100 protein-coding genes, 1 pseudogene, 1 riboswitch and 1 other annotated feature (1 of these 103 only partly in view) are annotated in these 115,343 nt (G+C 37.2%); of the genes and pseudogenes, 29 read left to right on the top strand and 72 right to left on the bottom strand.

Going from position 1 to position 115,343, the window contains the following annotated elements; translation table 11 throughout:
- The 12 genes from polA to citZ all read right to left on the bottom strand — a co-directional run.
- Nucleotides 1-1,800, bottom strand: the 5' portion of a protein-coding gene (polA, locus tag ABC382_RS21815; RefSeq protein WP_322606040.1) for a DNA polymerase I. 828 nt of this gene lie to the left of the window's left edge; 1,800 of the gene's 2,628 nt are visible here — the first part of the coding sequence; its start codon is at nucleotides 1,798-1,800; its stop codon lies off the left edge, out of view.
- A 272-nt stretch (nucleotides 1,801-2,072) separates the two neighbouring features.
- On the bottom strand, nucleotides 2,073-2,495 hold the full coding sequence (locus tag ABC382_RS21810; protein WP_274794058.1) for a DNA polymerase I: 423 nt from the start codon (nucleotides 2,493-2,495) through the stop codon (nucleotides 2,073-2,075).
- 173 nt (nucleotides 2,496-2,668) lie between these two features.
- The gene (gene hflC, locus ABC382_RS21805; RefSeq protein WP_322606039.1) at nucleotides 2,669-3,679 is read right to left on the bottom strand and encodes a protease modulator HflC; all 1,011 of its coding nucleotides are present in this window, start codon (nucleotides 3,677-3,679) and stop codon (nucleotides 2,669-2,671) included.
- A complete protein-coding gene (gene hflK, locus ABC382_RS21800) occupies nucleotides 3,679-4,641 on the bottom strand; it encodes an FtsH protease activity modulator HflK (protein WP_312506598.1) in 963 nt (320 codons plus the stop codon). The genes hflC and hflK overlap by 1 nt, the downstream gene beginning before the upstream one ends.
- A 136-nt stretch (nucleotides 4,642-4,777) precedes the next feature.
- Entirely contained in the window at nucleotides 4,778-5,491 is a 714-nt protein-coding gene (locus ABC382_RS21795; RefSeq protein WP_322606038.1) for an LrgB family protein, read from the bottom strand.
- Nucleotides 5,488-5,859, bottom strand: coding sequence for a CidA/LrgA family holin-like protein (locus ABC382_RS21790; protein ID WP_274797365.1), 372 nt, complete (start codon nucleotides 5,857-5,859; stop codon nucleotides 5,488-5,490). Before ABC382_RS21790 ends, ABC382_RS21795 begins: the two co-directional genes overlap by 4 nt.
- Before the next feature lie 354 nt (nucleotides 5,860-6,213).
- On the bottom strand, nucleotides 6,214-7,749 hold the full coding sequence (pnpS, locus tag ABC382_RS21785; RefSeq protein WP_274794062.1) for a two-component system histidine kinase PnpS: 1,536 nt from the start codon (nucleotides 7,747-7,749) through the stop codon (nucleotides 6,214-6,216).
- Entirely contained in the window at nucleotides 7,746-8,462 is a 717-nt protein-coding gene (locus tag ABC382_RS21780) for a response regulator transcription factor (RefSeq protein WP_274794063.1), read from the bottom strand. Before ABC382_RS21780 ends, pnpS begins: the two co-directional genes overlap by 4 nt.
- A gap of 52 nt (nucleotides 8,463-8,514) precedes the next feature.
- Nucleotides 8,515-8,955 carry a MaoC/PaaZ C-terminal domain-containing protein gene (locus ABC382_RS21775; protein WP_274794064.1) on the bottom strand — a complete coding sequence of 147 codons (441 nt, stop codon included), beginning with the start codon at nucleotides 8,953-8,955 and terminating at the stop codon, nucleotides 8,515-8,517.
- Between the two features lie 206 nt (nucleotides 8,956-9,161).
- A complete protein-coding gene (gene mdh, locus ABC382_RS21770) occupies nucleotides 9,162-10,100 on the bottom strand; it encodes a malate dehydrogenase (RefSeq protein WP_322611813.1) in 939 nt (312 codons plus the stop codon).
- Between the two features lie 177 nt (nucleotides 10,101-10,277).
- Nucleotides 10,278-11,540, bottom strand: coding sequence for an NADP-dependent isocitrate dehydrogenase (gene icd / locus ABC382_RS21765; protein ID WP_274794066.1), 1,263 nt, complete (start codon nucleotides 11,538-11,540; stop codon nucleotides 10,278-10,280).
- Nucleotides 11,541-11,619: 79 nt separating this feature from the next.
- The gene (citZ, locus tag ABC382_RS21760) at nucleotides 11,620-12,735 is read right to left on the bottom strand and encodes a citrate synthase (protein WP_274794067.1); all 1,116 of its coding nucleotides are present in this window, start codon (nucleotides 12,733-12,735) and stop codon (nucleotides 11,620-11,622) included.
- Nucleotides 12,736-12,984: 249 nt separating this feature from the next.
- Between citZ and ABC382_RS21755 the strand changes: the two genes are divergently transcribed.
- Nucleotides 12,985-13,950: an AI-2E family transporter gene (locus ABC382_RS21755; RefSeq protein WP_274797366.1), complete on the top strand. Its 966-nt coding sequence runs from the start codon at nucleotides 12,985-12,987 to the stop codon at nucleotides 13,948-13,950.
- On the opposite strand, the gene ABC382_RS21750 is transcribed toward ABC382_RS21755, so the two are convergent.
- The 8 genes from ABC382_RS21750 to ABC382_RS21715 all read right to left on the bottom strand — a co-directional run bounded on the left by ABC382_RS21750 (nucleotide 13,934) and on the right by ABC382_RS21715 (nucleotide 24,262).
- Complete coding sequence (locus ABC382_RS21750) at nucleotides 13,934-14,323, bottom strand: FxsA family protein (protein ID WP_274794068.1); 390 nt, start codon at nucleotides 14,321-14,323, stop codon at nucleotides 13,934-13,936. The genes ABC382_RS21755 and ABC382_RS21750 overlap by 17 nt on opposite strands.
- 216 nt (nucleotides 14,324-14,539) lie before the next feature.
- Entirely contained in the window at nucleotides 14,540-16,300 is a 1,761-nt protein-coding gene (gene pyk, locus ABC382_RS21745) for a pyruvate kinase (RefSeq protein ID WP_274794069.1), read from the bottom strand.
- A 26-nt stretch (nucleotides 16,301-16,326) separates the two neighbouring features.
- Nucleotides 16,327-17,286: a 6-phosphofructokinase gene (pfkA, locus tag ABC382_RS21740; RefSeq protein WP_312506602.1), complete on the bottom strand. Its 960-nt coding sequence runs from the start codon at nucleotides 17,284-17,286 to the stop codon at nucleotides 16,327-16,329.
- Nucleotides 17,287-17,608: 322 nt separating this feature from the next.
- A complete protein-coding gene (locus ABC382_RS21735; RefSeq protein ID WP_322611812.1) occupies nucleotides 17,609-18,565 on the bottom strand; it encodes an acetyl-CoA carboxylase carboxyltransferase subunit alpha in 957 nt (318 codons plus the stop codon).
- Nucleotides 18,558-19,415, bottom strand: coding sequence for an acetyl-CoA carboxylase, carboxyltransferase subunit beta (gene accD, locus ABC382_RS21730; protein WP_274794072.1), 858 nt, complete (start codon nucleotides 19,413-19,415; stop codon nucleotides 18,558-18,560). The genes ABC382_RS21735 and accD overlap by 8 nt, the downstream gene beginning before the upstream one ends.
- 24 nt (nucleotides 19,416-19,439) lie before the next feature.
- Nucleotides 19,440-20,081 (bottom strand): FadR/GntR family transcriptional regulator, encoded by a 642-nt coding sequence (locus tag ABC382_RS21725; protein WP_274794073.1) that lies wholly within the window; start codon nucleotides 20,079-20,081, stop codon nucleotides 19,440-19,442.
- 130 nt (nucleotides 20,082-20,211) lie between these two features.
- Nucleotides 20,212-23,295: a DNA polymerase III subunit alpha gene (gene dnaE, locus ABC382_RS21720; protein ID WP_322611811.1), complete on the bottom strand. Its 3,084-nt coding sequence runs from the start codon at nucleotides 23,293-23,295 to the stop codon at nucleotides 20,212-20,214.
- Nucleotides 23,296-23,317: 22 nt separating this feature from the next.
- Nucleotides 23,318-24,262, bottom strand: coding sequence for a DHH family phosphoesterase (locus ABC382_RS21715; protein ID WP_322611843.1), 945 nt, complete (start codon nucleotides 24,260-24,262; stop codon nucleotides 23,318-23,320).
- A gap of 90 nt (nucleotides 24,263-24,352) precedes the next feature.
- Between ABC382_RS21715 and ABC382_RS21710 the strand changes: the two genes are divergently transcribed.
- Nucleotides 24,353-24,658, top strand: a complete 306-nt coding sequence (locus tag ABC382_RS21710) for a YtpI family protein (protein WP_274794075.1) — start codon at nucleotides 24,353-24,355, stop codon at nucleotides 24,656-24,658.
- A 54-nt stretch (nucleotides 24,659-24,712) separates the two neighbouring features.
- On the opposite strand, the gene ABC382_RS21705 is transcribed toward ABC382_RS21710, so the two are convergent.
- The gene (locus ABC382_RS21705; protein WP_274794076.1) at nucleotides 24,713-26,020 is read right to left on the bottom strand and encodes a DRTGG domain-containing protein; all 1,308 of its coding nucleotides are present in this window, start codon (nucleotides 26,018-26,020) and stop codon (nucleotides 24,713-24,715) included.
- A gap of 150 nt (nucleotides 26,021-26,170) precedes the next feature.
- Nucleotides 26,171-26,854, bottom strand: coding sequence for a metal-dependent hydrolase (locus ABC382_RS21700; RefSeq protein WP_274794077.1), 684 nt, complete (start codon nucleotides 26,852-26,854; stop codon nucleotides 26,171-26,173).
- Nucleotides 26,855-27,080: 226 nt separating this feature from the next.
- Here ABC382_RS21700 and ABC382_RS21695 point away from each other — a divergent pair, with 226 nt between their 5' ends.
- The gene (locus tag ABC382_RS21695; protein ID WP_322611810.1) at nucleotides 27,081-28,169 is read left to right on the top strand and encodes a M24 family metallopeptidase; all 1,089 of its coding nucleotides are present in this window, start codon (nucleotides 27,081-27,083) and stop codon (nucleotides 28,167-28,169) included.
- A 46-nt stretch (nucleotides 28,170-28,215) separates the two neighbouring features.
- Here ABC382_RS21695 and ald read toward each other — a convergent pair whose 3' ends face one another.
- Entirely contained in the window at nucleotides 28,216-29,331 is a 1,116-nt protein-coding gene (ald, locus tag ABC382_RS21690) for an alanine dehydrogenase (RefSeq protein WP_274794079.1), read from the bottom strand.
- A gap of 423 nt (nucleotides 29,332-29,754) precedes the next feature.
- On the opposite strand from ald, the gene ABC382_RS21685 reads away from it, so the two are divergent.
- Nucleotides 29,755-30,204 carry a universal stress protein gene (locus ABC382_RS21685; protein ID WP_274794080.1) on the top strand — a complete coding sequence of 150 codons (450 nt, stop codon included), beginning with the start codon at nucleotides 29,755-29,757 and terminating at the stop codon, nucleotides 30,202-30,204.
- A gap of 65 nt (nucleotides 30,205-30,269) precedes the next feature.
- Here the strand turns inward: ABC382_RS21685 and ABC382_RS21680 are convergent, their stop codons facing one another.
- From ABC382_RS21680 to mbcS, 5 genes are all read right to left on the bottom strand, one after another.
- On the bottom strand, nucleotides 30,270-31,199 hold the full coding sequence (locus ABC382_RS21680; RefSeq protein ID WP_322611809.1) for a class I SAM-dependent methyltransferase: 930 nt from the start codon (nucleotides 31,197-31,199) through the stop codon (nucleotides 30,270-30,272).
- A gap of 88 nt (nucleotides 31,200-31,287) precedes the next feature.
- Complete coding sequence (tpx, locus tag ABC382_RS21675; protein WP_274794082.1) at nucleotides 31,288-31,791, bottom strand: thiol peroxidase; 504 nt, start codon at nucleotides 31,789-31,791, stop codon at nucleotides 31,288-31,290.
- A 141-nt stretch (nucleotides 31,792-31,932) separates the two neighbouring features.
- On the bottom strand, nucleotides 31,933-32,556 hold the full coding sequence (locus tag ABC382_RS21670; RefSeq protein ID WP_322611808.1) for an RDD family protein: 624 nt from the start codon (nucleotides 32,554-32,556) through the stop codon (nucleotides 31,933-31,935).
- 12 nt (nucleotides 32,557-32,568) lie between these two features.
- The gene (sppA, locus tag ABC382_RS21665; protein ID WP_274794084.1) at nucleotides 32,569-33,582 is read right to left on the bottom strand and encodes a signal peptide peptidase SppA; all 1,014 of its coding nucleotides are present in this window, start codon (nucleotides 33,580-33,582) and stop codon (nucleotides 32,569-32,571) included.
- A 187-nt stretch (nucleotides 33,583-33,769) separates the two neighbouring features.
- Nucleotides 33,770-35,350 carry an acyl-CoA synthetase MbcS gene (gene mbcS / locus ABC382_RS21660; protein ID WP_322611807.1) on the bottom strand — a complete coding sequence of 527 codons (1,581 nt, stop codon included), beginning with the start codon at nucleotides 35,348-35,350 and terminating at the stop codon, nucleotides 33,770-33,772.
- A gap of 190 nt (nucleotides 35,351-35,540) precedes the next feature.
- Nucleotides 35,541-35,639: riboswitch (TPP riboswitch) on the top strand.
- 81 nt (nucleotides 35,640-35,720) lie between these two features.
- Here mbcS and thiM point away from each other — a divergent pair.
- Genes thiM through thiE form a run of 3 tightly spaced genes read left to right on the top strand, consistent with a single transcriptional unit; the run spans nucleotide 35,721 to nucleotide 37,931 of the window.
- Nucleotides 35,721-36,488 carry a hydroxyethylthiazole kinase gene (thiM, locus tag ABC382_RS21655; protein ID WP_312506607.1) on the top strand — a complete coding sequence of 256 codons (768 nt, stop codon included), beginning with the start codon at nucleotides 35,721-35,723 and terminating at the stop codon, nucleotides 36,486-36,488.
- Nucleotides 36,476-37,300 (top strand): bifunctional hydroxymethylpyrimidine kinase/phosphomethylpyrimidine kinase, encoded by an 825-nt coding sequence (gene thiD / locus ABC382_RS21650; protein ID WP_274794087.1) that lies wholly within the window; start codon nucleotides 36,476-36,478, stop codon nucleotides 37,298-37,300. The genes thiM and thiD overlap by 13 nt, the downstream gene beginning before the upstream one ends.
- The gene (gene thiE, locus ABC382_RS21645; RefSeq protein WP_274794088.1) at nucleotides 37,290-37,931 is read left to right on the top strand and encodes a thiamine phosphate synthase; all 642 of its coding nucleotides are present in this window, start codon (nucleotides 37,290-37,292) and stop codon (nucleotides 37,929-37,931) included. Before thiD ends, thiE begins: the two co-directional genes overlap by 11 nt.
- A 71-nt stretch (nucleotides 37,932-38,002) precedes the next feature.
- Here thiE and ABC382_RS21640 read toward each other — a convergent pair whose 3' ends face one another.
- The 5 genes from ABC382_RS21640 to ezrA all read right to left on the bottom strand — a co-directional run bounded on the left by ABC382_RS21640 (nucleotide 38,003) and on the right by ezrA (nucleotide 43,090).
- Nucleotides 38,003-38,221, bottom strand: coding sequence for an alpha/beta-type small acid-soluble spore protein (locus tag ABC382_RS21640; RefSeq protein ID WP_274794089.1), 219 nt, complete (start codon nucleotides 38,219-38,221; stop codon nucleotides 38,003-38,005).
- Nucleotides 38,222-38,366: 145 nt separating this feature from the next.
- The gene (gene thiI, locus ABC382_RS21635) at nucleotides 38,367-39,578 is read right to left on the bottom strand and encodes a tRNA uracil 4-sulfurtransferase ThiI (protein ID WP_274794090.1); all 1,212 of its coding nucleotides are present in this window, start codon (nucleotides 39,576-39,578) and stop codon (nucleotides 38,367-38,369) included.
- Complete coding sequence (locus ABC382_RS21630) at nucleotides 39,578-40,732, bottom strand: cysteine desulfurase family protein (RefSeq protein WP_274794091.1); 1,155 nt, start codon at nucleotides 40,730-40,732, stop codon at nucleotides 39,578-39,580. The genes thiI and ABC382_RS21630 overlap by 1 nt, the downstream gene beginning before the upstream one ends.
- A 106-nt stretch (nucleotides 40,733-40,838) precedes the next feature.
- A complete protein-coding gene (locus tag ABC382_RS21625) occupies nucleotides 40,839-41,300 on the bottom strand; it encodes a GNAT family N-acetyltransferase (RefSeq protein ID WP_322611842.1) in 462 nt (153 codons plus the stop codon).
- Between the two features lie 89 nt (nucleotides 41,301-41,389).
- Nucleotides 41,390-43,090: a septation ring formation regulator EzrA gene (ezrA, locus tag ABC382_RS21620; protein WP_274794093.1), complete on the bottom strand. Its 1,701-nt coding sequence runs from the start codon at nucleotides 43,088-43,090 to the stop codon at nucleotides 41,390-41,392.
- A 163-nt stretch (nucleotides 43,091-43,253) separates the two neighbouring features.
- Between ezrA and hisJ the strand changes: the two genes are divergently transcribed.
- Nucleotides 43,254-44,048 carry a histidinol-phosphatase HisJ gene (gene hisJ, locus ABC382_RS21615; RefSeq protein WP_274794094.1) on the top strand — a complete coding sequence of 265 codons (795 nt, stop codon included), beginning with the start codon at nucleotides 43,254-43,256 and terminating at the stop codon, nucleotides 44,046-44,048.
- 24 nt (nucleotides 44,049-44,072) lie between these two features.
- The gene (locus tag ABC382_RS21610; protein ID WP_274794095.1) at nucleotides 44,073-44,552 is read left to right on the top strand and encodes a GAF domain-containing protein; all 480 of its coding nucleotides are present in this window, start codon (nucleotides 44,073-44,075) and stop codon (nucleotides 44,550-44,552) included.
- An 84-nt stretch (nucleotides 44,553-44,636) separates the two neighbouring features.
- On the opposite strand, the gene ABC382_RS21605 is transcribed toward ABC382_RS21610, so the two are convergent.
- Complete coding sequence (locus ABC382_RS21605) at nucleotides 44,637-46,520, bottom strand: sensor domain-containing diguanylate cyclase (protein WP_274794096.1); 1,884 nt, start codon at nucleotides 46,518-46,520, stop codon at nucleotides 44,637-44,639.
- A 473-nt stretch (nucleotides 46,521-46,993) separates the two neighbouring features.
- Here ABC382_RS21605 and rpsD point away from each other — a divergent pair, with 473 nt between their 5' ends.
- Nucleotides 46,994-47,596, top strand: coding sequence for a 30S ribosomal protein S4 (rpsD, locus tag ABC382_RS21600; protein ID WP_274794097.1), 603 nt, complete (start codon nucleotides 46,994-46,996; stop codon nucleotides 47,594-47,596).
- Nucleotides 47,597-47,778: 182 nt separating this feature from the next.
- Here the strand turns inward: rpsD and ABC382_RS21595 are convergent, their stop codons facing one another.
- Nucleotides 47,779-48,060, bottom strand: coding sequence for a hypothetical protein (locus ABC382_RS21595; RefSeq protein WP_312506609.1), 282 nt, complete (start codon nucleotides 48,058-48,060; stop codon nucleotides 47,779-47,781).
- Nucleotides 48,061-48,886: 826 nt separating this feature from the next.
- Between ABC382_RS21595 and ABC382_RS21590 the strand changes: the two genes are divergently transcribed.
- Entirely contained in the window at nucleotides 48,887-50,092 is a 1,206-nt protein-coding gene (locus tag ABC382_RS21590; protein ID WP_274794099.1) for an iron-containing alcohol dehydrogenase, read from the top strand.
- Nucleotides 50,093-50,213: 121 nt separating this feature from the next.
- Complete coding sequence (locus ABC382_RS21585) at nucleotides 50,214-51,017, top strand: cobalamin-binding protein (RefSeq protein ID WP_322611805.1); 804 nt, start codon at nucleotides 50,214-50,216, stop codon at nucleotides 51,015-51,017.
- 54 nt (nucleotides 51,018-51,071) lie between these two features.
- Here ABC382_RS21585 and tyrS read toward each other — a convergent pair whose 3' ends face one another.
- Nucleotides 51,072-52,340, bottom strand: a complete 1,269-nt coding sequence (gene tyrS, locus ABC382_RS21580) for a tyrosine--tRNA ligase (protein WP_322611804.1) — start codon at nucleotides 52,338-52,340, stop codon at nucleotides 51,072-51,074.
- A gap of 84 nt (nucleotides 52,341-52,424) precedes the next feature.
- Nucleotides 52,425-52,633 (bottom strand) — a binding site (T-box leader).
- A gap of 102 nt (nucleotides 52,634-52,735) precedes the next feature.
- On the opposite strand from tyrS, the gene ABC382_RS21575 reads away from it, so the two are divergent.
- Both ABC382_RS21575 and ABC382_RS21570 read left to right on the top strand, forming a co-directional pair.
- Nucleotides 52,736-55,777 carry a transglycosylase domain-containing protein gene (locus ABC382_RS21575; protein ID WP_322611803.1) on the top strand — a complete coding sequence of 1,014 codons (3,042 nt, stop codon included), beginning with the start codon at nucleotides 52,736-52,738 and terminating at the stop codon, nucleotides 55,775-55,777.
- Nucleotides 55,778-55,930: 153 nt separating this feature from the next.
- Nucleotides 55,931-56,812, top strand: a complete 882-nt coding sequence (locus ABC382_RS21570) for an NAD-dependent epimerase/dehydratase family protein (RefSeq protein ID WP_322611802.1) — start codon at nucleotides 55,931-55,933, stop codon at nucleotides 56,810-56,812.
- Nucleotides 56,813-56,859: 47 nt separating this feature from the next.
- Here ABC382_RS21570 and argD read toward each other — a convergent pair whose 3' ends face one another.
- The 5 genes from argD to acsA all read right to left on the bottom strand — a co-directional run bounded on the left by argD (nucleotide 56,860) and on the right by acsA (nucleotide 63,084).
- A complete protein-coding gene (gene argD / locus ABC382_RS21565) occupies nucleotides 56,860-57,990 on the bottom strand; it encodes an acetylornithine transaminase (RefSeq protein ID WP_322611801.1) in 1,131 nt (376 codons plus the stop codon).
- 73 nt (nucleotides 57,991-58,063) lie between these two features.
- Nucleotides 58,064-58,849: an acetylglutamate kinase gene (argB, locus tag ABC382_RS21560; RefSeq protein WP_322611800.1), complete on the bottom strand. Its 786-nt coding sequence runs from the start codon at nucleotides 58,847-58,849 to the stop codon at nucleotides 58,064-58,066.
- Nucleotides 58,812-60,044 (bottom strand): bifunctional glutamate N-acetyltransferase/amino-acid acetyltransferase ArgJ, encoded by a 1,233-nt coding sequence (gene argJ, locus ABC382_RS21555; RefSeq protein WP_322611799.1) that lies wholly within the window; start codon nucleotides 60,042-60,044, stop codon nucleotides 58,812-58,814. The genes argB and argJ overlap by 38 nt, the downstream gene beginning before the upstream one ends.
- A gap of 39 nt (nucleotides 60,045-60,083) precedes the next feature.
- On the bottom strand, nucleotides 60,084-61,118 hold the full coding sequence (gene argC / locus ABC382_RS21550; RefSeq protein WP_322611798.1) for an N-acetyl-gamma-glutamyl-phosphate reductase: 1,035 nt from the start codon (nucleotides 61,116-61,118) through the stop codon (nucleotides 60,084-60,086).
- Nucleotides 61,119-61,356: 238 nt separating this feature from the next.
- On the bottom strand, nucleotides 61,357-63,084 hold the full coding sequence (acsA, locus tag ABC382_RS21545) for an acetate--CoA ligase (protein ID WP_396631754.1): 1,728 nt from the start codon (nucleotides 63,082-63,084) through the stop codon (nucleotides 61,357-61,359).
- Nucleotides 63,085-63,407: 323 nt separating this feature from the next.
- Here acsA and ABC382_RS21540 point away from each other — a divergent pair, with 323 nt between their 5' ends.
- The 3 genes from ABC382_RS21540 to ABC382_RS21530 are packed head-to-tail and all read left to right on the top strand — an operon-like array spanning nucleotide 63,408 to nucleotide 65,872.
- The gene (locus tag ABC382_RS21540; RefSeq protein ID WP_274794108.1) at nucleotides 63,408-64,040 is read left to right on the top strand and encodes a GNAT family N-acetyltransferase; all 633 of its coding nucleotides are present in this window, start codon (nucleotides 63,408-63,410) and stop codon (nucleotides 64,038-64,040) included.
- Between the two features lie 24 nt (nucleotides 64,041-64,064).
- On the top strand, nucleotides 64,065-64,712 hold the full coding sequence (locus ABC382_RS21535; protein ID WP_274794109.1) for an acetoin utilization AcuB family protein: 648 nt from the start codon (nucleotides 64,065-64,067) through the stop codon (nucleotides 64,710-64,712).
- Nucleotides 64,712-65,872: an acetoin utilization protein AcuC gene (locus ABC382_RS21530; RefSeq protein WP_274794110.1), complete on the top strand. Its 1,161-nt coding sequence runs from the start codon at nucleotides 64,712-64,714 to the stop codon at nucleotides 65,870-65,872. Before ABC382_RS21535 ends, ABC382_RS21530 begins: the two co-directional genes overlap by 1 nt.
- A 137-nt stretch (nucleotides 65,873-66,009) precedes the next feature.
- Here the strand turns inward: ABC382_RS21530 and ccpA are convergent, their stop codons facing one another.
- Together ccpA and ABC382_RS21520 are read right to left on the bottom strand one after the other, a co-directional pair.
- Nucleotides 66,010-67,014: a catabolite control protein A gene (ccpA, locus tag ABC382_RS21525; protein WP_274794111.1), complete on the bottom strand. Its 1,005-nt coding sequence runs from the start codon at nucleotides 67,012-67,014 to the stop codon at nucleotides 66,010-66,012.
- Nucleotides 67,015-67,187: 173 nt separating this feature from the next.
- Nucleotides 67,188-68,273, bottom strand: coding sequence for a bifunctional 3-deoxy-7-phosphoheptulonate synthase/chorismate mutase (locus tag ABC382_RS21520; RefSeq protein ID WP_412927085.1), 1,086 nt, complete (start codon nucleotides 68,271-68,273; stop codon nucleotides 67,188-67,190).
- Nucleotides 68,274-68,447: 174 nt separating this feature from the next.
- Between ABC382_RS21520 and pilM the strand changes: the two genes are divergently transcribed.
- Nucleotides 68,448-70,601 (top strand): pilus assembly protein PilM, encoded by a 2,154-nt coding sequence (gene pilM, locus ABC382_RS21515; protein ID WP_322611797.1) that lies wholly within the window; start codon nucleotides 68,448-68,450, stop codon nucleotides 70,599-70,601.
- Nucleotides 70,602-70,652: 51 nt separating this feature from the next.
- On the opposite strand, the gene ABC382_RS21510 is transcribed toward pilM, so the two are convergent.
- From ABC382_RS21510 to ABC382_RS21470, 9 genes are all read right to left on the bottom strand, one after another.
- Nucleotides 70,653-71,144, bottom strand: a complete 492-nt coding sequence (locus ABC382_RS21510) for a YtxH domain-containing protein (RefSeq protein ID WP_274794114.1) — start codon at nucleotides 71,142-71,144, stop codon at nucleotides 70,653-70,655.
- Between the two features lie 132 nt (nucleotides 71,145-71,276).
- Nucleotides 71,277-71,780 carry a DUF948 domain-containing protein gene (locus ABC382_RS21505; protein ID WP_274794115.1) on the bottom strand — a complete coding sequence of 168 codons (504 nt, stop codon included), beginning with the start codon at nucleotides 71,778-71,780 and terminating at the stop codon, nucleotides 71,277-71,279.
- A gap of 109 nt (nucleotides 71,781-71,889) precedes the next feature.
- Nucleotides 71,890-73,203: a UDP-N-acetylmuramate--L-alanine ligase gene (murC, locus tag ABC382_RS21500; RefSeq protein ID WP_274794116.1), complete on the bottom strand. Its 1,314-nt coding sequence runs from the start codon at nucleotides 73,201-73,203 to the stop codon at nucleotides 71,890-71,892.
- A 229-nt stretch (nucleotides 73,204-73,432) separates the two neighbouring features.
- Nucleotides 73,433-76,627, bottom strand: coding sequence for a DNA translocase FtsK (locus ABC382_RS21495; RefSeq protein ID WP_412927084.1), 3,195 nt, complete (start codon nucleotides 76,625-76,627; stop codon nucleotides 73,433-73,435).
- 261 nt (nucleotides 76,628-76,888) lie between these two features.
- Nucleotides 76,889-77,503: a YtpR family tRNA-binding protein gene (ytpR, locus tag ABC382_RS21490; RefSeq protein ID WP_274794118.1), complete on the bottom strand. Its 615-nt coding sequence runs from the start codon at nucleotides 77,501-77,503 to the stop codon at nucleotides 76,889-76,891.
- Between the two features lie 2 nt (nucleotides 77,504-77,505).
- A complete protein-coding gene (locus ABC382_RS21485) occupies nucleotides 77,506-78,324 on the bottom strand; it encodes a DUF1444 domain-containing protein (protein ID WP_274794119.1) in 819 nt (272 codons plus the stop codon).
- A 70-nt stretch (nucleotides 78,325-78,394) separates the two neighbouring features.
- Nucleotides 78,395-78,913, bottom strand: a complete 519-nt coding sequence (locus ABC382_RS21480) for a hypothetical protein (protein ID WP_312506618.1) — start codon at nucleotides 78,911-78,913, stop codon at nucleotides 78,395-78,397.
- 94 nt (nucleotides 78,914-79,007) lie between these two features.
- Nucleotides 79,008-79,529, bottom strand: a complete 522-nt coding sequence (locus ABC382_RS21475) for a DUF84 family protein (RefSeq protein WP_274794121.1) — start codon at nucleotides 79,527-79,529, stop codon at nucleotides 79,008-79,010.
- A gap of 58 nt (nucleotides 79,530-79,587) precedes the next feature.
- Nucleotides 79,588-80,664 (bottom strand): M42 family metallopeptidase, encoded by a 1,077-nt coding sequence (locus ABC382_RS21470; protein WP_274794122.1) that lies wholly within the window; start codon nucleotides 80,662-80,664, stop codon nucleotides 79,588-79,590.
- A gap of 167 nt (nucleotides 80,665-80,831) precedes the next feature.
- Between ABC382_RS21470 and ABC382_RS21465 the strand changes: the two genes are divergently transcribed.
- On the top strand, nucleotides 80,832-81,146 hold the full coding sequence (locus tag ABC382_RS21465; protein ID WP_274794123.1) for a hypothetical protein: 315 nt from the start codon (nucleotides 80,832-80,834) through the stop codon (nucleotides 81,144-81,146).
- Nucleotides 81,147-81,205: 59 nt separating this feature from the next.
- Here the strand turns inward: ABC382_RS21465 and ABC382_RS21460 are convergent, their stop codons facing one another.
- The 7 genes from ABC382_RS21460 to pepV all read right to left on the bottom strand — a co-directional run bounded on the left by ABC382_RS21460 (nucleotide 81,206) and on the right by pepV (nucleotide 88,742).
- Nucleotides 81,206-82,432, bottom strand: coding sequence for a carboxylate--amine ligase (locus ABC382_RS21460; protein WP_274794124.1), 1,227 nt, complete (start codon nucleotides 82,430-82,432; stop codon nucleotides 81,206-81,208).
- 127 nt (nucleotides 82,433-82,559) lie between these two features.
- Complete coding sequence (locus ABC382_RS21455) at nucleotides 82,560-83,423, bottom strand: YtnP family quorum-quenching lactonase (RefSeq protein WP_322606025.1); 864 nt, start codon at nucleotides 83,421-83,423, stop codon at nucleotides 82,560-82,562.
- Between the two features lie 11 nt (nucleotides 83,424-83,434).
- The gene (trmB, locus tag ABC382_RS21450; protein WP_274794126.1) at nucleotides 83,435-84,085 is read right to left on the bottom strand and encodes a tRNA (guanosine(46)-N7)-methyltransferase TrmB; all 651 of its coding nucleotides are present in this window, start codon (nucleotides 84,083-84,085) and stop codon (nucleotides 83,435-83,437) included.
- Nucleotides 84,086-84,180: 95 nt separating this feature from the next.
- A complete protein-coding gene (locus ABC382_RS21445; protein ID WP_322606024.1) occupies nucleotides 84,181-85,113 on the bottom strand; it encodes a diacylglycerol/lipid kinase family protein in 933 nt (310 codons plus the stop codon).
- Between the two features lie 3 nt (nucleotides 85,114-85,116).
- A complete protein-coding gene (locus tag ABC382_RS21440; RefSeq protein ID WP_274794128.1) occupies nucleotides 85,117-86,121 on the bottom strand; it encodes a nuclease-related domain-containing protein in 1,005 nt (334 codons plus the stop codon).
- Between the two features lie 335 nt (nucleotides 86,122-86,456).
- Nucleotides 86,457-87,308 (bottom strand): D-amino-acid transaminase, encoded by an 852-nt coding sequence (dat, locus tag ABC382_RS21435; RefSeq protein WP_312506620.1) that lies wholly within the window; start codon nucleotides 87,306-87,308, stop codon nucleotides 86,457-86,459.
- 27 nt (nucleotides 87,309-87,335) lie between these two features.
- Nucleotides 87,336-88,742 (bottom strand): dipeptidase PepV, encoded by a 1,407-nt coding sequence (pepV, locus tag ABC382_RS21430; RefSeq protein WP_312506621.1) that lies wholly within the window; start codon nucleotides 88,740-88,742, stop codon nucleotides 87,336-87,338.
- 357 nt (nucleotides 88,743-89,099) lie between these two features.
- Here pepV and ABC382_RS21425 point away from each other — a divergent pair, with 357 nt between their 5' ends.
- On the top strand, nucleotides 89,100-89,321 hold the full coding sequence (locus tag ABC382_RS21425; RefSeq protein WP_049667439.1) for a DeoR family transcriptional regulator: 222 nt from the start codon (nucleotides 89,100-89,102) through the stop codon (nucleotides 89,319-89,321).
- 292 nt (nucleotides 89,322-89,613) lie between these two features.
- A complete protein-coding gene (locus ABC382_RS21420; RefSeq protein WP_274794131.1) occupies nucleotides 89,614-90,783 on the top strand; it encodes an MDR family MFS transporter in 1,170 nt (389 codons plus the stop codon).
- Nucleotides 90,784-90,886: 103 nt separating this feature from the next.
- On the opposite strand, the gene ABC382_RS21415 is transcribed toward ABC382_RS21420, so the two are convergent.
- The 4 genes from ABC382_RS21415 to asnB form a co-directional block, all read right to left on the bottom strand.
- Nucleotides 90,887-92,398, bottom strand: a complete 1,512-nt coding sequence (locus ABC382_RS21415) for a diguanylate cyclase domain-containing protein (protein WP_322611796.1) — start codon at nucleotides 92,396-92,398, stop codon at nucleotides 90,887-90,889.
- 160 nt (nucleotides 92,399-92,558) lie between these two features.
- Nucleotides 92,559-93,272, bottom strand: a complete 714-nt coding sequence (locus ABC382_RS21410) for a pseudouridine synthase (protein ID WP_274794133.1) — start codon at nucleotides 93,270-93,272, stop codon at nucleotides 92,559-92,561.
- Nucleotides 93,273-93,282: 10 nt separating this feature from the next.
- Nucleotides 93,283-94,896 (bottom strand): putative polysaccharide biosynthesis protein, encoded by a 1,614-nt coding sequence (locus tag ABC382_RS21405; RefSeq protein ID WP_274794134.1) that lies wholly within the window; start codon nucleotides 94,894-94,896, stop codon nucleotides 93,283-93,285.
- Between the two features lie 264 nt (nucleotides 94,897-95,160).
- Complete coding sequence (gene asnB / locus ABC382_RS21400; RefSeq protein WP_274794135.1) at nucleotides 95,161-97,011, bottom strand: asparagine synthase (glutamine-hydrolyzing); 1,851 nt, start codon at nucleotides 97,009-97,011, stop codon at nucleotides 95,161-95,163.
- A 287-nt stretch (nucleotides 97,012-97,298) separates the two neighbouring features.
- Here asnB and ABC382_RS21395 point away from each other — a divergent pair, with 287 nt between their 5' ends.
- Nucleotides 97,299-98,549: a BaiN/RdsA family NAD(P)/FAD-dependent oxidoreductase gene (locus ABC382_RS21395; RefSeq protein ID WP_322606022.1), complete on the top strand. Its 1,251-nt coding sequence runs from the start codon at nucleotides 97,299-97,301 to the stop codon at nucleotides 98,547-98,549.
- Nucleotides 98,550-98,590: 41 nt separating this feature from the next.
- Here the strand turns inward: ABC382_RS21395 and ABC382_RS21390 are convergent, their stop codons facing one another.
- The 6 genes from ABC382_RS21390 to ABC382_RS21365 form a co-directional block, all read right to left on the bottom strand.
- On the bottom strand, nucleotides 98,591-99,283 hold the full coding sequence (locus tag ABC382_RS21390) for an AIM24 family protein (RefSeq protein ID WP_274794137.1): 693 nt from the start codon (nucleotides 99,281-99,283) through the stop codon (nucleotides 98,591-98,593).
- A gap of 260 nt (nucleotides 99,284-99,543) precedes the next feature.
- Nucleotides 99,544-100,812, bottom strand: a complete 1,269-nt coding sequence (locus tag ABC382_RS21385; RefSeq protein WP_274794138.1) for an L-lactate MFS transporter — start codon at nucleotides 100,810-100,812, stop codon at nucleotides 99,544-99,546.
- Nucleotides 100,813-101,574: 762 nt separating this feature from the next.
- Complete coding sequence (locus ABC382_RS21380; RefSeq protein ID WP_322611795.1) at nucleotides 101,575-102,483, bottom strand: DMT family transporter; 909 nt, start codon at nucleotides 102,481-102,483, stop codon at nucleotides 101,575-101,577.
- Nucleotides 102,484-102,652: 169 nt separating this feature from the next.
- Nucleotides 102,653-103,864 (bottom strand): amidohydrolase, encoded by a 1,212-nt coding sequence (locus ABC382_RS21375; RefSeq protein WP_322606020.1) that lies wholly within the window; start codon nucleotides 103,862-103,864, stop codon nucleotides 102,653-102,655.
- Entirely contained in the window at nucleotides 103,861-105,111 is a 1,251-nt protein-coding gene (locus tag ABC382_RS21370; RefSeq protein ID WP_274794141.1) for an amidohydrolase family protein, read from the bottom strand. The genes ABC382_RS21375 and ABC382_RS21370 overlap by 4 nt, the downstream gene beginning before the upstream one ends.
- 43 nt (nucleotides 105,112-105,154) lie before the next feature.
- Entirely contained in the window at nucleotides 105,155-106,714 is a 1,560-nt protein-coding gene (locus tag ABC382_RS21365; RefSeq protein WP_274794142.1) for a glutathione ABC transporter substrate-binding protein, read from the bottom strand.
- A 182-nt stretch (nucleotides 106,715-106,896) separates the two neighbouring features.
- On the opposite strand from ABC382_RS21365, the gene ABC382_RS21360 reads away from it, so the two are divergent.
- Genes ABC382_RS21360 through ABC382_RS21330 form a run of 7 tightly spaced genes read left to right on the top strand, consistent with a single transcriptional unit; the run spans nucleotide 106,897 to nucleotide 113,542 of the window.
- Entirely contained in the window at nucleotides 106,897-107,796 is a 900-nt protein-coding gene (locus ABC382_RS21360; RefSeq protein ID WP_274794143.1) for an ABC transporter permease, read from the top strand.
- A gap of 14 nt (nucleotides 107,797-107,810) precedes the next feature.
- The gene (gene nikB / locus ABC382_RS21355) at nucleotides 107,811-108,731 is read left to right on the top strand and encodes a nickel ABC transporter permease (protein ID WP_274794144.1); all 921 of its coding nucleotides are present in this window, start codon (nucleotides 107,811-107,813) and stop codon (nucleotides 108,729-108,731) included.
- Nucleotides 108,732-108,745: 14 nt separating this feature from the next.
- Complete coding sequence (locus tag ABC382_RS21350) at nucleotides 108,746-109,759, top strand: ABC transporter ATP-binding protein (protein ID WP_274794145.1); 1,014 nt, start codon at nucleotides 108,746-108,748, stop codon at nucleotides 109,757-109,759.
- Nucleotides 109,756-110,748: an ABC transporter ATP-binding protein gene (locus ABC382_RS21345; protein WP_274794146.1), complete on the top strand. Its 993-nt coding sequence runs from the start codon at nucleotides 109,756-109,758 to the stop codon at nucleotides 110,746-110,748. The genes ABC382_RS21350 and ABC382_RS21345 overlap by 4 nt, the downstream gene beginning before the upstream one ends.
- A 37-nt stretch (nucleotides 110,749-110,785) precedes the next feature.
- Nucleotides 110,786-111,538: a sensor histidine kinase gene (locus ABC382_RS21340; RefSeq protein WP_312506626.1), complete on the top strand. Its 753-nt coding sequence runs from the start codon at nucleotides 110,786-110,788 to the stop codon at nucleotides 111,536-111,538.
- Nucleotides 111,539-111,576: 38 nt separating this feature from the next.
- Nucleotides 111,577-112,275 carry a response regulator transcription factor gene (locus tag ABC382_RS21335; RefSeq protein ID WP_274794148.1) on the top strand — a complete coding sequence of 233 codons (699 nt, stop codon included), beginning with the start codon at nucleotides 111,577-111,579 and terminating at the stop codon, nucleotides 112,273-112,275.
- A 4-nt stretch (nucleotides 112,276-112,279) separates the two neighbouring features.
- Nucleotides 112,280-113,542 (top strand): permease, encoded by a 1,263-nt coding sequence (locus tag ABC382_RS21330; protein ID WP_274794149.1) that lies wholly within the window; start codon nucleotides 112,280-112,282, stop codon nucleotides 113,540-113,542.
- 30 nt (nucleotides 113,543-113,572) lie between these two features.
- On the opposite strand, the gene ABC382_RS21325 is transcribed toward ABC382_RS21330, so the two are convergent.
- The 3 genes and pseudogenes from ABC382_RS21325 to ABC382_RS21315 form a co-directional block, all read right to left on the bottom strand.
- Complete coding sequence (locus ABC382_RS21325) at nucleotides 113,573-114,517, bottom strand: hypothetical protein (RefSeq protein WP_312506627.1); 945 nt, start codon at nucleotides 114,515-114,517, stop codon at nucleotides 113,573-113,575.
- Nucleotides 114,504-114,878 (bottom strand): annotated as a pseudogene (locus tag ABC382_RS21320) (sigma-70 family RNA polymerase sigma factor); the annotation flags it as partial. The pseudogene ABC382_RS21320 and the gene ABC382_RS21325, both read right to left, overlap by 14 nt.
- 21 nt (nucleotides 114,879-114,899) lie before the next feature.
- Nucleotides 114,900-115,025 carry a hypothetical protein gene (locus tag ABC382_RS21315; protein ID WP_412927078.1) on the bottom strand — a complete coding sequence of 42 codons (126 nt, stop codon included), beginning with the start codon at nucleotides 115,023-115,025 and terminating at the stop codon, nucleotides 114,900-114,902.
- Nucleotides 115,026-115,343: the final 318 nt, after the last annotated feature.

Below are 115,343 nucleotides of genomic sequence, written 5' to 3'. Positions count from 1 at the left end.
CTTGCTATCCGATTCATGAATTTCCTTTAGTAAACCTTCGATATACGTGGATTGTAATTTACCAAGCTGTCGATACAATAGGATATGTTCGATGATCGCATGCTCCGACTGTAATTTTTCCAATACATCAGCCGCTGTAGAATAGCCTGTTTTGGTCTTTTTAATCACAGGTAGACCAAGCTTCTCAAATAAAATAACCCCTAATTGTTTAGGTGAATTAATATTAAACTTTTCTCCAGCCTCTGCATATATTTCTTGCTCAATCACTATTAGTTTGTCATTCAGCTCGTGCCCCATTTTTTCTAACGTAGCACGGTTAACTGTAATCCCTTCACTTTCCATCTCGCCCAAAATTCTTGCCAATGGTAATTCTAAGTTTTTATAAAGATCAAATTGTTCATTCTCTTTTAATAACGTTTCTAGCTTCGGCTGTAATGACCACACAGCAAAAGCTTTACGACAAACATGCTGAGCAAGTTGATCAATGTTTGGAATCGCACGCTTAGCTCCTTTGCCATAAACCGTCTCATTTGCTTGGACATCATAGTAGCCTAACTCCCTTGCTAGTGTGGCAACATCATCTCCACTTAGCCCAGGATTATTAATATATGAGGCTAAAAGCAAATCAAAGTCAACGCCTGCTAATTGAATACCTGCTCGCTTTAATGCCGCTTGAGCTGCCTTAGAATCAGACATATATTTTATTTTTGTTGCATCTTCTAACCAGCGACGAAGTTCATCTGATTTTGCTGCAATATCAAACGGGATATATTGTGTCTTAGTACCATCTGATAAAGCGATTCCTAATTGCTGACATGTATGATAATGCTCATTCTCAAGCTCAACATGTACAGCCATCACATCTTTTAAGTCTTCTGGTTTTACTTCTTGCACTAACTCATATTCAAATGGTGCTTGTTCTTCTTCTTGGACTGTAAAATCACTTTTTTCAATGAGTGATTTAAAGCCAAGCTCACGCCAAACACTCATTAATTCTTCTTCGTTTGGCCCGTTATAAACAAGATCAGCAAGTGAAATGGTAATTGGAGCATCTGTATAAATCGTTGCCAGCTTCTTACTCATGATGGCCTGCTCTTCATTAGCTACCAACTTTTCCTTCATTTTGGAGGCCTTCAACGTATCCATTGCCTCATAAAGTGCCTCAACGGAGCCATGCTCTTTTAATAATTTTACTGCTGTTTTTTCACCGACACCTGGTACTCCAGGAATATTATCTGAAGAATCTCCCATTAAGCCTTTCATATCAATAATTTGTAGTGGCGTTAAACCGTACTTTTCTTCAATAAAGGCTGGTGTATTTTTCTCAATTTCCGTAATGCCCTTTTTTGTAATATAGACCGTTACTTGCTCTGTCGCTAACTGAGTTAAATCACGGTCTCCCGATACAATAATCACATCCATATCCTGTGATGATGCCTCTTTAGCGAGCGTTCCTATAATATCATCCGCTTCATATAATTCTTGTTCATATTGCTTAATTCCATAGGCATCAATTAGCTTGCGTAAATAAGGGAATTGCTCTGATAATTCTGGTGGGGTTTTTTGTCGCCCACCTTTATATTCCGTAAACGTTTCATGGCGGAATGTTGTTTTTCCAGCATCAAAAGCGACTAATATTTTTGTTGGCTGTTCTTCCTCTAATATTCGTTGTAGCATTGTTGTAAAGCCGTACACAGCATTGGTATGAATGCCACTATCATTCGTTAACAATGGCAACGCAAAAAACGCGCGATACGCTAAACTATTACCGTCCAATAATAGTAATTTTTCTTTAGTCATGTTTTTATCCTCCTGCGTTGTCTTCTACTTAATTGTAAAACGAAAACGTATGTTTGAAAATGCTTCTCCTTTCTACTTTATCGGGAAAACAACCATTTTGCCAACAATAACAGCATATTTCAAATAAAAAAGCCGATGACAACGGAGGGCCTTATCCTAATGATCGCTTTTGATGCACTATCCAATTTTGCAGCTTTTTGCGATTAGTCAAGTTGCAAACATAAAAAAACTTCCATTCAAAGAATAAACTCCTTTAAATGAAAGTGATTAATTTATGCTTTTATTTTGACTGGACGATAAAAAATTTCCTCATAAATAACCGTTAAGATAAACGCATTCATAAACGCAAATACTAAAAACAAAGGCATTCCACCTAATTGTGGCTGTGTTAACTCTTGTCCAAATACCATAACAGTACTAATTTGAGTTAAAAAGAATATAAAGCCAATCCCCACTTGCCAAATTGGACGCTGAACTTTACGTTTCTCATACCAAAACAGTTTTTTAAAGAGATTTCTTACATCCTCTGCAATGACGATACTAACTAAAAAGATACTTACAAAAAATACGGGTATATGATAAACAGTTCTTGTCATCCATGAAAATTCTGATAGGCGGAAGAACAATGTCAATAACGATGCTATACTACAAGCAATTCCTAAATTTTGGAGCCATGTGCTAATTCTTAATTTCAAAGCTATTACCCCCAACTATTCTTTTTAAACATTATCATTCTATCAAATTATAGTTGGGAGGGGAATAAAAAATTATATATTTCTATTATTTTCATAAAATAACATTTCAAATTAAGTGATAATTATAATTTTCATAAAAAAGTCGTCTCGATAACAAACGAGACGACTTGATGTTATTTTATATAACCAGATAATATTTTTGCATATGGTGATGAGGCAGGTAAAATGATAACTGTATCCTCTCCCACTGTTTTCTTATAGGATTCCAGTGTGCGGTATAAAGAATAGAATTCAGGATCTTGGGAGAATGATTTATTGTAAATTTTTGCGGCTTCTGCCTCACCCTCTGCTTGAATTAAAGCAGCTTCTTTACTTGCTTTAGCAAGCATTTCTTGTACTTGTTGATCCGTTTGGGCCTCAATACGACGTTTCTGTGCATCTCCCTCTGACAAGTACTTTTGGGCAATTGATTCACGATCTGAAATCATATTCGTAAAAACAGATTGCTCATTTTCAGTAGGTAAATCAATGCGACGAATACGTACATCTACTACTTCAATACCATAGTTATCGTTGGAAAGAAGTTCATTAACACGTTGAGTTACTTGATCGTTTATGCTACCTCTCGAAGAATCTTCATCGTTTATAATTTCAGTGTAGTTAATTCGGCCAAGTTCAGAGCGAATTACAGAATATATAAACTCTTCCATACGAGATTCAACTTTTTCAATTGTACCTGCATTTGAAATTAATAACTTAGGATCCGTAATACGCCATACCGCATAATTGTCGATAATAATCCGCTTCTTATCCTTTGTATTAATCTCTTCCTCTGAAATCTCATATGTCATTTGGTTTTTTGGTAGCTTTGTGACACTTTGGATAAAAGGTATTTTCATATTTAAACCTGGTTCACGTTCAAACTTTACAACCTCTCCAAATTGTCGAACAACAGCATATTCTGATTCTTTCACAATATAAATATTAGATAGTAGAATAATTACAAGAGCAAACACTGCAGTTAAAGTTACAGCTAGGGAGATATATTTCTTTGGATTCTTAGGGCCCTTTTTTGACATTTTCACTACATTGTCCCCTGAATCACCATCTGATGGAGCAGCTTTTTTACTTTTACCTGATAAAAAATTGAGGAATTTGTCAAGGTCCTTATTTTTTTGGTCCATTAATTACCGCTCCCCTCTTTTTTCTCTGTTTGTGCCTGCTGAGGCTGTAATGGCTGAAGTGGTAAATACTTCATTGTACTACCATCATCATTCATAATATAAATTTGTGCTTTCGGTAGAACATTTTCAAGCGTCTCTATAATTAATCGCTCTCGTGTAATTTGCTGATTGCCCTTATATTGCTCATACATTTTATTAAAGACTGCTACATCCCCTTGCGCTTGCTCGATACGAGCTGTTTTAGTTCCTTTTGCTTTCGACATAATAGCATCTCGTTCACCTTCAGCTTCACTAATGCGTTGGTTTTCATATTTTTCAGCTTCATTTATTTTTGTATTTTTCATTTCCCGTGCATCTGTTACAGCAGTAAATGCTGCACGGACATCTTTATTTGGTAATTCTACATCTTGCAATTTTACACCTAAAACACTTATCCCAATATCGTATTTTTCAATAAGTGAAACTAATAATTGACGAGTATTTGCTTCGATGTCAGCTTTACCTTCTGTTAACGCTGCATCGATAGAAGAACTTCCGATAATCGAACGAATGGCACTCGATGTCGCGCTATGTAATATTCTTTCTGGATCTTGTGAATTAAATAAAAACTTATTAGGCTCTGTAATTTTCCATTGAACAACAAGGTCTGTTAATACAATATTTTCATCCCCTGTAATCATTTTCGTTTCGGCATCGTATGCCTCTAATTCACCTGATTTATTTTGCTTATAACCGAACTGTAAACTAAATGTTTCTTTCGACAAAATTTCAACAGATTGGACTGGCCATGGCAATTTAAAATGGAGACCTGGATTAGTTATTGTATCATCAGCACGACCAAATGTAATGACAACGGCTTGTTCTGATTCATCCACAGTGTACCATGATGTAAAAACTGAAATAAGAGCTATAACTCCAACTATTCCAAGTCCAACCATCATTAGTGTCCTTTTCACACTCATGTCTGTTCCTCCCTTTTATTTATTACTACTGTTTACGGAAGACATTTAAAAAAAGTTTCAAAATATTTTCATATAATTTACGGAGGGGGTCTCCCTTACCAGAGCTCTCAATCAAATTAAAAAATCCTGTCACCTTTTAAGGCAACAGGATGTTAATCACTAGATGTTCAAAAACTGGGAAAATGGTTGTAGATAAGACAATGCTAATTAATGCGGCAACGATCATTGCTAGACTGGCAAATGTTCCTTCTAGCTCTCCAAATTCAAATGCTTTAGATGTTCCAGTGCCATGGGCTCCCATTCCAAGCAGTAAGCCTTTAGAAGAGGGGCGATGAAAACGACATATTTTAATGAGGATAGGTGCTAATAAGCTCCCTAAAATACCCGTTGTCATAACGAAAACAGCTGTTAGAGTTGGAGAACCACCAATCATATTTGAAATGTCCATTGCAATCGGTGTCGTAACAGAACGAGGCACTAAACTATGCACTAATTCATCATTTAACCCTACCATTATAGCCATGATAAAGGAGGATACAATAGCAACCGCAGAACCAACGGCAATACTAATAAAAATTTCAAATGCATGTTTTTTCAATAAATTAACATTTTTATATATCGGGATTGCAAACGCTACGGTTGCAGGTCCTAATAAATTGGTTAAAACAGTGGCTCCTGTATTATAGGATTTATAAGGTATACCTGTCAGTAATAAAATACAAATAATCACTAAAGGTGTAATCAATATAGGTGATAGCCATTCCTTTTTATTTTTTTTATAGATCATTTTACTAATATAAAAAATAGTAATAGTCCCTAGTAAGCTGACAATAGTAATGAATAGATTCATATTGTATTACCCTTCTTTCGTTGCTCTAGCCATTGTGCCGTATAGCCTGTTACAAACATCACAACAATTGCACTTACAACAATAACTAGCACAACCTTCATTCCTTGCATACCGAATAAGGCTTGATAATCAATAACTCCGATAGCAGATGGAATAAAGAATAATAATAGTTCACTTAGTAATACCGCTGCGCCTAACTCAATCCATTCAAGCTTGATTATATGAAACTGTAAAAGTAAAAATAATAGAACAAGTCCTATTATGCTTCCTGGAATCGGCAAATGAAGTAGGCGTGCAATAGTATTTCCTATAAATAATAGGATATAAAGATAGCCGATCTGCACGATACTTTTGACGATTTTCATGATCATCCTTCTCTCATTTTTTTCTCTGCCTTCACAGTCAGAAAAACACGATTCAAATGAAAAGAAGACTGATTCACTGACTGTAAAAGCTATTGTTTAACAACATAATCGGCGTAAGATTCATGTTAAACTTTTATGCTACTATACTTTACACCTATTTACCTCCCCTGTAAAACAGAAAAAGAACCTAGCGTCTAAATTTAGACAGTAGATTCTTCCTGTGGGGAATAAAAGCAGTTATTAAAAACCTTTAACAGATTTTTTATGGTTATCGTCTTAACAATCATATAGGGGGTTTCTACTAACAAGTATAGTACCCAAATATGAATGGAACATGTTATTCATGTTAAGGAATTGTTAATTTTTCGGAATCATGACAATCATTTTCGTTCCTATTCCGACTTCACTTTCCACTTGAATACGACCATGATGGGCCTCTACAAGATGCTTTACAATCGCTAGCCCTAAGCCTGTACCACCTGAATTTCGACTTCTTGCACGGTCCACACGATAAAACCGCTCAAAAACGCGGGCGATTTCATGCTTTTCAATGCCAATTCCTTGGTCCTCTATTTCTATAATGCCATATGTTTCATTTTCCTTTAAACGGATGGAAACGGTTGTGTTTTCAGGAGAATATGTAATAGCATTAGTAATTAAATTCGTCACAATTTGAATAATACGATTGGCATCTCCCATCACTTGGACATCCCTTTCAATGTCCACTTGGAAACTCATATTTTTCTCATCTAAGCGTGGTGCTGTCAACTCTGCTCCACGGATTAAAACATCCTGCAAGCCCATTGGCATAATATTGACAGTAAAGCCATGTTGCTCAATCTTCGAAAGCTCTAATAAATCTTGAATGAGCATTTGAAGTCGATTACTTTCTTTATAAATGATCTCTAGGAAGGAGATCAGCATTTTTTCATCTTTATAGGCTCCATCCAGTAATGTTTCAGAAAAGCCCTTAATTGAAGTAATAGGTGTACGTAATTCATGCGAGACATTAGCAACAAAGTCTTTACGAATTTGCTCTAATCGAACAAGTTCCGTAATATCATGCATTACAATTACAACACCAAGCCATCTTCCATGGTCGCCAATGACAGGAGCCCCGTATACTTCTTTATTGTAAAGCTCCTGTTGTATTTCCATTTTAATTTGTTGTCGATAAGGCATTTCAGTTAAAAATACATGATCAATAAATTGCTCCAATGATTTCGGTAAGCCAATTGTACGAAAAACTTTGCCCTGTACTTCATCAAGCTGCATACCAAATCGCTCTAGAAATACCCGATTGACTATAGAAATATTCCCCTCTCGCCCGATCATCATGAGAGAGCTTCCCATATTTTCAATTAAGGTTTTCAATCTTTCTTCTTCCACTTCTCGTATTGTCGTAATATCCTGCAGATTACGTGCCAAAATGTTTATAGAATGGCTAAGTGGTATCATACGTTCATGTTCATTTTCTTGAGCACGTGCACGATAATTCCCTTTTGCAAGCTCAAGTGCCGTCTCTGTGACGTTATCAATCGGTGCAGTGAAATTACGAATCATATAGCGACTTATAATGGCAATTAAAATCAAAGTGATCGTAAAAAGAATAGCCAGTACTATATAGAGTCTGGTACGCACATACGTTAGCACAGATTCCTCTTGACCTTTGCTCTGTACGGCATACAATGCTTCTTGATCTTCCTTGGATAATTTAATCTTGCGCTCATCTATTACTTGATCCATGGACGCTTGTATTTGTGCGTTTGTTTGTTCATGGTATTGCTTGATATAAACAGGAAAAAGCTGACCTATAACAATCATTAGGACAGCTAGTATCGTTCCAAGTAAAAGCATGAATGTCAAGAATAAGCGTTTGCTCATTGATTTCATGTCGTTTTCGGCTCCTCAAATTTATAGCCTAGACCCCTGATTGTTTTAATGAACATCGGCTTACGGCTATTTTCCTCGATTTTATCGCGAAGGTGGCTAATGTGTACATCCACTATTCGAGTATCGCCAGCAAAATCGTATTTCCATACAGCACTTAACAGCTGATCACGCGTTAGTACACGATTTTTATTTTCAAGTAAGTATATGAGTAGCTCAAATTCTTTCGGCGTAAATTCCAGTGCCTCGTCTTGCAAAAAGACTTCAAAACGCTCCGGAAACACACGTAATTGGCCAAACTCATACATTTTCTCTTGTGGCTCATCCTTATCATCAGCCACAACGTTTTGTGTGAAACGTCTTAATACAGCCTTGACACGCGCCAATACTTCACGGGGACTAAAAGGCTTGGTCATATAATCATCTGCTCCTAGCTCAAGACCAAGAACTTTATCAAATTCGTCATCTTTAGCAGTTAACATAATAATAGGCGTATTCATACGTTGCTGTCTGATTTGCTTACATACCTCCATACCATCTAGCTTTGGAAGCATCAAATCTAAAAGAATTAAATTTGGCTGTAAGTCGATCGCTTTTTCAAGTCCTTCTTGACCATCAGCAGCCGTTTCGACAGCATAACCTGCCTGTTCTAAATTATATTTCAATAATGTTGCAATCGAAAATTCATCTTCAATAACTAAAATCGTTTTTGTCATGTATAATGCCTCCGTTAGTGATTTGAAACCCCCATTTCAAATCTCAAGACGTCTATAATGCAAGTGGTGGAGTCACTAGCAACATACCTTCAATCACAAGCTGCTTTTGCTCATTATAGGAGTGTACAGACACAGTAATTGTATTGTCGTATTTATTGACTGCCGTTACCTCTAATAGCGTATCAAACAATTCATAATGATAGAGAGGTCCTAAATATTTTAAATGTTGCTCAATAATTCGTGCACCCGGTCCAGGAATATACTTTGACACAGCTGATGTAATAATTCCATTTAACATAATTGTCGGCACAATTGGCTTCTGAAAAGGTGTCATTGCCGCGTAGTCATGTTGAATATAAAGCGGGTTACTATCGTTTGTAAGCCCTAAATACAGCAATAAATCCCTATCTTCAATTTTTTCAGTTATATGGATTTTCTCGCCAACTGTTATTTCATCGATTGAAAGACCAAGTTTACCATTTTTTTGAAGCAAAGATACGCCAACCCCTTTTCTATCATATTACATTCATAGTATCAATTTTATGCCAAAAGTACAATGAAAAGCAGAAGAACAATAGCCTAAACAATTTTTGAATATAAAAAAACGAGCAGGAATCATTCCTACTCGTTTTCTATTTTTCGAGTGTATTGAACACACTCGCAAGAAATCTGGACACCTTATGACGAGTCATTATCAAATTACACTAAAATTTTCATCACTTGACGGACGGCATCTGCCGATTGGTCTAAAGCCGCCTTTTCTTTGTCTGTTAACTGAAGCTCAAAGATTTTTTCAATGCCATTGGCCCCTAATAATGTGGGAACACCTAAATATAAATCATGATAGCCATACTCGCCTTCTAAATAAGCAATGGAAGGAAGAATACGTTTCTGATCTTTTATAATTGCTTCTGCCATTTCGATCAGAGCCGCAGCTGGTGCATAATACGCTGAGCCGTTCCCAAGCAGGTTGACAATTTCAGCTCCACCGTTGCGCGTACGGTCAACAATCTCTTCTAAACGTTCTGCAGAGATTAACGTTTCTAATGGAATCCCACCTGCAAATGAATAACGAGTTAACGGTACCATTGTGTCACCATGCCCACCTAATACAAAGCTTCTAATGTCCTTTACGGAGATATTAAGTTCTTCCGCCACAAATGCACAGAAACGAGCCGTATCAAGAACACCCGATTGACCGATAACACGGTTTTTAGGGAAGCCTGTTTCTTTATATACTGTATACGTCATGGCATCAACTGGATTTGTCAGTACAAGAATTGTGGCATTTGGTGAATGCGTTGCAATCTCTTTTGAAACAGTTTTCATGACACCTTGATTGATTTGGACTAAATCATCACGACTCATGCCTGGTTTACGTGCAACACCAGCAGTAATGATGACTACATCAGAATTAGCCGTATCTGCATAATTAGATGTACCTTGTACAAAAGAATCAAAACCTTGTATTGGCGCTGCTTCCCACATATCTAAGGCCTTCCCCTTAGTTGGGTTTTCAGCTTGTGGAATATCCACTAAAACAACATCACCAAGTTCTTTCTGAGCTGCTAAAAATGCTGCAGTAGCGCCTGTAAAGCCGCCACCAATTACTGAGATTTTTTTACGTTTCAGAGACATTTGAATACGCTCCTTTAAAATTAGGTTATATATTTTAAAAGAGGGAGGAGATATACATCTCACTCCCTCGATTAAACAAGTTTATCGTAAATATTAAATTTAATTTACTTTCACCCTAATTATATCGGCAGAATAAAACATCCGCTTTAGCGATAATTCCTATTGTAGAATAGAAAATTATAGGTTTTTGATTAACTCATTCGCGAATTCTGAACATTTCACTTCTGTTGCTCCGTCCATTAAACGTGCGAAGTCATAAGTTACAACTTTAGAAGAAATTGTTTGCTCAACAGATTTAGTGATCATGTCAGCAGCTTCTTGCCATCCTAAGTGTTCAAGCATTAATACACCTGAAAGTAATACTGAAGATGGGTTTACTTTATCTAAGCCAGCATATTTTGGTGCTGTACCGTGAGTAGCTTCGAAGATCGCATGTCCAGTTACATAGTTAATGTTCGCACCTGGAGCGATACCAATACCACCAACTTGTGCAGCTAGTGCATCAGAAATATAGTCACCATTTAAGTTCATTGTAGCAACTACATCGAACTCAGTTGGACGAGTTAAGATTTGTTGTAAGAAGATATCAGCGATAGAATCTTTAACTAGGATTTTACCTGCTGCAAGTGCATCAGCTTGAGCTTTGTTTGCTGCTTCTTCACCTTGTTCAGCTTTGATTGCATCGTATTGGTTCCAAGTGAAAGTTTGATCAGCAAATTCTTTTTCTGCTAATTCATAACCCCATTTTTTGAATCCACCTTCAGTGAATTTCATGATGTTACCTTTATGAACTAAAGTAACAGATGGGCGTTTGTGTTTAATTGCATATTCGATAGCAGAACGTACTAAACGCTCAGTACCTTCTTTAGATACAGGTTTAACACCGATACCAGAAGTTTCTGGGAAGCGGATTTTGTTTACACCAAATTCAGTTTGTAGGAAGTTGATGATTTTTTGAGCTTGTTCTGAACCAGATTCGAATTCAATACCAGCATAGATGTCTTCTGTGTTTTCACGGAAGATAACCATATCAACGTCTTCTGGGCGTTTAACTGGAGAAGGCACTCCATCAAAGTGACGTACTGGACGTAAGCATACATATAGGTCAAGTTGTTGACGTAATGCTACGTTAAGAGAGCGGATACCACCACCGATTGGCGTAGTAAGAGGACCTTTGATTGCAATTAAGTATTCGTTAATTTTGTCTAAAGTTTCTTGTGGTAACCATTCACCAGTTTGGTTAAATGCTTTTTCACCAGCTAAAACTTCTAACCATTCGATTTTCTTTTCACCGTTATAAGCTTTTTCTACTGCTGCGTCGATTACGCGTGATGCTGCTGCCCAGATATCTGGACCAATTCCATCACCTTCGATGAAAGGAATTACTGGATTATTTGGTACATTAAGTACGCCATTTTCAACTACAATTTTGTTTGACATTCTGTTGCCTCCTAAATTCATAATCATAGGACTGTGTTAGTGATAACACAGTCCCAAACATTCTAGCATATTTTCCAAATTAGCGCTCGCTGATTGGAACATATTTTTGCATGCCTGGTCCAACATACTCAGCACGTGGACGGATTAGGCGGTTATTTGCATATTGCTCAAGGATGTGTGCCACCCAACCTGAAGTACGTGATACTGCGAAAATTGGTGTGAACAGGTCATGATCAATACCTAAAGAATCATACACTGACGCAGAGAAGAAATCTACGTTAGCAGGTAATTTCTTTTGTTCCACGATCATGTCATGGATTTTAACTGACATTTCATAAAGCTCTGGTTTACCAGTTAGTTCAGTTAATTTTTGAGACATTACACGTAAATGTGGTGCACGAGGGTCGCCTTTGCGATAAACGCGGTGACCGAAGCCCATGATTTTTTCTTTGTTGTCTAATTTATTTTGAATATAAGATTCAACATTTTCAAGTGAGCCGATTTCAGATAACATCTTCATAACTTGCTCATTTGCTCCACCATGAAGTGGTCCTTTTAATGCGCCGATTGCCGCAGTTACACCAGAATAAACATCTGATAATGTAGCTACACATACACGTGCTGTAAATGTAGATGCATTTAACTCATGGTCAGCATGTAATACTAATGCTTTATCAAATGCTTCAATTTCAACTGCTGCTGGCTCTTCACCTTTAAGCATGTATAAGAAGTTTGCAGCATATCCTAGTTCAGGTTTTGGTGCAACTGGCTCTAAGCCTTTACGAACACGTGCAAATGCAGTTACTACTGTAGCAATTTTAGCTTGAAGACGAATTGCTTTGCGGTAGTTTGCTTCTGGATCCATAACATCCGCTTCTTCATCGAATACACCAAGTAGAGATACTGCAGTACGTAGTGCAGCCATTGGATGTACAGTTGAAAGTGGGTATGTTTTGAATTGATCGATAATCGCTTGCGGAATTGACATGTTGTCTGCCAATTGTTGTTTTAATTCAGCTAGCTCGTCCTCTTTTGGTAAACGAGTATGCCATAACAAGTAAATTACCTCTTCGAATGACGCATTTTCTGCTAAATCATCAATGTTGTAACCAACATATGTAAGTGTGTCATCGATAATTGAACTGATTTTAGATTCCGCTGCTACGATACCTTCTAAACCTTTAGTTGCTGACATAAATTATCGCTCCCTCATATTTATATTTTGTTGCAAATGCGTTTTTTATCTTGCATTTGCGGATTTTGCTCATATGAACCATTAAGTAAATCGCTTACATTGCTATTATAATCATTTTTGACAGCTTTGTGAATGAAAATCCTCCAAATAAAGAAAAAGACGTCCGAACGACTATATATTTGTCCTAAAGAGGTTGTTTTGTATATTTTGACATTAATTTATCATTTAGTTTGGGGTGAATATGTAAAAATGAGGAATTTAAAGTATTTTTCATACGAAAGAACTACAAGTATTTTGCTTTTTATTTTTTATTTAGTGATACTTTGGTTTGTGTTACCTGTTTCTCTTGCTATTTTTTTATCATTTTCGACGTATCCTATTATAAAATTTCTGCATAAATATTGTAAGGTTGCCTATTGGATGGCAGCAATTATTGTGGAAGTATTAATATTAACTTGTATTTTTCTACTTGTCGTCATATCCATCAACAGTATTATTGTAATATTTCCTGAAATTAGAGAAACATTACTTAATTTCCCGCTTTTTAGTGAATATGAATCCATGTTTGTACAAGTGTTAAAGGAAAAATCACTGTCGATTTTTGATTCGATCATCGTCTACACAGCAGATCTTTTCCAATTATTGATGAAGCACGTCATTGAGGTATTTATCTTTTTAGTTGCTTATTATTTCGCTTTACTAGAAACACGTAAATCACGGTACTGGTTTTTCCGATATGTGCCCAAAAAATATCGTCAAGAATGGCAATCTCACTTCGCAAAAATGATGCAACTTTTTCATTACTTCTTATTTGTGGAGTTTCAATTATTCACAATTACTTTATTTATTCTTTGTGCTGGATTTATGATCCTTCAGTTTGAACAAGCCATCATTAAAGCTTTCATTGTAGCATTTGCAGATGTACTACCATTTTTCGGAATTGGTGTTTTCCTTGTACCAATGAGTATTTATTTTTATTTCAACGGCAATACATTTTTATGTGTAGCCATTTTACTATTATATTTATTTGTACAATTAACAAGGCAGCTAGCCGATTCAATGCTTTGGTCCAATACACTTCAACTACGTACGTTCCATACATTTTTCATCAGTGCTGCCTCTATTCTATTGTTTGGCTTTTATGGAATATTGCTTAGTCCTATCTTTTTATTCTTAGCCGTAAAGCTAAAGGAAAACTCTATCTTTGAACGATAATAAATTGACCTTTTTTCATTTTTTTACGCATCCAGTAATAGACAATTGGTTGGAACATTTTTCGTGAAAAAGGCATGAGAAGTAGTAAGCCAACAAGATCTGTTAAAAACCCTGGTAGCGCTAAGAACAAACCACCACCAAATGTTAATAGTGTATCAACCAAAGCAGCTCCTGGTGCCTCTCCTCTGGCCATTGTATTTTTTACATTTTGAATAGAATTCATACCTTTATTTTTCATTACATATATTCCAATAACGCTTGTTGCAACAATCAGCATCAATGTACTAAATACACCAATATTTTGTCCAATGACTATTAATAACGCCAATTCGGCTAATGCGTAGACAACGACACCAAGAAAAATTTTTCGCATATTTTTCCCCTCTCTACTTGAAAAAGCTATACCTTTTATACGTTATTATAGCCCAATTAGTTTCATAAAAAAATGAATGCCCTCACTCAAATAGAAAACCTGCCGTAGTTAGTAAGAGAAAAATAGAAGTTTACGGTATAGAGTAAAAATAGAGAGTGTACAACCCTTAGAAAAAGCTCTAGTACAACAAATCGCACTAGAGCTTTTTGTTAACTGTTAAAGAACACTTGCATGTCCTTTGTAAATAACACCTGTTTCAGCGTCCATTGTAATTTCTTGGCCATGACGAATTAATGTTGTAGCTTCTTTAACGCCAACTATTACTGGAATACCAAGGCTTAGTCCAACCACTGCTGCGTGACTAGTTAGACCACCTTCTTCAGTAATCAAACCAATGCAATTCTCTAATGCAGGCATCATATCACGATCTGAACCAACTGTTACGAGAATGCATCCTTCCGTATCGTAGGCAAGTGCCTCAGCGGCATTTTTAGCAACAACCGTTTTACCTACGACAGATGCTTTTCCGATCCCTTGACCTCGAGCGAGTAAATCTCCAATAATGTGTACCTTCATTAAGTTAGTTGTACCCGCTTCACCTACTGGCACACCTGCTGTAATGACAACAGCGTCACCATGGGTAACGAAACCATGCTTCAAGCTTTCATCAACAGCTAGTTCTAAAATTTCATCTGTTGTTGACACTCGTTGACAAACAATTGGGTATACGCCCCATACTAATGTTAATGTATTGGCTGTATTTGTAGAGCCTGTTACGGCAACAATTTGCACACCTGGTCGATATTTTGCGATCATTCTTGCTGTATTACCACTTTCAGTTGGTGCTAATACGGCTTTCACACCTAAATTGATAGATGTATAAGCTACCGCTTGTGAAATAGCCTCTGTCATATTAGCCTCTTTTTCACGACTACGTGTTGAAACAATAGAGCGATAATCTAATGAATTTTCTGTACGCTGAGCGATTTTATTCATCGTTTGTACAGATTCTACTGGATAAAGACCCGCAGCAGTTTCACCAGATAACATGATAGCATCTGTTCCATCAATAATTGCGTTCGCTACGTCACTTGCTTCTGCACGTGTTGGACGTGGGTTACGCTGCATTGAATCTAACATTTGTGTTGCGGTAATAACAGGTTTCCCTACTTGGTTACATTTCAAGATTAATTTCTTTTGTACAAGTGGTACTTCTTCCGCTGGAATTTCTACACCAAGATCTCCACGCGCAACCATTAATCCATCAGACACTAGGATAATTTCGTCGATATTATCGACACCCTCTTGGTTTTCAATTTTAGGGATAATTTGAATATGACTACCACCGTTTTGTTCAAGCAATTCACGAATCTCTAGAACATCCTTTGCACGACGAACAAATGAAGCTGCAATAAAATCAACGCCTTGCTCTATACCAAACAAAATATCTTGCGCGTCTTTTTCTGTTATACCTGGTAGCTGTACAGAAACACCTGGAACGTTAACACCTTTTTTATTTTTTAGAACCCCAGCATTTTCAACAATCGTATGAATTAATCCTTTTTCCATATCTGTTGCTAATACACGTAATTGAATAAGACCATCATCAAGTAAAATAATTGAATTTTGTTCAACATCTTCAATTAAGCGCTCATACGTGACAGAAAAGCTTGTCTCAGTACCTTCTACTTCAGTCATTGAAATATCAATCACTTGACCTGCTGTTAAATGAAGCTCTCCATTTTTCATGTTATGTGTACGAATTTCAGGACCTTTAGTATCAAGTAAAATCCCTACTGGTTTATTTAACTTTTGTGCTACTTCACGAATTAACTGAATACGTCCCGCATGTTCCTCATGTGATCCGTGTGAAAAATTCAAGCGGGCTACATTCATACCTGCTTCGATTAATTTTTCTAAAGTTTCTGGTGACTCACTTGCAGGTCCAATTGTACATACGATTTTTGTTTTTCTCATTTTTGCCCACTCCGTTTTATAACAAATTATATTGATAGTTCTTTCATTAGTGTATAAAGGCTTACATCTGCCTCATGATTCTTTTCGAAAGCCTCTGGCATATCATAGTCAATAACTTGATGATTGCGAATGCCTACTGCTCGGCCAGCCTTACCTTCCATTAGTAACTCAACTGCATGTGCTCCAAATTGACTTGCCAAGACGCGATCTCGAGCTGTGGGTGAACCACCACGCTGAATGTGACCTAATACTGAAACGCGTGTTTCCTTTCCAGTTTTTTCTTTCAACAGCTTTGCTAGCTCACTTCCAGACATAACACCTTCTGCAACAATAATAATACTGTGCTTTTTACCACGTGCTGCTCCACGATCTAAGCGTGCTACAATCTCATCTAAATTATAATCTTCTTCAGGAATTAACACTGTTTCAGCGCCAGCAGCAAGACCTGCCCATAAGGCAATATCACCTGCATCACGGCCCATGACTTCTACAATGAAGGAATTTTCATGAGATGTAGCTGTATCACGGATTTTATCAATGGATTCAACAACCGTATTGAGAGCCGTATCAAAGCCAATTGTATATTCCGTTCCTGGAATATCATTATCGATTGTCCCTGGCACACCCACAACAGGGAAGCCCTTTTTCACTAAATCCATAGCACCTCGATAAGACCCGTCACCACCAATGACAACAAGTCCTTCAATACCAGCAGCTCGTAAATTTTCAATGCCCCGTTGCTGGACAGCATCTTCTTTAAATTCTGGGCATCTTGCAGAATTTAAATGTGTACCACCTCGCTGGATAATACCACCAACTGCACCTAAATCAAGGTCTTCCATATTCCCTTTTACTAAGCCTTCATAACCATGCTTAATTCCGACAACATCAACTCCATGAAATGCTGCCTTACGAACAACCGCGCGAATAGCTGCGTTCATTCCAGGCGCATCTCCACCACTTGTTAATACAGCAATTTTTTTCATTGTCGAACCTCCTGCAGTTACTATTATTATTCACATTAACATGAAAAAACAAACTATGTAAGGGTTCTGGGGATACAAAAACATAACTTTTACATAAAAAATGAAAAGAATGCGCTTTCACACACTCTTTCCATTCCAAAACATCCTAAATCTAACATTTTTTCAAGAAGTCTGGCGTTTATTTTGCGCTGCTATCTTCTTTCATCTTTATAGCTTTTTAATATGTTGAGATACAAATTCTGTCTCTTTACGAGCAAATTTATGCCCTTCGTTTTTTTATACAGAATCAGTTAAAACATTCATTTGTTCATCATAAACAAGATTACGCTTCTGTATATTGTCCAATTTTTTTAAATTTTTCATAGCGATCTTCAATTAATTGTTCTCCATTTAGAGAATTTAATGCACGAAGAGTCTCACTAATGCATTCTTTAATAGCAAGAGCCTGTTTTGCTACATTGCGATGTGCTCCACCAATAATTTCAGGAATAATACCATCAATTACACCAAGCTCTTTTAAATCAGGCGCTGTAATACGCATTGCTTCAGCTGCCTGCTTAGCAAGACTACCATCACGCCATAAAATAGATGCTGCACCTTCAGGAGAAATAACCGAATATGTTGAATTCTCTAGCATAAAGACACGATTTGCTACACCTAATGCTAGAGCACCACCACTTCCACCTTCACCAATAACGATACTAATAACCGGTACTGTTAAGCCTGCCATTTCAACAAGGTTTCTAGCAATCGCTTCACTTTGTCCTCTTTCTTCTGCAGCTTTACCAGGGTAAGCACCCTTTGTATCAATAAAACAAATAATTGGCCGTTTAAATTTTTCGGCTTGCTTCATCAAACGTAAAGCTTTTCGGTAGCCCTCTGGATGAGGCATACCAAAATTACGACGGATATTTTCCTTTGTAGATTTACCACGCTGATGTCCTATAATAGTTACAGGCTGCCCTTCAAAAGTGGCAATTCCACCAAGAATCGCAGCATCATCACCAAACGTACGGTCACCATGTAATTCAATAAAGTTTTCGCACATTGCTTCAATGTATTGTAACGTTGTAGGTCGCTCTGGATGTCTTGCAACTTGCACACGATCCCAAGGCTTCATATTGGCATAAATTGATTGCTCAAGCTGCGATAAGCGCGTTTCCAGCTTTTCAATTTCACCTGACATATCTACATCTGCTTCTGCAGCAATTGTTTTTAGTTCATCAATTTTCTCTCGTAATTGTACGACTGGTTCTTCAAATGCTAAATTTTTAGACATGTTGCACGCCGCCTTTCGTATGCATTTTTACAAGTAAGGAAACTTGTTTGCGTAAATCTTTGCGATGGAAGATTGCATCAAGCTGACCATGCTCTAATAAAAATTCTGCAGTTTGGAAATCGCTTGGCAGTTTTTCTCTTACAGTTTCTTCAATAACCCGACGTCCTGCAAAACCAATTAATGCTTGTGGCTCTGCAATATTTATATCACCAACGGAAGCAAAGCTTGCAGAAACTCCACCAGTTGTTGGATGCGTTAAAATGGAAATGAATAATAAACCTTGATCACTATGGCGTTTTAAGGCTACGCTCGTTTTCGCCATTTGCATTAATGATAGTACACCCTCTTGCATACGTGCCCCGCCACTAGCAGTAAAGATAATAAACGGCACACCTAGTTCTGTTGCTTTTTCCACAGCGCGTGTAATTTTTTCACCTACAACTGATCCCATTGAACCCATACGGAAATGTGAATCCATTATCGCTACGACAATTTCTTCTCCATCTAACGTACCGACTCCTGTTAGGACAGCCTCATTCAAGCCAGTTTTCTCTTGATCAGCAGAAATTTTTTCTACATACGCTGGGAAATTAAGGGGATTACTTGTTTGTAAATGATCATCCATAGATTCGAATGAACCTTCGTCTAAGAAATAGTCCACACGTTCTTGAGCAGTCATTTTGAAATGGTGACTACATTTTGTACATACTTTATGATTTTTTTCTAATTCCTTTGTTAGTTGAATGTGACGACATTCAGGACATTTCGTCATTAATCCTTCTGGAAATGAATTTTCTTGTCCGTCCTCTTTCTTTTTTCGATTACCACTAAATAAGCTGCGTATTGCCATGTTTGACTCCCCCTTTGTTGTTGTCTAAATGCTTTGTACAGTATTCATCCACTGCTCATAAGCTTTTAATGCTTCTTTTTCATAACCAAGCTGCATCGATTTCAACATTGTTTGAATGATTAATTTTTCATCTTCTGTTGAGTTTCGATCTAATCGGTCGCCATCATATGCTGCTAATTGAAACCAGATTTTTAATGAAAGACGATTACCTGACGTAATTAATAATTCTCTTAAAATATCTCGACAATTAACAGTTCCTTCAATTTCTAGTTTCACAAAAAAACTATCCCACACAGGTAGTGTGCGAAGAATCTCTGTACAACTTATTACGCGAATTGCTTCCATTTCATGAATTTGTCGCGTTAATTCGACATCCTTTTTGGATTTTTCATCTTCTAGTATAAACATCGACAGTATCTCTACTAACTGATGCTTATGTGTAGACGCAAGAAATGTTCCACCACCATGTCTCGTTTCTATAAGCCCCAGCAATTCTAAGCTTCGCAAAGCCTCTCTCACAGAGGATCGCCCGACACCTAGACGCTCTGATAGAACGCGCTCGGAAGGTAACTTTTCACCTGCTTGTATTTTTTCCATTTTAATGAGTTGACGTAGTTGTTGGACGATTTCTAAAAACACTTTTTTTTGTTCGGTTTTTTGATCCATACGACTAACTCCCCTTATCAAAAAGTGGTCTGACCACTTTTAACGTTGCTTCTAGCTTACAAAATAACTGTTCAAAAGTAAAGAAAAAACTGCATAAAATTGAATGCAGTTTCTAATTTTTTGTTTTATTTCATACCTTTTTTGTCGTTTGCGCATGTTTTACTTTGATTTGCGGCTTACCAAAGCGTCTCTCGATTACACCTTCAACCCATAACATTTCGTCTTCCACTAAAAATTCCTGAACAACTTGAAAAACTTGCGGGAATAAGGTAATCGAAACAGTACCATATTCGTCCTGTAGATGAACAAAAGCCATTTGCTCACCTTTTTTTGTGCGGATTTTTTTCACTTCTTCAATTATACCAATGATTTTTACTAAAGTTCCATCACGCATCTGCTTCAGCTCTCGGCAAGTACAGGTAATATCATTCCAAAAATGCCTTTCTTGTGCTACAGGATGTGTTGAAATGTAAAAGCCTAAGCTTTCCTTCTCATGCATTAATTTTTCCTTTTGAGGCATTTCATCTGCCTGCATATATTTTGGTTTACCAAAGTTAAACGCCATTGCCGTTGCCATGTCGATATCTTCAGTCGGCCGTAACAGTTCAGCATGTTTTAAGGCGGCATCTATGGTATTGACTAGAATAGCACGGTCTTTGTCGAGGTAATCTAGCGCACCAGCAAAAATGAGTGATTCCATGACTTTCGGTTTAAAATGCTGTGCACTTAAGGCAACAGCTAAATCAAAAAGATTATTCAACGCCTCTGGATTTGATTGACGTAAAGCAGTCACTTTTTCTATCAAAGTATGCGGTACTCCCTTAATTCCTGATAAGCTATAGCGAATACCTTCATTTTCTACAGTAAAATATTTCGTACTGTTTTTTAATGAGGGTGGATAAAAAAGGATACCTTTATCTTTTGCCTCAAGGACAAAATGTTGAATCTTCTCTATATTTCCTGTTGCATTTGATAATAACGCTGCATAAAAGCTTAAAGGAAAATGAGCTTTTAAATAGGCCATTTGATAAGAAATTATACTATAGGCCACAGCATGACTTTTAGGGAACCCATAATCCGCAAAGCGAACAATGAGTTCGTATACTTCTTCCGCTACATGTTGATCAAATCCTTGCTTTAATGCACCATTAACAAATGAAGCACGTTGCTCCTCTAAAACTTGACGATTTTTTTTACTTACTGCACGGCGTAGCAAATCTGCTTGTCCCATTGTAAAGCCCGCCAGAACAGATGCAATTTTTATAATTTGTTCTTGATAAACAATAACGCCAAATGTCTCTTGTAAGATAGGCTCTAATACAGGGTGGGGCATAACAACCATTTCTTTCCCAGCTTTTCGTCTAGCATAGACTGGGATAAAATCCATTGGACCTGGACGATAAAGTGCGTTTACCGCGACAATATCTGAAAAGCTCGAAGGTTGAATATCCCGTAAAGCTTGCTTCATTCCATCTGATTCTAATTGAAAGATACCTGATGTATCTCCACGTTGTAAAAGTTGAAACGTTGTTTCATCATGCATAGGAATGCGTTCAAATTCTATCCAAGGTCCTCCCGCTTTATAGATTGACCAACGTATTTGCTCTAAAATCGTAAGATTGCGCAAGCCTAAAAAGTCCATTTTGATGAGACCACACGCTTCAATATCCCCCATCGGCCATTGTGTACTATATATACCATCATGTCCTTCTTCAATAGGTACAGTGTTTACTAACGGAGATGGAGCGATGACAATACCCGCTGCATGTGTGGAGGAATTTCTCGGCAGTCCTTCTAATTTAAGTGCTACATCCAACCACTGCTGATGCTTTTCATTCTCCGCTAACCAGACTTGAAAGTCTTGTGATTCTGCCACAGCCCTTTGTAAAGTAATACCTGGCTTATTAGGAATCATTTTTGAGATTTTTTCTAACGTCTCGGCCTCAAAGCTAAAAACCCTCGCCACATCTCTAGCTACTGCTTTTGCAGACAATGTCCCAAATGTAATAATTTGCGCAACATTCGCTTTGCCATATTTTTGTGCAACATACTGAATAACCTGGTGCCTTTTACTATCGACAAAATCGATATCAATATCAGGTAAAGAGATTCTTTCAGGATTTAAAAATCGTTCAAATAATAAACCATAGGCTAGTGGATCTACTTGTGTTATGAATAGGCTGTAGGCCACAAGCGAACCCGCGGAGGAACCACGACCAGGTCCAGTCAAAATACGATTTTCTTTCGCATAACGCATAAAGTCTGCGACAACTAAAAAATAGTCAGCAAAGCCCATTGAACAAATAACTTCCAGTTCATGTTGTAACCTTTCCTGATAGACAGTCGGAATTGCCATTTGATTCAAGCGTTTTTCCAATCCTGAAAATGCTTCACTAACCAAGAAACTTTCAGCTGTTTCACCTACAGGCAAAGGATATTTAGGCATTTGCACAGGCATTTCAGGGATACTAGCTGTGCAACTAGCAAGCATGTTTACGCTAGACTCCAACCACTCTGGTCGATCAGCAAACCAATTTTGCCATTCATATGCCGTAGGAGCAAAATAGCCTTGTAAGTCAGCCGTTAACAATGTATCACCCAGTTTTTCTCCCGTATCAATCGCTCTAGCCACCTCATAAGCAAAGTGATCTTCTGGACGTAAAAAATAACAACTTTGAGTGGCAACAAGTGGAATTGTCTGTTCCTCGCACCAAACAACTATATCTCCTTCATTAGGTGCTTTTACCCCTCCAGGTCGTGCAATTCCCATATAAAAATGATGGTTAAATAGCTGGACAAAAGCAGTAATTATTGCCTGCCAGTCCGTTAAGTCCACAAAATCACTTGTAGAAAGCATGGCGATACATCCTGCTGCATATCCCTCAAGCCACTTCCATGGCAATACTTCATCTTGTCTAATTGAAATAGCACTACTAATCTTTAAAAGATGCTGATAGCCTTCTTGAGTCTGTGCATACAGTACAACAGGTATTCGATGATCCTGCCACTGTACGATAACCGAAAGCCCTATGACCGCATGAATATTTGCTTGCTGCAACGCTTTACAAAAAGGCAAAAGCCCGTACAACTTCGTATTTACGATTGCACAGGCCTGTGTTTTTTGCTCTTGTAAAAAAGGAATCAATTGTTCAAGCCGAATTGTGCTTTTCAATAAATCCGCGCTCGTATGCATCTTTGTATATACATGTGTCAAATGAATCCCTTCCTTTTCTCTCTTAATGATATGCTTTACAAATTTCTTGTAATCTTGAAATAACGGCGTCTGCCTCCTCCCATGAATAAGCAGTAGCTCCAGAGGCTAGCGGATGCCCACCCCCGTTAAATTCCTTCGCTAATGTATTAATAATTGGACCCTTTGAACGTAGTCGTACTCGAATTTGATCTTCTTCTTCAATGAACACTACCCATGAGCATATTCCTTTTACACTGCCCAGACAGCCTACTAGTAAAGAAGCCTCTGATGGAACTGTCTCATACTGTGCTAGCAAATCCTTTGACAGCTTCACATAGGCAGCTCCATGCTCATCCATTACAAAATTTTGATAAATATAGCCTTGTAAATTAAGTAGCTTCTGATCCATTTCATACATGCCATCAAAAATTTCATTTCGATTAAAATCATATGTAATCAAATCTGCAGCAACTTTAAATGTTTTAGAGGTTGTACTTGGGAATTGAAATCTGCCTGTATCCCCTACAATACCTGCAAATAGTAATCGTGCTGCGGCATCTGATAATTTCCAGTCTGCAACTACCTTACCTTCTTCATACAATTCATAAATCATTTCACTGCAAGAGCTTGCTGTTGTGTCAACCCATAAAAGATCACCATAAGCATCATCATTTGGATGATGATCAATTTTAATTACCATTTTCCCTTTGATATAGCGCTGGTCGTCGACGCGCTCTGTATTGGCAGTGTCTGTCACGATGACTAAGGCATTTTCATAAACCTCATCTGCTATTTGATCAGGCTGTGCCATAAATGATAAAGAAGCATCATGGTCTCCTACAGCATAAACCTTTTTCTCAGGATAATTTGCTAAAATAATCTCTTTTAATCCTTGTTGTGAGCCGTAAGCATCCGGATCTGGACGTACATGACGATGAATTATGATTGTTTCATTGGCCTTAATTGTGTCGATGATTTGTCTTTTCACCATAAATTCCTCCAAAATGATAGTAAGAACCGTTAGCATTTTTCCAAAATAATCGTTACAATAATGTCTAGTTATGCTAGGAGGTTTACTATGCTCAATTTAATATTTGTGTTCACGATAATCATATCATTTGTCTTCTATTTTTATTTTAAAACAAAACAGTTTCGTTCTCCATTACCGATTGCCAAGAATTGGTACAAGAGTAAAGCGAATATAGGCTTTGGTTCCTTCCTGGTGTTTTTTGGATTAAATCAAGCCTATCTATTCCCTACCTTGTATACATTTATTATTGTAGCAATTCTAGTCGTGCTCGGCATCTTTGTCATTTTAGAAAATACAAAAAAAGCACGCCATTATGGGCAATTTGTTGAAGAGGAATTTCGTATAAATCAATAATTATGTAACAAAGGGATGACCAAGCAATTGCTCTAGGCCATCCCTTTTTAATCGTTAACGTTCTAATAATTGGAACATCATCATTGCCTTACCGACAAGCATTTGTTGATTATACACTTCAAAATCCATTTTCACAAACTTACGACTCATATCTAATATTCGAGGCTTAACTGTAAGTGTACTTTCCATCTGTACGGGTTTAATGAAATAAATCGTCATATTCTCGGCCACCGCATCTCCACGTTTGCGACGTTTTAATGCAAATGAACCTACCTCAGCTAATAACGTTGTAAAAGCACCATATGAGATTGCTCCGTATTGATTGGTCATTTGTGGCGTGACTTTAAATTCGACAATAAGTTCCTCATCACCTAATACCTTCATTTCATTTTTCACTAAATCATCAATTGTTTCACCATGCTGCGGCTGTCTTTGTGCTAGCTGTAGTGCCTTTAGTACATCCTGACGACTAATGACACCTTGCAGAATATTATCATCATCCACAATAGGTAAGAGGTCAATCCCCTCCCAAATCATCCTATGCCCTGCAGAAGCAACACTCATTTTCATGGAGCCAGCAATCGGATTTTTCGTCATAACTTTTTCAATAAGCTCGTTTTCTTCACGTCCAATGACGTCTTTTACAGTAATCATCCCGACAAGTTTATTTTGATGAGTGACAACTGGAAATGCACCGTGTGTTGTACGTTCATTCAGCTTCTGGAAATGATGAATTGTTTCATCATTCTTTAACGCAGCCGTGTCAGTCATTGGTACATAAATGTCTTCGATAAACAAAATGTCTTTTTTGATTAATTGGTCATAGATTGCTCTGTTAATCATCGTTGCAACTGTAAAGGTATCGTAACTTGTTGAAATAATTGGTAAATCTAATGAGTCTGCAAGCATCTTATTATCTTCTGTAGTATCAAAACCGCCAGTGATTAAAACCGCTGCACCTGCTCGTAGTGCATTTTCATGTGCTTTAATACGGTTCCCTACAATCAATAAGCTACCTGCATCTGTATAGCGCATCATGTCCTCTAGCTGCATTGCACCAATGACAAATTTCGTTAGCGTTTTATGTAGACCTGATTTTCCACCTAAAACTTGGCCATCGATAATATTGACAATTTCTGCAAAAGTCAAACGCTCAATATTTTCTTTCTTTTTTTTCTCAATACGAATTGTTCCAACACGTTCTATCGAACTTACTAAGCGGCGATTTTCCGCTTCTTTTATGGCGCGGTAAGCAGTCCCTTCGCTCACTTGCATTTCCTTCGCAATTTGACGTACTGAAATTTTATCGCCCACGGGTAGTGATTCGATGTATTGTAAAATTTTCTCATGTTTTGTAGACAAAATATCACCTATTTCCTAAGCTTCAATTCTGCTCTTAGTGTACCATATTTTTTATAAAAATATTTAATATAAAGTGAGAAAAAGTTTAATACTGCCCATCATTTCAACTACCGTCGTGGTGTCAATTTATTAGTACAGCAACCGTAAGGATTAGAAACAGTTTACTTTTTCACCCGCTTTTAAAATCTGAACCTCAGAATTTTGCACTAAATCTGCAAAAATTTGTGGATCTTGCTCGATTGGTGGGAATGTATTGTAATGAATCGGTACAACTATTTTCGGCTTCAAGAATGAAACTGCACAAGCTGCATCCTCTGGTCCCATTGTAAAATTATCTCCAATTGGTAAGAAGGCAATATCGATTGGATGTCGTTCACCGATTAACTTCATATCTCCAAATAGGGCCGTATCGCCTGCATGATAGATTGTTAATCCTTCAATAAATAATAAAATCCCCGCTGGCATGCCCATATAAATAATCTCATTATTATCTGTTACATAAGATGATCCATGAAAGGCTTGAGTAAACTTCACTTTACCAAAGTCAAATTCTTTAGCACCCCCGATATGCATTGGGTGTACTTTAACACCTTGCCAAGATAGCCAATTCGCTAATTCATTTGGAGCAATGACTAACGCATCTTTTTTCTTCGCTAGTTCCACCGTGTCTCCAACATGATCATTATGTCCATGTGTCAGTAAAATAATATCTGGTGTCTCCTCAGCAACGTTTAAATCTGTTTGTCCATTGCCATTAATGAAAGGGTCAATTAAAATTGTTTTCCCATTTGTTTGAATTTTGACAACTGAATGTCCATGATAACTGATTTCCATTTTTAAAATCCTCCCCGAATTATAAATTACAGTCCATCATTTTAATTCGCTACCCATGCGTATTTTCCCTTTTTTTGATATGCTTGTACAGAGAATAATCGTAGACTTCTCTAATAGACTTATACCCTGTTAGAGCACCATTATTCAGTACTAAGAAAGGCATCGACATTTTTTGTCGAAACCTTTTAACGTATCATTTCCCATGTAATAAAAGGAGGACATATTTATGTCAAAGGTTAAAGAAATCCAAAGTTATTTGCAGCAAAATCACATTGATGCAGCATTCGTAACAACACCTGACAATGTTTTTTACGTATCAGGCTTTAAAAGTAATCCACATGAAAGATTACTAGGGGTTATGATTTTTAAAAATGCTGAGCCTTTTCTAATTTGTCCACAAATGGAGATTCCAGATGCGAAGGCTGCAGGTTGGACTTACGAGGTTATTGGTCATCAAGATACAGAAAATTCGATGGACGTTCTTGCCCAAGCTATCACATCACGTCAAGTTAACCCAACTACGTTTGCCATTGAAAAAGCGCAACTAATCGTGGAACGTTTAGAAGCTTTACAACAATCATTCCCTCAAGCTAATTTTGTGCGCCTTGATGAAAAGATTAATGCCATGCGTGTAATCAAGGATGAAAGTGAATTAGAAAAATTACGTAAGGCTGCAGAATTAGCAGATTATGCAATTGAAGTTGGATGCAAGGAAATCGCTGAAGGCAAAACAGAAATGGAAATTCTAACTGCGATTGAAAGTGCTATTCAAGATAAAGGGTGCAAAATGTCCTTTGAAACAATGGTATTAAGCGGTCCAAAAACTGCATCTCCACACGGGAAACCAGGAGCACGTAAAATTGAAAAAGGTGATATGGTACTATTTGACCTTGGGGTAATTTACGATGGCTATTGCTCAGATATTACGCGCACAGTTGCCTTCGGTGAACCTACTGAAGCACAAAAAGAAATTTATAATACTGTTTTAGCTGCCAACCAAAATGCAGTGGCAGCCGTCAAGCCTGGTATTCGTGCTATGGACTTAGATAAAATTGCTCGTGATACAATTACTGAAGCAGGTTATGGTGAATATTTCACACATCGCCTAGGACATGGTCTCGGCATTTCTGTACACGAATTCCCATCCGTTACAGGCGCTAATGAAATGACAATGGAAGAGGGAATGGTCTTTACAATTGAGCCTGGCATTTATAAATCAGATGTAACAGGCGTACGTATTGAGGATGACGTTGTCGTAACAAAAGATGGCGTGGAGGTACTAACAAAGTTTCCGAAAGATTTAATCATACTATAAGGAATACAAAAAAGGAAGCAACCTGTGTGCTTCCTTTTTCTATGATTTATTGAATTAATTCATCTACATTTACAAATGGCAGACCTTGTGAATCTGCTACTGCTTTATACACAAGTTGTCCATCTAATGTATTGACACCTTTTTTAAGTGCCTCATTATCGAGACAAGCCTGCTTATAGCCTTTATTGGCAATTTGAAGTGCGTATGGAATAGTATTATTCGTTAAGGCAATAGTTGATGTACGAGGTACTGCACCTGGCATATTGGCTACTGCATAGTGTACTACACCATGTTTTACATATGTTGGATCATCATGCGTTGTCACACGATCAGATGTTGCAAAAATACCACCTTGATCAATCGCGATATCTACCACTACTGAACCAGCTTGCATTGACTGAATCATTTCTTCAGATACAAGCTTAGGTGCTTTTGCTCCTGGAATTAAAACTGCACCAATGACTAAATCTGAATTTTTCACTGATTCTGCAATATTATAAGGATTTGAGATTAGTGTTTGAACCTCGCGACCAAACAAATCTTCTAATTGGCGTAGGCGTTCTGGGCTTAAATCAATAACTGTCACATCTGCCCCCATACCAACAGCGATTTTTGCAGCATTTGTTCCTGCGATACCCCCACCAATTACTGTCACTTTACCGCGTTGTACACCTGATACGCCTCCAAGTAAAATACCTTTACCAGCATGGTTTCTTTCCAAGAACTGCGCACCGATTTGCGTAGCCATTTTACCAGCTACTTCACTCATTGGTGTTAACAAAGGTAATGAGCCATTTGCTAATTGCACAGTTTCATAGGCAATCCCTACAACCTTTTTATTTAAAAGTGCCTGAGTTAATTCAACCTCTGGCGCTAAGTGTAAATACGTGAATAAAATTTGACCTTCATAAAAATAATCATACTCTGAAGCAACAGGTTCTTTCACCTTCATGATCATTTCTTGTGACCATGCTTCTTTAGCTGTTTGAACGATATGAGCACCAGCTGCAATGTAATCAGCATCCGTAAAGCTTGATCCTAAACCTGCTCCTGTTTCAATGTACACCTCATGACCTGCATGTGTTAAAGTAACAACTCCCGCAGGTGTCATTGCTACACGATTTTCATTGTTTTTAATTTCCTTTGGAATACCAATCTTCATTGTTTCCTATCCCCTTCCATAACTTAAGAAATAAGCATCATATATGTAACTATGAATTGATGCACCCCTTGCAATTCCATATTACCAAACAAATGCAAAAAAAGCTTTAACTAAAGCAAATACAAATAAAATTTCTAACATTTCCAAAATACAAAATATTTAAACGATGAATTGGTTAAAAAACATTATATTTAGATAGCAAATTAATGAAACGAAAGGAACGTTAAAGAAGGCTATAGCTAATGCAAATTTAACTAGCAAAAAGACGTTTACACACTGTAAATAGTGGGAATTAAGTAAGTAAATTTATTTGACATTTCTTCATGAAATGCCTTCACTTTTTCATAATTTTATTCCGGAAAGTATTTCCTTTAGAAAATCATTTGGTATAATCAACATATACAAATCAGGGAGGTTTTTCAAATGGCTAATCATTATAAAAGCATTGTTGTTGCAGTAGACGGTTCAAAAGAAGCTGAATACGCATTTCGTAAATCAATTGATGTTGCAAAACGAAACGAAGGTGCTGTATTAAATCTAGTAAATGTAATCGACACTCGTTCATTCGCTGCTATTGAGGCATATGATCGTTCTATTGCGGAACGTGCTCAAGCATTTTCTGAAGAACTATTAAATGGTTACAAAAAGCAAGCTGAAGATGAAGGCTTAACAAATGTGAATCTTATCATTGAGTATGGCTCACCAAAAAATATCATTACAAAAGAACTTTCTAAAATTGTAGATGCAGATTTAATTATTTGTGGTGCAACTGGTTTAAATGCCGTTGAACGTTTCTTAATTGGCTCTGTATCTGAAGCCATTGTACGTTCAGCTAAATGTGACGTACTTGTTATCCGTACACCAGAAAACTAATTCTCAATACATAAAAAGGTATCCTTCTAAAGGATACCTTTTTACTTCTATTGGAATCGTCAGGCTTACTTGCCCTCTTTCCACATTTTCACTTTTTCAAAGAATAATGCCAGAGCCTGTTTATTCTGCATATTTGGTACTTTTGCTAGTAGGACTTCTTTTGGCGCTTTTAATTCTTTCGCTTGCTTTTGTAAAATCACAATGCTTTTTTCTAATGTTTTATTGGCAAACATAGAGTCAGGTAATTGAATGATCGCCTGAATCCAAGCATGCTTTTGAATATATTTGTGTAGTTGCTTAGATTGTTCCGAATCGAAAAGATGAGAGGGCGCAAGGAAAAATAAATAGCCACCATCTTTTGTATAATTCATCGATTGTTCAATAAATAAATGGTGTGCATAACTCATTCCCTCAGACGGACATAGTTCATAGTTGAGTGCCACTTCTTCATTTGGATAATAGCCTACAGGTAAATCACAAACAACTGCATCAACTGGGTTTACCAATAAATCCTCTAAGGCATCTTGACGGTATAAAGAAATAGGCTGCTCTATTAAGTCAGCAGTGGCCGCAGCAAGGCGAATAAGTAGTTCGTCCACTTCAACACCAGTCGCTTCCACTTTGCCATCTAATAGATTCATGACCGTTAGTAGTAAATTACCTGTACCTACTGCTGGATCCATGATTGAAATCTTTTCATTTTCAAGACGCTCTACAAAAATTTGTTCCACAAAATAGCCAACGAGTAAACCTAATGTATCTGGTGTCATTTGATGATTTGGCTGCGAACCTTTACGCATTCCTTTTAAAATGGCGATTTGAATAGCTTTACGAATATCCTCTTTTGTCGCACCCTGTTGTGAAAAATCAACTTCACCATCGAGCCATGCTTCTAGACCATCTAGTAACCCCTCTAACAGTGTTATATTGTGTTCTTTTTCGATTTTTTCGGCATGCTCATTAAGCAAACCAAATAATTTCTCGATATTTTCCATAGATAACTTCCTTTCACACAGAAAAGAGCCGTGACAAAACACGTCACAGCCCATTTGTCTAGTATTATCTTAGCCTAAAAGCAGCTCATTATGCTAGTGCTTTAACAGCTGCAACGGCCGCTTCATAGTTTGGATGATCTGTAGCTTCAGGTACATACTCAACATATGTCACTTTATTATTTGCATCCACAACGAAAACTGCACGTGTCAGAAGACGTAATTCTTGAATGTACACGCCATATGCTTCACCAAATGAAAGGTCGCGGTGATCAGAAACAGTTTGAACTGCATCAATACCTGCTGCCCCACACCAACGCTTCTGAGCAAATGGAAGATCTACGGATACTGTATAAATGACTACATTATCGCCTAAATTAGCTGCTTCTTCATTGAAACGGCGTGTTTGCGCATCACATACACCAGTATCTAATGATGGTACAACACTAAATAAACGAATTTTCCCTTCTGAATCTTTTAATGTTACAGGTGATAGGTCATTCGCTAATACTGTAAAATCAGGAGCTTGATCGCCCACCTTTACTTCATTTCCTACTAGTGTTACAGGACCATTTTTAAATGTTACTTGTGCCATATAAACGCCTCCTAATCATCATATGTACATAATATTACTAAATGAAGGGAATTAATTGCAACTAAGTTAGCTTACTTTATTAGAATGTGCTATTAATAGGAAAGACTGCCTCACTATTATTTCGAGACAGCCTCTTGCTTACTATTCATTTTTTTCTTCTAGCTTGGCTAGTTCAGGTTTTTCCTCTTGCACTTGATTTTCTATCATCTCTTCTTGATTCAAAGAAGCTATAGGTACGACATCCTTTTCAATAAAGACTTTTTCGTGTACCACGGTTGTATCTGCAAAATAATCATGTAAACCCTGGTTTTCTGGTAGAATGACGACCAAAATATAAAGTGGCATAAAAACATTATTAATAATGCGGCCAATCCAATCACGGAATAACACATCTGACCATGTTAGCTTATCATGTTTTAATGAAATAACACGTAATCCAAAAACCATTTTCCCTAATGTTTGCCCAAAGTACTTTGTCATTAGCACAAAATAGCTATAATAGAGAATTGCCGTGATAATAGAAATCGGCGCATACCAAACGGTGTCTGATAAGGACCAATCCATTAGATAAAAGATAGGATTGACAAGTATTCCACCTACAGCAGATATTATGAAACCATCTAATAAAAATGCCCAAAATCGAATCCAAAAGCCAGCGGTTTTTAACGCATAGTTTGTAGGCTTTGCCGATTTTTCTGGGGTGTTGATAAGAAAGCCATTTTCCATAGAGGGTGAGCCCTGCATAACAATTTCATTGTTTGTCATTGTACTTCCCCCTTAGTATTCCCCATATAAATACATCATTTTAGGCGCACTGTAGTCCGTCATAATTTTCATTAGCATCTTTTCTTCCGCAGATGGACCAAATATGGAGCCAATTTTCATACCAACATATGATTGCCAGCCTCCCATATCATATGCATACTCAAATAATGCAGCATCTTCAAGGCCATAATCTGCTCGTAACGCTGCGATAGCTGCTTCTTCATCCCCAATTTCATCAATTAAGCCTGCCTCAAGCGCTTTTGTACCACCAAGAATACGACCATCTGCCACTTTCTTCACATCTGCTTCAGACATATTACGACCTTGCTCTACTATGTCCACAAATTCTTCATATGTTTCATTAATCATATCTTGCATCATGGCACGTTCCTCTGCTGTCACTTCACGCATTGGACTTAGCATATCCTTATGTTCACCTGATTTAAACGTTTCAAATTTCACACCAACTTTTTCAGCTAATGCTTGGTAGTTAATAGATTGCATAATAACACCAATCGATCCTGTAATTGTATCACGATGCGCAAATATTTTATCTGCAGGTGCTGAAATATAATATCCACCTGATGCTGCCATAGAATCCATAGATACATAAATCGGAATTTGACGTTCTTCTTTAATCTTTAAGAGCTTTTTATAAATATCTGCTGATTCTTTGACGCCACCACCTGGTGAATTGACACTTAAAACAATGCCTTGTACTGAATCATCATACAAAATATTATCCAATTGCTCTAGGAAAAATTGATGATCATAGGCAACTGGTTGCCATAATGTACTTGAGCCGATATCTTGAATTGTTCCATCTACCTTTAAATAAGCAATCCGCTTATCAAAATTATCTCCTTCAATTACATTTTCATATACATCTAAATTATTTCCTGCCATTAAACTATCAAAATTACCTAGGAAATCTGCTTTAAATAGAGCAAAAATGGTGTTAATCCCCAATGAAAATAATAAAAGAACACCTGCGACTACTAAAGCAACCCACCTTTTAACATTCATGTCTTTCCGCCTCCTTAACACGTAATACGAATGACTAGCTTTTTTGTTTCATTTTTTTGCAATTATATGCAAAAAGATTTATACTATTTATTTCCTCATAATACCTTACCTAAAAAAACAAAAAAAATCAAAGTCCATTGCCATTCTTGAACTTTGATTTTCGACATTATTTCCTAGGAAATGATAATTAGTGTAGTTGTTTTGCTTCTTGCTGTCTTAATTCAACACGTCGAATTTTCCCCGAGGATGTTTTCGGTAGCTCTTCCACAAATTCAATAGCACGCGGATATTTATAAGGTGCTGTCAATAGTTTCACATGATCTTGAAGAGTTCGAATAAGTGCTTCATCACCATTTTCAGCATTTCGAAGTACAACAAAAGCTTTAACAATATTTCCCCGAACTTTATCTGGGCTCGCAATAACAGCCGCTTCTTTTACAGCTGGGTGCTTCATCAAAGCATCTTCTACCTCAAATGGCCCAATTGTGTAGCCAGAGGATATAATGACATCATCTCCACGACCCTCAAACCAAAAGTAACCATCTTGATCTTTATAAGCACGATCACCTGTAATATACCACTCTCCACGGAATTGTAAATTTGTTCGTTCCGGGTCATTTAAATATTTTTTAAACAGTGCGGGAGTGGTGCGATGAACAGCAATATCGCCAACTTCTCCAACAGCAACAGGGTTACCGAAATCGTCTATAATTTCAACCTTATTGCCAGGAGTTGGTTTTCCCATAGAACCAATTCTAGCTTCCATTCCAACCATTGTGCCAACAAGTAATGTGTTTTCCGTCTGACCGTAGCCATCTCGGACTTGCAAATCGAAAGTCTTCGAAAATACGTTAATGACCTCGCTATTCAAAGGCTCTCCTGCTGATACAGCTTGACGAAGTGCCGTTAAATCGAATTCATGTAAATGTTCTAGTGCTGCCATAAAACGATATTCTGTAGGTGTGCAACATAAAACATTTATTTTAAATTTTTCGAGTAACCTTAGATAGGTAGATGCATCAAATTTCCCCTTATATACAAATGCAGTAGCACCACTCCCTAATGTTGCTAGAAACGGACTCCAAATCCATTTTTGCCAACCTGGTGCTGCTGTCGCCCAAACAATATCATCTTCTTGCACACCTAACCAGTGTGGTGCTGTTGTTCGTAAATGTGCATAGCCCCAGCTATGAGTATGTACAGCTGCTTTTGGGTTTCCTGTTGTACCACTTGTATAAGCTAAGAATGCAGTATCTGTACTTTTTGTTGGAGAAGAACTTATGTAAGTTGTAGGTTGAATGCGCATTTTTTCTAAAAGTGGTTGCCAAGGTTCATGGGCCTTCCCTATAACAAATTGTTGCATTCCTTGTAAATTGTTCACCTGATCAAATTGATCAATATAAGGCTCGTAAGCAACAATTCCTTTAGCATTTGCATGCTTGATGCGATATTCAATGTCTTTAGTTCTTAGCATTTCTGAGCTCGGAATAATGGTTAATCCAGCTTTCAATGCTGCAATATATACAATATATGCTTCCACTGAACGAGGTACCATCACTAAAATCACATCACCTTTTGATAAACCTTGCATCGTGAATACGTGTGCAGCTTGATTTGCCCTTTCAAGTAAATATGCATATGTAATAAATTGTACATCCTTATTTTCCTCGTAAATAATTAATGCATTTTTTGTTGTATCTTGAGCATATTTTTCAATTTCATCTGTTATGTTATACCATTCTGGTGCAACTAAATCTTGTCTCTTCATGGCAAATGCCCCCTTTTGCTATGACACATTATAAAACTCTTTTTTCAGCATTTTCAATGGTTTGCGCTTAATTTTGGAAAAGTCATGACAACTATCATACTCTGCTATATGGCATCGGTCACATTTTGTCGATAGGTAAACTTGCTATTGAATACAATTGAAAAGTATGGTACATTTTGGTCAACTAAAAGCAAGATTGCAGGGGGACTCGTCAAGAGTTGAGAAGGTAAAACCTGACCCTTTGAACCTGTTAGTTAATACTGACGTAGGGAGCAATAAACATCTATTGATGAAAGGCTCTTTTTCGTGCATTTTTACACAAAAAGAGCCTTTTTTGCATGCTTACGTCCATCCATAAAGGAGGACTACGATGATATTTCAAACAATCCGTCAACAGCAACCACTGATTCATTGTATTACAAATTATGTGGTAGCAAATTTCCAAGCAAATGGTTTATTAGCAATAGGCGCTTCCCCGGTTATGGCTGATGATAGCCGTGAGGTAGAGGAAATGGTAGCACTCGCTCAAGCCTTGTTAATTAACATCGGTACACTCAATGATCGAACTAAAGAATCTATGTTGTTAGCAGGCAAAATGGCCAATAAACTTGGAATTCCAGTCATTTTAGATCCTGTCGGTGCTGGTGCCACTACTTATCGAAAAGAAACGGTACGATACTTGCTTGAGGAAGTACATTTTTCGGTCATTCGTTGTAATGTTGGGGAACTAGCAGCAATAGCCAATGTTGACTGGCAACAAAAAGGTGTCGATAGTGGGAATGGCTCCATTGCTTTAGAAGAAGAGGCGATCTTATTAGCCCAACATTATCAATGCATTGTTATCATAACAGGAGAACGAGATTTTATAACAGATGGTGTGGATAGCCAATGGATAAATGGCGGGAATATGCAAATGACCGAGGTAACAGGGACAGGCTGTTTACTTAGTGCTATTTGCGGTGCCGCCTATATTGCAGGCCATAATCCATACCGACAATTAGCGGACACATTAACTTACTATAAAAAAGCTGCGGTACTGGCGTCAGCGTTTACATCAGATATTGGTGATTTCCAAATAGCTTTACTAAATGCTCTTTATCGCCTATCGAAGGATGGTGAAGCTTCATGCATATTGTAACGACGATTGCAGGCTCAGATAGTGGTGGCGGTGCAGGCATACAGGCTGATTTAAAAACATTTCAGGAATTAGGGGTGTTTGGTACTTCAGTAATTACAGCTTTGACAGCACAAAATACAATGGGTGTGTCAGGAGTTTTCCCTATTGATCACTCCTTTGTTGAAAAACAATTTCAAGCTTTAATCGAAGATTTTTCAATTGCTGCAATTAAAACAGGGATGCTTTATTCCTCTGATATTATTAAAGCTATCGCACATATGATTCATAATCAAAACATCCCACTAATTGTTGATCCAGTAATGATTGCAAAGGGTGGAGAAAGCTTATTACTGCAAGAAGCTATTGAAGCAATGCGCTCTTCTCTACTACCACTTGCTACAATCGTTACCCCCAATATCCCTGAAGCAGAGGCTCTGACAGGGAGAAAAATACATGATGTTTCAGATATACGTGAAGTAGCTCAAGGTTTTTTTCAATTAGGTGTACATTGCGTCATTCTTAAAGGTGGCCATTTAGCAGATCCAAATTTTGCTATTGATTATGTATTTTTTCAAAACGGTAAATCTTTTTCTATGCAAACTCCACGTATTCAAACGTCCAATACCCATGGCACAGGTTGCACATTTTCAGCAGCAATCACTGCTTTTCTTGGTCAAGGTTTTGCGATGGATAAGGCAATTATCGAAGCTAAAAAATTTATTCAATTAGCAATTTTACATGATTTATCTATTGGTCATGGTTATGGACCAACAAATCATTTTGCTTATCAACTGCATAAGGATTCCTGTGAGGTGTTGATTTATGAAACGTGAGGATTTACAACTTTATTTTATTATGGGCACAAGCAATGTTAGTCATCAGAATCCCCTTCATGTACTAGAGAGAGCGTTGCAAGCTGGAATTACCATGTTTCAATTTCGAGAAAAAGGTTCCCATGCATTAACTGGATTTGCCTATGAACAATTTGCACGTCAATGTCAAAAACTATGTCAACAATATAACGTTCCTTTTATTGTCAATGATGATGTCGAACTTGCATTACGACTTGGTGCGGACGGTGTTCATATCGGACAAGATGATTTACATGTTAGCATAGCACGTAAAAAAATTGGTAATATGATTCTTGGTGTTTCTGTGCATTCCCAGGACGAACTAGAAACAGCCATTATCCATCAAGCAGATTATGTAGGTATTGGTCCGATTTTTGCAACAACTTCAAAACGGGATGCACAATCACCATGTGGTACAAATTTTTTGCAGCAAGCTCACAATTTCTATCCTGAATTACCAATTGTAGCGATTGGTGGAATTAACCCTACCAATGCATACGCCGTATTTCAAGCTGGGGCAGATGGTATTGCTGTTATTTCAGCTATCTGTGAAAGTATAGATATTAAGCATACAGTAAATACGTTAAGGTCTGTGACACGCATAAATGGTTGATTTTTAAACAAACTAAAACCAGTGCCTTTTTACGGTCACTGGTTTTAAGTTTATAAATGCTTAGTCAGCATTTATTGGTTGTTGTTTGGCATACCTTTTAATTGAGATTCTGCCATTTGTACAAGACGTTTAGTGATTTCACCACCAACGGAACCGTTGGCACGAGCTGAAGCTTCAGCTCCTAATTGAACACCAAATTCTTGTGCAATTTCGTATTTCATTTGATCAAGTGCTTGTTGTGCACCAGGCACTGCAAGCTGGTTTGAACTGCGGTTGTTGTTTGAAGCCATGTCTCTCACCTCCTTGTGAATATAGAATGTGCGATATTAGATTTTTAATACAAAAATTTTAGAGGTAAATTGTACCTCTAATGGCATAGATAAAATAACATAAAAAAGCCGTCTCAAAATTGACTTTGAAACGGCTGTAGATACCTTATAATAGATCTGCAAACTTATCTTGTTGCTGTTCTTCTTTTTTAGGGAAAATGTAGACCTCTCGATTTTTTACTGCTCGCTCGATGAGTTCATCAAAATCAGAGAAGCTTTCATAATGCTCTACCTTTTCAAGCTTTGGCTTTGTTTTTGGGCTGGCAGGTGTAAATATTGTACAGCAGTCTTCAAATGGCTGAATAGATGTTTCATATGTGCCAATTTTTTCTGCAATATCGATAATTTCTAATTTATCTGTTGAAATCAATGGTCGTAAAATAGGCGTATTCGTTACAGCATTGATAGCCGTCAAGCTTTCTAGCGTTTGACTTGCTACTTGTCCCAGACTTTCCCCTGTCACAATTGCAAGAGCTCCTATCTCTTCACGTACTTGATCAGCCACCTTTAACATCATACGACGTGTTGTTGTCATCGAAACATTAGAAGGTACTTTTTCTTTAATAAGTACTTGAATTTCAGTAAAAGGAATGACATGTAATCGAATACTAGCACCAAATTTCGTTAGTTCGTTTGCAAGTACCTTTACTTTCTCTAATGAGTTTTGACTTGTATATGGTGGACTAAAGAAGTGAATTGCTTCTAAACGTACTCCACGCTTCATCATTAAATAACCTGCGACAGGACTATCAATTCCACCAGATAGCATTAATAACGATTTTCCATTCGATCCTACAGGCATCCCACCCGCACCTTGAATGACCTGCGCCATCATATACGTTGCATCATGACGTACTTCTACGCGCAGCTCAATATCAGGCTGCTTTACTTTGACAGATAAATTTTGAAATTGTGGTAAAACATAGCCACCAATTTCACGTTGGATAGCATGCGATTCTAAAGGAAATGATTTATCAGTTCGTTTCACTTCTACCTTAAAAGTATGTTGCTCATCTTTAAATGTCTCCATTATTGTAATAGCAAGCTGCTTCATACTTTCCATATCTTTTTCACATGCAGCAACAGGGCTGAATGATTGAATACCAAAAATTTTAGGTAATCCAGTAATTAGCGTCTGCATTTGTTCTTCACTTTCAATAGCAATAAACATACGGTCACGTTCTGTACGAATATGAAGGTGTCCTAAATCCGCAAAAGCATGACGAATGTTCTCACGCAATCTACGGATAAAATCCATTTTATTACGACCTTTTGTTGAAAGCTCGCCATATCTAATTAGTATTTCTTTCCAAATCATTACATTATTTCTCCTTTAAGTTCCATTATTACTTCTGCTAATACTTGTTTCAATTGTTCTATATCTTCAACTGTGTTATGTGCTCCAAAACTAATACGAATGACACCCTTTTTATAATGCTCATCCAGGTGTAGAGCTTCTACCACATGACTTGTTTTCGTTTGCTTAGATGAACAAGCACTTGAGGTTGACACAATGATGCCACGTTTTTGCATGGCATTAATAATGACTTCCCCTTTTAAATCACGAACACTAAAAGATAAAATATGTGCAGCTCCCTGTGGAGTCGATAAAATATGCACCGCTTCGCCGTATCCTTCTAGCTGAGCACGAATTTCATTCTGCCATTGTCGGTATTTAGTAGCTCGATCTTTCATCGTCTCAACAGCTAATCGAGCCGCTTTTGCTAAAGCGACTGCTTGCGGAACAGCTACAGTTCCACTACGCAATCCAAATTCCTGACCTCCGCCAAGGGCATATGGCTGCCATTTTAATTTTTTACGGAACGCTAATACACCTGAGCCTTTAAAGCCGTGAATTTTATGTCCAGAGATGGAAATACAGTCTGGTCCTTCTTCTCCTTTGAAGGAAACCGCTAATTTTCCAAAGCTTTGAACTGCATCCACATGAAGGAATGCCCGACTCATTTCATGAATTATTTTAGCTGCTTCATAAATAGGTTGGACAGCACCCATTTCATTATTTACATGCATGATGCTAACTAGTATAGTATCTTTGCGAATTTTAGTACGTAGATCATCTAATGAAATGACACCATCTTGATTAACGTGAAGGTATTCAACATCATAACCCTCTTTTTCGAGTTGTTTAACTGTTTCCAAGACAGATGGATGTTCGATTTCAGTCGTTAAAATATGCTTTCCTATATGCGTATTACTATGTGCTATTCCAAAAATAGCTGCATTATTTGACTCTGTACCACCTGAAGTAAATAGCACATTTTTTGCCTCTGTTTGCAAAATATCTGCTACTTGCTCCCGCGCACGCATTAATAAATCATTTGATTCAACTCCCATGGCATGGATAGATGCTGGGTTGGCATAATACTGCTCATTCACAGTCATAAATGCCTGCATAACCTCTTTTAAAGGTTTCGTTGTAGCACTATTATCTAAATAAATTGTATTAACCATAATTTTTCACACACTTTCAAAACGTTGATTTAACGGTATTTATCATAACGCAATCTTTGGCGATTGACTACTAACTTTAACGATTCTTCCATTTTTAATTGGTACTTCACTCTTTTTTCAACATCGTGACAAAAGCTATGGGTGTGCAAAATTCCATATCTTTGACAAAACCGAATTTTTCATAAAGATGGATTGCTCGCTTATTAAATTCGGCAACAGTTAAACGAAGTGGGTGATGATGTTCTTGTTGGATGGTACTTAAAATAAACGCAAAAAATGCTGTACCATATCCTTGACCGGTTAGATTAGGATTCAAACCTATCCCTATATCTATACAATCTTCTATATATGCTTTAAACTCATGTCCTTTTGGAACTTGTGCCGCGGTACCAATACAATAAAAACCGATTATTTCCTCTAGCTCATTCACAATAGCATAGTACGGATTTTCAAGCATTTCTTGTAAAGATTCCTCAGTTAAGTCATTATTATAAAAATCGTATGGGGATTCATAATGCCAGTTTAAAATTTCAATTGCATACTTTTCATTCATTTCTTGTATTAACATTTTCAACCGTACCACACCTTTTCTCTATACTAAAAAGAAAGCTGTCTAAAAAGTAATCGCTATACTTTTTAGACAGCTCAAATATTGGATTATTTTGACATAGTCTCTTCTGCTACCAATTCTTGAATACGTTTTAAAGCTCCTGGCTCCATTTCTTCCACAGCTGTTCCTGCATCTTCTAATGCTTTCGCATAACGGAATTGATGAAACGCCTCTTCCGCTTCTTTTAATCGCATATTTAATTTTGGATTTGTTGCACGATGTCGATTACCGTACTGAATGATGCGCTCAATTAGCATGACATTTTCTATTAATTCATGTGCCTTTACTTTAACTTCCTCTACACAAAGAGTTGCCGCGTTTAAATTATTATGAACTGTACCCATATTCAATGGTACTTCTTGTAGGCTTTGCATGACAACATAGATGTGCTCTGCTGCCTCATCAAGACGTGCATCCATCTCCTCAGGAATTCCTGGGATATTAGCCTTGTTTAATAAACGATCTGTATCTTGTAAGATTTTCTTCAAGTTCTCAACTTGAGCACGGGCTTTATTTTCATCAATTCGAAGTTTCTTCATTGTATTCGATAGATGTTCTTGTTCCTCGTGAATTCGTTCAAGCTCTTCACTAATTTCGATTAATTCTTCCTGCAAACTTGAATAGGCCGATTTTTCCTCTCTCACACGCATAGCTAATAAATCGTAGCGACGTTGTAGTGCTTCTAATTGCTTTAATGCCGCTTTCGGAATTTCAGCATCTTTTTCGTTTAAATGATAGCTTTGCTGTACATATGTCGCTTCATCACTAACTAACTTTGTTGAAGAGATAACATTGGTGATTGAACTTAATAAACGATCGCAATTTTGATCAACATAATTTTTAGCAATAACCTCTTTTTCAAGTAAATCATAAAAGTGATCGATTTCTTCATTTATTTCTGTCACACGAGGTTTTACCACTGTTAGATTAAGATCCGCTAAATCATTTTTTAATGTATCAAACTCTTTTTCATACTTATTTAATGCATCTGTTAATTCTAGATGTTGTAGATAGTAGGATTGTTCTTCCATTTCACGTTGACCATTACGTAATTCTTGAACCGCTCCTGGAAGCTTAACTTGTAATTCAGTCAAAATGGTTGGAACATCATTAATAAATTCGAATGTTTGCTGTGATTCTTGATTTAAACTAATAACAATTTCTCGCGCTTGCAAGTAATTCCCTTCATTTGTCAGCACATCAAATTCTTCAAACTTTTCAACAAAAGCCTCAAGCTTTTTCTCAAGTGCAGGTAACGCTACACCAAATGAGTGTTGATGAGCAAGCAATGTCTTTCTTGCAGAGCGATAGTATTCCTTTAATTGTTCAATTTCAATTCGATTTTTTTCTTCGCTGCCAATTAATTCATTCAATTCTTCTAAAATATTATTTTTATCTTGGTCGCATTTTTCAATGTAATCCTCAATTTCACGTTCTATTAACGTCGCCTTTTTAAAGCGCAGTCGATTTATTTGATCCTCAGCATCAAATAGAAGTGAATCAATTTTAGTCATATGTACATCGATGACCTCATCCCACGTATTGCGCCATCGTTCAAACATTTCTTCCGTTTCACCGTTCATGTTTAAAGATTTTACTTTTGAAATTTCTTCATTTATAGGATTATGTTGAATTTGTAATTTTTCATTTTCAAGTTTTGCAATAATTGCAACGTGTTTTCTTCGCATCATAAACCCTACTATGGCTAAAATTAATAGTAGGATAATCGGAATGATGATATACTCCATCGTAAGCCTCCTATTCTACAATAAACGAATTGGCTAGTTGTATTTATTATATACTATGTTTTCGCCTTTTGTACTAAAATTTAAGTGTTTTTCAGAAAACTGTATTTTCGCTATTGTGAAATATATAAATAGCGTATCTATAGAGCTAAAGGAGTGGTAAATTATGAAACGTGATGGGCATATACATAGTCCTTTTTGTCCACATGGCAGTTCGGACACTTTCGTGCAATATATTGAAAAAGCAATTTCTCACCGATTCACAGATATAACATTTACAGAACACGCCCCATTACCCAACAATTTTGTCGATCCTACTCCGCAAAAAGATAGTGGGATGAAGCCAAATGATCTCATGCCATACATTGAGGAATTGCAGAGACTACAAAAACAATATGCACAAGATATTCGCATCCGAATTGGGCTAGAAGTTGATTATATCCCTGGCTTTGAACAAGAAACTCGTGAGTTCCTTAATACATATGGACATTTTTTAGATGATGCCATTTTATCAGTCCACTTTTTAAAATGGCAAGATTCCTTTGTATGTATCGACTTTTCTCCGGAATGCTTTATGGATTTTTCAAAAAAAGTTGGCTCTGTTGAACGGGTTTATGATTTATATTATGATACTGTCTTACAATCGATTATGGCTGACCTCGGCCCATTCAAGCCAAAACGGATTGGACATCCATCACTTATTCATAAATTCCAGCTGGCACATAACGAAAATATCGATGATGCTCCAAGAATCAAAGAAGTATTAGACAGCATGAAGTGTGAAGGCTATGAACTAGATGTAAATAGTGCAGGTTTAAGTAAACAATATTGTCAGGAACCTTATCCACCATTTGCCTTTATCAACTATAGTCAAGCTATTGGACTACCCTATGTATTTGGTTCGGATGCACATTGCGCCGAAGATTTACATCAACATCATAATGTTATATTACCAATATAAATAAATTTTAAACGAGGTGCTTATATGTTTACACAAATTAATTATGAAGGATCAATTACTGACCAATATCTTACATTATCAAAACAATTGGATGCACTACTAACTGGTGAAACTAATCAGATAGCCAATTTAAGTAATGCCTCTGCACTTTTAAATCAGTTTTTAACAAACATTAACTGGGTTGGCTTTTATGTGTTACAGGAAAATGAGCTTGTGCTTGGGCCATTCCAAGGTCTTCCTGCCTGTGTTAGAATTCCGATTGGTCGTGGGGTTTGTGGAACGGCTGTAGCAACAAGAGAAACAATCGTTGTTAAAGATGTCCATGATTTTCCTGGCCATATTGCCTGTGATGCTGCCTCACAATCAGAAATTGTAATACCACTGATCAAGCAAGGCGAAGTCATTGGTGTTCTTGATATTGATAGTCCTATCGTGAATCGTTTTTCAGCGGAAGACCGCGATGGCTTAGAGCAATTTGTCCAAACCCTACTTCTTCATCTATAAATATCAAAAATTACCCTGAAATGTTTTAAATTGTCATTTCAGGGTAAACTTTATTATAACCATTTACATTTTACTTTATCAACTTTATAGATTTGTTTGATAAGAACCATCATGAATGCAAAAGCGATTTTTCCCACTATTTTTCGCTTCATACAAGGCAGTATCAGCATGTAAGAAAACAGATTGGAATGCTGGTCGGTCTCGTTCATCCCATGTTATGAGACCCGCAGAAATAGTTACTTGAGGATCTGTGGCACTGGGGATGATCTCCACAATAGTTGATGCCAATTCTAAAGCTTCCTTCTCGTTAATATTTGGTACATAAACGGACATTTCTTCTCCGCCCCACCTTGCACAAATTCCACGACTACCAATAGTTTCTCTCAATTGGACTGCAATCTGCACAAGAATTTTATCCCCCACCTGGTGACCATACGTATCATTGATGCGCTTGAAATTATCAATATCAATTAACAAAAACATACCGGACTGATCGTATTCAAGTGATTTTTCTACAAATTGATCAAGGTAACTTCTAGCATAAAGTTTCGTGAGGTGATCCAAATCGACCATTTCCTGAAGCTGTGTGCGTAAAATAGAGTTCGCAATGGCTAAAGATGAGTGGTGAATTAACGATTGCATTAATTTAAAACTGTCGAATGAAAAGAAATATGGCTCTTTATGTAAGACAATACTAAAACCATTAATCTTTTCTTCCATTAAAATAGGAATCGCCATAATTGATCGATACTCAATTTGACGAGGAGTTAAACGACTGAAATCGGCTATAAACAACGGGTCATTCGTTTGAGTAAAATGTTTTTCAACATGTTTGATATACGTTCTACCCTCTTCCGAACTAAACAACGAGGTACTCGCACCCGTTACCTCAAATGTATCATTTTTTTTAAAAGCGAAACAAACTTCCATTGGTTGAAAAGATTTTAGTAATTGCTTTTGTAGGAATAATAACATTTCATGAATGTCAATCCTCATATTTAAACGATGTGAAGTTTCATTGATGAGTTGTAAGTCACTTACGAGGCGATGCGATTGATGATATAATTTTGCATTTTCAAGTGCATTCCCTGACGCCTGCGCGAGCATCCGTACAAAATCCTTTTCAGTCGTTGAAAATAGATACGTAGTGGGAGCACTTACTTGCAAAATACCATAGATGGCTTGCCTGCCTTTTATAGGTGCATTAAGCAATCGACAATTTAAATCACTCGCTAGCTCTGTCGTCAACTCTCCTGATACAAATGCTTCGATTGTAGCAGGCCTTTCTGATAAATAATCAAAAAGCTTAATATCGATAGTCGTGTGTCGGTCTTGATCATTCGATAAAATAAGCTCAACATTAAAATCCGGGAAATTATCCCTTATATTTTTTAAAACGTTTTCTAAAATTAAATCAATATCCATTGTTGAATGAAATAAATCAGTCATGTTATATAGTTTTCTATATTGATCTTCGTTTATTTTTACATCAAAATTATCTCTTATCATTTGAAGAACCTTTGAAAGTATTTCAATACATTCTTCACCGTATTCCGAGGTCATGAAGTCTGTCCAAGTCTCTGTCGCCTCGACAAGTAATACACCAATGGGATGTTTGCCCTCTACTTGAAAAAGCACCATATCTGTCATCTTTGAATAGGCCTGCCGTGCTTTTAATATATAAGGAATTTCCACTACTTTTTGTTGGTAAAAACTAGCTTCGATCATCAGCCATGACACAGCATTTAGCTTTGTTTCAATTGTTAATGAAGCCATCTCCTCAATAGGGATTAAAGAATTACCCTCAAAACTGAGAAAAGCAGCATTATCAATTTTCAAGTGCTTCTTTAGACACTGTTTTAATGAATAAAAATACCCATTATAACTAGTTTGTTCTTCATTCGAACTCACCCAAAAGCTCAAAACATCAGATTTTATATATTTTAGCATTTGTAAATGGTCTGTCATGAAATCACCTTTTCTATATAACGTCCAAATCAATTACTATTAACTTATAATATATTATACATAATTTGTGTCATTTTGACTATGTAATTCTCCCTTACTTTTACAATTTACATTACACAGCGCATCATTAACTATTTCCATTTCATTTAAAATCGTTAGTGAGGAATTTCCTACTATATTTTTTTGTTAGTAAAATTTTAAATGTTAATAATTGACGTCCTTGTCCTAAACAGTTACAATGGAGGTTGTGTAAAATAAACGCAGCAGTGGTATAAGCTTATGACTGTATTTTATTCCTCTATTTTCTTATGTACGACTACTTAGATTCTCAACAGTTGAAAATTAGATGGTGTATTGCGTAACCTAACGGCTGCATAGGCGAAAATACATGAAAATAAAATGCGCATAAGAATGGGTACTACTGGTTTTTGTTTTACAACAAAAAAACCAAATTTAAAGGAGGAGACAACAATATGTCTCGTTATACAGGTCCATCTTGGAAATTATCACGTCGTCTTGGTATCTCACTAAGCGGTACAGGTAAAGAAATCGAAAAACGCCCTTACGCACCAGGTCAACACGGTCCAAACCAACGTAAAAAATTATCAGAATACGGTTTACAACTTCAAGAGAAGCAAAAACTTCGTCATATGTATGGTATGAACGAACGTCAATTCCGTACTCTATTTGACCGCGCTGGTAAAATGAAAGGTGTTCACGGTGAAAACTTCATGATCCTTCTTGAAACTCGCCTTGACAACTTAGTTTACCGTTTAGGTTTAGCTCGTACTCGTCGTGGAGCTCGTCAATTAGTTAACCACGGTCACATCTTAGTAGATGGCAAACGCGTTGATATCCCATCATACAGCGTAAAACCAGGTCAAACGATTTCTCTTCGTGAAAAATCTCAAAACCTTGCTGTTGTTACAGAAGCAATCGAAGTAAACAACTTCGTACCTGACTACGTAACATTTGATGCTGACAAAAAAGAAGGTACATTCACTCGCCTTCCAGAGCGCTCTGAATTATCAGCTGAAATCAACGAAGCATTCATCGTAGAGTACTACTCTCGTTAATCTTTTTGATTTGTCAATCAACGATTTTATAAACCCCCGAAACGATTTGTTTCAGGGGTTTTTTCGTTATTCAATTAAAAGTTGTTTGTACATGACTGATAAACCAGCACTATTGTATTTTTCAGCTACCCATTCACCTTGCTTTTGCACAATACTTCGCCTCAAAAAATCCATAACCCTTTTTAATGATCCATAATAGTTATTAAAGTTGATTGAGAAGTTCTTCTCATTAGTTGTTTTTTTCGTTTTATTCTCAGAAGCAGTCCAACTATTAGATAAAGGAATGTTGTTATGATCCCTGCTGTTGGGGAAACAAGAAATTCCTTCCCTTGTGCAACTTGAATATATCCTTCAAAAATGTGTGGATTGACAAGTGCATCTTCTGTCGTATGCATAAGAACGATTGGCCAAATACTTTTCGTTAGCAGATAAATCTCTGTGTACATAACTGTCCAGAAAATCATCGTGACAATCCCTACTATCGCAAATAACCACCTGTTAACCGGAAGTACACTGATTATGAAGTGTCTCCCTTAGGTTGCCCTGGAATAAATCTGTCTACCAAAACACCCAGCCAACCACATACAAGCACGATTGCTATAAAAATAATTATGTATCTTTTAGCCCTCACTTACAATGGACCTTCTTTATGATGAAGAATTGAAAGTGTATGGGCCAAGGTGTTTGGATGCAGAGCAAGATGTTAGGCTATTCCTTGGAAAGAATACCAACATGTTAAAGCTAGTGCACCTAAATGACATATACTTAACCTCACCCATTCATCGAAAATGTTTTCACTGAAATATTATTCAGCAAAATTTCAATTAACTCTGTTAAAAACAATTATATTTTCACTATATAGCTGTATAAGCTTAAACAAATATTATTTTTCTCCAATTTGTAGTATCACCACAAAACGTGACAGCTTTATGTACTTTAAAATAGTATTACACCTTTCCAAAATAACATTTTCACTACCATTATAATAAAAACAAATATCAGTTATTTACTATTCTAACAACTCCTAAAATAGAACCGTTTTCCAAAAAATATATTTTATTTTTATAGTAAAATATTTATGAACCATATCAATTTCAATATTCTTATACAAAACACATCCAACATACTCTATAAACCAGTTAACTTTTTTGTAAAATAATAACATGAATAAAATTAACAATTTTAATAAAAATACGAGTTGAACTTTTACAAAAAATAGAATACGATGAATTCCGAAAGGTGGTACACCATCATTCAAGCAATAATAATTTTTAAAAAGGGGTTGGAAATATGTCAGACGTTCTAAAGCAATTTGTTATGCCGAAAACAAACTTATTTGGACCTGGAGCAATTCAAGAAGTTGGTAAACGCTTAAATGATTTAGAAGTGAAAAAGACATTAATCGTAACAGATGAGGGCTTGCACAAATTAGGTCTCTCTGAACAAATTGCAAATATCATTACAGCTGCTGGAATTGATGTAGCAATTTTCCCTAAAGCAGAACCAAATCCAACAGATCAAAACATTGAAGAGGGCGTTGCAGTGTATCATGCAGAAAGCTGTGATTCAATCGTTTCTCTTGGAGGAGGTAGCGCTCACGATGCAGCAAAAGGTATCGGACTTATTGCTTCGAATGGTGGACGCATTCACGATTATGAAGGCGTTGATCAATCACAAAATCCACTTGTGCCATTAATTGCGATTAATACAACTGCTGGTACTGCTAGTGAAATGACTCGTTTCACTATTATTACGGATACAGCAAGAAAAGTAAAAATGGCCATTGTTGATAAACATGTGACACCGTTACTTTCCATTAATGATCCTGAATTAATGATTGGTTTACCTCCTGCACTAACAGCAGCTACTGGGGTTGATGCACTAACACATGCTATTGAATCATTTGTTTCGACAAATGCAACCCCAATTACGGATGCTTGTGCAGAAAAGGTACTTCAACTTATCCCTGAATACCTTCCTCGTGCCTATGCAAATGGTGGCGACTTAGAAGCACGTGAGCAAATGGTTTATGCTCAATTTTTAGCTGGTATGGCCTTCAATAACGCTTCACTTGGGTATGTCCATGCAATTGCTCATCAGTTAGGCGGTTACTACAATCTACCTCATGGTGTATGTAATGCTATTTTATTGCCACATGTTTGCCGCTTCAATGTAACTGCACGTACTGAGCGATTTGCTCGTATTGCTGAGTTATTAGGTGAAAACGTGGATGGTTTAAGTAAACGTGATGCTGCTGAAAAAGCAATTACAGCCATCGAAAAACTATCAAAAGATTTAAATATTCCTAGCGGCTTCCGTGAATTAGGGGCAAAAGATGAAGATATTGAAATCTTGGCTAAAAATGCAATGTTAGATGTTTGTGCTGAGACAAATCCTCGTAAAGCAACATTAGAGGATATTAAACAAATCATCACAAATGCAATGGGGCCTGTAGCGAAAAAAGAGGAGTCCCTCGAAGCAATCGCACTTTCTTAATGAGGGAATCAAGGTGGAGAAACATTGTTTTCTCCACCTTTTTTTATGACTTTGGCATACATGATATTGTCTACACTAAAAACTCTCGTTATACTTTTCTTAAAAAGAATAGGAGACCGTTATGCGATTAATTTCAATTTGTCCTAGCAATACAGAGCTCGTCGCCTATTTAGGACTGACTGACCAGCTTGTTGGAGTGGATGATTTCTCCGATTGGCCATCAACTGTAAAAGATTTACCACAACTTGGCCCAGATTTATCAATTCATATGGACGCTTTAGAGGCATTAGCACCCGATCTTGTCCTTGCTTCCTTAAGTGTGCCTGGTATGGAAAAAAATATCGAGGAATTACAAAAAAGAAATATCCCTCATATTGTTTTTAATGCCAACTCATTAGAGGAAATCGCACAGGATCTACTGACCCTTGGGAGAGCCTGTGATGTAGAAAAACGCGCCAAAGTAATCATGGATGAATACTTACAATCGATTAAAGAGATGCGCTCTATTGCACAAACGATTGCCAAGAAACCTAGCGTCTATTGGGAATGGTGGCCTAACCCTATTTTTACACCTGGAAAAATAAATTGGCTAACAGAAATTAGTGCAATTGCTGGAGGAGTCAATCTATTCCAAGATGTAGAGTTAGCCAGTGTTCAAACAAATTGGGCTGATATCATTAAGCGAAATCCCGACTACATTATGATGGCTTGGGTAGGTGTAGCTTTTGAACGGATACAACCAGCCATTTTATTAAAACGTCCACATGCCCAAGAGCTACATGCCATTCAAATGGAACGTCTTCATGTGATGGAAGAATGGCTTTATTGTCGCCCATCTCCTCGTCTTATTGAAGGAGCTATAAAGCTTGCTAAAATGCTACACCCTCAAGAATATGAGCATATAGAACATCCAAGTTTTTTATAGGAAGAAAAAACAACATCCCCTCTATTTACAGGGATGTTGTTTTAGACAATAAAATTATACGAATTTCACCATATGATATTTTTTCTTACCACGACGGACAATACTGAATGCATCCTCTAGACGATCCTTCGCCTCAAAAACGTACTCTAAATCAGTCACTTTTTCACCATTCACACTAATCGCACCATTCGATACGTCCTCACGTGCTTGACGTTTTGAAGATGAAATACCTGCCTCTACAAGAAGGTCCACAATATTTTTGTCCTCTTTCGCCATTTCAATAGAAGGAACATCTTTAAAAGCATCCTTCATTTCATCGGCCGATAGTGCTTTTAAATCTCCTGAGAATAAAGCTGCCGTAATACGGATGGCTTGTTCCAATGCCTCTTGACCATGAATTAAACGAGTCATTTCTTCGGCAAGTGCTTTTTGTGCCTTACGTAAATGTGGCTCTTCCTCTACTGAAACTGCTAAAGATTCAATTTCTTCACGAGATAGGAATGTAAAGATTTTTAAGTATTTGATTACATCTGCATCCGCAGCATTGATCCAAAATTGGTAGAATTCATAAGGAGATGTTTTCTTGGCATCTAACCATACAGCACCACCTGCTGTTTTACCAAATTTTGTACCATCTGCTTTTGTTACTAAAGGAATCGTAATACCGAAGGCTTTTGTTTCTTCCTCATGTGTTTTACGAATAACCTCTAAACCTGTAGTAATATTCCCCCACTGGTCAGATCCACCTACTTGGATTCGGCAATTGTAGTGATTGTATAAATGGTTATAATCAATACCTTGAATTAACGTATACGCAAATTCTGTGAAAGAAATTCCTGTGTCAAGACGAGAAGCAATTGTATCTTTCGCTAACATGTAGTTCACGTTAATTAATTTTCCGTAATCACGTAAAAATTCAATTGTGTTGATATTGCCAATCCAATCACGATTGTTCACAAGCTGTGCACCATTGCCATCTTCAGCAAAATCAAAAATACGTTCTAATTGGCTTCTGATCCCTTGGACATTTTGATCGATTTGCTCAACTGTTTGTAATTGACGCTCTTCTGAACGGCCAGATGGGTCACCAATCATTCCTGTCGCACCACCAACAAGTAAAATTGGACGGTGACCAGCCTTTTGGAAGCGACGAAGTGTTAAAAGTGGCACAATATGGCCAATATGCATAGAGTCAGCAGTTGGATCTACACCACAATATAAAGATACAGATTGTTCATCTAACAGTTTTGCCATGCCTTCAGCATCTGTTTGTTGGTATAGTAAACCACGCCATTCTAAATCTTGTAATAATTCATTTGTCATGTTGATTCCTCCTAAAATGGTTGAAATTCATTACGTGCATGGACATTATTCGATAAAAAAAGTCCCTACACGCAAACAATTGCATGCAGGGACGTTAAGTTGCAAACTAACGCGGTACCACCCGGCTTGAAGATGTCATCCACCTTCCACTTCATTCAATCGCCTTTATCGCAGGCGCGCACGTCTAAGCTCCAAGTACGTAATTCGTCTCTACATTATGACCAGTTTTCACCAACCACTGGCTCTCTAAACAGGGAATATAAACACTACTGCAAACTCTTCCTCACTAGAAAACTATAAATATAATTCTATACGAATCTTTTTCATTGTCAATAACTATGTTCGCTCTAAAACAATATGTGCTATAATAAACAAGATTTTAGGAGGTCGATACATTGAAAGATTGGATTGAAAAAATCAATGCAAAGATCGATGAATTACTAGAACAAAAATGGATGAAGAAATTACGTATTTCAGGTAGTGTTACCTGGAACTTATTTTTACTATTTTTAGTCTTTGCATTGCTTGGCACTGTATTTGTCGGTTCAGTAGGAGCTGGTTATTTTGCTTCTCTTGTAAAAGAAGAGCCATTGCGCTCTAAAGAAGAATTACGAAATCAGATTTTTAGCTATGAAGAAACCAGTGAAATTTATTTTGCCAACGATATTTATATCGGGAAATTACGAACAGATTTAGATCGACGTGAAACCTCACTCAGCAATGTTGCCCCAGATGTAGTTAACGCTGTTCTCGCAACAGAGGATGAGTATTTCCGTGAACATAACGGCATCGTACCAAAAGCTGTTATTCGTGGGTTATTACAGGATGTCACAAACTCTGCAACACAAACTGGTGGATCTACCCTTACTCAACAACTTATAAAAAACCAAGTATTAACAAATGAAGTATCCTATGAACGTAAAGCAAAAGAAATTTTACTTGCTATGCGCTTAGAACATTTTATGACGAAGGAAGAAATATTAGAGGCTTATTTAAATATTATTCCGTATGGTCGTAACTCTTCAGGACGAAATATCGCAGGTGTTGAAACAGCTGCTGAAGGAATTTTTGGAGTAAAAGCGAAAGAATTGTCACTTCCACAAGCTGCGTACATAGCTGGTATTCCACAGGCCCCATTTGCCTATACACCATTTACGAATACTGGGGAGCTAAAAAGTGAGGAAGCTTTAAAACCAGGTATTGATCGTATGAAAACAGTACTATATCGTATGAAAGAAGCTGGTTATATTGACGATGCACAGTATAAAGAAGCGTTAGACTATGATATCGCTGCAGATTTCCGAGGACCTGAAATGCGTGCCGAGGATCGATATCCATGGCTAACATATGAACTTGAAGCTCGTGCAAAAGAAATTATTGCTGAAAAACTAGCAAAAGAAGATGGGGTTGACCCAGAACGATTAAAGACAGAGAAAAAAATAAAGGATAAATATACGATTTTAGCAGATCGAGATGTTCGTTCGAAGGGATATCGTATTTATTCAACGATTAATAAAGATATGTATGATTCGATGCAAAAAGCAGCGAAAGACTTCCAGTATTATGGCCATACGTACACAGGTAAAGGGAAAGACCCTGTAACGGGTGAAGAAATTGATATTGAGATGCCCGTTCAAGTAGGAAGTATTTTAATAGAAAACTCAACAGGTCGTATTTTAAGCTTTGTCGGAGGTCGAGATTTTAAAACAACTCAGGTAAACCACGCAACACAAGCTTATCGTTCTAACGGTTCGACGATGAAACCACTACTTGTTTATGGTCCAGCCATAGAATACGGGGTTATCGGTGCAGGTAGCCCATTAGTTGACGTGAAATTCTCTATTGGTAAATGGAGCCCAAGCAACTATATTACGAGTGATGAGCGAGGACTTATTCCTGCACGTGAAGCTTTAGCAGACTCTCAAAACATATCGGCGTTACGTTTATATAATGATATTATTAATAGACGCCCCGCTGAACTGTTAGTAAAAATGGGATTCACAAAATTACACCCAGATGACTTCACTAACCTAGCAACTGGTATTGGTGCTTTAAGTGAAGGGACTACTGTAGAAGAAAATACAAATGCTTTTGCAACTTTTGCAAATGGTGGTCAATTCGTCGACGCCTATATGATTGATCGAATCGAAGATCAAGAAGGAAATATTATTTACCAGCATGAGGTGGAACCAGTACAAGTATTTAGTCCAGAAACGTCTTATATCGTGACAGATATGATGCGTGATGTCCTAACTAAAGGAACTGGTACGATGGCACGTAATACATTAAAATTTTCTTCTGATTTCGCTGCAAAAACAGGGACATCTCAAGATTATAAAGATGTTTGGTTAGTTGGTTATAACCCAAATGTTTCTCTAGGTGTTTGGATGGGATACGATCAACCTCGTCCACTTAATGTATTTAATAACACGTATTTACAACCAAGTGTTCGTGTGAATAAACTATGGGGAACTTTAATGAATGCCGTTTATGATGCGGATCCTCAGTTAATTGATCCTCCTACAAGCTTTAAGGCACCTAAAAATGTTGTCACTGCTTCATTCTGTGGTATTTCAGGTATGGCTCCTTCTACGGCTTGTGCGAATGCGGGTCTTGTGCGTTCTGATTTATTTAATGCGAAAGTATTTTTACCATCACAACCAGATGATAGCTTAGCCTCTTCAAGTGTTGTGACGATTAAAGGAAAAACCTATAATGCTCTACCAAATACACCAGCAGAATTTGTTAAATCAGGTGGTGCAGGCATTAATCAAGCCTTTATTAAACGAATGTTAGGTAGACTTGGCGGAAACCCTGCTAGTCTTTTACCAAAAAATTCAACATTATCAAATTCATCGGTATCAGCAGTTGATTTCCCAGCGGATGGTAGTCCTCCAGCAGCGGTATCAGCTTCAGTAAATGGTTCTACTTTATCTTGGTCAGGGTCATCAAACGATGTTGTCGGTTATCGTATCTATAACGTTACGAACGGTGGTAACACACTTGTAACATCTGTGTTAGAGTCAACGCAAAGTATTACTGTTGCTAGTGGACAAGCTTATGTGGTGGTCGCTGTAGATATTACAGGATTAACATCACCACAATCTAATGTTGTTTCTACTGGAGGTAGTGAGGATAAACCTGACCCAGAGGAAAACAACGATCAAGAGCAAATACCACCAACAACGCCACCTACTAATGGCAATGGCTCCAACAACGGTAATGGGTCGGGTAATAACGGAAACGGTTCAAATAACGGCAATGGCTCCGGGAACAATGGTAATGGATCAACTAATGGCGATGGTTCTGACAACAATGGTAACGGCTCAAATAGCGGCAATGGTTCTGGTGGCGATGGTGGCTCAGGTCATCCTGGAGATGGCACAAACGGAGGAGACAGTGGCAATACGACTCCTACCGAAACATCAAAACGATAATCAAGTCGGCGTCTTGTTATTATGAGACAGGATTTTTGATAGCGTTCAGCTATTTCAACATAAACAGACTTATTACACTTCATTTTTGATTTGTAGTAAGTCTGTTTTTTTGTCATTATAAAGAGGACTACTATTTTAAAGGGGTGGAAGAAAATGAATATATTAGTTTTAGGCGGGACACGCTTTTTTGGTAAAAAGCTAGTGGAACTTTGTATTGAAAATGGTCATGATGTAACGATTTTAACACGCGGTCAAAGTGGTAATCCCTTTGGTCCCAATGTTAAGCAGTTAGTAGCAAATCGAAATGATCAGGAAGCTTTAGCACAAGTCTTATCTGATAAAAAGTGGGATATTGTCTATGATAATATTTGCTATTCTCCTAATGAAGCACAAGTAATTTGCGATTTATTGAAGGGAAAAACCCAAAAGCTCGTCTTTACATCTACTCTTTCAACCTATGAAATAGATGGCAAGATGAAGAAGGAAGAAGACTTCGATCCATATCATTATCAAATTCGCATGGGACACAAAGAGGAATTTTCTTATGGGGAAGGAAAACGACAAGCAGAGGCTGTTCTATTTAAAGAGGCTTCGTTCCCTGTTGTTGCCGTCCGCTTTCCAATTGTTATGGGTGAACATGATTATACGCGCCGTCTACATTTTCATATCGAACGTATTTTACAGAATCAACCGATCACATTACCGAACATTGATGCTAAGATGAGTTATATTACTGATGAGGAAGCCGCTGCATTTTTATATTTTGCTGGCGTTACCCCTATTGAAGGTCCATACAATGCGACAGCATCTGGTACTATATCGCTCAAAGATTTAATAACGCTTATTGAAGAAGTGAGTGGTAAACATGCAAAAATATCGCTTGTTGGCGGTGATGAAACATCACGATCACCATATGGGGTACCTGCCGATTGGTATATGTCGAATGCAAAAGCAGAGACAGCAGGATTTACATTTAGCCAGCTTGAAGATTGGCTACCAAAACTGGTGATAACATTAGTAAAACAGCTCCAATAAACAATACAAAGAATCTGCTGTCATCTAGCAGATTCTTTGTCATTAGATTAATGTAAAATGGTCTTTAAAATAGCAACTGCTTTGTCAATCTCTTCCTTCGATACAGTTAATGGTGGTAGGAGACGAATGACATTCGGTCCCGCTCCGACTAACAAAAGCCCCTTCTCCTCTGCTGCTGCAATATAGGACGCTACCTCTATGTCACCACAACCAATTCCTAACAGTAGGCCCTGTCCTTGAATTGTATAGCTAGAAGGTAAATGAGCTTTTAGTTGTGCCACAAAATAGGCTGATGCTTCCTGTACCTGCTGAAGAAATACTGGCTCGAAAACATGATCTAAAATAGCCTGTGCTACATTCATTGCAAGAGGGTTTCCACCAAATGTTGTACCATGTGTTCCAGGACTAAATGTAGCATGAAGCTCGGTAGTCCCTAACATGGCACCTACAGGGAAACCGCCTCCTAACCCTTTTGCCAATGTCATAATATGTGGCTTTAATATAGTTTGTTCATAGGCATAGCGAGTCCCTGTTCGCCCAATACCAGTTTGTACTTCATCAACAATTAGAAGTATTCCTTTGTCAGCGCAGGCTTTTGCAATAGCTGCAGCGAATTCTGCTGATACACAATTGACACCGCCCTCTCCTTGAATCATCTCTAGCATAATAGCAGCCACCGAATCATCAATGGCAGCTTCAAGTGCAGCCACATCATTGAATGGCAAAATCGTAAATTTTTCTACAAGTGGTCCAAAGCCATTATGTATTTTGCCTTGACCTGTTGCAGACATTGCTCCAAAGGTACGACCATGGAAGGATTTTTCGAACGTAACAATATGATGTTTTCCTGTATGTTTCCGTGCTAATTTGATGGCCGCTTCATTTGCCTCTGCCCCACTATTACAGAAAAAAGCATGAGCGAAGTGGGTATTGGCGATTAATTTTTGCGCTACCTTCTCCTGTCCAGGTATTTCAAAAAGGTTCGATATATGCCATAGCTTTTCACTTTGCTCTTGTAATGCCTGCACAATGGCCGGATGGGCATGACCAAGACTTGCTACAGCAATGCCACTTGTAAAATCTAAATATTGTTTGCCTGCAGAATCTTCAACAACGGTCCCCTGTCCTTTGACAATTTGTGCACGACGTTTACCGTAGTTCCCGAATAAAGCACTCATGTTATCATCTCCACTATCATTTGAAATAGTTTTCTTTTAACAACTATACTTCTGGTAATATTTTATTAGAACACTAGGAAGATTGAATTTTAATTGAAGCGACAATCGTTGTACCGATTAATGCTTCATCCACTATTTGTACAGATGGTATACCAGCGTGTAAACAGTCGATAGCTCCTTGTACTTTTGGAATCATCCCACCATTTATATGGCCTTGTTCTATCCATTGGTCGATGAGAGAAGGTGTAGCGATTGTTTGATATTCATGATGAATACGAATACCACTCACATCCGTTACTAATAATAAACTATCTGCTCCTACTGCTAACGCTATGTCACTTGCTACTGTATCACCATTAATATTAAGAGCCTGGCCTGAATCAGTAGCTCCTACACAAGCAATAACAGGCACAATTCCTATATCCAGAAAAGTTTCAAGTAAGGCTGCATTAACCGTTTTGATTGCTCCAACATAGCCATAAACATCTTGATCTAAAAAATCAGCGACCATTATCTGACCATCAAAGCCGTTTAATCCAACAGCTGCGATACCTGCATTTGTTAATTCATGAACTAAGGCTGGATTTACCTGACCTATTAGAGTTGATTGTACAACCTTCATTGCAGCCTCATTTGTGACGCGTATTCCATTTAATGAATGCGATGATATGCCTTGAGCAGTAAGTTCTCGGTTAATGGCTGGACCACCACCATGGGTAATAATAAGCTCTACTCCGCTTTCTCGAAGTTTTTTAAAGTTGTCAAAGAAAGCTTCATTTAACCCCTCCAGCGTACTGCCTCCAAGCTTGATCACCATACGTTTACGAGCGGTACGATGCATTGATTTGGACGTAGTCATACGTTAAGTCACATCCCCAAGCATGCCCCTTGCCGTCACCAACCCCAAGGGACACATAGATTTTTACTTCATGCATTTTTAATATTTGAATTAGCTCGTCTTCAGAAAAAGGAATAGGCTCTCCATTTTCAACCATTGTTGCACCACCGATTTGAATAGTAATTTTATCTGGGTCAACCGTTGCCCCACTATAACCAACCGCAGCAATAATACGTCCCCAGTTAGCATCACAGCCAAAGACAGCAGTTTTCACAAGTGGTGAACCGACAACAGTTTTAGCAATTTTACGTGCCTCCTCATCTGAAATGGCCCCAACAACTTCCACTTCAATAAGCTTCGTAGCTCCCTCTCCATCTTTTGCAATCATTTTTGCCAAATCTTCAGCTACTGTTTTCAATGTGTAATAGAAGTTTTGCCAATCTGGATGCTCTGGTGATAGAGGATTATTTTCTGCTAAGCCATTAGCTAATACAACCACTGTGTCGTTGGTTGATGTATCCCCATCAACTGTAATGGCGTTAAATGTTAAATTAGTAATAGTTGATAAAGCTGCTTGTAATACTTCAGATTCAATATTGGCATCTGTTGTAATAAAACCTAGCATTGTTGCCATATTTGGTTCAATCATACCTGAACCCTTTGCAACACCAGCAATAATGACCTCCTTACCATCTACAATGGTGCTATAGCACGTATTTTTCATAACAGTATCTGTCGTCAAAATAGCCTGAGCAAAGTCAATGGCACATTCTAAATTGTCCTTTGGCTCTAATTGTTGGATGCCGTTAGCTACAGGCTCCAGTTTCAGCATTTCACCAATAACACCTGTAGAGCAAACTCCTACCAAGTTCGATGAAATCCCTAATTTTTCTGCAGCTAGCGCTTGCATCGTTTGAGCATCCTTTATACCTTGTTTTCCAGTACAAGCATTTGCGTTACCAGAATTAACAATCATCGCTTGCATTTTCTTCGTTGTATAAACAACTTCCTTTGTCACTTTTAATGGTGCTGCTTGAACAGCATTTGTGGTAAAAACACCTGCTACACTTGCTGGTACTTCACTTACTAACAGCGCTAAATCCTTTTTCTTATGCTTCAAACCACAGTGTAGTCCCGCCGCTTTAAAGCCTTTTGGTGAAACAATATTTTTACTGGATAATTTTTTCATTACAGTCGTTGAAGTAGTAACTGTCATCCTTCATTCCTCCTTAGAAATTAAGATTCTTCCTTGCTATTAAATAAAGAACGGTACGACATCTAATCCTGTCGTTTGCGGTAAATCAAATTGTACATTCATATTTTGGATTGCTTGCCCTGCTGCTCCTTTGACAAGATTATCGATGACACTGACGATGGTTGCCCGATTTGTACGAGCATCTACATTTACTAAAATATCGCAATAGTTCGATCCCTTTACGCGATTTGTTCCTAAACTATTAGCATCCGTCACAATTCGTAAAAATGGATGTTTTTCATAGGCTGTCTTTAAACAAGCAATTAGCTGGGCCTCCGTAATACCAGGCATAACAGAAGCATAGGATGTTGCCAAAATTCCTCGTGTCATTGGAATTAAATGTGTATTAAAAGTAATGGTCGTATCGACATGAGCAAACATGGAAAGTGCCTGTTCTATTTCGGGTATATGCTGATGTGTATTAACTTTGTAAATAGAAAGGTTCTCATTCGCCTCACTGAAATGGGTCGTTTGTGACGGCTTATTACCGGCTCCTGAAATTCCACTCTTAGCATCAATGACTAAAAAGCTTGGATCAATTAATCGCTCTTTGATGAGTGGCAGTAAAGATAGTAATACGGCTGTAGGGTAACAACCCGGATTAGCAATAAGTGTTGCTTGCCGTATACGTTCTGTATTCCATTCGGTTAAACCATATACACTTTGCTGAACACTATTAGCTGGCGCAGCCTTTTTGCCATACCATGCTTCATAACTTGCTAAATCTTTTAATCTGAAATCGCCAGACAAATCTATTAATTTTGGTCCTTTGCCAACCAAAGGCGGTAAAAGCTCACTTGTCACGCCTGAGGGTGTACTAGTAAAGACAACATCAAATTTTTCTAACGCGTCATAAGCTATTTTTTTTAACGGTGTATCGACTATCGTAACAAGATGACCAAATTTTGAAGAAAAAAGAACTCCCTCTTCCGAAGAAGTAAATAATTCAATTCGATCAACAGCTGGATGATTATGTAAAAACCGAATAAGCTCTAACCCACCATATCCAGTTGCTCCCACAATACCTACTTTCAATGCACTCACCTCTGAAATAAGTTAAAAATAGTATACGATTGCATAAATATTAAGTCAACTGAATTTTTATTTATTTAGATGTTTTTTTCTTCTTAGGATATTTCAATTTTCTAAAGCTTTTGTAGCATTGTCAATTCATAAAAAAGAAGGCAAGAATCCTTTCGTCCATTAAATGAATTCTTGCCTTCCTTTTATGCAAATACTGTATAAATATCAATTATTGTCTTAGGACACCTCATTAGTCTTCCATTGTCGATAAGTCACCAGTTGGCAAATTTAACTCCCACGCTTTTAACACACGACGCATAATTTTCCCACTACGTGTTTTAGGCAATTTATCCTTAAATTCGATTTCTCGTGGGGCTGCATGAGCCGACAAACCTTTCTTCACAAATTCACGAATATCTTCAATCATTGCAGTAGAAGGCTCTACTCCTTCTCGTAAGGATACAAAGGCCTTAATGATTTCTCCACGTACTGGATCAGGTTTCCCGATCACACCTGCTTCGATGATATCTGGATGCTCAAGTAGTTTGCTTTCTACTTCAAATGGCCCAACACGCTCTCCAGCAGTCATGATAACATCATCCACTCGACCTTGGAACCAGAAGTAACCATCATCATCCATAAATGCAGAATCTCCAGATACATACCATTCTCCTTTTAAGAAATAAGATTCATAGCGTTCTGGATTACCCCAAATTTGGCGCATCATGGCTGGCCATCCCCGTCGAATAGCTAGATTTCCCATTGTAAAAGGTGGTACTTCATTGCCAGCGTCATCGACAATCGTTGCATGAATACCAGGAAGAGGTTTTCCCATTGAACCTGGCTTAATATCCATCGAAGGATAGTTGCAAATCATATGAGCTCCTGTCTCTGTCATCCACCATGTGTCATGTATACGATGTCCTAATTCCTCCATTCCCCAACGAATAACTTCGGGATTCAATGGTTCCCCAACTGATAATACATGGCGTAAAGAAGTAAGATCATACCTTTCAAGCAAGCCACTACCTGCACCCATCAGCATACGAAATGCAGTTGGTGCACTATACCATACTGTTACACTATAATCCTCAATGGCTTGATACCATGCCTGTGGAGAAAATCTTCCACCTACAATTAGCATCGTGACACCGTTTAACCAAGGACCAAAAATACCATAGGCTGTCCCTGTCACCCATCCAGGATCAGCTGTACACCAATAAATATCATCTTCACGTAAATCTAGTACCCATTGTGTTGATTGAAATTGTTGAATCATAGCATTATGGACATGCAATACACCCTTTGGTGCGCCAGTTGAGCCAGAGGTATAGTGAAGAATCATCCCATCTTCTCTGTCAACCCATACGATATCAAAAATGGCCGAAGCTTCTTTTAAATGTTTATTAAAGTCAAGAATTTGAGCTGATTCCTCTATTTCCTCACCGACTAAAAAGACATGCTCCAATTTAGGTAATTTGTCTAAAGGTACACGTTCAAGTAATGCTGGTGTAGTGACTAATACTTTCGCCTCACTATCTGCTAGCCGATCATATACAGCACCTTCCATAAAAGCTTCAAACAAAGGGCCTACAATAACACCCATTTTCAGCGCACCTAATATTGAAAAGTAAAGCTCAGGTGAACGTGGCATAAAAATAAATAAGCGATCACCTTTTTGCAAATTAGTAGCTGTTTTAAAAACATTTGCTGCCTTGTTTGTTAACCTTTTCATTTCATTAAAAGAATATGCTTCTTTTCGTTTACCATCATTAAAATAAAGCGCTACCTTATTTTTACGATGTGTTTCTGTATGGCGATCTATAGCCTCATACGCCATATTTACTAATCCTGTTTCGAACCAGTTAAATGCTTTTTCGGTGTTAGCCCAGTTGTGTGATTTTGCCACTTCCTCATAATTCATTAAATAATGCTGACCAGGTAAAGCCCTTAACTTCTCCTTCATTTTCATCCCCATGAAAACTACCCCTTTCTTTGCTTTTGCTTTTGACTATATTTCCAACAATCCCCCTGTTGAAATATAAAAAATTATGACAAAAGCAAAATGAATATGCAGCTATTGTTATATAACAGATTAACGTCATAATAATGATAAAATCCCTAATCACACTACTTTTATCTGTTAAATAACAGAAGCAATATAATTCTATTTTACACGAATTTCAATAGATTGTCTTAATATTTTCACTTTTCCAAAAATACAGGTATATTTTGCAAAAATAAGCGTTTTTCCGCAAGAAATCAGCTATAATGGAATTATTAAACTCAGGTGGTGTAATTATGGAACATAAAAAAACTTTTTTTTCTGTCACAAAGGAAACAAAGCATGGTACGGTGTATGTGGAAGGACCTGTACCTCCAGAAAAATTAGCTACATATTCATTCCATGAAGGCTTGGTTGCCTTCAGACCTCCAAAACAGCAGCAACAAGCCATCATAGAGATTGCAGGACTTCCAGAGGGCCGAATTATTATTATTCGAAACGAAGATATTATCGTAGGCTATGTTACCTATCTTTATCCTGATCCACTTGAACGATGGGCAGAAGATCGAATTGAAGACATGATTGAATTAGGCGCCATTGAAGTCATTCCAGACTATCGGGGTACTGGTGCAGGGAAGGCTTTGCTAGCCGTTTCATTTATGGGTGATGAAATGGAAGACTATCTTGTGATTACTACCGAGTATTATTGGCATTGGGACTTAAAAGGAACTGGTTTAAATGTTTGGGACTACCGCAAAATGATGGAGAAAATGATGAGCTCTGTCGGCTTCGAATATTTTGCCACGGATGATCCCGAAATTACATCACATCCAGCCAATTGCCTTATGGCACGTGAAGGGAAACGAGTGCCTCCTGAGACAATGGAAAGATTTGATAGGCTTCGTTTTAAAAATCGTTTCATGTATTAAAACCAACACAAAGGGGATGCGTATATGATCGTAGAAGAGATTATGAATGATGAGCCTTACACATTAGCTCCTACCAATACTGTACAAGAAGCATTAAAGCTAATGCGTGAAAAAAAAGTTCGTCATTTACCAGTTGTAGATGAGGAACGTCACGTATTAGGTGTGATTACGGAACGAGATATTAAAGAAGTCTTGCCATCATCTTTACAGGATGAGCCTAACTCTCCTGTTTTTAAGGCAAAAGTAGAGGACATTATGGTGAAGGACCCACTTATTGGTCATCCACTAGATTTTGTCGAAGAGGTTGCCCTTACATTTTATGAATCCAAAATAGGTTGTTTACCTATTGTTACTGGGGGAAAATTAGTAGGGATTGTGACGACAACCGATTTACTCTATACATATATAGAGCTAACTGGTGCTACGGAGCCCGGCTCAAAAATTGAGATTCGGGTATCCGATACACCAGGGGTTTTATTTGAAATTACAAAGATATTTCATCGACACCATGCCAATGTCCAAAGCGTCTTAGTTTATCCTGACTCTGAAAATACACAAAATAAAATTTTAAGTGTCCGAGTAAAAACACTGAATCCTTTAGCTATGATTGAAGAACTTCGTAAAGAAGGCTTTGATGTACTTTGGCCTAATTTACCAGGTGTTTCATTATAATGAAAAAGGCTGTATTCGTTTACTCGCCAGAACAACTCGGATATAAATTTTCAGATACCCACCCTTTTAATCATAAACGTTTGACGCTAACAATGGATTTATTAAAAAATATACATGCTCTCGATGATCTAGATATTGTACCTGCTCGTGTTGCAACAGATGAAGAGTTATTGCTAGCACATGATCCAAAATATATAGACATTGTAAAAAAAGCAGGACATGGTGAATTATCGGAAGCTCAATGTGAAAGCTATGGTATCGGCACGGAAGATACACCCATTTTTGAAAATATGCATGAAGCCAGTGCGCAGCTCGTTGGTGGAACGTTAACAGCAGTTGATTATGTAATGGAAGGGAAAGCTGGCCATGCCCTCAACCTTGGTGGAGGTTTACATCATGGCTTTCGTGGTCGAGCTTCCGGATTTTGTATTTACAACGATAGCACGGTAGCAATTCGCTATTTGCAGGAAAAGTATAATGCACGTGTACTTTATGTAGACACAGATGCTCATCATGGAGATGGTGTTCAATGGAGTTTTTATGAGGATCCCAATGTTTGTACTTTGTCTATTCACGAAACGGGTCGATACCTTTTCCCTGGAACAGGAAACATCACCGAGCGTGGCAATGGTCAGGGTTACGGGACCTCGTTTAATTTTCCCATGGATGCTTTTACAGAGGATGAAAGTTTCTTAGATATATATGAACAATCGATGCGAGAGATCTTTGAATTTTTTAAGCCTGATGTTGTCTTAACCCAAAATGGTGCTGATGCCCATTACTTTGATCCCTTAACCCATTTACATGGAACGATGAATATTTATCGTGAAATCCCAAAGCTTGCTCATCAATTAGCACATGAATATTGTGATGGAAAATGGATTGCTGTTGGTGGCGGTGGCTATGATATTTGGAGAGTAGTACCTCGAGCTTGGTCGATGCTATGGTTGGAAATGACTGACCAAAAATGTCCAACGGGGCCGCTCCCACAAGCATGGCTTGATCGCTGGCAGCCTGAAGCACCCGTACCTTTTATTCCAACGTGGGAGGACCCAATTCCTTTATATGAGCCCATCCCTCGAAAAGCTGAAATAGAAGAAAAGAATGCTCAAATGTTAGCCAAGGCGCTACATATTATTCGAAATGAAAAACGAGATTAACATTATTGCCTCACGATAAGCGTGAGGCTTTTTTATCTTAGTTCATTAGTTTTGTTTAATGCGTAGTTTCGACATTTTCATTGTTCTTTCTATCATAAAAAAACACGCAAACCTTGTAGGATTTACGTGTTCTCATTCTATTTGCTTTTGACAGATTGACGATGCTCAATACGATGCGGTAAAATGACTGCCTCATCCTCGACAGTCTCCTTGCTCATCAATTTAGTAAGCAAACGCATGGCAACAGCTCCAATATCGTAAAGTGGCAGCGCGACACTTGTTAACTGTGGACGAACCATTCGAGCTAGTTTCGAGTTCTCAAAACTAATCACTTCTATATCTTCTGGAACAATTTTACCAGCATCTTGCGCGCCATGAATTAAGCCGATTGCTAGCTCATCACTGCCTGCAAAATAAGCAGTTGGCGGATGTTCGAGTCCAGATAGGATGTCCCAAGCTTCTAAGCCCATGTCATAACTAGACTCTTCTGCGGCAATTAATGCCTCATCTATTGGTAAGCCAGCATCCTCTAATGCTTTCTTATAAGCTGCTAGCTTGAATTTTCCGTTAATTGTATAAGAGAGTGGTCCTGTCACGAAACCAATACGTGTATGTCCATTTTGAATAAGTAGAGAAATCGCTTCATATGCAGCTTGGAAGTAGTCAATATTCACCGTTGCGATTGTTTGTGATTCATCCACTGACCCTGCTAAAACAATTGGTACTGGAGAATGATCCATCGTTTGTTGCATTTTCTCTGTGACCTCATCACTCATCATCACAATACCATCTACCTGTTTCCCAAGCATAGTATCCAGAAGCTGTAGCTCTTTATCTTCATGTTGATCCGAGTTGGCTAAAATAATATTATATCGATACATCGTGGCAATATCCTCTACACCACGAGCCAGCTCGGCGTAAACATTGTTTGCAATATCTGGGATAATCACGCCAACTGTTGTTGTTTTCTTACTTGCTAGTCCTCGTGCTACTGCATTCGGACGGTATTCTAATCGTTCAATTACTTCTAATACTTTTTTTCGTGTTGCCGGTTTTACGTTTTGATTGCCATTGACTACACGAGAGACCGTTGCCATAGAAACATTTGCTTCTCTTGCAACATCATAAATTGTAACAGTCATCGTACGTGCCTCCCTTTTTCCTATTATAGCCTTATCATACGATAATTTTCATATTATTTTCAAGAAGAACTACGTAAAAACCAAGTACTAATAGTCCTATTCTAGACATTAATTTGTCACGATATAACAAACACCGCCTGCTAAAATAAGCAAGCGGTGTTCACCGTTAACAATTAAGCATGGATTTCATGATTTTTCATGAATTTTTGAAGTGTTTCATAGAATGCGTCAAATGTTGGAATGTCCATTTGTTGCTGTGAATCAGACAATGCAACAGATGGATCTGGATGCACTTCTGCCATAACACCATCAGCGCCAATCGCGATAGCTGCTTTTGCACATGGTAATAATAAATCACGACGACCTGTTGAGTGTGTAACATCTACGAATACTGGTAAATGCGTTTCTTGTTTTAAGATTGGCACGGCTGAAATATCTAGTGTATTACGCGTTGCTTTTTCATAAGTACGAATACCACGTTCACAAAGAATAATGTTTTCATTTCCTTTTGACATGATGTACTCCGCTGCATGTATAAATTCATCAATTGTGGCAGCTAAGCCTCGTTTTAATAGGACAGGCTTATTTGTCGCCCCTGCTGCTTTTAATAATTCAAAGTTTTGCATATTACGTGCACCGATTTGGATAACATCGATATAATCTAGTGCTTCCTCTAAATGACCTGGTGTTACTATTTCTGTAATAACACCTAAACCAAATTCCTCAGATACACGTTTTAAAATTTTAAGTCCTTCTAATCCAAGTCCTTGGAAGTCATATGGAGAAGTACGTGGTTTATAAGCACCACCACGAATTAACTTTTCTCCTTTTGCTTTAATAGAAACTGCAACAGCTGCTACTTGCTCATATGACTCAACTGCACAAGGACCAAATACGAAAGATGGTTTCCCTTGTCCAATTAATTCACCATTGATATTAATAACTGTATCTTCTGATTTCTTTTTACGAGATACAAGTAGCTCTTTCTTCTTATCAGCTTCTAATTGTTTTAAAGCTGTTTTAAAGATTTGCTTAAATATATAGTCAACCGTCATTTGGTTTAACGGACCTTGATTGTGTTCTTTAATAAGATCAAGCATGTGTCTTTCACGTAATGGATCATAGCGATTCACACCTTGCTTTTCTTTAATTTTACCGATTTCATCAACTACAGCTGCACGTTCGTTAATTAGACGAAGAATTTCTAAGTTTAATCCGTCAATTTGACTTCGTAAGCTTTCTAAATCTTTTTGGCTCATGCTTTCTTGCTCCTCTCCTCATGACAGACACTTCCAGAACTCTGAAATGTATGTTACATTTTTAGATAATAGCATTATTATAATCAATGTTGTTCAGAATGTCACGCATTTTTAATTTAGCGCTTCAACTCGCTAAATTATTTTTCAAGTATGACGCGAAAGGAAGCGATTACATTGAGTTCTAAATTATTTGCACTTGATATTGGTACACGCTCAGTGGTCGGGATCATCCTACAAGAAGAAAATGACCATTTTCATGTGGAAGATATTTTAGTGAAAGAGCATAAAGAACGTGCCATGGTAGATGGTCAAATACATAATGTCATGTATGTGGCAGATTTAATTAATGAAATAAAAAGCGAACTTCAAGAGAAACACGGTCCACTCACAAAGGTAAGTGTTGCTGCAGCAGGTCGATCTTTAAAAACTGAGCAAGCTAGCGTGACCATCAATATACGTAATCGGCCTATTTTTACTGAAGAAGATATTAGTCGCCTAGAACTTCAGGCTGTCCAACAAGCGCAGCAACAACTTTTGCAACAGAAAGAGGATGCAAAAATTAGCCACTATTATTGTGTAGGCTATTCTGTTCTTTATTATCGTTTGGATGGCGAGGAAATAGGAAGCCTACTTGATCAACAAGGTGATGAGGCGCAAATTGAAGTGATTGCCACTTTCTTACCTCGGGTTGTAGTGGAGTCACTTATTGCAGCTCTTAAACGGGCTAATTTAGAGATGGAAGCATTAACACTAGAACCTATTGCTGCCATTAATGTGCTCATACCGCCAACGATGAGACGCTTAAACGTAGCACTTGTTGATATAGGGGCTGGAACATCTGATATAGCAATTACAGATAAAAGTACAGTTGTCGCCTATGGTATGGTCCCAACAGCTGGCGATGAAATAACAGAAGCTTTAAGCGACCATTACTTACTAGACTTTCCTATTGCCGAACAGGCTAAACGCCAGCTCCAAACAGCGGACGAGATATTGATTCAAGATATTCTAGGATTTGATCAATCTTATCCAAAGGAAGAGGTATTATTAGCTATTGAACCAGCAGTGAAGCAGCTAGCTAAGTCCATCGGCGAAGAAATTTTACGCCTTAATAACCGTGTTGCTCCAAAAGCTGTAATGTTAGTTGGTGGTGGTAGCTTAACACCGAACCTAACAACTGAACTTGGCCATGTACTTGACCTACCAGCAAATCGAATAGCTGTTCGAGGTATTGATGCCATCCAAAACCTAACTAAGGAAGAACATATTAAAGCCTCACCAGAGTTAGTTACACCAATAGGGATTGCAATTGCTGCTAAAAAAATGCCTATTCAATACATGAGCCTAACCGTCAATAATCAAGTAGTTCGTCTTTTTGAATTAAAGGAAATGACTGTGGCAGATGCTTTTTTAGCAGCGAATATTCGTGCAAAACAATTGTACGGAAAGCCAGGTCATGGGTTATCTGTTAGCGTCAATGGACAGGACATTTTCATTCCAGGTGGTCATGGTCAACCAGCAGAAATACTTGTGAACGGACAACAGGCATCTACAAAAACATTGATTAAAACAGGCGATGCCATTCAACTAATCGAAGGGAAAGATGGGCTTCCAGCTACTGCAACAGTGAGGGAGCTTATTGATGATGCAGCGATAAAGACAATTACTATCCAAAATACTAAGTATGTGATTGAGCCCAAAATGACCCTCAATAATTCACCTGCATCACTTGATACTCAATTAAACGATCGTGATATAGTGTCTTTTGACATAGCTGAGACTATTGAAGATGTATTTAAAATCACAAATAATCAAGACTTTTTAAAGCAATTTGAATCCTACACAATTCAAGTTAACGGTCAGCCTTTATATTTACCGGAATTCTCCTCACAGCTTATGATTAATGGCATATTAGCTAAATTGAGCTATGCTGTTCAAGATGGTGATATAATAAGCTTTCAACAACCAGCTTTACCAACTGTTCAACGTATAGCAGACCAAATGAATCTTTTGCTAGAGGATAAAATTATTATTCATTTCCAACAGGAAGTGTTAGAGCTTACTAAAACAGTACATGAAGCACTAGTCAATCAAAATGTCGTATCGCCACTGTCTACCGTGCCGAATGGAGCTACTATTGTTTTTAAAGAAAAGGATCGTAGTCATTGGATTTATCAAGATGTCTTCCGCTTCTCCAATTGGCAGCTACCAAATACCTTTAAGGGAAATTTCACGATTTTACGAAATGGTCAACCAGCGAGCTTTGATACAGAAATATTCGGTGGCGATCAATTAGAAATTTTATTAGAAGCCTCACCCATCACATAAAAAAGGGATACGTTACACTATTATATGTAACGTATCCCTTTTAACTATGCATTATGCACGTACTTCTTCATTTTTATCTTCATTTTGTTCGTTTGTTTCTTTCGCTTGTGTTTCCTGACCAGGAATAAAATCCTCTAATGGTTCTTCACCTTCAAAGGAAACCGTACCATCATCAAACACAGTAGGTGCTTTTGCCGTTTTTAGTGTTTTTACTTTCTCCACTAATTGTGTAGATTGTTCTTGAAGTTGTTTAGAAAGTTGAACCGTTTTATCTTTTGCAGTTGTCGAGAAGTCTGCACTCTTATCTTTTAACTGAACAGCTTGTACAGCAACATCACTACGTAAATCTTTTCCTGATTTTGGAGCTAACAGTAGACCTGCTGCTGCCCCTACAATACCTCCAACTAATGCGCCAATCACAAAATCTTTCATGTTTACACGCTCCTCTTCATAAATCGAGTCTTGTGGATGATAAAGCTGTGGCAATGAACTTTCAAGCTGTTGTTCCTTTACTTCGTTAAAATTTGGCTTTTGAGTTGTCATGCACAATTCCTCCCCATCATATTGTCAAATTTGTCTAGACTGGTTGTCCATCTACTTTCACAGATGCATCTACAACTTATGTCTAAGACTTTATTTTTATTCAGTCAGAATGGAATACTCACTGAATAATTATCATTTTTTACGACCCCATTTTCTTTTTGGCTTTTCTTCTATTTGAACCGTTTCAAATGCATAGGCATCTTCAGAAACCGTTTCTTGCTCAATGATTTTGCGTTTTTTCCATTTATCTGCAATTCCCATCGCAACATTACTCCATTGAACAACTTGTGCAATTTTTTCTTCATTTTGTTCTACACTTTTAGAAACAGAAGAAGTGATTTGCTGTACAGAATTATTTAAACCATTAACGGAATCACCAATACCTTTAACAGCTTGTACAACAGAATTTAATTGTTCCGATTTATGTTGAATATCCTCTGCTAAGCTATTTGTTTTCGTTAATAAGGACGTTGTTTCACGTGTGATACCTTCCATTTGTCCTTCAATTCCTGATAGTGTTCCTGCTAAGCTGTTTAAAATAGCCTTAAGCGAAAATAATGTCATGCCCACGCTTATACATAAAATTAAAAATCCGATTGCTGCAATAATAGCTGCAATATACAAAATCACTTCCATAAGTTAACCTCCTGCTAGTAAATTGTCTTTACTATTACTTTCCCTATCTTCGACAAAAAAAACGGAATTCCTGCTCAAATTTGAGAAAAAACAGCTTAACCCCTACGGACTAAGCTGTTTCATTGTTTTTAAGCACGTTTTCAAAAGCATCTTGGAACTTGTGAACATCACCAGCGCCCATAAATAAAAATACTGCGCCTTTATGTTTTGTTAATATATCAATTCCCTCAGTGGTAATCACTGCACTGCCTTCGATAAGTGACGCTAAATCATGAATAGAGAGAGCACCTTGCGTTTCTCTCGCAGAGCCAAATATATCACATAAATAGGCTGTATCTGCAAGGCTCAAACTATCCGCAAAATCTTGTAAAAAAGCTTGTGTACGTGTAAATGTATGTGGTTGGAAAATTGCAACTAGCTCACGATCTGGGAACTTTTGTCGTGCTGATTGAATTGTAGCACGAATTTCCGTAGGATGGTGTGCATAATCGTCTATTAGAACATTATCCCCTATATCCGTTTCAGTAAAACGTCTCTTTACACCTTTATAAGTGTGTAAGCGCTCCTGGATTATATCAGGTGAGATGCCTTCATATTCACATAGCGTAATCACCGCTAGTGTATTTAAAACAGCATGATCTCCAAATAATGGGATAAAGAAAGTGCTATAAAATTCATTACGTACAAAAACATCAAATTTTGTACCTTCAGTTGTTTTTTCAACATTACGAGCTTCGAAATCATTTTCTGCACCGAATCCATAATAAACGACTGGCACTTTTGCTTGAATACGCTGAAGCTGTTCATCGTCACCACATGCTATGATCGCTTTTTTCACTTGTAAAGCTAATGATTGAAATGCAGAATAAACATCTTCTATATTAGCGAAGTAGTCTGGATGATCGAAGTCGATATTAGTCATCACAGCATAATCAGGATTATATGCTAAGAAGTGACGACGGTATTCACATGCTTCCATAACAAAAAAATCAGCATTTTTTTGACCTGCACCAGTACCATCACCAATTAAATAAGATGTTGGCTTATAACCACCTACTACATGTGCCATTAAACCAGTTGTAGATGTTTTACCATGTGCACCAGTGATAGCAATCGAAATGTAGTTACCAATATATTCACCTAAAAATTTATGGTAACGGATGATTTCTACACCGATTTCTCTGGCACGCACTAATTCAGGATGATCGTCAGGAAAAGCATTACCTGCAATCACTGTCATGCCTTCTTTAATATTATCAGCATTAAATGTAAAAATTGGAATATTACGTTCACGTAACGGCTGCTCCGTGAAGAAATATTTATCGACATCTGAGCCCTGTACTTGTTCACCAGCATCAAATAAGATTTGTGCAAGCGAACTCATGCCAGAACCTTTAATGCCTGTGAAATGAAAAACTGTCATTAATTAAACCCCCCGGGAATTTCAATATCCCATCTATCATCTATTAGGTGTATCGTATTATTTTACGAATGGTTAGGTATTAATACCTTCACAAGTGTTAAAAAATACGTACTATTCAACACATCTTGTCTATTATAGCACTTTTTATGCATAAGGATAGATGTGTAACTTTTCTAAAAAAACTAATTTCGACGTAAATTAGATAATCTAGACGAAAACAATGCAATTCTTATTCAAACATAGTAATTAAATCTTCTTCAGTAATGTAACTTTCACGTGGCTTACTGCCTCTAGCCTCCGACACAAAGCCATGTGATTCTAACATATCAATTAAACGAGCCGCACGATTATAGCCAATATGATACTTTCGTTGAATCAATGAGGTTGATGCGCCACCTTGCTCGTAGACAAAACGACAAACATCTTCAAACAGATCATCCTGTTCTGCGGACACCTCAGTTTTCTTTAATAACTCCTCTTGATCGAAAATGTAATCAGGCTCTCCTTGCTCACGAACATGCTCAATAATCGCTTCAATTTCATCATCTGTGACAAATGTGCCCTGTAACCGCACTGGCGCAGACATACCATTACCTAAATATAGCATATCGCCTCGCCCAAGTAATCTTTCTGCTCCCTGCCCATCCAAAATTGTACGAGAATCAATTTGTGAGGAAACGGCAAAGGCAATACGTGTTGGAATATTAGATTTAATTAACCCTGTAATAACATCAACAGAAGGTCTTTGCGTTGCAACAATTAAATGAATACCACATGCACGTGCCTTTTGAGCAATTCTACAAATAGCCTCCTCTACATCAGCTGGAGACATCATCATTAAATCAGCTAACTCATCAATAACAATTAAAATATATGGAAGCTTTAGGCTATGCTCGTTATTTTTATCAGCTATTGCATTGTAACGTGTAATATCACGTGCACCTGCATGAGCAAATAGCTGATAACGACGCTCCATCTCCTCCACTGCCCATTTTAGCGCAGCGGTCGCTGCCTTCACATCAGTAATGACAGGGCTAACTAAATGTGGAATATGCTTAAATGGTGCCAGCTCTACCATTTTCGGATCAATTAGCATAAGCTTTAACTCATGTGGTGCAGCTTTATATAATAAACTAACCAAAATGGAATTAATACAAACGGATTTACCTGAACCCGTTGCACCAGCAATTAAGCCATGAGGCATTTTACGTAAATCTAGTGTGACTGGCTTTCCTGTTAAATCTAGACCTAACGCTGCTTCTAACGGTGAATCGGATTCAACGAAGGATGGACTATTGGTTACCTCTGATAATCGAACGGCTCGAGATACACGGTTTGGAATCTCAATACCAATCGAACTTTTTCCAGGGATTGGTGCTTGAATACGAATATCTTTTGCTGCTAAGGCTAGCTTTAAATCATCTGCTAAGTTGCGGATTTTACTAACCTTTGTACCATGGCTCACCGTTATTTCAAATTGAGTAACAGCTGGACCCTGCATAATCGATTCTATTTGCGCTGAAACTTGGAAATATGAAAGTGCCTCAACCAATGTATCCCCCTGCTGCTCCATCCAATCCGTATCCTGTGTTTTTTCCTCTGGCGGCTCTAAATATTCATCCGTAGGCTTTTGATAAACGTGAACAGGCTTTGCAGGTTTTTCAGTTTCTTGTACTACTTCCACTTCAACCATTTGTGCTTCTGGTGTTTCTTCCACTGCTTCTACTTCTAATTCATGTGCTTCTGGTGCTTCTTCTACTTCTAATACTAGAGCTTTTTCCTGCTTATCAACAGATTCTACTTGAGGATACTCTACAGTTTCTGAAATTACCTCAGTATCGGTAGTAGACTCTGTTTCTGGTTCAAGCTCAGAAGTTGCAGAAATTTCATCCATAGCGGCTTTTTCAATAGCAGTGCTATCTTGCGTTAATCCGCTTACCATTGTCGTGACAGGAGCCATTGTAATGACAGCTACGTTGTCTTCAGAACGGTATTGAGGAGTACCTTGCGTTTCGCTCTTTGCATATGAGTGAGATGGCACATCGTCTTGCATTGACCTATTCTCTGTCATGAGCTGATTAACATCCTCTTCGAATTGCTTTTCAAATGTATGATGCTTCTCGATGGCTACAACGCTGTCTGAGGATGGTGCCTCTTTCTCTTCAAGCTCCACATCCACTTGCTCATTTTCCACTACTTTCTGAATACTTTCGTCAGTAATGGGTTTTACCATTTTCAATTGCTGCTGGATTCTCCATTTTTCTTTATCCGTTTTTAACATGAGTACATTAAAAGGAATACGGCTTTTTTCTTCCTTTGTCTCAATAGATTGGTTATCAACAAGCAATTGTTCATCCTGCGAAGGCTGTACAACCGTTACCTCTCCTATATGGATTGTAGAATTTTCGATTTGAACTTGTTCAACAATCATTTCTTTGACATGAATTTCAGATTGGTCTGCCGATAGTTGTTGAACGGCTTGATCTTGCACATCTGTCTCTCTCACTTGATCTTCAAAAGACATGGCAAAAGATGATGTTTGAGGCACAGTTGCATTGGGTGATATACTTTCCTGCTCAGTGTTGGCCTCATCCACTACTTCATCGTCAAAACTTATTGGCTCAATTGCAGTAGGTAACTCCTTATGGTCAAACATTTCACGCTGCTCCGCTACAACGGTTTGATTTGTGTTAGCCGGCTCTTTTTCTTCTAGTATATTTTCATTAGCCTCATTTGTTGTCGTTTCTTTTAAAGCCTTCGTAACAGCTGGCATTTCGTCTACAGCTTTCGCCTCTTGCTTCTCGTAGTCTTCTTTTCTTTTATCTAATAATTCTTTAATTGGACTTGGTTTTGCAAATCCATAGACTGGTGAAGGCACATCTGTTGGCACAAAGCGTTTACGGTTCTCAGGCAAACTACTCTCTACTATTTTTTGTTCTTTCCACTGATTGTTTTCTTTCAGTGGTGTTACTGGAGCGGGTTTAACATTCACTGCCTCTTGCTGAGCATCTCGAAATACTAAGCCTGCCCTTGATCGTTTCTCCTGTTCTACAGGCTGACTTTTCATCGTTGTTTTTCTGCCCGTACGTTTTGAGCGATTAGCTAATAAATCTCGAATCCCAGAGACCTCTACATCGTAAACACGGGAATCAACTATATGATTGTTTAAATGCTTAGGCAACGATAAATCTCCAATTTCTCTATCATCCTCGTAATCAAACATTTCTTTTTGTGGCGTGTAGGATATTTCTCTCTCATTATCGTCAATCAATGGGAAACGGAAAGTCTTTTGCTTCGCCATCTGTTCTTCGTGATGGGTATGTAATTGTTCTTGCTCTTCTCCGTAATCCTCATAATATTCATATTCGTATTCTTCGTCTTCTTTATTTATAAATTTACTAATTTGTTTTTTAAACCAGTTCACTTCGTTTCACTCATTTCTCTTACACTTCATTTATAGCATTGTCTAGTTTCTTACAATCAATAGCTCAATGTCTACATCAAAAAGCATACCATAAAAATGGTCTTGAAACTTGCATTTAGAGGCTCATTCTCAACAAAAAAATCGTTATGCTACTAGCATATTAGTAACATAACGATTTAGGGCATTTCACCTTGATGGAAGGAATAATATCACGATAAGACTTTTAAATTTTAGGTAATTCTTTTTGACATCAAGGGATTTTTATTTAGTTGGTGCTTCAAAAGCACTACCAACAATAGCATCCTCAGGTAATACTAAAATTCCTTTTTCAGAAGGAGCGTTAGGAATAGCTAATTCACGCGCTGAACATAGCATGCCAAAAGACTCCACACCACGTAAATTACCTTCTTTAATAAGCATACCTGAAGGCATTACTGCGCCAATTTTCGCAACAACTACCTTTTGACCAGCTTCTACATTAGGAGCTCCACAAACAATTTGTAATGTCTCTTCTCCTACATTCACAGTACAGATACTTAATTTATCAGCATTAGGATGCTTGTCTTTTGTTTCCACATAACCAACAACAAATTTTGGAGAAAAATCAACATCCAGGTTGATATCAGCGCCATTTTTTTCGATTGCTGCTTCTAGTTGCTCTACTAATTCAGGTGTCACTTCCACTAAGCCTTTGGCGTCTGTTTGGACGTAGTGGCTTGCATTAAATAAGTTAAACGCTTTAATTTCACCTGTTTGCGCTTCTTTTAAAATAGCTATATCTCCAGCGCGCTCTACTACTGTTTTCACAATAGATTCCGTTGCCAGTTGAACTAGTAAGACATCTCCTACATGTTCTTTGTTGTAAAATACATTCATTGTTATTCTTGCTCCTTTTTCACTCTGTTTTTTGCTAAAATAAAGATTGGTTCTAGTTCCCCATCTTCATAAATAAAAGATAATGACGTGATCGGTACTGTACCGACAGCAAAGAAATGCATGGTCATCTGTGCTAATACATCATACCCTGTTTCATTGCGAATATCACCTATAATTAACACATCTTGATGTGGCACTGACAATGTCATATCGCCTTCCACCTGTGCACGCATTTCTTTTAAAAAACTCTCATTTAAAATGCGGCTTGCATCATAGCCATCATTCACATTGATAAAGTAGAAAATATTACCTGCTACCTCATCTTTTTTATACGTAGTTGGTAATTGCTTCACTGAGAAACGTGCCATTTCCCGAATTTGCTCCACAGTTAATTGTAATGCTTCCAGCATGGATTCATCAATAAAACGGTAGGTTTTTCCTAAATCAAGCGCATAAAAAATGCGTGTTTCAGCTGTATGCTCTGTTGTAATAAATGCATGGCCTTCTTTTGAAGCTTGAGGATAAGAAGTGGCACGAATAACGGGATAAATATGTGTAGTCGTTTGAAAGCCCTGTTCTTTTTCTTGCTCCATTGCATTAAAAGTTTGCTCAATTGTATATACAACTTCCTTAATCGCCGCTTCTTGTTTATCGTTATATTTTGCTAAAATCCCAGGTAAAGAAAGCTCCATCCCTTTGTCAATCGTCTTATGATTCAATCGTAATTTATCGTACTTTTTATCAAAATGAAATTCATATTTTTCTTCATTTAATTGTTCTTTTAACAGCTCTACCAGTTGTTCTGACTTCAATTGCTTCATCCTTTTCACATCCTATGTTCAAAATGAAACGGCTCACATGTTTGTGAACCGTCTGTTCAATCTAATTTATTTACTTCATCTTAACTGAATGAACAATTTTCGTCATCTCACGCAAATTATTTTCAATATGTTTCGCTTGAGAAATCGTTGTCATCTTCACGCCACCACTACTAACGATGAGCTCCATTTCATTTTCATCATCGGTTTTTAGGACTGCTGTAAAGCCAAAACGACCGTCCTTATCATAAGTCGACTCTTCAATAATTTTGTCAGTTTCATTTTCTTTTAAAAGATTGTAATAAAGTTTACTATCTTGTGCTTCACGATTATTTATAAAAAGAATATAGCTTTCTTTTCCTTTTGAAATCACAATATTATACTCATCTGAACTGTCTTCAACTTTAAAGTTTGAGGGTAAATATAATTTAATATCTCCAATTTTCTCCGTATGTTCTTCTGGCTCTTCGGCAAAAACCGTCTCCGTTATTTGAAGCCCATTAGCAATTTGCTCATCGATCGACTGATTGCAACCAGCAAGCACCAGAAGTAAAAGCATCAGGCCAATAGTTCTTAGCCATTTAACCGACATGTCTCTCTTCCTTTCACTACGAACTTTTTTCTATTTTAAAAAAATTATTTAGAAGATGCAACCTTACAACACGCTGTTCACTAATCCCAATTAACTATTTTTGTGAAAATGTGAACAAATATTGTCCAACCAAAAGTGATACAATATGCTCAAACATCATTTGTCTACTTACTAAACCTTGCGTAAAAATACCTACAGCTCCCGCACCCTGTCGAATATCTCGACGTTTTGTATATTGCTCCATTATGGGTCCTAGTTCTCCCCCAGCTTTTATTTCCTGGGCAATTTCTTTTGGTAATATAATTTGTGCACCTGCGGCTGTGAAAACTGTCCCATCTGCAACTGCTAATGCTCCCCAGTTACAAACATACATATCATCGTCGATTTCCGTTACGCCACCTTCTAAGCCAAATGCTAATTGCGCGCCTGATGTTACCATGGCATTTTTAGCACGATTCATTGCACCTAATCTCGTTTCTTCATTACTTATCGGTTGTTCTGATACTTCGGAAGCAGCTTTTACATGTGTAAAAATGGCATCCTCAAAATATTTTCGAGCAATCACTTCAACTGCTTCAGTTTTCGCTTTATTAGTTGTTCCAATGGCTATATTCATGTAATCCCCACTTTCTTTCCATAGAAAAAGATGCCCTAAAAGGCATCTTTCTAACTTCTTATACATTAGCGCGAATTGTCTCTAATGTCGAACGATCTGCTTTTTTCACTAATTCAACAATTAATGCTTTTGCAGCTGCGTAGTCATCAATATGAATAATAGACGCTGATGTATGAATATAACGTGAACAAACTCCTATAACTGCACTTGGAATACCATCATTTGCTGTATGCACTCTACCTGCGTCTGTTCCTCCCTGTGATACGAAATACTGGTAAGGAATATGGTTAGATTCAGCCGTATCTAAAATAAATTCACGCATACCACGATGTGTGACCATCGTGCGGTCTAAAATACGAAGTAATGTACCTTTGCCAAGTTGTCCAAATTGATTTTTCTCTCCAGACATATCATTAGCTGGAGAAGCATCTAAAGCGAAGAATAAATCTGGTTTAATCATATTTGCTGATACTTGAGCACCACGTAATCCAACTTCCTCCATGACGTTTGCGCCTGAATATAGATGCGATCCTAGTTTTTCATTTTGTACTTCTTTCATTAACTCAATCGCTAGACCACAGCCGTAGCGATTATCCCAAGCTTTAGCCATAATTTTTTTCGGATTCGCCATTGGTGTAAATGGACAAATTGGAATGATGGATTGTCCTGGACGAACACCCATATTCATTGCATCTTCCTTGTTGTCAGCACCAACATCGATTAGCATATTTTTTATATCCATTGGCTTAGCACGTTCTGCATCTGTTAAAAGATGTGGTGGTATGGAAGACACAACACCAGGAATTGCACCATTCTTCGTATATACTTCTACACGTTGTGCAAGCATAACCTGATTCCACCAGCCACCTAGTGTTTGGAAACGAATCATGCCATTATCTGTAATAGAAGTAACCATAAATGCTACTTCATCCATATGTCCAGCAACCAATATTTTTGGTGCGTCTGCAACATCACTGTGCTTGACACCAAAGATGCCCCCTAAATTGTCTTGAACGATTTCATCCGAGTACTTTTCTAACTCAGTGCGCATGAACTTACGAACAGCATGTTCATTACCCGGAGCGCCTGGTAACTCTGTTAAAGTTTTAAATAATTGTAATGTTTCCTCATTCATGATGACTCTCTCTCCCCACGAAGTAGAATATTCTTCCTTGCCTATTGTATCACATTTATTTCCGAATTCGAAATATTGATACATTTCCTAAAACAGCTAATGTGTGAACGTGCATTCACTCTATAGGCTATGCTAAAATAAGCTTATAGAAAAAGGAGGAAAGATGTATGAAATTACGTGATTTTTTAATTGGTGTTGCAACTGGCTTAGCTGCCGCAGTCATTATTAAAGAAGCTAGTGAAAAAGTTTCTCCGTTCGTACCTGCAGGACAAGTACTTGAAAACATAAAAAGAGAATTTAAAAAGGATGCGCCGATTGACGGTTCTTGGATTTTTATGAAAACAGAAGATTTCACAAACGGTATTATGACAATCCCAGTATACCGCGGAGGAATCTCTCGTATGCATGAAGGCGAAATGCAAACTTTCGAATTTGCTGCTGATGCACGCTCAGGTGTTGTAGTGGAATTAACTGAAGTTTAAACTTAATCCTTTGCACAATATAAGAAGCCATCTCATTGAATTGAGATGGCTTCCTTATTTTACTCGGATAAACCTTTATTATTAAAATATTTTTTATACTTACGATAATAATTTAAGTTATTAAGCGTTAATTTCACCCAACGCTTAGTATTCATGTCCTTATTAAAGTAAAGGGAATTTGTATACTTGCCTTCACTAATTAGCTTTTTCGCTTCAAGTTTAAGCTTTTCGTTTGAAGCATATTTAAACAGCACACCCTTAGGAATAATCATCCATAAATGTTTGTCCTGCACATATGTGACATCTTGCTCGATATTTAACATATGATCATCGGCAACATACTTCATTAAATTATGACCACTTGCTGTTACATAGTAGCTAGAGCGACCATTTCGTAAATTAATTTCAAATAGTTTATATTGCTTGTCTCGGATATCATATTTCATATCGAAATTCGCAAAGCCCGTATAGCCTATATCTTCTAAGAAGAAACGTACTTGATCCATTAATTCTTTATCGTAGGTAGTTACAATGGCAGCATAGCTTCCGATACCTTCAGGAGAATGTTCTTCTAGAATAGGATTTCCTAAACACATTAGCTTGACTTTCCCGTCTTTCCCTACATAGGCATTTAACACACGCATATAAGAGTCATCACCAGGTATAAATTCCTGAATAATCATTGTATCCTGGTAAGTTGAGCTATAAATAGCTTTTAATATAGCCGTTTTTTCCGCTTCATCATACGCGACAAATACTTTTTTCTTACCCGGGAATTTACAAGCCCAATATTCCACAGAGTTTGATGCCTTTAAAATAATGGGATAAGAAAATGGTGGTGTAAAGTTTTCATAATTGTCAGCTGTTACTGTCGTAGTCCCCGGATACTTAAAATCATATCGATCACACATCTTATAGAAATTTTCTTTTAACAAAATTTCATCCATCAATGATTCATCGATGTAAGGAACTGTAAAATGTTCTTGCAATACTGGCTTATTTTTAATAATAAGCTTGGCATAATCGTCTCCACACGCTAAAAGTAATAGTTTTTTATCAGCATATTTTTTTGCGACTTCTGCAAGTGCAGGAGCAAAAACTTCCTGTTCATTTAAACGGTCTATTTCTTGAAATTGTAGAATATGACTATCTTGTGTGGCAGTTAAATGAGAACGTCCTAAAACAAGTGGTTTAATACCATATGCTTCATAAAACGAACGTGCCATACCATATGCATTCATATCTGATCCTAGTAAAACTGGTAAAAATGGTTGTTCAGTTGCCATGTTTATTTCAACTCTCTTTTGTATTTTTGTATCGTGTTAAGTGTATCATATTTTCTATCGTGGTCACGAACAAAAAAGCGAGGCATTGACATTTTATATGTCAAATACCTCTACTTTCCTTACTCTATTAAAATGTAATAACAGCTTGTCTACTACGCTCTAACTTATCCACTATTTCTTTGCCTGTTACATCCCATTTAATCATACGGTAGTAAGCATCATGATAGAAAATAAAGCCATAATTATTTGCAAGCGCTTCTTTCATAAGTCGCTCTTTTGCAAATACACTTGTCATTGGATAATCGTCATAGGCTAAAACCCATAGAGGATTTTGGTGAGCATGTGTTGGCATAATATCAGCCATATGCAATAATACCTCGCCGTTTTGTGTTAGCTTAATAACGGCATGTCCCTCACTATGACCACCTGTATGAATCATTTCAATCCCAGGTGTTACTTCTAATGAACCTTCATAGGTTTCAACCAAGTGCTGTACTGGCTCCCAATTTTCTTTCCAATACGTATTTTTAGAGCGAATATTCGGGTTTCGCATTTCATCCCACTCAATTTTCGTCACAAAAATTTTGGCATTCGGAAAAGTTGGGACAAGGACATCTCCTTCCCACTGCGTTAAACCACCCGCATGATCAAAATGTAAATGGGTCATTAACACTACATCAATATCAGCGGTCGTTAACCCTAGCTCCTGCAAGCTATCCGCTAACGAGGATTCTTCTGTCACCCCGAAATTTCGCAACTGTTTTTCATTTAATTTTTTAAAGCCAACTCCTGTATCAATCAGGTAGTTTTTACCTTCATACTGGATGAGGATAGGCTCTGTTGGTAATTCAATTTGGTTTTTTTCATTGACTGGATATTTGCGAGACCAAAGTGGCTTTGGTACAACACCAAACATCGCACCACCATCAAGGCACGTAACACCCCCGTTAAGCCATGATAATGACATATTGTGAAACTGTAACTGATCCATCCATACTCCCCCTACAATTTAGTAATAAATTGCGATTCTAATCGATAAATCGGCTGCCCTTTCGCAGAAAACTTCTCTTCATATTCAGTCATCACGTTATCCTCTGGCATATTAGCATGTAAGTCGAGAGATACATACTTTAATAACATACCATATTCGGACATACTGATTAATGAATACTCGAACAGACCACGGTTATCCGTTTTAAAATGGATTTCCCCATTATCCACCAAAATCGACTCATATAATTTCAAAAAATCCCCATGCGTTAAACGTCTTTTAGCATGACGTGTTTTTGGCCAAGGATCTGAGAAATTCAGGTATACGCGTGATACATCGTTTTTATCAAAAAATTTATTTAAATCTGCGCCATTTACTTTTAGTAAGCGTAAATTCGCTGGAGATTTTGCCTCTAGCACTTTCTCTAATGCACAAACAATCACACTATCATAAAGCTCGATGCCAATATAGTTGATATTTGGATTTTGCAAAGCCATTCCTGTTACAAATTGACCTTTTCCAGAACCCACCTCGATATGGATTGGATTGTCGTTTCCGAAAACAGCTTGCCAGTTTCCTTTAAAGTCTTCAGGATTTGGAATAATCACCTCTGGATGATTTGTTATCATTTCCTCCGCCCAAGGCTTATTTCTTAATCTCAATGTTGTTCCTCATTTCTTTCTTATGAAATTATTGATTTTTTTATAGTATAACGTATTCCCCTATAATTCGCATGAAATTATTGTACGATGATATTTTAGCAATCTTTGTCAATCACCTGCCATGCATTTTGTTGCACAGTACAGCGAATAGTAGTTTCCTCGTTAACAACTCCAATATAATTGCCGTCCGTGTGACAATCAACCTGATCATCTCCAACGATAATATCAAAGTGTTGACCTTGTAAAAAAGTAATTTCCTTAAATTTTGTATGCTTTTCGAAAAACACAGTGACAAAAACAAGTAATAATTTAATACGTGAAATCCCATGGACAATTGTAATATCTACTAGGCCATCATCTGCTCTCGCAGCAGGGGTTATTTTCATACCTCCGCCAAAGTAAGGCTGATTACTCATTGCCACAAACCATGCCTGCTGGAATTGCCATTCCTGCTCATCTGCACGTACTATTACATCAAAACGATGAAAGCGGAATAATCCTCTTATAACAGCAACAGCATAAGAAAGTTTACCAAGTCCTATTTTATTGAGGAATAGCTTAAGTCGAGATGTATTGATTAATTTTGTAACATGAGCATCAAAGCCTATGCCTGCATTATTAACGAAGATTTCTTTTTGCTTATTTCCTAGGTGAATTATCCCTACATCCTTTATCGTACTTGCCTTTGCAGACTTAACATAATGCTCAATTTGGCTAGAATTATGAAAGACAGGGAAAAAACGTGCAAAATCATTGCCAGAACCAGCACGAACAACACCTATTATTATGTTTTTATTATGTACAACACCACTTACCACTTCATGGATTGTGCCATCACCACCTACTATGACAAGTAGCATAGGATCTCGCTGTTGCTGTGCCCATTTTTTGGCTATTTCTTGTCCATGTCCTTCGTACTCTGTAAAAGCCACTTGGTAGGTGATGGTTAGTTGCTGTTGAAGCCGTAGCCATACCTTTCTCCCTTTGCCATTTCCCGCGGACTCGTTGACAATAATTAAAATCTGCATACATCAATCCTCTGATGCTTGAGGTGCTTGCTGCCAAATATCTCGATTAAAGGAGGTAGTTTGGACAGTATTTAGAATCGTTTGTGCAGCTCTTATTTGCATATGTTTCATAGGTGATGAAACTTTTCTTAATTGTTCAATCCATTCCCCGTAATTTCGACGATCTACAAAGCGAACGCCAAATGGTGAACCAGGATAATCAAAATAACCATTACGAGTTAAAACAACCTTACGGATAGGCATATCAATATTATCTTGCTTAAATAACTGAGATAGTACTGACTCCATTCGTCCTAAATTAATGGTTGGATTTAGAACTTTAGAATCTTTCGTCCCTACTTTTTTGATCCAGAAGCGGTCACTGCCACCAACATAAACAGCTTGATTTTCAGCTTCTAACACCGTAATACAAATACATTCTGTTGGCGACATAAGTACTACATCTAGCTCAATAGGAGCTTTTCTTATTTGTAGAATCGGATAATAAAACAACAAGTAGTTATCTGGTAAAGTTTGCAATAACGTACGTAGTAAAGAGTCACGCATGAAACGAGGATCTACATATGATTTTTCACGTAATGTAGAGCTCGCCCATTTCATTTGAAAATGGAAAAACTGGTCAATAAACATTCGTTTCAGTTCATGAACAGATTGTGGTGCATACACAATTTTAGGTTCAAAAATGAGCGTCGTTTCTTCTTCTGGAATGGCATCTTCATCACTGACAAGCTCATCTGATATTTCTATCTGTTCAACATCTTCTGTTGTATCTTTTGGACGACCAGCAAAGATTTTTTTAAAGAGGGAAAATCTTTCCTTTTCCTCAAAAGCCTCCGTTTCAGCCTCATTGTCAATATGTTGCCACTCGCTAATATCCTCTCCCAATTCCCACTGACGCTTAATGCGCTCCCATTGGCTTTTCTTTAAGCGCACAAATTGTGTTGGATATCTCGCTAAATCAATTTGATAGCGTGAAATATAATCTTGTATCTTCACTAATTGTGCCATGTAAATGTCACTCCATTCTTACTCACCATATCTTTAGTTCTTTTCTACCTTGATTCAGAATTGTTTCTATTATTTTAAGGGGTATTTGTTTTCTATTTTTCAAACGCCCACTAAATCAAGGTTGTCGGTAATTCCCCACGATGCAGGTATAATAGCTTTCGATTACTTTTAATTGAAAAGAAGCAATTGTATACATTACATCGACACATGTTCTACGAAATTCAAACGGAAAATTATTCTTTACTATCCTTTTTATTTTACATGACGATACCCAACATTACATCCATAAAAAAAGAACTACCCTTATCGATAGTTCTCTTAAACGTTTTATTTTATTATTTATTTACAGAAATCGGTAATTTCGCCTCAAATGCTTGCTGTAGTTGACGAGTCCACTCACCTGGAACTCCCGCACCAATCTGGTTGCCATCAACATCAATAACAGGTGTAACTTCAGAAGATACGGAGGATACAATGATTTCATCCATAGTTAATAAATCTGCCTTTGTCATCGGTTCTTCAATAACAGGTAAATTAATTTCCTCTGCACATTTTAAAATCACTTGGCGTGTAATTCCATTTAAAATAAAGTTATTTGCTGGATGTGTATAAAGCTTACCATCTTTAATACCATAAACATTGGCTGATGAGCATTCTGTGACAATATCACCACGGTGTAAAATCGCTTCATAGCAGCCCTTTTCAGCAGCCTCTTGTTTCGCTAATACTGCCCCTAGTAAGTTAAGAGATTTGATATCGCAACGTAACCAACGAATATCCTCTACAAAAGTGGCCTTTACCCCTTTTTCAAAGTTTTCATATGCACGCTCACCCGCTTTAACATTTCCAGTTAAAACAGCTGGAACACTTGCATCTGGGAACACATGATTACGTGAGTTTGCACCACGAGTGATCTGGAAATATACATGTCCTGTATCTAGATTATTTTTTTCAATTAGCTCATGTAGTAATTTGTGTAAAACGTCTTTTGTATAAGGAATAACAAGACGAATTTTTTCGGCGCTCGCATAGAAACGATCAATATGTTCTTGTGCTGTAAACATGTTTCCGTTATAAACTTTAATTACTTCATAAATTCCATCACCGAACTGATAGCCTCTGTCTTCTGGCGATACTGCAATCGATCCTTCTTCAACAATTTGATCATTCCATAATGAATATGCCATATTTCATTCATCCTTTTCGTCTTTGAGTTATTTTTTTCCTGCAAGTTCAACAATCGCTTCAGCATATATTGCCGCTGCTTTAACAAGGTTTTCAACCACAACAAACTCATCCGCACGATGCGCTACATCTGGCTCTCCTGGGAATAACATCCCGAATGCTACTCCTTTTTTCATCACACGTGCATATGTCCCACCACCTGTTGATAATAGAGGTGTTTCTGTATCACCTGTTTGACGTCTATAAATAGAAGCCAATGTTTGAATAAATGGATCATCTTCGCTAACATAATGTGGCTTTGAGTCGTCCTGAATATCTAGAGAAAACCCTTTTTCAACAGTTAAGCGTTGTGCAGTTGTTATTTTTTCATCAAATGGATAAGACACAGAATAGCGCATACTGATTACTAAACTGCCACCTTTATTGACATCATAGCTTACGATTCCTGGATTTAATGTTGTCTGACCCGACATTGCATCCTCAAATTGTAAATCAAGCTGATGCCCATAATGATCCTGATAAAAAACATCTGCGATAAAGTCGACAAATTGTTTACTTGCTTCTGTCGTCAATTCTTGCTGTAAAAATGTTGCAAGATAAACAGCTGCATTGACACCTTTTTCTGGCTCCATTGCATGTGCTGCTTTACCTTTGATAGTTATTATATAGCGAGAGTCCTCCATTAATAAAGAGCCTTCTAGCTGATTTTTGCTTAAAAATGTTTGAAAATTCTGTTCGAGTCGTGCTGAGACGTGCTGAAGTGTAGCTTTAGCAAAATCAGGTACCATATTTGGGCGCTTTCCAGCATTAAATAGTAGTAGCTGTTCTTTCATTGCATCACCCATTTTATTTTGAGAGAACACAAGCTCAGCAATGCCTTTTTCAGCATTAATGAGCGGGAAATCCGCATCTGGTGCAAAACCAATTGTCGGCATTTCCTCCTTTTTGAAATAGTGGTCGACACAGCGGAATCCTGTTTCTTCATCCGTACCAATAATCATTCGTACTCTTTTTTCTAAAGGAATACCTGCATCTTTCACAAGTTTCATGGCCATCCATGCCGCAATAGTAGGGCCTTTATCGTCAATCGCACCACGAGCATATAATTTACCATCTGCTACTGTGCCACTGAATGGAGGGTATGTCCAATCGGCTTCATCTCCGATCGGGACAACATCCACATGACATAATATACCTAATAGTTCCTCTCCTGTACCCATTTCAATATGTCCAGCATAATTATCAACATTTTTCGTTTGCAAACCTTCATTCTGACCTTTTGCTAGTAACCATTCAAGTGCTTGAAGTGGACCATCTCCAAAAGGTACTTCAGTAGTTATTGTATTCTCGTCGAGAATACTATTAATTCGCACAAGCTCCTGTAAATCTTGTATTAATTCATCTTGCCTTTCTTTTGCAGCCTGTAACCAATCCATACCATGTTCCTCCTTCAACGTATTAACATTATTCTACACCTTACAACATATATGACAATCAGCTTTCTGACAACTATTTTCAGTAACTTCTACTTACACTACCACATATAGCATGTTTTTCACGTATTCCCACAAAATACAGTATAAATTTTATGTTTAAAATGTAAATTTCTCTTGCATTCACTAGAAAATTAAGTAGTTTTTCTATATAATAAAGTTATCAGAATTATTGTTCTGAATATAAAATTAGAAAAGGGGATGTCTAAGGCAGCTACTTATTAGCCTAAGTGCACTCCGCACATATTGTCGTCCGCTAGTCTTTGCCAAGAGAATTAAGATGAAGGAGTGGTTCATTTAATGAAACCAACTACTGATCGAATGCTTAATCGTATTAAAGACGTGTACATGTTTATTTTAGACAAAGGAACCGTGTCTACACAGGATTTAGTCGAAGAGTTTAGTATCACTCCTCGCACCGTTCAAAGAGATTTGAACGTGTTAGCCTTTAACGATTTGGTGATGAGTCCAAGTCGAGGCAAATGGACAACGACGAAGAAAAAAGTAAAATTGACGTCTTAGTTTTACGTTTTGTACGTAAAGCATTTGTTTGGAAAAGAATGGCCTTTCGTCGGGGTCATTCTTTTTTGTCTTTAAAAGGTTAATAGATTTTTGTGAGTTGTTGAAGAGTGGAATTATTGGTTAAAGAATCTTATTTTCAATCCATTCGATTAGTTGTTTGAATTAGACACTTCACTTTATTATCTTTATAAAATGTTACCCCCGTTCTTCATCAAAAGTATTTTGACTATTTACAGTTGCTTAACAATCCGTTAAACTCGAAACATTCTAAATGTTGAGAGGAGGATTTTAAATGAAATTTTCTACGTTGTTTCATCCATTAGTTTGGATTATTTTAGGTGGAACAATCTTCACTCGTATTGCAAGCTTTATGGCAATGCCCTTTTTAGCTATTTATCTACATAATGAAATTGAAGCCTCCCCTTTACAAATCGGGTTAACGATTGGTATTGCCCCGCTTATTTCTACTGTTGGTGGTTTTTTTGGTGGTTATTTAACAGACCGCTTCGGTAGAAAAAGTGTTATTCTCCTAACAATCGTCGTTTGGAGTCTTGTATTCTTTGGCTTCGCAACCGTTCATGCTGTTTGGCTTTTTGTACTATTCAATGCTTTGAATGGTCTTTGCCGTTCATTTTTTGAACCATCCACACAAGCATTAATGATTGATTTTACACCTGCTGATAAACGAAAAAGACTATTTTCATTACGTTACACAGCCATTAATATTGCCGCTGTCATTGGACCAATAATCGGTGTATACATTTCACAGCTATCCAGTCCAAGCATCCCTTTTATGCTGACAGGTATTATGTATATTATTTACGCTGTATTTTTATTTTTCGTGTTAAATCGTTATCAAATGCAGCAACCAAAAGCTGTCGCTCAAACAAAAATTCTAAGTACATTCACAATCCTTTTAACAAATCGTGTCCTACTTAGCTTTATTTTTGGTGCGATCTTAATCAATATTGGATACTCCCAATTTGATTCTACATTACCGCAAATTATTGAACTAAAAATAGACGATGGTGCGAAGCTTTATTCTCTATTAATCTCACTCAATGCGGCAGTCGTCTTATTATTACAATTACCGATTAGTATTGTGTCAGAGCGTTTTTCATCATCCTCAACATTGTTAGTGGGAATCCTGTTCTTTGCACTTGGACTCTTTTTGTTCGGTTTCTCCAATAACTATACGCTTTATATTATCGCTATGATTATTTTTACCATTGGTGAAATATTTGCCTTCCCAACGATGAATGTCATGATTGATGAAATTGCGCCTGATACCCAAAAAGCTACTTATCTTGGCGCAGCACAATTTAAAAATTTAGGAGGCTTCATTGGTCCAATCATAGGTGGTTGGCTATTAACTCATTATATGAATGCTATGTTTGCTGTCATCGCCATTCTTGTATTATGTAGCTGTATCTTTTACAGATCAAAAACAACAACCCATTAATAGCAAGCATCTCTTTCGATATAGCGACATTTGCTGAATTAAAACAAACGCTCCATTTCTTAAAAATAACCAATCTGGCTATCAATGAGAATGGAGCGTTTTTTTAAATTTTATATTGGTTGTCCGCAGCGACTTCTTGATAACTAGAATATTGATCTTTACCAGCATTTTTAGATTGATAGAGCGCCTTATCAGCCCTTTCAAATAAGCTCATTTCTGTATCTTCAGCAAGATAAAGGGAACCCCCCATACTCACAGATAAGACAGACCATTTTTCACTTGTCCGTCCCTCATATTGAACGGTTCTTATTTGAGTCAAAATACCCTCTGCAATTTGCTGCATATGTTGTTCTGTTGTATCGTACAAGACAATGGCAAATTCATCTCCACCGAATCTCACAACAAAACCGTTGTTTTTCACTACACGCTTTAAAATCAAGGCTGTTTCAATCAGGATATGATCCCCTTCTACATGCCCATATTGATCATTCACTTGCTTAAAATTATCTAAATCAATTAACAATAAACCGGGCACATTCATTTTTCTTTTTCTTAATAAATTGTCAATCTTCCGTATATAAGTAGCACGATTATAAACACCTGTTAACGGATCAAAGGTCGCCAAGTGGATTGTTTTAGATAAAATTTTATTAATAACTAATAACATAATAAAGGAAGTTAGTAAAGCAATGGTTAGTAAAATCCAAAATTGTTGTGTATTTTTTTGGAGTGCTTCAATTTTAGTAAAATTTACAAATTTTACATAAACCACTCTTTTTGAGGACTCTCCTCTCACTGTCTCTGCTTCATAAGGCAAAAAAAGATGTGTTTCTATATAACTATGATCTAAGGTTTGATATTCAACTGGCTCCATTTTTTTCTTGGCTAGCTCAAAATATTTTTGAAATTGTTCGGAATGATCTTGCACGTTGTTCCGCTTTGTTCTTGAATTATCAAAGAAAACTCCACCAGCGTTAATAGTTTGCACTTCTACTAAATCTTTATATTTAGCAATTAAGTAATCGGCGGTTTTCTCAAAATTAAAGGTTTGAAAGACCGGATCATTCAATAAATCGATACCTAGCTCCAGCAAATATTTTTTATCATGTGTTGCTAAATAGCCAAATTTTCGGTATTCCCCTGTCGTCGTTGAAATATCAATTCCATCTGAATAAAACTCACCGCTAGCGCGTCGCTCATCCAATAAAGCAGAGAAACGTTGACAGCAACGCGAAAAATCCAAGCCAATATCTTTTGCAAATGTCGAGTAAGTGACTTTGTTGGATTGATCTACTATGTAAATATCCATCCCATGTTTATTTTTCATTTCTTGTAAATCCCAAGTAGCAATATTAGGGTTTTCACGGTAATAATTTTTTAAATTTCTAAGTTCCTGCTCCATTTTCTCCGACATATTTTTATCAAAATAGAAATGAGCATTATCAATTGTTTGCATATCTGTCAGAATATGATTTTCAATTAACACTTTATTCATGGCTACTTGCTTTTCTATATCCGCCACTAGTATTTGTCTGTTTACATATGAAATGACAGCTACGAGTATAACTGCAAAAGCTATTAAAGATAGTAATAATTTAATACGCAGGTTCTTCATTTTTTTGTCCTCTACTTATTTACACTATCATATTTTGGAAACATTTAGAGAAATGATAAGTTCCATGACTATATCACCATAACTCATTTCATATTATACAGTTACTGTTCTTATACTGTATATAAAAATCCCCGATGCTATATTAGCATCGAGGAATTGGTTAATGATTGTTTTGTAAGCTCTCAAGCTCTTCTGATGTCAACTCGCGATATTCACCTAACGCTAGGTTATCATCTAATTTTAGATTCCCCATGGATAAACGCTTTAAGTACGTTACTCGTTTACCTACCGTCTCGAACATTCGCTTTACTTGATGAAATTTGCCTTCCTGTATCGTTAGCTCAATTTCTGATTGCTGCGCAGATTTTAAGATTACAAGCTTTCCTGGCTTTGTTATATAGCCATCATCTAATTCCACTCCATGAGCAAACTTCTCTGCATCCTCTTCCGTCACTACGCCATCAATCTGTGCGTAATAAACTTTTGGTACGTGTTTTTTCGGAGACAATAAGTTATGAGCTAAGATACCATCATTTGTTAATAACAGCAAACCCTCCGTATCTTTATCTAAACGGCCTACTGGGAATGGCTGAAAATGCTGGTGTAATGGTTCTAATAAATCAATAACTGTTTCATCTCTTAAATCTTCTGTGGCAGAAATAACACCAGGTGGTTTATTCATCATAAAATAGACAAACTCTGTGTACACGACGCGTTCTCCAAACACCGACACATTCTGCTGTTCAGGGTCTACGTGTAATGCTGCATCTTTCACATAAGCACCATCCACTGTGACAGCTTTTTGCTTTAATAGCTGCTTCACTTCCTTACGTGAACCGTACCCCATATTTGCTAGTAATTTATCTAAACGCATTGTACCACTCCTATTTTATACCCAGTTTACTCGTAATACGAGTCAATCGTTCACCCAATAGCTTTTGTGCTAAACCTAAACGGAGTGATAAAAAGCCATAGACAGCTGCACCGACTCCGGCACAAACAATAGAAAATAGTAATGCTGAGAATTTACTATCAACTGGCCCCATTAATAATTCCAATAATTTATGCACAATCAATACGCTAATGGCCATTGCCATTGTTAATAAAGCAATTAACATAACACGACGAACAACCATTTCTGATCGATAATTTAATGTTTTTCGTAACACAAGGATATTGATAATAATTGATACGCTATAACCAATAGCCGTTGCTACAATAGCACCATCTGCCTCCAGCCAGCGGATTAATGGGATATTTAATGCAAGCTTGACGAAAATCCCTGATAATAAGCTGAAAACAATCCACTTTTGAAAATCGATCCCTTGTAACAAGGCAGCAGTTACTTGGAATAAAGCAAATAAAATGGCAACCGGTGCATAATGAGCTAAAATGGTTGCACCCATTTCACTTTCCGAATAAAGCATAAAGTAAATTTCATTTGCTAATAGAGAAATCCCTACCACTGCTGGCAATGTAATAAAAATTAAAATTTGATAGGTTTTATCCATTGCATGACGTAGTGATAAATACTCGCCCTGAGTGTAATACTTAGTAATGGTCGGGACAAGCGCCATGGAAAACCCTGTTGCTAGCATAACGGGAATGATTACAACCTTATGTGTCATAAAGTTGATCATTGATAAATACGTATCAGTCACCTCAGCTAAACCAATCGATGTCATCGCTCCATTAAACGTGAGCATGTCGACTAATTGGAATAAAGGATTGGCTACCCCAACAAACACCATTGGTATGGAGTAGGTAATGACCTCTTTGTAAATATTAGACATAGGCAGCTGTGTGGACGTTACACTTTGACTACGTAGTAGATTGAATTCTGGCTGATACTTTTTCCAGTAATAATACAAAACACCTAATCCACCAATTGCTCCAATAAAGGCAGCAAATACAGCAAAGGAAATCGCTGTCTCTGGTTTACCTTTGAACACAATGACTACTAGGAAGGAACCACCCAGTAACACAACAATTCGCACAATTTGTTCTACTAATTGTGAAACTGCAGTAGGCTCCATTTTGTCATAGCCTTGGAAAAAGCCACGCCATAGACTCATAAATGGGACTACAATTAAAGCAAAGCTGACCCAACGTATGACTGAAGCAATTTGTTCGACTGTAAAGACCTGTTCCTCACTCTTAATGACCAGCCCTGCTATTGGCGTTGCAAGAAGAAAGAGTGCAATAAATGCCGCGAAGCCTGTCACCATCATAATGAGGATGCCCGATTTCATTAGCTTGCGACCTGATTGATAATCTCCCATTGCATTATACTTGGAAACGAACTTAGAAACCGCGATTGGCGCACCTGAAATGGCTATTGCCAACATGATAGAATAAGGGATATATGCATATTGATAAAGTGCGATGTTCTTCTCACCCACAATTGCATAAAACGGAAAAATATAAATTAATCCGAGGACTTTCGATAAAAACATCCCCATTGTTAATATCGCAGTACCTTTCATTAAATTGGACATCATACCCATCCATTCATTGTAAAATCAATATTAATATCGTAACACTTTAAAGGCTCTTATAAAACATTTTCCTTACTCATACACGACATGCAAACGCTGTCACCTTGTAAATGATTTAAGTAAACCAATTGTAATCTTACCACATTTATAGGAAATGAGACGCATAAAAACACCAAAAAGTTCATTCATAAAGAAACTTGATGAAAAAAGGCCTTAAAATAATCGGTGAGGATGTAGAAAATCCCCACCGATTTGAATATTTCTTTATACCATGTCCACGAAGAACTTTTTGTACCATACTAGGAATACATAAGCTGTCCAAATATAGCGACCACGATTTGCTTTTCCTTCATAGTGCTCATCTAAATAGCCTACTAATTGTTTTGTATCAAAGAATTCATTCGCAAAGTCAGTTGTAAACATTTCTTTTACCATGTTGTAATACTTTTCTTCACGTAACCAGTGACGAATTGGCACTGGGAATCCAAGTTTTGGACGTTTTGCCCATTCTTCTGGTAACTCTTGATGTGCAGCTTGACGTAACACATACTTTGTATCAATATCATTGACACGGTATCTAGATGGAATATCTTTCGCTAATTCCATAACTTCCTTATCTAAAAATGGTACACGTAATTCGATCGAATGTGCCATACTCATTTTATCTGCCTTTAATAATATGTCACCTGGCATCCAAAGGTTTAGATCTAGGTACTGCATTTTTGTCACATCGTCATCACCAGGGACTTCATCATAAATACGTTTTGTAATCGATTTGACAGATGGGGCATTTTTATAAGCAGGCTTTAGAACATTGATGGCATCTACTTCATCCCAAACTACTGCTTCCCCAATAAAACGTTCTTCTACTGTTTGGGCACCTTTAATAAGGAAGTTCGTATATTGATTTTTCGGTAAAGCTTCTGCCATTCCGCGTAATGTTTTACGAAGACCTAATGGTAGTTTTTCGTATTTTTGCATTCTTCCTGAATTTTGATACCAAGCATAGCCACCAAAAATTTCATCAGCACCTTCACCTGATAGGACAACTGTTACATCTTTTGAAGCAAGCTCCGAAAGGAAGTAAAGTGGTACTGAAGATGGATTAGATTGTGGCTCGTCCATATGCCATTGAATTTTAGGAAGTGCTTCAAAGCACTCATCTGCCGTAATGTATCTACGTTCATTTTGAATATTTAACGTATCTGATAAATCTTTTGCAAGGTTTGTTTCATTGAACATATCTTCATAGTCAGCAAATCCAACTGAGAAGGATTTATCTGGGCGTAATAAAGACGTTATATAACTAGAGTCAATACCACCTGATAGGAATGAACCAACCTTTACATCACTAATTTTATGAGCCTCTACAGACTCTTTCACAGTGGAACGAATATCTTCAATATATTTTTCTATCGGTGCTTCTTTTGCATGGAATTTTTTATCCCAATATTGAACGATTTGCTTTTGACCATTTTGAATCAGCATATAGTGTGCTGGTGGTAATTTAAAGACACCTTTAAAGAATGTTTCATCCATAGATGAATACTGGAATGTTAAATACGGGCGTAATGCCTGTTTATTTAATTCTTTTATAAAAGAAGGATGTGGTAAAAACGATTTAATTTCAGATCCGAAAATAAATGTACCATCTGTTGTATGCTCAGAGTAGTACAATGGTTTAATACCAAAGCCATCACGAGCGATAAATTGTAAATCATTCTTTTTATCCCAAATACAGAAGGCAAACATCCCACGTAATTTTTTCACAAAATCTACGCCATATTCTACATAACCATAAATAATAACTTCACTATCTGATTGTGTTTTAAAAGTATGACCTTTTTCAATTAAATCTGCACGCAGCTCTTGGAAGTTAAAAATCTCTCCATTAAATACAAGCACGATATTGCCGTCTTCACTATATAATGGTTGATTGGCTACGTCTGATAAGTCAATAATACTTAATCGACGGAAACCTAACGTTACTTTATCGTCACTATGAATACCGCCGCTATCCGGTCCGCGGTGAATAATTGTATTCATCATATTTTCTATTGTTTGATGATGATCAATCACATTTGTTCCATTAATATACCCTATAAATCCGCACATTCTATTTTTCACCTCATAATTTAGTGCATAACCTTTACCATAATAGCACGAAAAGACATTCATTTCATGCTGACAATGCTAATAAAGGAAAACTTTCATCGTTATAATTGAATAACAAAGATTATTGTGTTTCATTCTACTATAAATAGTGTTCATCATGAAAGATGAGATAAAGAATTATAAAACACTTTTCTATTATTTTCAATGTCAAACAAGCCCCCTCTCTATATAGACTTCATGTATAATAGGAAAGATTCCTAAATTGAACAGAAAGTGAGTTTCTAACTATGTATGATGTAATCGTGATCGGTGGTGGCCCATCTGGTTTAATGGCGGCAATTGCTGCTGGAGAGCGTAAAAAGAAAGTTTTATTGTTAGAAAAAGGAGCGAAACTTGGCAAAAAATTAGCCATTTCTGGCGGTGGACGCTGTAATGTTACAAATCGTTTGCCTGTCGAAGAAATCGTAAAGCATATACCTGGTAATGGTCGTTTTCTCTATAGCCCGTTTACCGTTTATAATAATGAAGATATTATTACATTTTTTGAAGGGCTTGGTGTGGCACTGAAGGAAGAGGATCATGGCAGAATGTTCCCTGTGTCAAATCGTGCACAAGATGTTGTCGATGCGTTGATTAGGCAGCTTCAACGTCTCCATGTCGAGGTTCGTTTACACACAGCCGTTAGTAAGCTTGTTATGGATGAGGAAAAAATTCTTGGTGTACGTCTTGCTGATGGCTCAGAAGTTCGTAGCCAAGCAGTCGTTGTGGCTGTTGGTGGTAAGGCTGTCCCACAAACAGGTTCAACAGGAGATGGCTATCCATGGGCAGAACGGGCTGGCCATACAATTACAACATTATTTCCAACTGAAGTCCCCGTTATTTCAAAAGAGGATTTTATACAAGCGCGTGAGCTTCAGGGGCTAGCATTACGTGATGTGGCTGTATCTGTGTTAAACAAAAAGGGTAAGGTGCTCGTTACACATCAAATGGATATGCTCTTCACCCATTTCGGCTTAAGTGGTCCTGCTGTTTTACGCTGTAGTCAATTTGTTGTCAAAGAATTAATGAAAACAGGCTATGAGCCAGTGACCATGCGTATACAAACACTAGTTGATTTTAATGAAGAAACATGTTTGCAATATTTAAATAGGCTAATCAAGGAAGATCCAAAAAAGGCAGTGAAAAATGTTTGGAAGGGCATTGCCCCTGAACGTTGGCTATTATTTTTATGTGAACGAGCAAATATCGATGTCCAATTGACAGGTGCCGAATTATCCCAAGATAAAATCCGTCAGCTAGCACGTTTACTAGTGAACTTCACATTGACAGTGAGCGGCACACAGTCACTTGATAAAGCCTTTGTTACAGGCGGTGGTGTCTCCGTAAAAGAAATCGAGCCGAAAACAATGGCTTCTAAGAAAAAAGAAGGATTGTTCTTCTGTGGGGAAATTCTTGATATTCATGGCTATACAGGAGGCTATAATATCACCTCCGCCCTCGTAACAGGACGTATTGCAGGCATGAATGCGGCTTTATAATAGAAGAAAAAGCGTGTCCGAGAAAAATGGACACGCCTTTTTTAGCTTTCACTAGACATATAAACTTCTTCAAACGGCTGGATAATAACAAAGCCCTCACCTGAAAACGCCATCTGGATAGATTCACCACTACCACGACCGATAAAGGTACGGAAGCTGATATCCGTTTTAAATTCAGGTGTTAGACTGCCTGACCAAGCAACAGTAGCATGTGGATCAGTATAGACAGTTTCACCTGGTTTCACTAATAACGTCAATGGTTCAAAATGTGTTGTAATCGCTACTTTTCCTGTACCTTGTAATGTTACATTAAATAAACCGCCTGACATGATGCCAGCCATTTTACGCATTAAACGGATATCCCAGTTGATGCTAGGTTCAAAGGCCAGTAAATCATTCCCATTTACACAAATACTGTCGTTTTTCAAATCAAAGACCGTTACTTTCTTTCCTTGGTCCGCTAAGTATAATCTGCCCTTTCCGCTAGCTTTCATTAATTGCGTTCCTTCACCTGTTAACGCCTTTTTAAACATCTTGCCAAGCCCATGCTCTAAAACACGCTCACGTTCAAATTTAATGTCTCCAGTATAGGAGATCATGGCGCCCATTTTCGACCATACTTCTCCGTTTAAATTAACCTCTAATACACGTTCCGTTTCCAATTCGAAATAATCATTTTCATTGTCATCCTGTTGTGTTTTATTAATAAATTCATCTAAAGAAAATTTCCCCATAATGAATCCCTCCCTAATTATCTTATATACGTTTTTCTTTGAGAAAAGATTCAAATTTTAACTGTTTGTTCCTTATCCCGTGTTTCGTTACAAATTTTCTCTTTTAATAACGAAATCACGTTATTTCCAGTAATGTTATTGACATCCTTTGTGGACTGTTATACATTAAACGAAGAAATAACGATTGTTATATAACACTCACTGCAAAAAAATACTATATAAGTGCCATGTGCGAAATGACACCTATATAGTAGTTCAAATTATTGTGTTGCAGAGACGTCTCCAACATCTTGTGCTGCTTTTAAAGCTGTTCGTTTACGTACATCTGCACGTAGTGTTATTGAAATAATTAACGAAGCAGCAATTAATCCAGCGAATACATAGAATACTGGAATATAGCTTCCATAAGCGTTTTTAATTGTACTTACTAACAACGGTCCAAAAATACCACCCAATGACCAAGTTGTTAATAAATAGCCATGGATAACACCTAATTGTTTTGTACCAAATAAATCACTTGCAAACGCAGGTAAATTTGAGAATCCACCACCGTAGCAACTAACCACTAGGAAGATAAGTGCTTGGAAAATAATCACGTTCGTTGTATGTGGTAAAACGATAAATGTAATTAATTGCGCTATAAAGAAAATAACGAATACGTTTGAACGACCGATATAATCCGATACAGCAGCCCAAATTAAACGGCCACCACCATTAAATAACCCCATGATTCCTACCATTGCTGCAGCACCTGCAACAGATAAACCGACAATTTCCTGTGCCATAGGCGAAGCTACAGATATCATCATAATTCCCGCTGTTACATTGACTAAGTGCATTGACCATAACATCCAGAAATGCTTTGTTTTGACAGCTTCACGTGCTGACATAACTGCTAAATCTTTTTTAACAACTTCTTTGCCATTATCGGCAGCTGCCTTCATATTAGCTGGCATATAACCAGGCTTAGGCGGCGCTATATATGAAGCCCCTAAAATCATTAACGTGAAATAACTTGCCCCTAAAATAAAGTATGTTGTAGAAATACCGACTGCCTCCATTAAGTTGGCTGCAACCGGTGCTGTAATTAGTGCCCCAGAACCAAATCCAAGTACGGCCATACCTGTTGCAAGGCCACGGCGATCTGGGAACCATTTTACAAGTGTTGATACAGGTGCAATGTAACCAATCCCCATACCTAATCCACTAAGTACACCATAAGTTAACCAATACATCACAACAGAATCCATTGAAATCGCTACACCAGCACCAGCTTGTCCTGCTCCAAATAAGACAGCTGCTACCATTGCCGATTTACGTGGCCCCATTTTTTCTACTAAGCTACCAAATAATGCTGCTGAAAAACCAGCAAGCCCCATCATAATAGTAAAGGCAACAGTTACCTTTGTTTCACTCCATCCCATTTCCGTGACAATCGGTAGCTTGTATACACTGTATGCATAGGCTCCACCGATGGAAAGGTGAATAGCGATTGCAGATAATGCAATTAACCATCTATTTTTATTCATAAATTCTCATTTCTCCCCTCTTTTGCTACCTGTGAAAATTCTATGAACGTCCATGTAAAACAATTTACCACTTAGAATTATTCAAATGCAAGTGGTTTTTTGAAAAAATATTATTTCTCCAAAAAGTATTTTGTTTTTTCATTATCGTTCTCCTGCATACAAACCTTACAGTCTCTAAGTAGAACGAGGATTATTCTACAAAATATACGACACCATTTAGCTATTATTACTTTTCTACTCTATTATCAGAATAACTATAAATTATATTAAAATAATAAATTCTGTGTATATTATCACATTCACTAAGTGTATACGTCTTCTATCTCTAGTCATATTCTCTTAACAAACATTTATATTCTTCTGCATATTAAATTAATATAATGTAGAAATTTTCAAAATAAAACAGAATTTTTTGGCCAAAACAAACGAAATTTACGCGCTTAAAAAAAGGATAGAAAATTCAAAAGGAGCTTGTTTTTTACTTAAACTTACAAAAATTATCTTTATAAACAATACATTGGATGTATATTTCGCAAAATATTATAAATACCTCCTTCATTTTATTATTCAAATATATATTTTCCTTACTGTAAATCTAATGCTTTCCTCTACTAACTAGCATAAATTGCTTGTATTGACCTTAAATATTCTGTAATAAGACCAATTTTAAAATCATATTGTTTTTGTGCAAAAGTAAAAAAGCAGCTAAAAAGAAAACCAATATACTAGAAATCATTTCAGCATACTGGTTGGTAAAACACCCTATTCATTTGTTCTTCTTTTTAAAAACTGCAATATTTTTATTTCCTTATAGTAAATACATAATATAATTCCAATTAATATTAATAAGGATCCATACAGTTGAATGCTAGTGGGAAATTGTTTTAAGAATACAGCACTTAATAACATAGCTATCGCTGGTTCAAAATTCAATAAAAGTGAAGCATTCGTTGACCCTATCTCCTTCATTTTTTGATTCCACATTAAATTACTAATCCCATGAATAACAATCGCCGATAAAATTAACAGCAACCAATATGGAGTTGCAACATGCCAATTAGTCTGCGGTAAAATGGTAAAGGAAAAGGGTACAAGCACCAGTAGTCCAATTAAATTTGTATAAAAGGTAATCAACTGTGCAGAGATTTTTAGACTAAGGTGGTTCACAATAATTAGAAACAAGGCAAAGCTTAGCATTGTAATTAAACTTAGCACCTCACCCTTACCGATTGAAATCGAGATAAGTGCTCCTTTTGTAATTACGAGACCAACCCCTACAAAAGAAATGATTGCACCTAGCCAAAAAATGCCGTTCCGCGATTCATGATAAATCATTTTATTTAGTAATGATGTGACAATCGGTGCACAGGCTAAGATTAAAGCCGCGGTGATAGGAGAGGTGTGCTGAAGACTGGCATAAAAGCTATAGTGATTAATGGAGACACCTAGTATGCCTGCAATGACCAATAATACTAGATCATTGCGTGTAAATGCTGTTCGGTTAATTGTTTTCCAACTAATACATCCTAAAAACAGAACAATGACAATCAATCTAAAAATGGCGACTGTTATAGGAGCCCAATGGTCAATTAAAATAGAGCCAATTATAAAGTTACTGGCCCAAAAAAATACACAGCTAAATAAAATCATATAGATGGTGAGTTGTTTCATATCTAAATTGCACCTGCATTTAAAGAGACTTCTACATAAGTTATGGTAAAACTATTAAAAATCTACTTTCCTTTCTATTATTCACGTATCTATTACAACATAAGTATAGCAAACTAGAAAACTTCTAGTTTGCTATGTTAACTAAATAAGGGGGATTTAGTTGTTTGTACTAGTTGATAAATTTTCCTTTCGACATAACCACTCGATTAGATGGTTTGCGTGCAATAACTTCAGCACTTGATACTGCGTCAAAGAATACAAAACTTGCTTCGTCCTTCACATTCGGCCAAACCTTCTGGCCATTTGCATCCAATGGTGTCACACCATTTGTAATATATTTTAACGTTTGTCGAATAGAGCGTTCATCCAGTTTACGAGAAATATCTGCAAACGTCGTCGCTTTTTCTAAAATATCTCCTGAGCCATACGGACTCCAAGAATCATAAAATCCATCACAGCCAAAGTGGACATCAACTCCATGCTCTGTCAGTAAATCAATCGGTGGGATTAAGCGTCTTAAATCGAATGGCACGGTTGACATAATTTTCACTTGTTGTTGTGCTAATCGTTCAGCAATTTTGTGCTGCTCCAGTAAAGATACATCACCAAGTGAAAAGGCATGACTAATCGCCGTTCTACCTTGATATTTTGCATCTTCAACGATATCGATCCATTTATCGATTGTATAATAGCCAACATGACCACCGTCATGAAGGTGAATATCAACATCTACATTAAATTCCTGTGCGATATCCATCACTTCATATAACGAAGGTTCTATTGAATTATCAATCCCTGCTGGATCAAGACCACCAATCATTGTCGCCCCATTACGTAAGGCTTCACGCAATAGTTTAGGGACATCATCTCTTAATAAGCCGTGCTGTGGAAAGGCAATAACTTCTGATGTCACAACATCTTTATAATCCTCCAATGCCGCTAGTACGCCCTCTAAATTTTTCAAGCCAATGTACGGATCGATATTAACATGTGTACGAATATGATTGGCGCCATTTTGAACGATTTTTTCAATCATTGCAGCCGCGCGTTGTTTACCTGTTGTAGCAAGAATGGATAACTCTTGTGCTTCACGCTCAAGTCGTTCCTTTAAATTCTTAACTGGTACACATGCTTTCCAAGGTAAAGATAAGTATGTTTTATCTAAGTGATTGTGCATTTCCTTAAAGGCAGGTAATAAAAGCTTCCCTTTCATATCTGTTACTTCATTTGGAGAACCGACTGCCTGCGTTGCTGGTATAATTTGTGAAATAAACCCATCTGTAATTTCAAGATTAAAAAGCTCCACTTTCGTACCAACTGTATCATTTTCTTTTATATATTCTCCTGTTTCAAGTAGAACATTTGTAAGCCAATGCTTCATCTAAATTCTCCTTTCAACTCTCCTACATCCTGTAAGTGAATTATTTTGCCTTGTGAAATAACAGTAGTAATTGGGCATCTTCTCGCAATAACATGAGCAGTGCTAACACCATCTACTAACAACATATTAGCTTTATCACCAACTTGTGGCCAAACGCGCTCTCCAGCGTCATTCAATGGTGTAATCCCATCAGAAGCGTACTTCCATGCACGACTTAATGAATATTCATCTATAAAACGGAATCTCTCCGCCATTACATTTAATTTCATAATCGTATTGCCTGTACCGTATGGTGACCAATGATCCGTTAAACTATCATGTCCTACAGAAACCTTTACTCCATTGTTATAAAGATACGGAATTGGTATGGTCGAACGATTCAAGTCTGTTGGGACAGTAGTTGTGACGTCTATTTGTACAGCAGCCATTGCTTGAACTAAATTTTCTAATCGTGACTGTTCTAAATCGGCAAGTGCCATCGCATGGCTAATTGTTACTTGACCTTCTTTTTTCGCCTGTTTCGTTAGTTCTATCAATTTATAAAATTCAAATTCACCTAATGTATTAGCTGTATGAATATGAATATCGATTCCTGCATGATAGTCTTGGGCAATACCCATCGTAGTTTGTAGGGATTTTTCAATATTACGGTCTACAATAGATGGATCAACACCCCCAACAAGCGTTGCGCCCATTGCCATTGCTTCACGGATCAGTCCTTCCACATTGGAGCGTAGTAAGCCGTGCTGTGGAAAGGCCACAATATCATAAGTAATTTGATCTTGATATTTTTCTAAAACCTGTTTTGTAATTTCGATATGCTTAGTTCCTATTTGTGGGTCAACATTACAATGTGAACGAATATAGGTATGTCCTTGTGAAATGAGCCACTTCACCATTTCCTCTGCTCGATAAGCAGCTGTTGGTAACTGCTTTGGTAACAGCGTTCTTTCTTCTTCAATACGAGTTAATATCCCTTTAGTAATGGGCCTTGGCGCCTGCCATTCTCCACCGAAGTACGTTTTATCGATATGAATATGCATTTCTCTGAATGAAGGAACTAGCAGTTGCTTTTGAGCATCCACTATTTCTACATCTCCAGCAACCACTATATTCTTATCAACTTGTTGAACATGCCCATCTTCGATTAGGACATCATAAATACCTGTACGAGTTGCAACAATGTGTTCATTTTCGCGCTCATATGCTTCTTCTAATCTCACATTTTTCAGCAATAGTTTACTCATAGTTTCCTCCCAATTGGTATTTTCCGTCTATTACCAAATTTGATTACTCTACAATTTCAACGCCACTGATCATCGTGTAGTTAGATGCGTCTAACCAGAAACCTTTTACAGCATTACTATAGACTGCTAAGTGCTCATAGTTACGAACTGGAATATACACCGCTTCATCTAACTCCATTTGCATTGCTTTTTTGTAGATTTCATTACGTGCCTCTTGATTTGATTCAGAACGTCCTTGTTCAATTAACTTGTCTACTTCTGGGTTTGAATAGTAGAAATGGTTTCCTGGTGCTCCCATAGAAGCTGTGTGGAATAGATTATATTGGTTATAATCAGCATCCCCAGTAGCATTACCCCAACCACTAATAAATAACTGATGCTGCTCTTTCGTGATTTCTGAAATAAATGCACCGTATTCCATTACTTGAATTTCAACGTCTAATCCAATACCTTTTAATTGGGATTGAATAACTTCAGCCATATTGATTCGCTCTTTACGATCACTTGTCAGCAATTTAACTTTTGTTCCCTCTTGAACACCAGCTTCTTTTAATAATTCTTTTGCTTTTACTACATCATAGTCATACGGCTTCGTTTCACTAGAATAACCAATGATTTTTGGACTCATTGCTGAATTCGCAAGTGTCCCAACATTATCGTAAATACCACTAATAATTGCTTCACGGTCAACTGCATAGCTAATAGCTTGACGAACTTTTACATCCGATAATAATGTGTCTTTCACATTGAAACCGATAAATTCTACTGCAAGACCTTCTGCACGGAATAGATTCATAGTTGATGAATTTTCAATACGGTCAATTTCTGTAACAGGAACTTGTTCTGCGATATGAGCTTCTCCACTTTCAATCATTGCTAAACGAGTAGAATCCTCTGGCACAACTTTAAATGTTACTTTATCTACTTTCGGTACAGTACCCCAGTAATCTTTATTTGTGTTTAATGTAATTTCTTGACCAGATTTCCAAGATTCAAATACAAATGGGCCTGTCCCTACCGGATGTGTTGCTAATTCGTCAGCCGCTTCCGCAATCGCTTTCGGACTCATCATACTACCTTCTTGGCTTGCTAAAATAGATAAAAGCGGTGCATATGGTTCTTTTAATTTCAATGTAACAACATACGTATCCTCTACTACTACTTCATTAATCATTGATAATTTATCACGCTGTGGTGAACCAGTTGCAGGATCTAAGATACGGTCGAAAGTAGCTTTTACAGCCTCTGCATTAAAATCTGCACCATCATGGAATTTAATGCCCTCATTCAATGTAAACGTCCAAGTGACATCGTCTTTTTGCTCCCACTCTTTTGCTAGTAATGGAACAATTTTACGATCTCTATCAAAAGCAACTAGCGTTTCATATACTTTGCCATGAATAATATTCGCTGAAGGAATATCTGTAATAAAATGAGGATCTAAGCTTGTAGCATCCGCTGCTCTTAATACAACTAATTCTCCTCCTACACTTTTCGATCCCTCTTTGGAATCTTCCGCACTATTATTATTAGCTGTAGAGCATGCTTGCAAAACAAGTACAGTAATAAGTGCCATGAATAAAAACAACTTCATTTTCTTCATAAACATTTCCTCCTTGTGTGATTTGTTACTTACATTTCGAATTATAAAGAAATAAAATTCACTTGTTTTTTAAAATTTTTACGTGTTTTTTAAATTTTCTGACTAATACTCCATAAAATATTTACATTCTTTACGCTTTTCACTAAATTGAAATCAAATCAAATAGAAAAGGAGTATTCGATATGGATAAAGTAACTACTATCGATCATTCTGTTTTAGTGAATGCACGCAAGGCAACTAGAAAAAAAAATCTTGTTTCTTTCCTAAACAAAATCAAAAAAAATAAAGCAGCTGTCGCTGGAGGCATCATCATTCTTCTTTATATATTGATGTTTCTCATCGGACCCATTCTAGCCCCTTATGATCCATACGATGTACAGTTAGGTCAAAAATTACAAGGACCAAGTTTAGACCACCTTATGGGAACTGACGATAAAGGTCGAGATATTTTAAGTCGAATTTTATATGGATCACGTTTATCCATCGGTGTTGGTATTTCAGCCGTTTTATTTGGCGGAACAATTGGAACATTTTTAGGGCTTATCGCTGGCTATTATGGTAAATGGGTTGATTCCATTATTAGTCGAATTTTAGATATTATGCTTGCCTTCCCAGGTATCCTACTTGCCTTAGCCATTGTCAGTGCATTAGGTGCAAGTCTTATTAACGTAACAATTGCTGTAGGATTTTTCTCCATTCCAATGTTTGCACGAATCGTACGTGGATCGACAATGGAAGTTAAAAAGTTGGAATATATCGATGCTGTGAAAACACTCGGAGCAAATGATATGACAATATTAATCAAGCATATTTTCCCGAATATTTTGTCACCAATTATTGTACAAGCATCTATGCGTTTAGCGACGGCGATTCTATCTGCAGCTGGTCTGTCCTTCTTAGGGCTGGGTGCACAGCCACCATCTCCTGAATGGGGTGCCATGCTTTCAAATGGTCGTGATTTCTTGTTTACCGCTCCTTATATGGCGCTATTCCCAGGTATTATGATTTCCATACTTGTATTAGGATTTAACCTATTTGGAGATGGTTTACGCGATGCGCTAGACCCAAGAATGAAAAATTAAAGGAGAGAAGATACATGACTTTATTTATCTTAAAACGTCTAGCTCAAATTATTCCCGTGACGCTTGGTGTTACACTTGTTGTTTTTCTTATTATGCAAATGATACCAGGTGACCCGGCTATTATTTTAGCAGGAGAAGGTGCTTCACAAGAAACTGTTGAAGAATTACGTGAAAATTTAGGGCTCAATAAACCATTAGCTGTTCAATACACTGATTACATTAAAAATCTTTTACAAGGAGATATGGGTCATTCATTAAAAAATAAACAACCAGTATTTGAGGAAATTACCGCCCGTTTACCGATTACAATCGAGCTAGCCTTTTACAGTATATTAATTACCATTATTTTAGGACTTATCGCTGGCATCATCTCAGCAATTCGTCCCTATTCTTTTATGGATGCTGGCCTTATGATTGTGGCCTTATTAGGGATCTCGCTACCAAGTTTCTGGCTAGGTATTTTATTAATGTATGTTTTCTCGGTACAGCTGCATTGGCTTCCTGTTGCAGGCTGGGAAAGTGCTAAACATATTATTCTTCCTGCAGTCACTCTTGGTGCTGGTGGTGCAGCTATCGTTGCGCGTATGACTCGTTCTAGTATGTTAGACGTCGTGAATCAAGACTATATTCGAACGGCAAAAGCAAAAGGCTTAAAGGGTTACGTCATTATCCTAAAGCATGCCTTACGTAATGCTTTAATCCCAGTAATTACAGTAGTAGGTTTACAATTTGGTAGTTTACTTGGTGGAACTGTATTAGTAGAATCTGTTTTCGCTGTCAATGGATTAGGACGCATGATTGTTGATGCTATTCGTACACGTGACATACCTGTCGTTCAAGGTGGCGTTCTTGTTGCCTCATTAATATTTGTTTTTATTAATCTTTTCGTGGATATTTTATACCGATTCTTCAATAAACGAATGGATTTAAACTAGGGAGGGAAAAACAGATGAAACAAGAAACAGTGTTGGAAGTGAAAAATTTACAAACGTATTTTTATTCAAGTGAAGGGGTTGCCAAAGCTGTTGATGGCGTATCCTTTACACTGCAAAAAGGAGAAACACTCGGTATTGTTGGTGAATCTGGTTGTGGAAAATCCATGACTTCCCTGTCATTACTACGTTTAGTACCCTCACCACCTGGAAAAATCATCAATGGTGAGATTCTATTAAATAATACGGACATCTTAAAATTATCAGATGAAGAGTTACGCAAAATTCGAGGCAATAAAATATCAATGATTTTTCAAGAGCCTATGACGAGCTTAAACCCTGTTTTATCAGTAGGTGAGCAAATAGCTGAATCGATTCGATTGCACCAAGGCTTATCTCGTAAAGAAGCATGGCAAAAGGCTGTCGATATGATTCGTCTAGTAGGAATTCCTGCACCTGAAAAAAGAGCGAAGCAGGAGCCTTATCAATTAAGTGGTGGCATGCGACAACGTATTATGATTGCGATGGCCTTAGCCTGTACACCAGATGTGTTAATTGCAGACGAACCAACAACGGCACTAGATGTAACGATTCAAGCTCAAATTATTGATATTATTCAAAACCTACAAAAACAATTAGGAATGAGTATTATCTTCATTACGCATGACCTCGGAGTTGTAGCAGAAGTTTGTGATAAAATAGCGGTTATGTATGCGGGACAGGTTGTAGAAGAAGGCACAACTGAAAGCCTTTTTGAAAAACCATTACACCCTTATACGAATGGACTTATTCAATCCTTACCGAAGCTATATGAAGATCAAGAAGAACTTTCTACTATTCATGGAACTGTTCCAAGTCCATACAATTACCCAATTGGCTGTCGTTATGCAGAACGCTGCCCATTTGCTACAGATTTATGTCGTGACAAACAACCTGAACTTCTTACAGTCGAGCAAGGGAAAAAAGTTAGATGCTGGATGTACAGCAATGAATGGCAAGGAGAAACACTTATGAAGGAGATGACAGTATGACAACGGCACATCAAACACAACCACTATTACAAGTAAATGATTTAAAACAGCATTTTTTCTTAAAAAAAGAAAAGCTCTTCGGCCCACAACAGGTTGTTAAAGCTGTTGATGGTGTTTCCTTCGATATTATGCCTGGTGAAACACTCAGCATTGTAGGAGAATCTGGCTGTGGAAAATCAACGACTGGCCGTTCTATTTTAAGATTGGATGAGCCTACTTCAGGGGAAGTATTGTTATTCGGTAAAAACTTAGTGAATATGAGTAAAAAAGAGCTACGAGCTGCACGGAAAGACATACAAATTATTTTCCAGGATCCATATGCTTCTCTTAACCCACGAAGAACGATTCGAAAAATGTTAACGGAAGCTATGTCTATTCAAAAAATAGTACCACCTGAAAAGCAGGAAGCACGTATGTTGGAATTAATGTCCCTTGTAGGGTTACGTCCAGAATATTTAGAGCGTTATCCACATGAATTTTCAGGTGGTCAGCGCCAGCGTATTGGTATCGCGAGAGCCCTTGCTGTTAATCCTAAAATTATTATTTGTGATGAATCTGTTTCTGCCTTAGATGTTTCCATTCAAGCACAAATATTAAATTTACTGAAGCAGCTACAAAGAGATTTAGATTTAACATTTCTATTTATCTCACATGATTTAAGTGTTGTTCGCCATATTTCAGACCGTATTATGGTTATGTATCTTGGGAAGGTCGTGGAAATTGCTGATAAGCAGTCACTGTTCTCACAACCACATCATCCTTATACAAAAGCACTGTTTTCATCTATTCCAGTGATTGATAAGCAACATCGCAAGGAGCGTATTATTTTAAAAGGAGACCTACCGTCACCTCTTAACCCACCTACTGGCTGTAGCTTTCACACACGTTGTCCATTCGCAACAGATAAATGCAAAGCAGAAGTTCCAGCATTACGAGAAATCACGGCAACACATAAGGTAGCTTGCCATTTTGCAGAAAATTTAGTTTAATGTACTTTACACAAATAAAATAATTGGAGAGGTCATTATGTTACAACTAGAAACCTTCAACATATATATTCTCCTATGTGTAATTGCTCCAATTATTGGAGCTTTTCTGCTTACTTTTATATTTATTTTCGAAAAACAAATCGATAGCCTTGAGGAGGAAAAAAGAAATTTAGAGCTTGAGCAGGATTTACAAAGAGCGAATATTCTCCAGTTAAATCAGCAAATACAGCCGCATTTCTTTTTTAACGCATTAAATTCATTACTAAGCCTAGCCCGCATCAATCGAAAGGAGGATTTGGTTGCGGGCATTGAGGCCTTAGCAACGTTTTTTAAATTTAAATACAATAATCATGAGGTTTTAATTGCATTAAAAAACGAGGTACAATTTGTCGATAGTTATTTAAATATCCAACAGTTACGCTTTGGACATCGTTTGACGATTCATAAGCATGTGGATGATGAGGCCCTAACTGTCCCGATACCTCCATTTATTCTGCAGACCATTATTGAAAATGCATATAAACATAGCTTTGAAAAACATATAGGACCTGCGGAATTATCTATTACGATAAAAAAAATGGATAACATATTATTAATAGAAATTAAAAATACACAACCACTTGAAAAGATAGAACATACTACTGTGCTAGTAGAGGACGAATTGCAGCAAGGTTACGGTCTTGAAAATATTAGAAAACGACTTGAGCTTATTTATGGACTCGAAAATATTTTATTCTCGATCCAAAATAATGAACAGTTTTATACTGTGACAATCCATGTTCCCGCTTAGGCTTTCTATCAATTTGAATGTGAAAGGAGAATGACACCTTGAATATATTAATCGCAGATGATGAGCCGCTAGAATTAGAGCAAATGATTTATTTATTAAAACCTCATTTTCCTAATTGGACATTCCATACTGCTCAGGATGCCTCACAAGCTCTGCAATTAGCTAAAAAGCATCGTATGACCATCGCCTTTTTAGATATTCAAATGCCTGGGAAAGATGGAATCACTTTAAGTAAGGAACTAAAGGAGCTTTATGAAGTTGATATCATTATGGTAACTGCTTATCAGACCTTTGAATATGCCCAACAAGCATTGCGTATCGGGGTAAAGGATTATCTTACAAAACCAGTTATTGCTAGCGAATTAAATGCTATCGTGGAGAAATATAAAGTGTGGAGCTCTAACCATGATGCAATCCAAAGCGCACTTTCCTATATTCATGAAAACTATTATGAAAAACTGAGTTTAAATATAATTGCAGAAAAGATTCATTTGAACCCTAGCTATTTAAGCCGTAAATTTTTGGAGGAGCAGTCCGTCGGAATTAATGAGTATATAAACAATTATCGACTAGAAATGGCTGTGAAGAAAATAAATGATAATCTGGATGCAAGTATGTCTACAATTGCAGAGAGCTGTGGTTTTAATAGCCAACACTATTTTAGTGTCGCCTTTAAGAAAAAATATAACCAATCACCACGACAATATAAATCATCTAAAATAAGTAAAGGTAATTGATTGTATGCTAAAGAAAATTCCATTGCTCGTACCATTTGCAAGTTTAAGCACTGCGGCAGGTGTTATCATTCTTTTAGCTAGATGGATTCATGGGAACTTATTATTGTCCTCACCCTCAGCCCTTATTTCTTTTGGCTTTATGGCAGGTATTTGTTATACATTAGCAACGGCTATTTCGTTTATTGTACTCGGCTCATTGTTAAATAAGAGTGATTACACGCAACATCAACATACACAAAGTTTTTTACTTTTTACGATACAGCAAAAATTAAGTGGCATGAATTTAAAAGTGATACGGCTATTTTATCTTCTGACAGGCATTGAACTATGGCTAATTCAATTAATAAGCATCAGTGTATTATCTGAAATTATGTTAAATATCCCTGTGCCTATTACACTTTTTTTATTTTTAATTATCATGTTACTTCTTGATCGGATCATGTCAGTGAAAAGTATACTATGGCTCGAAATTTTATTTATTATTGCTCTTTTTTCTTTACTTATTTTTATTCCCATTTATTACTTCGTACAAAATGGCGCAAGTACTGTATATGAAGGAATTCGCTTATACCACCCGTATTTATTTTATTTTAAAAATAGTGAGATCCTACTCTTTTTTGTTATAATTCAACTAGCTGTTTTAGGACAAGTTCTCTTTGATAAATCGACTTGGTATTTAATTGCATTTATTAAGCCAAAAAAAGTGCGTCGTAGTCTACTTTCATCAGGTGTGATCTTAGCGTTATTAACACTGTCATTCACAGCCATCTTAATGATTGCTTTATATGGTGGCTCCTTTGGCCAGTTTCAAGTTCTGATTTTCACATTTTTATATGAAGTACAACCAGGCTTTCTAACTTTTGCCTTCCTTGTTATTGTTCTATTAGCTGTTGTAACGACCTTACTAGTAGACATGCGGGCAACGAAACGATTTTTTGTGAAGAAAAGACCTTACTACTTTTATTTGATTTGTCTAATGGTTATTATATTAATTTTTTTCTTATCTATTGATTTAACTATTTTAGGTGTTATCTATTCTTTCGCCTTCTTACACATTTCAATGCTACCGTTTATGTTAATTCTGTTATTTACTAATCGTAGCATTCATCAACATAGCTGGCTGGTTCTACTGCTTTCCATGATTATCGGATTAGGTGTAGGTCTAAACTTTAACATGCTATATGGATTAGCTGCTAGCTTTATGATTTCGTGTATCTATCAATTAATGCTACAAACTGAAACTAAAGAAAAGAAGCCTGAACACTAGATTTTTTCGGGTTCAGGCTTTTGTCTTCAATTAGCTGATATAAAAAATAAATAGGCTAAGTAATAGGAGACTGACAATAGCTAAACTGATAGAAAGATAATTTCTTTTTTCCTCTCGACCGTAGCAGTAGTCTATAAAAATGGAACTAAAAAGAATAACAGTTAAGTATCCTCCAATGATGACGGTATATAAAATCCACCCTTTTACCATAAATAAAATGAGCATGACGATATTCAAAGCTTTAAGAGTCCATACAGCACGTCGATGGCCCCTAGAAACATACCCCTTTGGAATGTTGAACCTTTTCCTCATTATTTTTTCGACAAGCATATGAATAGCTAGTAGAAGGACTAGAAAAACAACATAACCTTTCATTCCAAATTTAGCTTGATCTTTGAGAGTGAGGTTTTCATAAGCCTTTGTCAGTTCTCTATTATTAACTTTATAAAATGATTTATGGTCATGATCTTCTATTAGAATACTTTCCTCACCTATGAACATCTTCAACTTAATGATCTGGTCATTTTCAAACTGTGCCCAAACATCCTGTATGGTACGAAATAAAAATTGGTTCTCTTCATATTTCTGTGTTACTGTGGCCTGCTGTAATAGCTGCTGTAATAATTCCTTTTCGGGAATTTGTTTATATACTTTTTGGCCAATCGTCCACCCAGGTCTTCCCGCTAGAAAGGTCTCCTCATCTGAATTTGAAATCATCGTATATTTTTTTACTGTTTCTTGCTGTGCCAGGGTAACAATTGAAGCTTGACGAGTTTGCTCCATCTGTCCTAATGGCCCCATCTCTACTAACAAAAGTAGTATGAGTATCGCACCTATAAAAATCAGTGGATATGACCAGCGTTTTGTTACCTTTTTTTCTTGCTGTACTCGCTGTAGAATATCCTGCTGTAATGATTGCGTAAATCGTGGTGCTTCGCCAAGTTCTTGATCCAACTTCTCTTTAAAAGTTGTCATCTACTAACACCTCCCACTCACTTTTCTCTAATCTTTCCTGTAACATTTTTCTTGCTCGGTGCAATCTAGTTTTAATCGTATTTTCTGTACATGCAAGAATATCTGCCATTTCCCTGATCTTTAATTCCTGATAATAATAAAGGATAGCTACCTCTCGATAAGTAATTGGTAACTCAAATAAAGCACACTTTAATGTTGATCGCTCATCCTTAACTACTAATTCCTTTTCCGGAGTACGTTTACTTGCACCCATATGTATTTTTTCCATCAATAGATGTCGTTTATTTTTCCAACTTCGTAGATAATCATGACTTTTATGTACGGTAATTTTGACTAAATACGTCTTTAGGGAGGATCTTTGTTCAAAACGATTCTGCTGACGTTAATACGCGAAAAATACATCCTGAACAATTTCTTCAGCAATCGACCAGTCCTTTACATATAGATAAGCCACTCGTAAGCAATATTCACCGTGCTCTTCCATAATGGCTGCTAAATGCTCACTCACCCAAACACCTCCTATACACATTCACCCTATAGTCGTAATCCATTGCTTATTGGTTTCAAAAAAAGAAAATAACCGCTACGTTTTTACGATGGACATAATTTTTCAAAAACTCCACACAATAAAAAAGCATTGTAACAAGCATTTTTTTCATCGTTGATTTTAATGATTTTATTTGGAATATGTCGGTTATACACTGTATTTATCGTATTCGTATGCCAAGAAGCATACTTTTTTTCTTTTTTCTATTGAATAACTAGCAAAAAAACTGTTATAGTGAGATTGTTTGTCTGACGTCTGACTAATTAGATCTTAAGCTGT

The sequence above is a fragment of the Lysinibacillus phoenicis genome, assembly GCF_047238325.1.
GTDB lineage: Bacteria > Bacillota > Bacilli > Bacillales_A > Planococcaceae > Lysinibacillus > Lysinibacillus irui.
The sequence above is the reverse complement of the archived record's forward strand: the minus strand, read 5'-3'. Positions and strand labels throughout refer to the sequence as shown.

Bases quoted from the DNA above. Each gene is read 5' to 3' on its own strand.
- ABC382_RS21370 (WP_274794141.1), bottom strand. From the start codon at position 105,111: ATGAGTAAACTATTGCTGAAAAATGTGAGATTAGAAGAAGCATATGAG.
- ABC382_RS21710 (WP_274794075.1), top strand. From the start codon at position 24,353: ATGCTCAATTTAATATTTGTGTTCACGATAATCATATCATTTGTCTTC.
- ABC382_RS21630 (WP_274794091.1), bottom strand. From the start codon at position 40,732: ATGGTTAATACAATTTATTTAGATAATAGTGCTACAACGAAACCTTTA.
- ABC382_RS21405 (WP_274794134.1), bottom strand. From the start codon at position 94,896: ATGTCCAATTTAATGAAAGGTACTGCGATATTAACAATGGGGATGTTT.
- tyrS (WP_322611804.1), bottom strand. From the start codon at position 52,340: ATGACAAATGAATTATTACAAGATTTAGAATGGCGTGGTTTACTATAC.
- ABC382_RS21465 (WP_274794123.1), top strand. From the start codon at position 80,832: ATGAAATTACGTGATTTTTTAATTGGTGTTGCAACTGGCTTAGCTGCC.
- ABC382_RS21440 (WP_274794128.1), bottom strand. From the start codon at position 86,121: ATGGCACAATTAGTGAAGATACAAGATTATATTTCACGCTATCAAATT.
- accD (WP_274794072.1), bottom strand. From the start codon at position 19,415: ATGGCAATACGCAGCTTATTTAGTGGTAATCGAAAAAAGAAAGAGGAC.
- pnpS (WP_274794062.1), bottom strand. From the start codon at position 7,749: ATGAAATCAATGAGCAAACGCTTATTCTTGACATTCATGCTTTTACTT.
- ald (WP_274794079.1), bottom strand. From the start codon at position 29,331: ATGAAGATTGGTATTCCAAAGGAAATTAAAAACAATGAAAATCGTGTA.
- ABC382_RS21455 (WP_322606025.1), bottom strand. From the start codon at position 83,423: ATGGATCAGTTACAGTTTCACAATATGTCATTATCATGGCTTAACGGG.
- thiM (WP_312506607.1), top strand. From the start codon at position 35,721: ATGATATTTCAAACAATCCGTCAACAGCAACCACTGATTCATTGTATT.
- asnB (WP_274794135.1), bottom strand. From the start codon at position 97,011: ATGTGCGGATTTATAGGGTATATTAATGGAACAAATGTGATTGATCAT.
- ABC382_RS21590 (WP_274794099.1), top strand. From the start codon at position 48,887: ATGTCAGACGTTCTAAAGCAATTTGTTATGCCGAAAACAAACTTATTT.
- dat (WP_312506620.1), bottom strand. From the start codon at position 87,308: ATGGCATATTCATTATGGAATGATCAAATTGTTGAAGAAGGATCGATT.
- argD (WP_322611801.1), bottom strand. From the start codon at position 57,990: ATGAGTGCTTTATTCGGGAACTACGGTAAACGTCGTGCACAAATTGTC.
- ABC382_RS21685 (WP_274794080.1), top strand. From the start codon at position 29,755: ATGGCTAATCATTATAAAAGCATTGTTGTTGCAGTAGACGGTTCAAAA.
- ABC382_RS21640 (WP_274794089.1), bottom strand. From the start codon at position 38,221: ATGGCTTCAAACAACAACCGCAGTTCAAACCAGCTTGCAGTGCCTGGT.
- ABC382_RS21540 (WP_274794108.1), top strand. From the start codon at position 63,408: ATGGAACATAAAAAAACTTTTTTTTCTGTCACAAAGGAAACAAAGCAT.
- icd (WP_274794066.1), bottom strand. From the start codon at position 11,540: ATGTCAAACAAAATTGTAGTTGAAAATGGCGTACTTAATGTACCAAAT.
- tpx (WP_274794082.1), bottom strand. From the start codon at position 31,791: ATGGCACAAGTAACATTTAAAAATGGTCCTGTAACACTAGTAGGAAAT.
- ABC382_RS21445 (WP_322606024.1), bottom strand. From the start codon at position 85,113: ATGCAGATTTTAATTATTGTCAACGAGTCCGCGGGAAATGGCAAAGGG.
- ABC382_RS21395 (WP_322606022.1), top strand. From the start codon at position 97,299: ATGTATGATGTAATCGTGATCGGTGGTGGCCCATCTGGTTTAATGGCG.
- ABC382_RS21610 (WP_274794095.1), top strand. From the start codon at position 44,073: ATGTTTACACAAATTAATTATGAAGGATCAATTACTGACCAATATCTT.
- citZ (WP_274794067.1), bottom strand. From the start codon at position 12,735: ATGTCAGCAACTAAAGGTTTAGAAGGTATCGTAGCAGCGGAATCTAAA.
- ABC382_RS21350 (WP_274794145.1), top strand. From the start codon at position 108,746: ATGAAACAAGAAACAGTGTTGGAAGTGAAAAATTTACAAACGTATTTT.
- ABC382_RS21460 (WP_274794124.1), bottom strand. From the start codon at position 82,432: ATGGCAACTGAACAACCATTTTTACCAGTTTTACTAGGATCAGATATG.
- mdh (WP_322611813.1), bottom strand. From the start codon at position 10,100: ATGTCTCTGAAACGTAAAAAAATCTCAGTAATTGGTGGCGGCTTTACA.
- ABC382_RS21415 (WP_322611796.1), bottom strand. From the start codon at position 92,398: ATGAAGAACCTGCGTATTAAATTATTACTATCTTTAATAGCTTTTGCA.
- ABC382_RS21680 (WP_322611809.1), bottom strand. From the start codon at position 31,199: ATGGAAAATATCGAGAAATTATTTGGTTTGCTTAATGAGCATGCCGAA.
- ABC382_RS21605 (WP_274794096.1), bottom strand. From the start codon at position 46,520: ATGACAGACCATTTACAAATGCTAAAATATATAAAATCTGATGTTTTG.
- ABC382_RS21670 (WP_322611808.1), bottom strand. From the start codon at position 32,556: ATGACAAACAATGAAATTGTTATGCAGGGCTCACCCTCTATGGAAAAT.
- ezrA (WP_274794093.1), bottom strand. From the start codon at position 43,090: ATGGAGTATATCATCATTCCGATTATCCTACTATTAATTTTAGCCATA.
- ABC382_RS21625 (WP_322611842.1), bottom strand. From the start codon at position 41,300: ATGTTAATACAAGAAATGAATGAAAAGTATGCAATTGAAATTTTAAAC.
- ABC382_RS21360 (WP_274794143.1), top strand. From the start codon at position 106,897: ATGGATAAAGTAACTACTATCGATCATTCTGTTTTAGTGAATGCACGC.
- ABC382_RS21325 (WP_312506627.1), bottom strand. From the start codon at position 114,517: ATGACAACTTTTAAAGAGAAGTTGGATCAAGAACTTGGCGAAGCACCA.
- ABC382_RS21535 (WP_274794109.1), top strand. From the start codon at position 64,065: ATGATCGTAGAAGAGATTATGAATGATGAGCCTTACACATTAGCTCCT.
- ABC382_RS21475 (WP_274794121.1), bottom strand. From the start codon at position 79,529: ATGAATATAGCCATTGGAACAACTAATAAAGCGAAAACTGAAGCAGTT.
- ABC382_RS21420 (WP_274794131.1), top strand. From the start codon at position 89,614: ATGAAATTTTCTACGTTGTTTCATCCATTAGTTTGGATTATTTTAGGT.
- ABC382_RS21380 (WP_322611795.1), bottom strand. From the start codon at position 102,483: ATGAAACAACTCACCATCTATATGATTTTATTTAGCTGTGTATTTTTT.
- ABC382_RS21345 (WP_274794146.1), top strand. From the start codon at position 109,756: ATGACAACGGCACATCAAACACAACCACTATTACAAGTAAATGATTTA.
- hflC (WP_322606039.1), bottom strand. From the start codon at position 3,679: ATGGACCAAAAAAATAAGGACCTTGACAAATTCCTCAATTTTTTATCA.
- ABC382_RS21520 (WP_412927085.1), bottom strand. From the start codon at position 68,273: ATGAGCCAAAAAGATTTAGAAAGCTTACGAAGTCAAATTGACGGATTA.
- nikB (WP_274794144.1), top strand. From the start codon at position 107,811: ATGACTTTATTTATCTTAAAACGTCTAGCTCAAATTATTCCCGTGACG.
- ABC382_RS21585 (WP_322611805.1), top strand. From the start codon at position 50,214: ATGCGATTAATTTCAATTTGTCCTAGCAATACAGAGCTCGTCGCCTAT.
- hisJ (WP_274794094.1), top strand. From the start codon at position 43,254: ATGAAACGTGATGGGCATATACATAGTCCTTTTTGTCCACATGGCAGT.
- ABC382_RS21425 (WP_049667439.1), top strand. From the start codon at position 89,100: ATGAAACCAACTACTGATCGAATGCTTAATCGTATTAAAGACGTGTAC.
- argB (WP_322611800.1), bottom strand. From the start codon at position 58,849: ATGACTACGTCCAAATCAATGCATCGTACCGCTCGTAAACGTATGGTG.
- ytpR (WP_274794118.1), bottom strand. From the start codon at position 77,503: ATGAATGTATTTTACAACAAAGAACATGTAGGAGATGTCTTACTAGTT.
- ABC382_RS21695 (WP_322611810.1), top strand. From the start codon at position 27,081: ATGTCAAAGGTTAAAGAAATCCAAAGTTATTTGCAGCAAAATCACATT.
- ABC382_RS21795 (WP_322606038.1), bottom strand. From the start codon at position 5,491: ATGAATCTATTCATTACTATTGTCAGCTTACTAGGGACTATTACTATT.
- ABC382_RS21595 (WP_312506609.1), bottom strand. From the start codon at position 48,060: ATGATTTTCTGGACAGTTATGTACACAGAGATTTATCTGCTAACGAAA.
- ABC382_RS21530 (WP_274794110.1), top strand. From the start codon at position 64,712: ATGAAAAAGGCTGTATTCGTTTACTCGCCAGAACAACTCGGATATAAA.
- ABC382_RS21755 (WP_274797366.1), top strand. From the start codon at position 12,985: ATGAGGAATTTAAAGTATTTTTCATACGAAAGAACTACAAGTATTTTG.
- ABC382_RS21365 (WP_274794142.1), bottom strand. From the start codon at position 106,714: ATGAAGAAAATGAAGTTGTTTTTATTCATGGCACTTATTACTGTACTT.
- thiD (WP_274794087.1), top strand. From the start codon at position 36,476: ATGCATATTGTAACGACGATTGCAGGCTCAGATAGTGGTGGCGGTGCA.
- mbcS (WP_322611807.1), bottom strand. From the start codon at position 35,350: ATGAAGAGACAAGATTTAGTTGCACCAGAATGGTATAACATAACAGAT.
- rpsD (WP_274794097.1), top strand. From the start codon at position 46,994: ATGTCTCGTTATACAGGTCCATCTTGGAAATTATCACGTCGTCTTGGT.
- ABC382_RS21780 (WP_274794063.1), bottom strand. From the start codon at position 8,462: ATGACAAAAACGATTTTAGTTATTGAAGATGAATTTTCGATTGCAACA.
- ABC382_RS21570 (WP_322611802.1), top strand. From the start codon at position 55,931: ATGAATATATTAGTTTTAGGCGGGACACGCTTTTTTGGTAAAAAGCTA.
- ABC382_RS21735 (WP_322611812.1), bottom strand. From the start codon at position 18,565: ATGTCTAAAAATTTAGCATTTGAAGAACCAGTCGTACAATTACGAGAG.
- sppA (WP_274794084.1), bottom strand. From the start codon at position 33,582: ATGAATGTTAAAAGGTGGGTTGCTTTAGTAGTCGCAGGTGTTCTTTTA.
- murC (WP_274794116.1), bottom strand. From the start codon at position 73,203: ATGACAGTTTTTCATTTCACAGGCATTAAAGGTTCTGGCATGAGTTCG.
- ABC382_RS21485 (WP_274794119.1), bottom strand. From the start codon at position 78,324: ATGAAGCAATTGAAGTCAGAACAACTGGTAGAGCTGTTAAAAGAACAA.
- ABC382_RS21510 (WP_274794114.1), bottom strand. From the start codon at position 71,144: ATGACAACTCAAAAGCCAAATTTTAACGAAGTAAAGGAACAACAGCTT.
- argJ (WP_322611799.1), bottom strand. From the start codon at position 60,044: ATGACAGTTACTACTTCAACGACTGTAATGAAAAAATTATCCAGTAAA.
- ABC382_RS21330 (WP_274794149.1), top strand. From the start codon at position 112,280: ATGCTAAAGAAAATTCCATTGCTCGTACCATTTGCAAGTTTAAGCACT.
- ABC382_RS21750 (WP_274794068.1), bottom strand. From the start codon at position 14,323: ATGCGAAAAATTTTTCTTGGTGTCGTTGTCTACGCATTAGCCGAATTG.
- ABC382_RS21470 (WP_274794122.1), bottom strand. From the start codon at position 80,664: ATGAATGAGGAAACATTACAATTATTTAAAACTTTAACAGAGTTACCA.
- thiI (WP_274794090.1), bottom strand. From the start codon at position 39,578: ATGATTTGGAAAGAAATACTAATTAGATATGGCGAGCTTTCAACAAAA.
- ABC382_RS21700 (WP_274794077.1), bottom strand. From the start codon at position 26,854: ATGGAAATCAGTTATCATGGACATTCAGTTGTCAAAATTCAAACAAAT.
- ABC382_RS21410 (WP_274794133.1), bottom strand. From the start codon at position 93,272: ATGCGTTTAGATAAATTACTAGCAAATATGGGGTACGGTTCACGTAAG.
- ABC382_RS21340 (WP_312506626.1), top strand. From the start codon at position 110,786: ATGTTACAACTAGAAACCTTCAACATATATATTCTCCTATGTGTAATT.
- ABC382_RS21505 (WP_274794115.1), bottom strand. From the start codon at position 71,780: ATGGAAGTGATTTTGTATATTGCAGCTATTATTGCAGCAATCGGATTT.
- ABC382_RS21480 (WP_312506618.1), bottom strand. From the start codon at position 78,913: ATGTCGGTTAAATGGCTAAGAACTATTGGCCTGATGCTTTTACTTCTG.
- acsA (WP_396631754.1), bottom strand. From the start codon at position 63,084: ATGGGGATGAAAATGAAGGAGAAGTTAAGGGCTTTACCTGGTCAGCAT.
- ABC382_RS21385 (WP_274794138.1), bottom strand. From the start codon at position 100,812: ATGAATAAAAATAGATGGTTAATTGCATTATCTGCAATCGCTATTCAC.
- ABC382_RS21725 (WP_274794073.1), bottom strand. From the start codon at position 20,081: ATGGATCAAAAAACCGAACAAAAAAAAGTGTTTTTAGAAATCGTCCAA.
- pepV (WP_312506621.1), bottom strand. From the start codon at position 88,742: ATGGATTGGTTACAGGCTGCAAAAGAAAGGCAAGATGAATTAATACAA.
- thiE (WP_274794088.1), top strand. From the start codon at position 37,290: ATGAAACGTGAGGATTTACAACTTTATTTTATTATGGGCACAAGCAAT.
- ABC382_RS21375 (WP_322606020.1), bottom strand. From the start codon at position 103,864: ATGAAGCATTGGCTTACAAATGTTCTACTTGAAACAGGAGAATATATA.
- ccpA (WP_274794111.1), bottom strand. From the start codon at position 67,014: ATGACTGTTACAATTTATGATGTTGCAAGAGAAGCAAATGTTTCTATG.
- hflK (WP_312506598.1), bottom strand. From the start codon at position 4,641: ATGAGTGTGAAAAGGACACTAATGATGGTTGGACTTGGAATAGTTGGA.
- pyk (WP_274794069.1), bottom strand. From the start codon at position 16,300: ATGAGAAAAACAAAAATCGTATGTACAATTGGACCTGCAAGTGAGTCA.
- ABC382_RS21390 (WP_274794137.1), bottom strand. From the start codon at position 99,283: ATGGGGAAATTTTCTTTAGATGAATTTATTAATAAAACACAACAGGAT.
- pfkA (WP_312506602.1), bottom strand. From the start codon at position 17,286: ATGAAAAAAATTGCTGTATTAACAAGTGGTGGAGATGCGCCTGGAATG.